The organism is Coprococcus sp. AF102-57, from assembly GCF_027686195.1.
Classification (GTDB): Bacteria; Bacillota; Clostridia; order Lachnospirales; family Lachnospiraceae; genus Allocoprococcus; species Allocoprococcus comes.
The window spans coordinates 115,344-230,686 of the sequence record NZ_JAQCSY010000001.1; the positions used below are offsets into that span (position 1 = coordinate 115,344).

Genomic DNA, 115,343 nt, shown 5'->3' on the forward strand with positions numbered 1-115,343 from the left:
AAGGTCTTTTGATACAACCAAGATCAGCACATGCATTGCTGCCACTGCCGTTGTGATCACAATATTCTTAAATGAAGTATCAGTCTTCAGACTCGCCGCAACGAAAAATACAAAAATGATCTTCACAAGCTCAGATGGCTGAAGGGTAAAACCTCCGATTGCAACATTCAGCATCGCTCCTCCAGTCACACGTCCTACAATGATAACGACCCCAAGCATTACAACACCTGCAATTGCATAGAATATTTTCCATTCTGACAGAGCTTTTACCTTCCGGATGATGACCGGGATCACAAGACTTATCGCTACGGATGCACTGACAATGAGAAACTGCTTTACCGCAAGCGAATACGAAAGTCTGGTGATCATAATAAAACCGATTGCCATCAGCATACACATATTGTTTACAACCAGCCGCGACACCCGCGGGTAAATTTTTGTATACAGCAAAATAACTGCCAGAAACAGTACCACCTGCATCCCGTAAAATCCGATCATTTTTGTTTCATTTTTCTGCAGATACATCACCAGAAATGCAATCATATGAAGCAGAAACATCAGCACATTCTGCTTTCTGAAAATACTTTTCTGTGTATACTCATCTGCGTAATTAAATACTGCAAAACATTCAAATGTATAGACCAGCATTAGGGCTATCATCAGATATTTTGACAGCTCTACAATTATATTGATCAAAATTCCACCTACTTTATTCCTCTTTTCCAGTGTCCCCTGGTGTACGTTCCCTCCGGAAGCTCTTTTCCTTCAAAATACGCACTTAAAATCTGCCTTACCTCCTGCTGCCTTTCAGTAGTAAACATCAGTCGGATCCGCCCAGGACCGATCTGATATACCTCTTCCATCCGGTCTCCCAGATATAATGGTACATAATTGTAAAGGATATTATAACAGTAATCACATTCATTTTTTACCACAAATGAATTACGATATCTGTCAGTTATTGTCATCTGTCCGGATTTTTTCTGACATCCTCTGGTCGTTTTCTGAATACATCCTGCAGATACCATCATCGGAAGATAACCATATACGATCACTTCTCCATCCTTTACCCGGAGATCCTGGAGTTCTCTTTCTGTCAGTTCCACGGGCGCTGTAAATTCAAAAACTCCCTTTTCCTTCCAGAATTTCCTGCTTTCCTGATTAAATTCATACAGATTGTAATCGGTCATAATCCTTCCGGTATAACCATGCTCTTTCAGAAACGCAAAACTTTCATAATTGGCGATCAGAATGCCGTCCCATCCGGCTTCGAATATCCGGTTATATGCAGCTTCATACTGTTTTCGGGTTCTTTCCCGGAAAATATACGGCATGACCAGATAAATTTCTTTCCCTGCTGCATGTACTTTTGTAATCCACTCCACATAGCTGTCCTTCTCCCAGATGCGAGGGAACATGGTACAATCCACATAGATTCTTCCGATTGCTTCTTCTTCCAGAATCACTTCCATCTGTTCTGCGGTTCTTACCGATGCCGTCCATCCGGAAAGTACCTCTTCTTCCATTGAAAGCTCTATCGTATCTTCTTCCGGATCTTTCACTTCACCACTTCTTCTGTATTTCTCACAGATCACTTTTTCCAGTGTCTCCAGTGCTTCCCTTCGAAGTTCGTTCAGGCTCTGCATCGGAAGAAATACTTTTTCTCCGATCTCGACCTTTAAAAAGGAAAATTCAAATTCCGTATTTCCCGTCTTGCGCAGCTGCTTTTCAATCCGCTCTCTGCTCATCGGCTGGCTCAGTGCTTCCTGTGCTTTTTCACCGGCAACCGTAATCTCGGCATCCCGGCACTTCACCGTAAGCGTTGCCGTTTCCTGCGGATACAGCCGGAAAGTTCCGCAGATCCGTTCTTTTATTTTTCCATTTACAAATTCTTCACGCAGCGTGTCAATCAATGTGCTGTTTCTTGTACGCATCCAGATTTCATCCCTCTTGAACGGGGTATCTGCAAATACCGGGATCTGCACATTCATTCCTTTTCTGACTGCATCCTTACAGGTATAATTATCTGCTTTTTCCCTGCCTTTGCGCATCGGGAGTTCAATAATATCCTGCGGATACAGGTCTGTCAGTGCTTTTGCAGTCACATTTCTGCCTTTTTTAGCAAGTACCTTTACTGCCGGCACTCCTGCATGGTTCGGACGGTTTAAGGAAATCATCTCCCGTCCATTCTGTGTATGATAATAACCCGTATGGAAACCGCCACGGTTATAGAGATCCAGCAGCATCTGCCGATCCTCCTCGCGGACACGGTATTTCTTCATCGCATACGCTGCCGGATCCTCTTCTGCCGGACATTCTTCGTAATATTTCAGATAAAGATCGGCATATTTCCGGTACTGAAAAGCGACTGCTGCCGCATACTCCGGCTTCTTCATCCGGCCTTCAATCTTGAAAGAATAAATCCCGCTCTCGATCATCTCCGGGATCAGTTCCAATGTACAGATATCCTTAAGACTCAGCAGATACTGTGGTCTCTTTGCTTCCGGTGTCCGGTAAAGCAGTCTGCACGGCTGTGCGCACTGTCCACGGTTGCCACTTCTGCCGCCGATAAAACTGCTGAACAGGCACTGACCGGAATAGCAATAGCAGAGTGCACCATGTACAAAGCTTTCAATCTCGAGCTCTGTCTCATCGGCAATCTTCTTCACCTCTGCCATACTCAGTTCTCTGGATGTAACAATCCGCTGTGCACCTTCCTTTTCCAGAAACTTCGCCCCATCCACTCCCGTAAGCGTCATCTGGGTACTTGCGTGGATCGGAAGATCTGGAAAATGCTTCCGGATAAAACGGAACAGTCCAATATCCTGCACGATCACCGCATCCAGCCCCTGCCGGTAATAAGGGAGCAGATAATCATACATCTGTTTTTCCATCTCACGGTCTTTGATCAGTGTATTCACGGTCAGATACAGTCTTCTTCCATGCAAATGCACATAATCAATTGCCTCTAAAAGTTCTTCCTCCGTCAGGTTATGTGCATAAGCACGTGCCCCGAAAAGGGCTCCCCCTGTATATACCGCATCAGCTCCTGCTGTAATTGCCGCTTTCAGGCACTCCATACTCCCTGCCGGTGCAAGGATTTCAACTCTGTCTTTCATATAACTCCTCTATCTTTAAATAACCTGTATACAAAGTCCCTGTGTTGCAGACATTTCTCTTTGTATACCGGAGTATCAAAAATAGACTGCCTCAGGACAGTCTATTTTGTACGGTGATTTTTCATTTCTGTTTCAAGCTGTACGATCTTCATCTGAAGTTCCTGGTTCTCTGCCTTGAGTTTATCCAGTGCTTTTTCAGCATTCTCATACTTGATCTGTACTGAGATCAGTTCATGCTTTAAATCGTACATCTCTTTGTCTTTTGCCTCGATGTCGCTTTCTAATGCGCCGCCCTGTTTCTTGGCTTTAAAATAATCATCTGCTATATTTAAAGCAAGAAGCACACTTCTGGCTTCCGCACTCTGCTTGCGGTATCCATCGCTGCTTGTACATTCCTCGATTTTATGGTTCAGATAAGTGGATACCTTCTGCAGATAATCTTCGCTTTCAAATCCGCTCAGGGTAAATACTTTGCCGCCTATCAAAACTTCTGTATAATTTTTTGACGATGCCATAAAGAACCTCCTTGCCGCCTAATCCTTTTTTCATTATAAACTATATTCTGATAAAAACCAACCACTTTTCGATATTTTCAGCAGAAATTCTGTTTTATTCTTTATCAGTCAACTCAAAATGATTCTTTCTGACCTTCAAAATCCCCTCTTTTTCCATTTTTTTCAACTCATGTGACAGCACACTCCGGTTGATTCCCAGATAATTCGCCATCTGTTCTCTGTTAAATTCAATATCAAATGCACTGCTTTTGTGTCGGCTTTGCTGAACTCTCAGATACCGCTCGATTCTTTCCCGGATTCCTCTGATTGACAGCAGTTCGATTTTCCTGCACTTGCGGATATCTTCATTTGCAAGGAAATGAACCGTCTTCTTGTAAAACTCAATCCTCTCACGTAGATCCAGAACACCCTCTTCTTCCATCGCCCGTACAGGGAACCAGAAAATGTGCGCCTGTTCCGATGCATAAATATCATAAGGACTCGTCTTTTTTTCACTGACCGCAATCTCCACTCCCACAACAAACGAGCTGACCAGCTTCTGGACCAGCTGTTCGGTTCCATCCCGGTAATACTGCACTTTGCAGAGCCCCCCGTCAAGCAGGATTCCGATATTGTTCAGTTTTTCTCTTTCTCTTATGATGATTTCGCCCTTGTCATAGGTTACGGTTCTGCCGCCTAACCGGTCAATGATCTCATCCGCCTTCTTCCGATCCATATCACAGAAGAAAATGCTCCGGTAAATCGCTTCCCTGTCTTGTTCTTTCTGCATTTATGCTGCCACCTTCTGCCCGTTTTCTTATTTGTCCATTATAGCATCTGTCACGCTATCCTTCAAGGAACAGCACTTTTTCTTCCGGAAATGCGAGTGCATCCGGCATTCCTTTTTCTTCCAGAGTGGCAGAAATCTCTCTTTGGACAAACCAGCAGAAATCCTCACATCCCGACTCGCATCGGATAAAATATTTTCGTTCAAATGGATAATCCACACTTTTCCATTCTTTAACTTTCAGCATAGCCCCGGATATCGTTCCATACACCGGAATAAGATCATGAGCTCGGATCCCGATCGCCTTCACATTCTCCGACACAGTGCGTCTTTTAAAAGTCAGCTGCACATCCCAGTCTTTCACATACACCGTCTGCGCATCCATCCGGTAAACATCTGCAATATTTTTACATCCGGTAAGTCTTGCCGCTGTTTTATAGCGCGGTGCATTAAATACTTCTTTTACCGGCCCCAGGCGTATTCCATGTCCATCTTCAATTACCAGAACCTCTTCACTGAAGCTGTAGATTTCATCCCTGCTGTGGGACACCATGATCACCGTACCTTCATAATCACTCAGCATTTCCATCAGCTCGGTCAGCATCCGCTCACGAAGATACGCATCCAGTGCCGAAAATGGTTCATCCAGAAGGATCACATCCGGTTCATATGCCATAATCCGTGCCAGTGCCGTTCTCTGCTGCTGTCCGCCGGAAAGCTTTGACGGATAAAGCTTTTCCAGTCCGTCCAGCTGGAAATGATGGATCAACTGTTCTACCATTTTCTGCTTATCTTCTTTGTTTCCGGTAAATCCAATCCCGATATTCTGCTCCACGGTCATGTTCGGAAACAACGCATAATTCTGAAAAAGATAACCGACTTTCCTTTTTTGTGGCTTCAGAAAAATCTTTTTTTCGGCATCAAAAAGGGTAACTCCGTCAATCACGATCCGCCCTTTTTCCGGTCTTTCGATCCCGGCAATACTTTTCAAGGTCAGGCTTTTCCCACATCCGGAAGCGCCCAGGATTCCGATTCGCTTTTTTTCACTTTTAAAGGCAACATCCAGCCTGAATTTTTCATACTGTTTTTTTATCTCTAGTTCTACCATTGCTTTGTATGTTTCATTCCCTTTCCAAATGCCAGATTCATAAGCACTACTATTCCGAATGCGATCAGGATTACAATTCCGACCCACACGCCTGCCGTCTGATAATCACCGTCCTGGATGACCATTGCAATCCTCTGGGAAATGGTTGCCGTCTTTCCTGGAATATTGCCCGCAAGCATGGAGGTCGCACCGTATTCTCCAAGCGCTCTTGCAAATGCAAGAATTGTACCGGATGCAACTCCAGGGCCTGCCGCCGGCATGATCACCCTCCAGAAAATCTTCCACTCCGGCATACCAAGCGTCTGCGCCGCATAGATCAGGTTCACATCCACCTGTTCAAATGCTGCTCTTGCATTCCGGTACATCAGTGGAAATGCAATCACAGTTGCCGCGATCACGCATCCTGCCCAGGACTGTACGATCTTGATATCAAATGTCGTATAAAGATACGATCCAACGGTTCTTCTCGTACTGAAAATGAGCAGCAGGAAAAATCCTGCAACCGTCGGCGGAAGCACCAGCGGCAGTGTCAGAATCCCATCCAGCACAGCCCTGAGACCCGTCTTCGCTTTCAACACCTTTCTTGCTGCCCATATTCCCAGGAAGAATGACACGATCGTTGCTGCAATTCCTGTTTTAATTGAAATGAAAAGCGGACTCCAGTCAAGTCCTGCAAGGATCTGTCTTATTTCTTCCATATCGTTCCTCTTTTACTCTACGTTTGTATCGAAATAGTAGCTGTCAAAGATCTTCTTTGCGTCATCGGATGTTACATATGCAAGGAAATCATCGGCTGCTTTTTTCTTTGCATCATCTGCCTCTTTATTTTCTACACGGCAGATCGGATAAATCACGTTACCTGTCAGATCATAGCTTACTGTCTGAAGGATCTTGATCTGATCCTCATATCCGTATGTATCAGAATAATAAGTTGTTCCAACTTCGCATGCACCCTCTGTAACGGCAATCAGCACCTTGCTTACATTTGCCTGCTCACTGATTTCTGCTCCACCAAGAGCTTCAGAAACCTGTTCTGTTGTGATGGTAGACGCATCGTCTACTTTGTCCAGAATTCCGAGATTCATCAACGCCTGACGGGTGTATTTTCCAACTGGTACACTTCCGCCTGCAAGTGCAATGCTCTTTGCCTCATTTATGTTTTCAAGCCCGGTTACTGCTGTATCACTGTCCTTTAATGTGATAACAACTACCTGATTGTTCACTACATTATGGCGTGTTCCTTCTACTACCAGTCCGTCAGCCTCAAGCTGATCCATCTGTTTCTGTGCTGCGGAGAAGAACAAGTCACACTCATATCCTTCTTCGATCTGTGTCAGCAGAGTTCCTGAGCTGTCTGCATTGTAGACGATCTTCACATTCGGATGCTCTTTTTCATAACGCTCTGCAATATCTGTCATTGCCGTATTCAGGCTGGCTGCGATAAATACCTGAAGATCTACATCCTCTTCTTTGTCAGCCTTTGTTTCTGTCTTTTTGTCTTCTGTTTTTGTGTCGGTCTTTTTACCACCACATGCAGCAAGTGATGCTGCCATCAGCAGAACCAGACCTGCTGCCACTGTTTTCTTAAATAAGTTATTCTTTCTCATAATTTTAATATTTTCCTTTTCCAAATCCACAGTTTGGAAACGTACACACCGGACAGGACAGACAAAGTCCTCCCTGTCCAAGAAGCTGGAAATCTTTTTCATGCAGCTTTTCATCACACATAATTCTCGGAAGAACCAGATCAAAAATCGTCCGTTTTGCATACATCACGCATCCCGGAAGACCCATGACCGGAATCTGTCTGCCTTCTTTTTCACAATAAGCAAGCATAAACATGGCTCCCGGAAGAACCGGTGCCCCATAAGTCACCACTTCCGTACAGGCATTTTTGATCGCAAGCGGAGTCCTGTCATCCGGATCTACACTCATTCCACCGGTACAGACGATCAGGTCAGAACCATCCTCGATCAGAGTCTGGATTGCTTCTGTGATCATCTCATGATCATCGTTGCACTGGATCTGCTTCACCTCTGTAACGCCACATTCTTTCAGTTTTTCGATTACAACCGGAGTAAATTTATCCTCGATCCGGTGATAATACACTTCGCTTCCCGTCGTTACGATTCCCGCTTTTTTCTTCTGGTACGGAAGAATCCGGAAAATCGGTTCTTTTCCTGCCACTTCACAGGCCTTCTGCATCTTTTCTTCTTCGATCACAAGCGGAATGATCCTTGTTCCTGCAATCTTATCTCCGGCTTTCACCGGAAAATTTCCATGTCTGGATGCGATCATCATCTCACCAAGACTGTTCACCGCATTCAGCTTTTCGGTATTGATCTTCAATACCCCTTCACAGTCGGCGATCAGTTCGATTTTTCCTTCCTTCACTTCGGAAGGATGCATATGCTCACCCTGACAGATCTGACGCAAGATCTCAGCCGCCTCATTTTCATGAAGCATACCTTCCTGTTTTTCCCAGATATAAAGATTCTCTTTTCCCACAGATAAAAGTACCGGAATGTCTTCTTCGGTAACAATATGTCCCTTCCGGAAAACAGCATCCTTTACAACTCCCGGAATAATCTGTGTAATGTCATGGCACAGCACCTGCCCCACTGCATCTTCTGTTCTTACCAGTTTCATTTTTTGTTCCTCACTTTATATGGATTATGGCATAAAAATACCTGCCGTCACTGCGGCAGGTATTCTGCCCAAACCTTTTTATATTTTACCATAAAAAGGATGGATAAATAAGTTGTCCAGACAACTTTTTATTTTGTTTTATAGACAAGATCGATTGCTTCCGCAACTCCGTTTCCGATCTTTCGTGCTTTATCCGAAATCGTATAACAAAGTTTTTCCTCTATCCTTGCATCCACATCTCCGATCTTCAATCCTTTTTTGACCGGTACACCTTCCTGGAGCATCCCACGGACAATCCCGTGGAGCCTCGCATAGACAGGTTCATCTCCGCACCTTGCAACAATCTGCCCTTTTTTCACCACATCACCAATTCTCGCGACCGGATGCATGATTCCGTCTGCGGATGCCTTTAAAAGGCGTTCCACCGTATAGCCGCCAATATTTCCCGGAATTCCGGTGTTGGGGATTGCACTTCCCTCACAGATCACTTCGCCCAGATGCTCACCTCTTTGCGTTTCAATCACAAAATGGCAGTCTCCGGCTGCCGTAAAGCCCGGTCCGATACCGATAACAAGAGGAGCGTCACTGATCCGGGTCCCAAGATTCTTTTTTGCCATGATCCCGTCAACCAGTACATCCGGCAGATATTCTTTCCGCACTTCTGCTTTTTCATCCACCATGACAGCAATTTTCCGTGTTGCCATAATTGTTTCTGCTTCTTCAAAATTGTCGGCAAGAACTGCTTCTATTCCTTCTACCACTGCATGTTCTTCGTACACCGCTCTTGAAAATGCCACCTCACGTCTGACGGTGAGTGGGATGGCAACATCCGTCATCAGGATCTGATGTCCTCTTTCCCACAGCTCTGCCGCAATTCCTGTGGCAAGATCCCCGGCTCCTCTTATCAGGATCTTCATTTACTTTTCTTTCTCCTTTGGTAAAACCAGATTCAGGAACACTGCAACCAGAGTAGACAGTGCAACCGGTGATTTACCGAAAATGGTTGTTACCCATGCAGGGAGCTGCGCAAGTGCTGCATTTGCCTGTGTCACACCCATTCCAAGTGCAATGGCAAGTCCTACGATGGATGTATTTCTATAATTCATCTTTGAATTATTGATCAGTTTGATACCCGTCATGGAAATCATTGCAAATACAGAGATTGTTGCGCCTCCAAGCACACATGACGGAATAGTTAGAAGAATGTATGCGATCTTTGGCATGATTCCTGCAACCAGCATGATCATCGCTGCAATTCCAAATACTCTCTTTGCTACTACTTTCGTAGAACTTACGATTCCGACATTCTGACTGTAGGTTGCTGTCGGGAGTCCGCTGAAAAATGCGCAGACAATATTGCTGACTCCATAACCAATGATACCACCGCTTAATTCCTCATCCGTCGGCATACGGTCCATTCCTCCGGTCGTCGTTGCTGAAAAGTCTCCGATTGCCTGAATAGAGCTGATTGCAAACAATACCGCAATCGCAACACATGAGGATGGCTCGAATTTAATTCCGAAATGCATCGGCTGTGGGAACTGTACCCATTTTGCCGTTAATACGGAAGAAAAATCCACCATTCCAAAGCCAAGTGCAACTACATATCCAACTATGATTCCGATCAGAACGGAAGAAAGCTTTAAAAAGCCCTTTCCAAAATGATTCAGTCCTGTTACGACTACCAGTGTGATGATCGCAACAAGCCAGTTCTGCCATGAACCATAATCCGCACTTCCTGTTCCACCTGCCATATAATTGACTGCGGTCGGATACAGCGAAAGTCCGATTGCAAATACAACCGTTCCCGTAACCAGCGGCGGGAAAAGATGACGGATCTGTTTGATAAATATTCCTACAATAATCGCAACAATACCGCCCACGATCTGTGCACCAAGTATTGTTCCAACATCTGCATCCTGTGCAATTGACTGCATGATCGGCACATACGCAAAGCTGATTCCCATAATAACCGGAAGCCCGGCTCCTATCTGATAAGACTTAAATTTGATAAACGGAAAAAGCTGGATGAATGTCGAAATCGCTGACATTGCAAGAGATGCCTGAATCAGGACAACCGTGTCTGATTCTGAAAGTCCGGACACACCGGCAAGAATGATCGCCGGTGCAACACAGCCAATGATCATCGCCACTACATGCTGGAATGCCAGCGGAAGTGCCTGACCAAAGGATGGTTTTCCGTTAAGGTTAAATAGTTCCTGTGAAGTATTACTATTCTTCGTACTCACTTTTTTGCCTCCTTCTCTACCCACTTACAACTTTCGTTGTCAAAGCTATCGTATCTATGATAGCACGAATAGTTTTCAATGACAATTCGGCAATGTTCCATTTTTCAACACACAATTGCTTTATTTTTCCAAAATATTAACGAAACGATGTAATCCGTACTTTTTCACCAGAATCCCGTTCTACTCTTAAGGCGATTCTCTCTGCCATTTTCAGACGTTTTTCGTCATCTGCTTTGTTTAGTACAATATAGAAATCCATTTCCGGCAGGACATTCTTTTTCCCACCTTTTGCCGAAACAGCCAGCCCTGCCAGATCCTCCTCCGTCAGAACCTCTTCCACTGTTTTTCCAAGTACCTGTGCCACAAGCTCAGGCCGGAAACAGCAGTCTTTTATCCTTTGCCCGATGGCATCGAGTCCATATACAGAAAGGACTATCTGGATCTGCTTTGGAATAACCGGTTCTTTCTCCCCCGGCACTTTCGCCGGAAGCATCCGTGCACCATCCGCTTCCACAAGAACCGGCGCAGGAAGCTCCCAGATCTTTTCCATTACCGGTACAGAAAGGCTTTTGATCCTGCCTCCTCCTGCATCCAGACCGGCGATCACCATGCCTTCTCTTTTATGCACTTCCAGAATTTTTTCGATAGAATCCTCCATTACAAAATAAGGGGCAGTCTCTTTTTTCATATGGGTTGTGGTCACCAAAACCGGGAGGGCACCCTTCTCTTGGTATTCAGCAAGCAGCTGTTTCAAAAGAGAAGTCTTACCTCCCGCACCCACGGCAGCAATTCTCGGTACCATCTGCTCCGTAAGTCCAAGTGCCATAAGCAGAGACTCTTTCCTTTGAAGCTTTCCATTTTCGATGACATATACATGGAAAGTTTTCTCTGTGCCTCCTTCTGTTATCCGCATTTTTTCTATTTCCGGCATATAATCAATATCTTCCAACTCTTTTTCCAGGCTCACCTCGTAAAATACTGCTTTTTCCCGGTATCTGCGGAACACCTTTCTTCCTCCGGCATCTCCTTCCAGTTCCAGAAGTTCTTTCCCGTACTTTGCCGGAAACCAGACCGGATTGCCTTCCTGTCCATTCCAGGTCACACATCCCGGTACAACTTTTGCCTCCCGCTCCATCTTTTCCAGGAATCCTTCCACGCTTTCTTCTGTAAAATAAGGCTGATCCGCCACAAAAAATGCATAGGCATCAGCATCTCCTGCCGCACGGATCCCTGCTTTTACCGAATAGGCTGCTCCTTTATAGCTGTCTTTTGAAATCACTGTTTTTACCGGGAAACGTTCACCTTGTTGCTCGTTTTCCTGAAGTGCTTTTACCTGATGCTCAATCTCCGGATACTGTGTTACCACAATCATTTCCCATTCCGGATGCCTTTGACAGACTTTTACCAGACGGTCGAATAAATAGCGGAACATCGGCTTTTCATCCAACAGATAAAGCAGTTTGTTCTCTGTTTCTGATTGTGGCGGTTCTGTATTTTGCATCCTTTGACTGTTAAAACGGCGGCTGTTTCCAGCCGCCAGATAAATCAGTTTAATTTTCATTTTCCATAATTCCCATTGCTATCTGTTCACTTGTAATCGGAAGTTCACGGAACCACAGACCTGTTGCATTTGCGATTGCATGCGTCAATGCCGGAGCCGGTGTATTGATGACGATTTCGCCAATCGATTTTGCACCAAACGGTCCGGTCGGCTCATAGCTGCTCTCAAATTCCACATGCAGATTTCCCATATCCATTCGGGTCGGAATCTTGTACTGCATAAATGAATTGTTCAGAAGCTGTCCTTTTTCCGTGTACTGAATATTCTCATAAAGAGTCATGCCGATTCCTTGCACGATTCCGCCTTCCGCCTGTACCCTCGCAAGATTCGGGTTAATAACAGTTCCGCAGTCAACCACTGCATAGTAATCCAGAATCTCGACATGTCCTGTCTCCGGATCCAATTCGATTTCAACAGCGCCTGCCATATAAGGCGGCGGAGATACCGGCGAACTGTGGCTTTCTGTTACCTGAAGCGCAATATCACTTCCGCACATTGCCCCTGCTCCGATTGCCGCAAGTGTCACCTCTTCTCCGGTCTTATCGCTTCTTGCAATGTGCCCATCGAAATCAACCTCATCCACTTCACATTTCAGCATCTTCGCTGCCTGTCTGACGATCCGCTTTTTCAGTTCCTCACCGGCTCTTGTCACCGCCATACCGGTCACATAAGTCGTACTTGATGCATAAGAGCCTGAATCATACGGTGAAGTATCGGTATCTGCTCCGGATACTGCAATATCATCCAGATCACAGTCCAGACATTCTGCTGCCATCTGTGCAAGAATCGTATCACACCCGGTTCCCATGTCCGCTGCCGCGATTGACATATTGTAGACACCATCCTCGCCCAGTTTTATCGTTGCAGATCCGACATCTACATTGGAAATGCAGGATCCCTGCATGGCAAGTGCTACTCCGACGCTGCGGATTTTGCCATCCGGCATAACTTTTCTTGGATACTTTTCATCCCATCCGGACATTTCTTTTACTCTCGCAAGGCATTTATCAAGTGCACAGCTATTCGCTGTCTCCCCATAATATGCCGGCATGAACTGTCCTTCTTTGACCATATTCTTCATACGGATCTCCATCGGATCCATGCCAAGTTTTTCTGCCAGTTCGTTAACAGATGTCTCAACCGCAAAGATTCCCTGCGTCGCTCCATATCCACGATAAGCTCCTGCTGCCATCCGGTTGGTATAGACCACATCGTAACGAAACCGGTATGCATCTAATGAACCATAAAGCGGAATCGCCTTATGTCCGGAAAGTCCGACCGTTGTCGGTCCATGTTCCCCGTATGCTCCTGTGTTAGAAAGTGTATACAGATCAATTGCCCGGATATTTCCCTCTTTATCTGCTCCCATGCGAACCGTCACCGCCATATCATGACGCGGTGAGGATGCAATCTGGGATTCTTCTCTTGTAAATACAATTTTCGATGGCTTTCCGGTTTTCCAGGTTACAAACGCCGGATAAACCTCACTTACCGCCGTCTGTTTTGCCCCAAATCCACCACCGATCCTCGGTTTAAACGCACGGATCTTGGATTTTGGTATGCCAAGTGCATTGGAAACAATACGGCGCACATGGTAAACGATCTGCGTAGAACTCATCACATTCAGTCTTCCATACATATCCATAAAGCAGACCGTCTGAAATGGTTCCATCATTGCCTGCTGTGCCGCTTTGACATGATATGTATGTTCTACGACAACATCGCATTCTGCAAGAACTTTCTCTACATCCCCATGTCCATCTTCTGCCTGTGCACAAAGATTCCGCTTGTTATCTGCTCCTACCGGGCACAATGCCTTCCAGCTGTCCTCCGGATGCACCAGAATTGGACCATCCAGCGCTTCCTCAGGATCTAATACTGCCGGAAGGACCTCGTATTTGACCTTGATCATCTTCATTGCACGTTCTACGCAGGCTTCATTTTCTCCGGCAATGATCGCTACCGGATCTCCTGCAAAGCGAACATGCTGGTCCAGGATCAACCGGTCATACGGACTAGGCTCCGGCCAGGTCTGTCCTGCAATTGTAAAACGCTGCTGCGGTACATCCTTCCAGGTATAGATTGCTTCGATTCCCGGCACACGCATTGCCACATCTGTCTTGATCTCCTGGATCATCGCATTGGCATGCGGACTTCTTAGAAGCTTAACGATCAGACAATCCTTTGGTGCCAGATCATTTGTATATACCGGCTTTCCAGTCACCAGTGCTTTCGCATCTTTTTTTACAAATGGTACTCCTACTGCTTTCATCTGGCTCCTCCTTTTCTTTTGTAGTCCAGAAAATCATGGATTCCTCTGAGCTGTCCCTCGTAGCCTGAACAGCGGCAGAGATTCCCCGCAAGGTATTCCCGGATCTCGTCATCACTTGGATCCGGATTCTCGCGGAAAAGTGCGATTGCATTCATGATCATACCCGGATTACAGAATCCGCACTGCTCCGCCCCCTGTCCTGCGATAAAAGAGCCAAATTCTTCTGCTTCCTCCTGCAGTCCTTCCAGCGTATCTACCTTGTGCCCGTCTGCTCTTGCAGCAAGCACGGAACAGGAAAGTACCGGCTTCTCATCTAAAAATACGGTACAAAGTCCACAGTTGGAAGTCTCACAGCCGCGCTTTACGCTGTAACATCCATGATTTCTCACGAAATCGATCAGAAGCAGATCAGCTGCGACCTCTTCTGTAATCTTTTTTCCATTCAGTGTCAGACTAATCTGCATTCTTTTCACCTCCGTTTGTGATTCTCTCTAATGCTCTGCGGATCAGAACCTCTGCAAGATGGGTACGATACGCTGCACTTCCACGCATATTGCTTCCCATCGGCACCTGGGCTGCAAGCTCTTTTGCAAATTTTTTCAGATCTGTGTACGCATCCAGCTGTTCTGCCGGAACGTGAATACAGACTGCTTTCATCGGTCTTGCCCCAACTGCCACCTTCAGTTCATCTCCATAACGGTCAGCAGCAACCGCCAGTACCGGAAAATCCGTCTTGGTATTACGGTGTGACTGATAGCTTCCCTTTCCTGGTGTTTTCTTTACGATCACACGGACAAGGATATCATTATCTCTCTCCATCTTTGCAAACTCTTCCAGAGAAATGATCCCACCTTTATAAAGTTCTACTTCTGTATCCAGTGCAAGGAAACAGGTCAGTACATCCGAAAATCCAAACCGTCCGAAAATACTTCCGCCGATCGTCGCAAGATTCCGGAACTGTACACCGACAATACTTCTCACACTTTCTCTGATCATGTTGCAGCTCAATTCATTTAATCCTTCGTGTAACTCCAGATCACGAAGGGATACCATACATCCAATCTTCCATGCATCCTCCGTCTCTTCAATCTGATCCAGTCCGAGTCCGGACAGATCGATCGCAGTCTGGATCTGCGCAGTACTCATTTTCAGCCAAAGCATTCCACCGACGATCCGGTTCGTCTTTTTCTGATTCAGTTCATACGCCTGCTCCAGACTCTCTGCTTTCACATATTGTTTTATCTTCAGCATCGTCTCTTTCCTTTCTATTCTTCGTTCTTGTCAAATCCAAGATGGGTATACGCAAGATCTGTGACCACCCTTCCTCTTGGTGTTCTCTGTAAAAAGCCATTCTTCAGAAGATATGGCTCATAGACATCTTCTACGGTTCCGGCATCTTCCCCGATCGCTGCCGCAAGGGTATCCAGTCCTACCGGACCTCCCTGAAATTTTTCAATCATGGTCGTCAAAAGATTACGGTCTACATGATCAAGTCCAAGCCGGTCCACATCCAGAAGATCCAGTGCCTGCCTTGCCACCTCTTCGGTGATCACCCCCTCGTATTTGACCTGGGCAAAATCCCGGACTCTTTTCAAAAGCCGGTTGGCAAGCCTTGGCGTTCCTCTGGAACGTCTTGCCATCTCAAGGGCTCCCTTTTCATCGATCTCCACATCCAGCACGCCTGCTGAACGGATGATGATGGTCTGCAGTTCTTTTTCCGTATAAAATTCCAGACGGTTCACAACCCCGAAACGATCCCGGAGCGGAGCTGTCAGCATTCCGGCACGGGTGGTTGCCCCTACCAGTGTAAAATGCGGCAGATCCAGACGGATCGACCTTGCCGAAGCCCCTTTTCCGATCATAATATCGATTGCAAAATCTTCCATCGCCGGATAAAGTACTTCCTCCACCTGCCGGTTCAGTCGGTGGATCTCATCTACAAATAGCACATCTCCTTCCTGGAGATTATTAAGGATTGCCGCCATTTCCCCAGGTTTCTCGATCGCAGGGCCTGACGTGATCTTGATATTTACGCCCATTTCGTTCGCAATGATCCCGGCGAGGGTTGTCTTTCCAAGTCCCGGCGGACCGTAAAACAGCACATGATCCAGCGCCTCTCCCCTGCTTTTTGCCGCTTCTATATAAATCTTAAGAGTCTCTTTTGCCTTCGCCTGTCCAATATAATCTTCCAGAAGCTGAGGTCTTAAATGGCTCTCAATTTTTACATCCTCTTCCAGATTCTCTGTGGTAATAATTCTTCTTCCCATCCTAATCCTCTTATATCAAATATTTGAGTGCACCCTTCAGCAGATCTTCCACCGTCGTGCTCTCATCCATTTCCACTTTTCGTACTGCCTGCAGTGCCTCAGTACTTCCATAGCCAAGCGCCGTAAGTGCCTGTACCGCATCTGCCTGAAGTCCTTGTGCATTTACCGTATCTTCAGCGGCTCCATTTGCCGCTTCCACCTGGTGATCCAGTACGTCCTCAATCTTCAGCTTATCCTTCAGTTCCACGATCAGCTTCTCCGCCGTCTTCTTGCCAATTCCCGGTGCTGCTGAAATTGCCTTGATGTCCTTCGACATCACGGCAAATCGAAGTTCGTCTGGTGTAAGCTGCGCCAGAATCCCAAGACCTCCTTTCGGTCCGATCCCACTGACACCGATCAGAAGCTTGAACACAGAAAGCGCATCACGGTTTAAAAATCCATACAGCTGCATAGCATCTTCTTTGACATTCAGATAGGTGTGGATCTTCACTTTACTCCCAACCGGCGGAAGCTGTCCCATCGCCTGTCCGGACATAAAAATCCCGTAGCCCACGCCGCCTACATCTACAATCGCTTTATCTTCTTCGAGAGCTACAAGCTCCCCTCTTATATATGAAATCATCTCTTCCTCCCACGCTATGACAATACGATGCTGCCAAGTCTTTTGAGCATTTCATTTGCCACAACTCCGATAATAAATCCGGTGATCACTCCTGCGATCAGAAGCACCGGCACATAATAGGCGACGCTGAATGTCTCCACGACCAGCATCGCTACGATCAGCTGACCGACATTATGAAAGACACCACCTGCCATGCTGACTCCAAAAACACTGAATGATCCCCGCTTTTTCAAAATCACCATCACTGCAAGGCTTAAAAGTCCGCCTGCCAGACTGTATAAAATACTAAACAGACTGGCAAAAATAAATCCGGACAGCACGATACGCGTCACCGAAAGCAACAGGGCATCCTTTCCACCCATCTTGTACAGTGCCACCACAACGATCAGATTCGCCAGTCCAAGCTTAACCCCCGGAATCCCGATCTGAAACGGGATCAGAGTCTCTACATAACTAAATATCAGCGCAAGGGCAGTAAATACACCAAACCACGCTATTCTGACTGTATTTTTCTTCATATCTTAATTCGTCACCGCATCCAGTTCGGCTTCTTCTCCATCGACAATTTTCAGAACAATCTTATTCGGAAGGCAGATAATACTCTCTCCGTTCCTTGAAATTGCTTTCTGGTGTACACAGATCTGATCCGGACAGTTGGCCGCTGCCATTTTCACTTTTCCGTTCTCGATCTGCACGGTGTTCGTTCCTCCGTTGATCTTAAATGCACGCTCTTTCTGCAGATCCAGTGTCTCTACCACTTTCCCGTCAATCTGTATTTCTACAACGCCTGCGCTTTTCTGGCTCGTGAATAGATGTCCTGCAAAAAAAATGCTTGCCGCAGCAAATACAAGGAGGACAAGAATCAGATCATTCTTTTTGAAACCGGATGCTTTCTCCTCATGGCGCTTATTTTCTTTATGGCTCATAGGGTTCTCCTTTTTCTTTGTTTATTCTAACACATCATTTTATCTAATGCAATCAAGTGTTCGATTGATTTTTTTCATGGGGGAACGTATAATGGGGTAATTGGCGAAATGGACGGTTTGTGGAAGAAGAGAATGGAGACGCCGTGAGGGAAGCGAAAGTCCTGCACGCCTCAAGTTGTGCAAACCATTCCGATGAACCACTTAGGGCGAAAATCGTGTTCAGCAATGGCTTCCACGATTTTTGTGTTTCATCTCCATTGCACAAAATAGAGGCGTGCAGGACTTTCGCTTCCCTCACGGCTGTGCATTAGCTGATTGCACAGACCTGAGATTCGTAAATTTTCATTATGTCGTTTTTAGGAAGTTTATGAAAAAACAATACTGTAGGTTATGGTTTGAGGAGGTTTGCGATGAAAATAAAAAGTTTGGGAATTGGTATTTGTTTGAGTTTGTTTGGGACTTTTTGTCTGGGCGGATGTTCTGGGAGTTCGCCGCAGCCGGTGTCGCGGACGGTTACCGTGTTTGATACGGTGGTGACGATTACGGTTTATGATAAGGATTCAGAGGATGTGCTGGATGCTTGTGTGGCGAAATGCGAGGATTATAATGCGCGGTTTAGCCGAACTTCGGAAGGAAGCGAGATTTATGAGCTGAACCATGCAAACGGGGAGCCTGTGACACTTTCGGGTGATACGGTGGATTTGATTCAGAAAGGCGTGGAATACAGCCGTCTGGCAGATGGAAAGTTTGATATTACGATCGCTCCACTTAGTGACTTGTGGGATTTTAAGAATAATACGGGGACCGTTCCGGATGATGCGGCGATTCAGGAAGCGAAACGTCATATCGGATATGAGAATGTGAGGGTTGATGGAAATACGGTTCAGCTTCTGGATCCGGAAGCGGCTATTGATCTTGGCGGAATTGCAAAGGGATATATTGCGGATCAGCTGAAAGCATATCTGAAAGAGCAGAATGTATCCCATGCGCTGATCAATCTGGGCGGAAATGTGCTGGCTCTTGGCGGCAAACCGGATGGCTCGGATTATAATATCGGGATTCAGAAGCCGTTTGCACAGAATGGAGAAGCGATCACCAGTGTAAAGATCAAGGATCAATCTGTGGTTTCTTCCGGGATTTATGAGCGGTATTTTAAGGTGGACGACAAGATTTATCACCATATCTTAGATCCGAAAACCGGGTATCCTTATAAAAATAATCTGCTTGGGGTGAGTATTGTCTGTGACTCTTCTACGGAAGCGGACGCACTTAGTACAACCTGCTTTGCGATGGGGTTAGATGATGGATTGAAATATATCGAAGAAATCAAGGGGGCAGAGGCACTCTTTATCACGGATGATTATGAGATTCATTACTCCAGCGGATTTCCAAAGTAAAAAAGTTGAATGATGTAGGTTATGAGACAAATCAGAAAAATAAATGGTACCAGATTCAGTTGTAAAAAAAATTGAATCCGGTACCATTTATTTTTCTTATGCTTCCTGCTTCATTGTCTCTTCTCCCGGCAAAGCCCAGCGGATTTCGGCTTTGAAGAGGTCTGCCTCGGTTTCGATGTGGAAGCTTCCACCCTGGAGACCTACGAAGCTTTTTACGATTGCAAGACCAAGACCGGAGCCTTCGGTATTGCGGGACTCATCTCCGCGGACGAAGCGTTCTGTAATTTCTTCCGGATTGAAGGTGAGCTCGGTTGCGGAAATATTTTTCAGGCGGATAAATACATCTTTCTCCGTCTTTTCGATTTCCACATAAACTCTTGTTCCCGGAAGTGCATATTTTACAATGTTATTCAGAAGATTCTCAAAGATCCGGTAGGTCTTCTGACTGTCCAGTCGAAGAATCACCTTTTCCTCCGGGAAAGTGATCCTGAACTCCAGACCTTTTTCTTCGAACTTATCTTCCAGCTCAAATTTTACCTGTTTAAACAGATTGACGATATCCACGTTCATCAAATTCAGCTTTACATTCTGGCTGCTTGCTTTGCTGATCTCAAAGAGGTCTTCGATCAGGACTTTCAGACGCATAGATTTGCGTTCCAGAATATCAATATAATCCTTTCGCTTTTCCTCATCTTTCTCGTCTTTCAACAGATTCACATAGGTTATGATCGCAGTCAGCGGTGTTTTCAGATCATGTGATACGTTTGTGATCAGTTCTGTTTTCATACGCTGGCTTTTTACTTCTTCCTTTACCGCTTTCTTAAATCCGGTCTGGATCTTCTGGATTTCATTACGGAACGGACTGAACACACCAAGATCACCTTCAATCTCTACATCCAGATTTCCGTCTGCAATTTTATTAGTTGCCTCCAAAAGCAATGCATATTTTTTCCGGAGATCATTAAAATATTTTTGCAGGATCAGGAACAGGATTACAGAATATACGATCAGTCCTGCAATTCCGTAATACCAGAAGGAACAGATCACCAGCAGTATTGCGAAATTGAACAGCACGATTTTCAAAATAATCTTATTGTTCTTTTCCTTGAAATTAAACTGATCCAGAGAATGATAAAATGCTTCGATCTTATCCTTGCACCAGTGGATACCGCCTCGGATTCCGTTTCCGAATCTTCTCCAGATCCAGATCAGCAGAACTCTTTTTTTCACATATTCCTTTACTCCAAGAAGCCGGATCTGGCGTACACAGCCGGATACCCAGTACATGACCGCAAAGAAAGCAAACCAGACCAGAAAATCGATTGGCCACACATTTCCTTTCGCGTGCGTAATCAGTTCTCCAAGATAGCTGAAAATCAGGCTAATTCCAGTAATACCAGTCGCTATCGCAATTTCAAATGGTACATGGAAAATTTTTTCATCTCCTGTATGCAGATCTTTCTTCATCGGAATCAGCCATGCCAGAAGTGCGACCAACAATATAAGGGTCAAGATTGTATAAACCGCTGCGTTTCCCACCATTGAAGTAATCGGATATACCCGCATAACATAAGCATTCAGCTTTGCTTCCGTCATCATGAAATAATAGGTCCTGTCTTTTGGCGAAATATTTTCAATCTCACTTTCATCTTCATATTCAAATATTTTTTCCGGCAGATTTGAGGTCAGGATCTTCAGAACAGCTTCCTGCTTGGTTACTTCCGTTCCCATCACCTGATCAATCTTGATTTCACCGTTTTTGTCAAACGAGATCTTAATCCCAAGAGCATAATCTGCAAGCTCGGTATCTTTCACTTTTTCCCAGGAATCTCTATTCGACCGGTATCCATCGATTACCTCTCCGTTTGCATCCTGCACCTGGTAATTTATATATGCAATCTGCCGGTTAAATTTTTCATCAAATTCCGGATAATAATCATCCAGAAACTTTACGTTATATTCGTTTCCGGATTCTTTGGAATACAATACATAGCAGTCCCGGATAAATGTCTTCATAAAGGACTCACTCGTCCGGTAGTTCTGTGTCAGACTGTCCTGCTCCTTTTTTGCATTCTTATAAAAAGTATTATAGTTTCCTAACACGATCACCGTCGCAAGTAAGATTACGCCTAAAATCAGGACAATCCCAAATTTATGCCTGTTTTTCGATTTTGTATCCAACGCCCCACACCACCTTTAAATATTTTGGTTCTTTCGGGCAGCTCTCAATTTTTTCACGGATATTCCGGATATGGACCATGATCGTATCGGTATTGATCGCTTTTTCATTCCATACACGCTCGTAAATTTCCTCTGCCGAAAAAACTCTTCCAGGACTCTTCATAAGGAGAAGCAGGATTTTGTACTCAATCGGTGTCAGGCGCACCGGTTCTCCGTCAACCGATACCTCCACCGTATCTTCATTCAGCTCCAGACCGCCGATTACATGAATATTCTGATTTTCCTCACGGTCTCTCAGCTTCTCTGCAAACATCCGGTATCTTCTAAGCTGTGAATTCACCCTTGCAAGAAGCTCCATCGGTGTAAATGGCTTCGTCACATAATCATCTGCCCCGATATTCAGCCCCATGATCTTATCCACTTCCTCCGATTTTGCTGACAGCATGATCACCGGAAAATCATATTTTTCCCGAAGCTTCATCGTCATACGGATTCCATCCATCCGCGGCATCATAATATCCACGATTGCAAGATGGATTTCTTCTTTCTCGATCACTTCCAGACCTTCAATTCCATCTGCCGCCTGAAATACTTCGTATCCCTGACTTTTCAGGTAAATTTCCACACCTTCTCTGATTTCCTTGTCGTCTTCAACGACCAGTACATGATTCATTTCCATAACTGCTTTTCTCCTCTTTTTCTCATCCTTGACTATAGTCTATCTCCTAAAGCTAAAGAGAACCGGAATAGATTTCTAAAGAATTTCTAAAAAAACGAAAAAGCTTTTCAGCAAAGCACTGCTGCCTTGCCAAAAAGCCCATCACCATCAGATACTTATTTAATAACCATAATAGCTGATACCACCACCAACTACTACAATCAAAATAAAGAATACCACAAGTACATACAAAATAACCTGAAGAATCAAGGATGCTCTGCAGTAGTTACGCCGGTTCAGATTGCCACTATTACCAAACGCCCAGATAATATACAGAATCAGTCCCGCACATGGAATAATTCCGACAATCAGCGTTAAAAGCCATTCTCCGGTAGAAAGTGGAGATAGATCCATCTGCTTTGGCGGCATCTGATAATTGTTCTGGCTATTGTAATTGTTATTGTAGCCGCTTGCGTTAAATCCGGTATTATAACCGCTATTCTGATACTGGTTGTCAGAGTACCCATTGGTATAAGCTCCGCTCTGATTGGTTCCGTTATAATACGAATTTCCGTTGTAAGTATTATTTTCATAAGTTCCATCCGAAGTTCCGGAATGGCAAGCGCTTCCGCCCGGTGCTGACTGTCCGTAGCCGCTTCCGTTTTCTGACTTTGGCATTTCACCGTAAGTATATGCCGGATGACTTTTTTCTTCCTGCTTTAAATTATCGTCCGCTGCCTCTTTTGGCACGCTATTGTCATTCTTTGCCTGCGGCTCTGCTTCTGTATATCCTGCATTGGGATCGGTGTAAGAAGATGTACTCTTTTCCTCCCCTTCACTATTCTCAGTTGTCTGGTCATTTAAGTTATTATCCATATCCCAAAACCTCCTATGTATTCATTTTTTTCATCATAGCATACCAAAAAGCTGAAAACAATAGCTCTTTTTGTCAAATTACTGAATTCAAGGACCAGATTCTGAATATCAAATCTATTAGCCGGTTATTTGATCCGCAGCCTCTGACCGACATAAATCAGATTCGGATTTTGTAGTTTGTTCAACCTTGCGATTTCCTGATAAGATGTTCCGTATATCGCTGCAATTTTCGAAAGCGTATCCCCGGATTTGACGATATGATACTTGTTTTCTTCGGCATTGACTCTGCTTTGTACTTCTTCATACCGTTTTCCCAGAACCGTTTTCCGCACTTCCCCGTTGCCATATTTCCCGGCACGCACTTCCTTTGCCAGTGTCTCTGTACTGGCACCGGAAATATAGTCGATCATCCCCTGCACTTCTCCATATCTGGTTCCAAGCCGGCTTTTCCGTTCTTCCCCATTTCCAAATTCTCCACGCATCGTCCAAAAAACCAGATCCAGCGTAGTTCCTTCCTGGTTTTCTTCCTCTTCAGAAGGTTTCTCTGGAGTTGTCTGGTTTCCTTTTCCAGCATACCGGCTCCACGCCTGCCGGTCTCCGTAGAATTTATTCAAATCCAGATTGCCATTCCATCCGCTTAATCTTCCCGAAGAACTGTACTGCCGCATCACACAGGCATATGCACCCTCATTCCATGGATTTTCCTGGTACCCGATTGGCTCCATACTCGCGTACTGCGCTACCCACAGTCCATAGTTTCCGATATTCTGCAACCGGCTCATCATACTTTGCTGCACATAAACCACAGGATTGACGCTGGTCTTTGTTGAAATATAATTACACCAGACTTTCACCCATTCCCGGTCATTCACACCAAATGCTGGATTGGACCGCCCTTCCCAGTCCAGCACAAGCATTGCCTCCCCCACACGGCTCCCTGCATTCTTCAGAAAATATTCTGCCTCCGCCTGTATATTTCCACCAGATGCATAGTGATAAATGCCCAGGCATTTCCCTGCTGTTTTCGCCTGACGGTAGGCTCTTTCGTAATCCGGATTTACATAACCGGTTCCTTCTGTCGCCTTAATCACCACAAAATCACACGGGACAACCGCAAGATTGATCCCACTTTGCCAGTTGCTGATATCAATTCCATTTAATGCCATACCACTTCTACTCCTACTCTTCTTTTCCTGCCTGCTTGATGATCTGATGGATGTAGGTACTCAGTCCTGCAACAACAATACCCTGCGTTACGGATGCGAAAACTGCGGTCAACACATCCTGTGCTCCTGCGAAATGTGCGGTAGATGTCACCCAGATCCCGCAGATGATAATGCCTGTCGTCCCAAGCGTGATCGGAATATATTTATCTTTGATAAATTCTGCTTGTTTAAGTGCAATTCCGAAAAAGTATAGAACTGCGGTCACAATAAGCAGTTCCGGTTTTACATAATCCATAAGTTGCTCCATTATCTGGATAGCCTGCCTTTCTTTTTTAGAACTTTAAGGAAGATTTTATATATAAACGATTCAATCAGATGTGATATTAGTATATGTAAGAAATAGGATTTGGTGTCAAAAGAAAGATTTGATATAAAATAATCGGATCGGCAGATTCTTCTTTGATTTGTATATGCAAAGGGAGAGGCGCTACGCCTCTCCCTGTAAATAAATTTCTTAGAATTTACCAGCTTTGTGAGCTTCCTCAATGCTTACAGCAACAGCGACTGTCATTCCGACCATCGGGTTGTTACCTGCACCGATAAGACCCATCATTTCTACGTGAGCCGGTACAGATGAAGATCCTGCGAACTGTGCATCAGAGTGCATACGTCCGAGTGTATCTGTCATACCGTAAGAAGCCGGTCCTGCTGCCATGTTGTCCGGGTGAAGTGTACGTCCTGTACCACCACCTGAAGCAACTGAGAAGTATTTCTTTCCTGCTTCTACGCATTCTTTCTTGTATGTACCTGCAACCGGATGCTGGAAACGTGTCGGGTTTGTAGAGTTACCTGTGATAGAAACGTCAACGCCTTCTTTCCACATGATAGCCACACCTTCACGTACATCATTTGCACCGTAGCAGTTTACTTTAGAACGGAGTCCGTCAGAGTAAGCGATTCTCTGAACTTCTTTCAGTTCTCCTGTATAATAGTCATAGTCTGTCTGAACATATGTGAATCCGTTAATTCTTGAAATGATCTTTGCAGCATCTTTTCCAAGACCGTTCAGGATAACACGAAGAGGTTTCTGACGAACTTTGTTTGCTTTTTCAGCGATACCGATTGCACCTTCAGCAGCTGCGAATGATTCATGTCCTGCAAGGAAGCAGAAGCAGTCTGTTGTTTCTTCAAGAAGCATCTTTCCAAGGTTACCATGTCCCAGACCTACTTTTCTCTGATCTGCTACAGATCCCGGAATACAGAAAGCCTGAAGTCCTTCTCCGATTGCTGCTGCAGCGTCTGCTGCTCTTGTACATCCTTTTTTGATTGCGATTGCTGCACCTGTGATGTAAGCCCAGCATGCGTTTTCAAAACAGATTGGCTGAATACCTTTGATCTGGTTGTATACATCCAGTCCGGCATCCTTTGTAATCTTTTCAGCTTCTTCGAGTGAAGCAATGCCATAGCTGTTTAAAACTTCATTGATTTTATCAATTCTTCTCTCATATGATTCAAATAAAGCCATTTAATTGTCCTCCTGAAAATATTGTTGCCTATATAACCCGTTAATTACTTATGTATGTAATTAGTTTTTACGCGGATCAATGATCTTAACGGCATCAGCTACACGTCCGTACTGTCCTTTAGCTTTTTCCCAAGCTTCGTTCGGAGTATCGCCTGCTTTGACAAAGTCTGTGAATTTTCCAAGACTTACGAACTGGTATCCGATGATTTCATCATGGTCATCAAGAGCGATTCCTGTTACATAACCTTCTGCCATTTCCAGGTAACGTGGTCCTTTTGCGAGAGTTCCGTACATTGTACCAACCTGTGAACGAAGTCCTTTACCAAGGTCTTCAAGTCCTGCACCGATCGGAAGTCCTTCTTCTGAGAATGCACTCTGAGTTCTTCCGTATACGATCTGTAAGAAAAGTTCTCTCATTGCTGTATTAATTGCATCACAGACAAGGTCTGTGTTAAGTGCTTCCAAAATAGTCTTTCCTGGAAGAATTTCTGAAGCCATAGCTGCGGAATGAGTCATTCCTGAACATCCGATAGTCTCCACAAGTGCTTCCTGAATAATACCATCTTTAACGTTCAAAGTAAGTTTGCATGCACCCTGCTGCGGAGCACACCAGCCGACACCATGTGTAAGACCGGAAATATCTTTGATTTCTTTAGCCTTTACCCATTTTGCTTCTTCCGGAATTGGAGCTGGTCCGTGGTTTGCACCCTGAGCTACCGGACACATCATTTCTACTTCATGTGAATAAATCATGTTAAAACTCCTTTCAAATACATCTGTTTTTCTTTTATAAGGCGTTTGTGATTGTTTTAACACCATATGTATTTATTTTCGCACAATTTTCGACATTCGTCAATTGTTACTTTGTACAAGATTCCAGAACTCACTGTCTGTTTTATATTCAATTATTTCTTTCATAGTAAACGGCGCTGTGATCCATCCACTCTCCGCAGAAGATTTTTTTCCATCTCCCGGGTAATGGTAAGTAATTCCGATCTCAATTCCATCCTTATCTACAAAGAATGCATCAAAGTACCGGTTCTCCAGGATTTCCCCATTTAAAATCTGTCGGAAATCATTTAATTTCACACTGCTTAACACCTCTGCCGATGGTGCTTCATCCTTCATCTTTTTCATCCAATCGTGCATAAATGCATCGCTTAGATCCACGATATCTGCCACTTCAAACTGCTTTGCGTCAGAAATACGGATGTTGCGGGTACGGAGGTCACAATACTGTGCAGAAGTATTTCCTGCATAATAAATATCATTGAATGCTACGCTGATAAAATCTTCTCCTGCATAAGAAACCTTGTACGTTACAAGACTTCCTAAAAACGGGTTCGATTCCTCCAACATTTTCTCTTTCATAGAATCACTCGGAGCCAGATATAAGGTATTGACCGTACTCATCGCACAGTCCTTCAGCATTTCATTGATCTTGTCAATATTTTCACCTTCCACACCTGTGATCTGCGGATATTTGACATCAAACTGCATCGGATATTCGCCTTTATTTCCATTGGAAAAATAAGTGTAATTTTCCTCCGTGATCGTATACGGCAGATTTTCTGCCTCGTAGTCTTCAATTGCCTCGATTCCCTGTGCTTCTTCAGAACTGCTGTCCTTATTATCCTCTTCATTTCCATTACTGCCAAAGATATCGTCAATTTCTCCGTCCTCATCCGGGTTATATTCAAAAAACTGTGACGAATCCTCCTGTTTTCCTTCACCACTCGCAAAATTGCTGATGATTTTTCCGAAAAGCAGTCCCAGGAATATCAAAAAAATAAGTACGGTAACTGCGATCCCGATAAAAAGTCCCGTATGTTTCTTTCCATTATAAGAAGATCTTACATTTGCCGGTGATATCATCAAATCCATCGGAACAAAACGGATCCCGTTCTTTTCCTGAACCGGTGCCAGATCCCGGAATCCCATATGGTGATAAGCTTCCGTACTCACAACCGATGCATTGACCGTCATACGCATCAGAGCAAACTGCATCGTACAGTATCTGCACATTTCACCAACAAGAGCCTTCGCAATCCCTTTTCTCCGCAAATCCGGGCGGACAAACAGAAGGGAAATATGTCCATCCCTCCGCACGGCTCCGACACCGCCAAGATCCTGTCCTTCTACCGCGCCAAAGACGATCATCTCTCCGCTTTCGACAAGAGGCATAAAATTCTCCATCTTGATAAAACGGGCAAATTCCTCGATTCCCTGCTGTGTACAGGAATTGGCGTTTTCTCTGATAAATACATCCCATACCAGATGCAGACCTTTCACAACCTCCTGACTGCTATATAGTCTTTTTATGATCATTTTTCTGTACCTCATCTTTTCCAGAATGAACTGATTTTCTCTCTTACGCCCTCTTTAAAAGTTCTTCCCGCAAGAGCGTGATTGCACGTGCAACCGCATAGTCCCGGTTCTTCTCACGATTGCCGGTAAAACGGTACTCTCTTACCGTTACCTCTCCATTTACCGCACATCCGATATACACAAGTCCGACCGGTTTTTCCGCTGTGCCGCCGCCAGGTCCTGCGATTCCGGTTACACTAAGTGCCGCATCCGCACCTGCCGCCTTTGCTGCGCCAAGTGCCATCTCCGCTGCTGTCTGTTCACTGACTGCCCCGTAGGTTTCCAGTGTCTCATGCTTCACACCAAGGATCTTTTCCTTCGATGCATTCGCATAAGTAATATATCCTTCATTGTACACACCGGAAGCTCCCGACACATTCAGAAGTCTGCCGGAAAGCTTTCCTCCTGTACAGGATTCTGCCGTTGTCACAGTCATCTTCTTCTCTTCCAGAAGACGGATCACCGACTCTTCCAGTGTCACATTCTCTTCGGTCGTATAAACAGCATCACCAAAACGCTTCTTCATCTCTTCGATCATCGGCTCCATCAGTTTTTCTGCCGCTTCTTCAGAGCATGCTCTTGCAGTCACACGAAAATGTACCTCTCCTGTCTTTGCATAAGGCGCAAGCGTCGGATTGGTCTGTGCATCCATCAGATCCGCAACCATGGTCTCTGCCCTGCTTTCCCCGATCCCGCACACTTTTACCATATGGGAATAGATTCCCTCCGGCTGCTTTTTATTGAGGTACGGTGCAATGTCGTGTTCAAACATCGGCTTCATCTCATTCGGAGGCCCAGGGATCAGGATCGCTGCTTTGCCGCGCTCTTTATCCTCCAGGATCAGTCCAGGTGCCGTTCCGTTCAGATTGTCGATCACGATCGCGCCTTCCGGAACCAATGCCTGCTTCCAGTTATTCTCTGTTACCTTTTTACTCTTAATCTTCTCAAAATAGTCCCCGATTCGTGCCCTGGAATGTTCATCCATATAGAGTTTTCTGCCAAATACCTTTGCGGTTACTTCTTTTGTCAGATCATCCTTGGTAGGTCCAAGTCCCCCTGTCAGAATTACGATATCAGCGCGCTCTATTGCCTGGCGGATTGCTTCTTCCATACGCTCTTCATTGTCACCGACAACGGTCTGGTGATATAAAGAACAACCTAGCAGAGCACATTTCTCTGCTAGGTATGCTGCGTTTGTATTCACAATGTTGCCAAGTAAAATCTCAGTGCCGACAGAAATCAGCTCTACAACCATTTTACATGCCTCCCTGTGTTAATACCTGTTTGTTCTTTGCGATATAATCAATCAGTGAAACGATGGTCAGGATCAGTGCTACCCATGTAAGGACTGTTCCTACAACATTCCACACACCGCCCAGATCCATGATCAACACAATGATCAGTGCCATCTGTGATACGGTTTTAAATTTGCCCCAGTAGCTTGCCGCAATGACGATTCCATTGTCAGAAGCAACCAGACGGAATCCGCTGATGATAAATTCTCTGGCAATGATCACCAGAACAACAATGACATTCAGTCGGTTCATAGATGTCAGACAGATCAGCGCGGTACATACCAGCAGCTTGTCTGCAAGCGGATCCATAAATTTGCCGAAGTTCGTTACCAGGTTGTACTTTCTGGCGATTTTCCCATCCAGCATATCCGTCAGGCTGGCAACACAGAAGATCACAAGTGCGATCCACTTATCTGCTGCTCCGGTAATATCAAATAACATAAACACTACAAAAAACGGAATTAAAATCACTCGTAAAATCGTTAACTTATTTGGTAAATTCATAATAACTCTCCTATCAAATCATAATCTGCTGATCCGGTCACTTTTACCTTTGCAAAATCTCCCGACATCAGTTCTTCCGATGTGTTCACAAAAATAAGTCCGTCTACATTCGGCGCATCCCGGTAGGTTCTTCCCACATAGGCATTCTCATCTGCTACCTTGCCTTCGATCATCACAAGCAGCTCTTCCCCAATCCGGTCTTCTGCCTGGTCAAATACGATATCCTGCTGAAGTTCCATGAGCTCTGCCTGACGTTCCTCTTTGACTTCTTCCGGGATCTGATCCGGCATAGATGCTGCAGGAGTATCCTCTTCCGGTGAGTAGGTAAATACGCCAAGTCTGTCGAATTCCATCTGATCCACAAAATCCATCAGCTCTTCATGCTGTTCCTGTGTCTCTCCCGGGAATCCGGTGATCAAAGTTGTGCGAAGTGCGATATCCGGAATCTCACGTCGAAGCTTCTCAATGGTCTCGATGAGCTGCGCTCTGGAAGTCCGTCTTCCCATTCTCTTCAGGATACCATCGCTTGCATGCTGGATCGGGAGATCCAGATAATGGCAGATCTTTGGTTCCTCCTTGATCACCTGAATCAGCTCATCCGTGATTTCCTCCGGATAACAGTATAAAATACGGATCCAGCGAAGTCCTCTGATCTTGCAAAGCGCTCTCAAAAGCTGTGGAAGCCTCTTCTCCCCGTACAGATCGGTTCCGTACATGGTGGTCTCCTGTGCTACCAGGATCAGCTCCTTCACCCCTCCGTCTGCCAGATTCTGCGCTTCCTCCAGCAGATGCTCCATCGGCACACTCCGGAAATCTCCTCGTACCTTCGGGATAATACAGTAAGTACAGTGCTTGTCACAGCCTTCTGCAATCTTCAGATAAGCGAAATGTCCGCCGGTCGTCACCATACGGTGCGTGTCTGTCACCGGGAGATAATCCACATCCTTCATAGTCAGGCGCACATCTCCGCGCTCCATCGGACTGTCGCTTAAAACTCCATCGATCACGTGTGCAATCTCTTCATAAGAAGTCGTTCCGAGAACCGCATCAACCTCCGGAATCTCCTGTATGATCTCTTCTTTGTATCTCTGTGCAAGACAGCCTGTTACGATCAGGGCTTTTAATCTACCGGTCTTCTTCAGCTCTGCCATCTCAAGAATATTCTGGATACTCTCTTCCTTTGCGTCATGGATAAAGCAGCAGGTGTTAATGATAATGACATCTGCCATTGTCTCATCGTCCACCATCTGATGACCGTCCTTTGCAAGAATCCCAAGCATGACCTCCGAATCCACAAGGTTCTTGTCACAGCCTAATGAAATGAATAATATATTCATAAAATAAATTTCTCCTCAAGCATAATTTCTGGGCGGCAGGGGAAATCATCTTCACCGGAAAATAAAATCCCCTATCATAAGAATACCCCGCAGACAGCTGCAGGGTATCGAACTTCTTTTATTTATCTGCGTCTTCTGCAATAATTTTGATCTTTCCACTGTTCAGCTCATCAATTGCAATAGAAAGCGGTTTTTCGCCGTCCTTAACAGGAACAAGCGGCATCTCGCCGTCAATGATCTGTCTCGCTCTCTTTGCTGTTGCAAGAACGATAGAATAACGACTGTTGACAATCTTAGTTGCGCCTTCTTCCACGTCCTGATTTACTACTTTCATCAAATCGGTATATGATGGATGTAACATAAATTCTGCTCCTTTCCTACAGTTCCTTCAGTTCTTTTCTGATATCATCTATAAAGTCAGCATTCCGGCTTACCCGGTCATGCTCACCCTGAATAATGCTGTGCATCTCTTTTGCGCAGCGCTCCAGGTCATCATTGATCACAAGATAATCGTACTTCTCTACGCCCTGTGATTCTTCTACTGCCCGCTTCATTCTCGAATCGATCACTTCTGCGGTCTCGGTTCCCCGTCCTACCAGTCTGTCTTTCAGTACCTGCGCACTCGGCGGAGTCACGAACATCAGCAGGGTATCCGGATACTTCTCTTTCACTTTCAACGCACCCTGGATCTCAATCTCAAGGATCACATCCTTGCCTGCCTCTAACTGCTCCATAACATACTGCTTCGGAGTTCCATAGTAATTTTCTACATATCTAGCATACTCTATAAGCTCATCACGCGCAATCATTTTTTCAAATTCTTCTTTGGTTCTGAAAAAATACTCTCTTCCATCTTCTTCCCCGACACGAGGCTGCCGCGTGGTTGCAGAGATCGATAATGCATAATTATCATAGTCCTGCATCAGCTTTTTCATCAGTGTTCCCTTACCGGCTCCGGAAAATCCGGATACTACAATAAGAATTCCTTTTTTTTCTCTCATAATCAGTTCTCCTGCATACTCAGACATTGAAATGTTATTTTAACACATCTTTTTACATTTTTCAAAGCTTTATTCAATATTTTGAATCTGCTCACGGACTTTTTCAATCTCAGTCTTCAGATCGATTGCATAATTGGATACTTCCAGATCATTTGCCTTGGATAAGATCGTGTTCGCCTCACGGTTCATCTCCTGCGCAATGAAATCAAGCTTGCGTCCGATTCCCTCTGTCTGTTCCAGAGTTTCCTTCATATGCTTGATATGGCTTTTCAGCCTTACCACTTCTTCATCTGTACAGATCTTGTCAGAGAAGATCACAACCTCAGCCGCGATCCGTCCTTCGTCAATCTGGGTGTCCCCAAGAAGCTCCTTCACTTTCGTTTCCAGCTTCTCCCGGTATTCAGCAACGATCTGCGGAGATCGCTCTTCAACCCTGGCAACAACTTCCAGCATTCCATCCAGCTTGCCAATGATATCCTTTTTCAGGTTCTCACCTTCTGTAGTCTTGGTCTGTACAAACTGTTCGCATGCGCCTTTCATTGCTTTTTCAAGACCACTCCACAGTTCTTCCTCATCCACAGACTGTTCTTCCATCGTAAGGACTTCCGGGCAGCGTGCAAGTGTGGATACCCGCACATCATTGTCAAGCCCAAACTGTTCTTTCATCTGCTTAAAGCTTGCCATATATTCTTCTGCCAGCTTCTGGTTATATTTCAAAGTCATCTGGCTTTCTGTCATATCTTCATACCCGATGAAAATATCAATCTTTCCTCTCTGCACATACTGCTTAAGCAGGTTGCGGATCGCGGACTCAAAGAAGTTAAGCTTCTTTGGCATACGGATATTCACATCCAGGTAACGGTGATTAACCCCCTTCATCTCTACGGTAAATTTGCGGTCTGCTTCGGCGATCTCACACCGTCCAAAGCCTGTCATACTTTTTATCATTTGATTTTCCCTCTTCTTACTGACCTTTTAAGGGCCGTTTTACTATCGATTATTATAGTTCATTTACACTTACTCGTCAACCGGGTGACAGGGCATTTTCACTTGTCTATGCATGCCTCTCTATGCTATAATGAGCCCATTGAAAAAAGAATATGCCCTGGCATATTCCCGGATAAATATGAGGTGAATTTTTAAAATGGCTTTTGATGGAATTACAATCGCAAATATCGTAAAAGAATTAAATGATACCATCCTGAACGGACGGATCGCCAAGATCGCACAGCCGGAAAATGATGAACTGCTTCTCACGATCAAACCTGCAAAAGGACAGGTAAGACTGGTCATCTCCGCAAGTGCATCCCTGCCGCTGATCTATCTGTCCAGAGATAACAAACCAAGTCCGATGACTGCACCGAATTTCTGTATGCTTCTGAGAAAACATATTGCAAATGGCCGCATCGTAGGCATTTCTCAGCCTTCCCTGGAACGGATCATCCGCTTCGAGATTGAGCACCTGGATGAACTTGGAGATCTGTGCCGCAAATCCCTGATCGTTGAGATCATGGGCAAGCACAGCAATATTATTTTCTGTAATGAAAAAGGAATGATCATCGATAGTATCAAGCATGTTTCCGCGCAGATGAGTTCTGTGCGTGAGGTTCTTCCGGGAAGAGAATATTTTATCCCGGATACTATGAAAAAAGAGAATCCACTTGGCATACCGGAGGAAAATTTCACACAGGAACTTCGCTCCAAACCAATGCCGGTCGGAAAAGCGATCTACAACAGTTTTACCGGAATCAGTCCGGTTGTCGCCGAAGAGATCTGCTATCTGGCAGGAATCGACTCTTCTGTTCCGGCATCGGAGATGTCCGGTGATCTGCTGGCTCATCTGTACCGGCAGTTTACCTATTTTATGGAGCAGGTGACAGAAAGCAAATTCTCTCCTGCTATTTATTATGATGGAAATGAGCCGAAAGAGTTCTCATCTCTTCTGCTCACCCACTTTTCCAACTATCAGGTAAAATCTTATGATTCGATTTCCGAAGTGATCCGGACTTATTATTCTTCCCGTGATCTGATCACCCGAATCCGCCAGAAATCTTCGGATCTGCGCCGTGTGGTTCAGACAGCACTGGAACGTAACCGTAAGAAATATGACCTGCAGTTAAAGCAGCTTCGCGATACGGAAAACCGCGATAAATACAAGGTATACGGGGAACTGATCCACACCTACGGTTACAATCTGGAAGAAGGTGCAAAAGAACTGGAAGCACTCAATTATTATACTAACGAAATGATCAAAATTCCGCTGGATCCGCAGAAAACACCACAGGAAAATGCAAAGAAATATTTTGACCGATATAATAAACAAAAACGTACTTTCGAGGCTCTTTCAGAACTGATCAAAGAAACGAAAGATGAGATTGATTATCTGGAGTCCGTCAGCAAATCCCTGGATATTGCACGAAGCGAGGATGACCTGATCCAGATCAAGGAAGAACTGATCGAAAGTGGATTTATCCGCAGAAAGCAGTCTGCCAAAAAGGTGAAGATCACAAGCAAACCGTTCCACTATATTTCTTCAGACGGTTTCCATATGTATGTTGGAAAAAATAATCTTCAGAACGAAGAACTCACCTTCCATTTTGCAAATGGCGGGGACTGGTGGTTCCATGCGAAAAAAGCACCAGGTTCCCATGTCATCGTGAAGACGAACGGGGAAGAACTTCCGGACCGGACCTTTGAAGAGGCAGCCAGACTTGCTGCGCATTACTCGAAGAATTCCGGGGCTGAAAAGGTGGAGGTTGACTATGTAGAGAAAAAGCAGGTTAAGAAACCAAATGGAAGCAAGCCTGGGTTTGTCGTGTATTATACCAATTATTCGATGATGATAGATAGTGATATTTCCGGGATACAGGAAGTACAATAAGATAGGTTGTGACACCACCAGAGAAGAATGAAATCCACCCCATTCCAAATTGTGCAAAGCATTCCGATGAGCCTCTTAGGGCGAGAATCGTGTTCAGCAAAGGCTTCCACGATTCTTGAGTCTCATCTCCATTGCACAAGATAGGAATGGGGTGGATTTTATTCGATATCAGTATTTACTTGATCTCATATACTTTATCTAACTGCGTCATACATGCCTGGATTTTCTTCATGCCCTCATCATCAGCAGGTTCTCCGGAGAAGTAGTAGGTGACTTTGCTGGGTTCTCCCGGGGTGGTTTGTTCGGGGAGGACTCTTCTTAATTGACGGAGAGTGCCTTCGTTGCCGTCTACGAAATGGATTTCTCCCGGGAAGATTTTGCGGAAGGATTGTTTGAAGTAGTTGAAGTGAGTACAGCCAAGTACGACTGCAGCATACTGGTTGAGTGTATAGCTCTGAAGGCTGTTTTTCAGGTATTCATCTACTTCCGGGTCCTGGAATCTTCCGGCTTCGGCAAAGCGAACCAGTTTTGGAAGTGGCGCAAGGTCTACTTCGTGTTCGGTATCTACTTTTTCCAGAAGGCTGTGTAATTTTTCTCCGGCTATCGTAACCGGTGTTGCTGTTACCAGAATCCGTTTCTGCATATCCTGATAGAGCTTGAGCGCGCGCTTGACTGCCGGTTCCATACCGACGATCGGTACGGCAAATTCGCCTCTGAATTCTTTCGTTGCCACGCTGGTTGCCGTATTACAGGCGATTACGATTGCATCAACCTCCTTCGCAATCAAGAAATTCAGAACCTCTTCCACATATCCTTTGATCTGTTCCCTCGTCTTTTCTCCGTATGGAACATGCTTTGTATCCGCATAATATATAAATTCTGCTTCCGGCATCTTTTTCAGTGCGCGGTGAAGCACAGAAAGTCCGCCGATCCCTGAATCATATATTCCGATTTTCATTGGTGTTACCTCGATTTCTTATTTTCTTATCTGGTTTAAAGTCAAAATCTGCATAATCTTCCGGCAGGAAACGATGATAAATAATATGGCATCCTTCATCTTTAAAGCAATAATAATACTTGTCTTCTCCCTCTTCAAACCGGATCATCCGGTCAAATTCTCCATTGTCCATAGGTTCTGTCACGATCTTGTCTGAATGAGAACGGAACAATACTTCGATATCTTCAATCGTGCAGCCATGCTTTGCGACAAGTTCCACCAGTTCTTTGATAAATTCATTCGGTTTCATATTTTCATGCACATATTCCGATGCTTTTTCCGATAAAGCAAAGCAAAAACGGTCCTTTACATGTGTAATCCCGACTTCCCCGAAAATATCTTCTGCTGCTTTCGGAAAATCTGCAAGGAGCTCCTGCATCTCTTCCGCATCTGCATTCGCCTCCATAAAATGATTCAGTGAACTGAGCGGATAATAAAGCCGGATCATCTCTTTCCGATATCCGAGCTTTGCCTGCTCTTCCTTTACCAGATCGATTAAACTCTTTTCCAAACGCTCGTATCCCATATATATTAAAACTCCTGTCTTGATAAAATTATGCGAGTCTGCTGCTGCAAACAAAAATATTTTATCACATTCTTTCCATTTTCGCCACTCACACCATTGAAGAATTCCCTTATTTTCGTTATCATAAAAGAAACATACGTTATTTTCAGTATAAAAGACTCTTCAAAAATATTCTAACACCAAACACAATTTGGAAAACAGGAATCGAAACTTAAATATCCAGATACCTGGGAGGTTAAAACACATGGATGAACAGACAATCAGACAGCGGATCTCCACGCAGCGTGATTTTTTTGCAACCGGCGCAACACTTCCGCTTTCTTTTCGATTAAAACAATTAGAACAGCTAAAACTTGCACTCAAACGCCATGAACAAGATCTGTACACTGCACTAAAAGCGGATCTTGGAAAAAGCCGGATGGAAAGCTATATGTGTGAAATCGGTCTGACGCTTTCCGAGCTCACCTGGATGCAAAAGCATTTACCAAAGCTGGTGCGCTGTAAAACCGTCCCTACTCCGCTGGCACAGTATGCAGCCAAAAGTTTCCGGACGCCATCTCCATACGGAACCGTACTGATCATGAGTCCCTGGAATTACCCGGTACTCCTCACTTTAGAACCGCTGATCGATGCGCTCGCCGCCGGAAATACCGTCATCCTGAAGCCAAGCGCTTACGCTCCACACACCAGTCAGATTCTGAGTCAGCTTCTCAAGGAATGCTATCCACCGGAATATGTAACGATGATCACCGGAGGCCGGGAGGAAAATCAGGCACTCTTAAACCAGCAGTTTGATAAAATCTTCTTCACCGGAGGAAAAACGGTCGGTAAAGAAGTCCTTCGTCACGCTGCCGAATATTTGACTCCTGTCACTCTGGAACTTGGCGGAAAAAGTCCGTGTATTGTAGATTCCACAGCGAAAATTTCTCTCACCGCAAGACGGATCGTATTCGGAAAATACCTCAACTGCGGACAGACCTGCGTTGCCCCGGATTATATCCTCTGCGATGCTTCCATTCGCGACCAGCTGCTTCAGGCACTGGAAAAAGAAATCCACCGGCAGTTTGGCAAACAGCCTCTTCAAAATCCGGATTATGGGAAAATCATCAACGAAAAACATTTTCACCGGCTGCAGAACCTGATTGTTGCCGACAAGCTGATCTGTGGAGGTGAGTCCGATCCGTCTGCCCTGCGCATTGCCCCGACCATCCTAAAGGATGTCACCTGGGACGATCCGGTCATGGGCGAAGAAATTTTCGGACCGATTCTTCCGGTACTTACCTATTCTGACCTGAATGATGCAATCCGGCAGGTCGAATCCCATCCCCACCCGCTTGCACTCTATCTTTTCACCGAAGATCCTGCTGCCAAAAAGAAAGTCCTTGCCAGATGCCATTTTGGCGGCGGCTGCATCAACGATACCATCATCCACCTCGCCACCAGCCAGATGCCGTTCGGCGGTGTCGGAGAAAGCGGCATAGGATGCTATCATGGAAAAGAAGGATTTGAATGCTTCACACATCAGAGAAGCATAGTCGATAAGAAAACCTGGATGGATCTGCCGATCCGGTATCAGAAGTACCGGTTCTGGAAAGGAAAAATGCTGAGAGTCTTCCTGCGCTAGGATTAGCGCGGGAAGAGCTTCCCAGCAGATATAACATCAAGAACTTCCCTTCTCAATCAGACACTGATGTTCTTTGCTGTTTTTATCATTTAAACTCTTCGATTAAATTGCACGGAAAGCATTCTGCACATCCTTCATCTTCCAACAAAAAATCTACTATTTTCTTTGCAAGCCTTCTTCCTCGCTCACTATGAAATACTCTGAATAGCATGTCCAGAGTCTCTTGCAACCCGCACTCAGATATCTGACTAGAAGTGCACTTGAATTTGTTATAAAAACCAGTTCATCAGCATTTTTATATTCGATATATCTGCCGCAATTATCCAGAATGCTCTGTACTCCCCGCAAATCGAATATTGAAATTCCAGGAAATTATTTCTGGATAATATCAGCACTTTTCACTCAGACATGTTCTGAGACACTTGCATACGATCTTCCATATCGCCCATCCGATAAACATCCCAATTGTATTTGTTACCACATCATCCAATTGTAAATATCCTCTCTGCGTAATATGCTGTGTGATCTCTATACCACAGGAACATAAAAAACCAATCAGCACACATTTCCAACCGCTTCTGACTTGTTTAAAAACTATTGGTAACAATACACCAAAAGGAATAAACATAATAATATTCTCAATAAACATAGCATGCATATGGAAAGAATGTCCCCATGTTTCAAATAACACTAAACTAATTTCTTTCCTGCTCCCCGCTTCTCTTGAAAAAAAGACAGTCTGAAAGGTAACAATAATATAGGCAATAAATAATATCCACGCAATTCTATATTTTTTATTAATTCCATTATCCTTTTCCTGCTTTTGAGAACCTTTCTCATACACCCAACTAATAAAAAATACAAGACAAGCACTAAAAATGATTGCCGGAATCAGCCACATTACTGGTTGATTAAAATCTTGAATTATTATTTTTTTGTACAACTTGATTTCTAATCACCTTCCTTTTTAGTATCATATCAAATCAATTATTTTAGATATTTTTATTCTTTCTTCCTTCAACAGGCTCACTTCAATTACAACAATGGTATCGCATACTTTTTCATTTTGTGCCTCCAAACGATTTTACCACTTATCCAAGATTGTTTTCAACATTATCTTTTAGTAATAATTATATCCTAAAATAAATTTCTAAATTCCACCTCTTCGTCTCGGAATGAATGACTCATCCTTGTCCACAGCTTTGTTCTTATATTTTCTGATGCTTCTTCTGTTTTTTATTGCTTCGATCATTTTTCCTCATATTCTCCTTAACCTCGTCCGGTACATCGATCAGACCGAACCGGTAGAACATTCCGTATATGATTAGGGTGTCAAAATAGTAAAAAAAGTTGCGATATTTTGATAAAGTTTTACAGTTAAAGCACCTAAATCCGTTATGCCTAACTTGACGAAATATGTTAAAAATGATAACATTATTTATGTTGTAGAAAAATACTGGGTAAAAAAAGTCGCTTAAGTGGAAGATAAGCGACATTTGTTTTTATGATTAATCCAAAAAAGTGCCGCTCCATCGTTTTGATGACTTCGCGGCACTTTTATATACTCTACTATAAATAATTTCTTCCACTTCTAATTATCTCCCACACCCGGTATCCCACGCTTCCATAGTAATAACTCATCGGAGCATCTCCCGGAAAATGCCTTACCATTCGGTACACATAATATAGAATCAGTCCTACGCACAGAAGAATCACCCATTTCCCAAGACTCTTCGTTTCTTTTCTCTGTATGTATCTCCGCACGCCAAACCATCCCACCAGAATAATCACACCATAAATAAACGGATGCATTTTCCATGCCCCGGCAAAGTCCCCTCGCAGCACCATAAACATCGCTCTTGTAAGCCCGCATCCCGGACAAGGAAATCCCGTCATGATCACCATTGGACACAGACTGTATAAAAACTTTCTTCCTATAACAAAATAAATTGCAAATACAAGAATCGCAATGCGGATATTCCATAAGTCCTGTAAAAGCATCTTTATTCCTGCTATTAATCTATTTTTCACAAAAGTGTTCCCAACTTTCTTATTGAGGTGCATCTTTTTTCAAAATATCCTGCACATAATCAACCGGTCTTTTTACTGCTTCCGAAATCATTTCATCTGTGCATTTCATTTCATGTAAACTCCAGATAAATTTAACCGTTGTCTCCTCCTGTCCTATCGCTCGCCCTTCTATTCTACCTTCTTCTCTTCCCTCTTTTCTTCCTTCTTCTCTTCCTCGTCTAACCAACACATCACTAAATCCCGTCATCGTCATAGCCACATCCTCCTTAAATTCATCTTCCCATTCAATATGTGAATATGTCTCTATTTCTTCTATATTTCCCACAAATATCTGATTAAGATAATCAAATATCCCTGCATCTTCGTCCCGTATCCGATATTCATCCGTCTCCGAAACCGGTGCGTCACTGACAACCTCATCCGATGTAATCGATGCAAGGTCCAGACAATTCAGGATCTCTTCCTGCGAACACCCTTCAAATTCCGGGATCACCATCTCCATAATCGGCACAATGATCTCTTTGCTCTTAAAGAGTTTCTTCACGCCCTTGTCATACTCTGCGCCAATATTTACAGATGATGCAATGTCGTATTTTGTCTCTATTTTCATTTCTATTTTGGATGATTTTCTACACGCAATCATCAACCCAATAATCAAATCTTCTTTTCCTTCGCCGTTTCCTATATTATAACATACCCCACGATATTCTAAAAATTAAATTTTTCTAACTTTCTCTTTCCATCCTTTCATCCTTCCGCAGTCGAATGAACTCAATAAAAAAGGATCCGGATGCATTTGCAGAAGCCTAAGAAAAACTTGTTCTTAGCCTCCGAAACAGCATCCGGATCCTTTTTTTCATTATTTATTTACTTAATGATCTTCTTCGGACATTTCTCCGCACATTTTCCACAGTTTGTACATTTTTCCGGATCAATGTGTGCGATGTTATCTACTACATGTACTGCATCAGATTCACATACTTTTTCACACATCTTACATCCGATACATCCTACGGAACATACGCTCATAACGTCTTTTCCTTTATCTTTTGAGCTGCACTGTACGAGATGCTTCTGTTCATAAGGTACAAGCTCGATCAGATGTTTTGGACAGGTGGCGATACATTTACCACAGGCTTTACATGCTTCTTTGTCGACTACTGCAATTCCGTCTACGATATGGATCGCATCGAACGGACATGCCTTTACGCAGCTTCCGAAACCAAGACATCCGAAAGAACATCCTTTTGATCCGCCATTCTGCATCATGGCTGCCATCTGGCAATCTGTAATTCCTGTATAATCATATGCCTGTTTTGCTTTTTCGCAGGTTCCTGCACATTTTACAAATGCAACTTCGTGTACGCTTTCACCGGCTTCTTCGCCCATGATCGCTGCGATCTTTGCTGCTACCGGAGCACCGCCGACCGGGCACTGTCCTACCGGAGCTTCTCCTTTTGCGATAGCTGCTGCAAGACCGGAACATCCGGCATATCCACATCCACCACAGTTGTTACCCGGAAGTTCTGCGAGAATCGCTTCTTCTTTTTCATCTACTTCAACTGCAAATTTCTTGCCTGCAATTCCAAGGAAGACACCGATGAATACGCCGGTACCGCCTACGATAAGTGCAGCAATCAATACTCCTGTTATACTCATAACACGGTCCTCCTTCTGTTAAATGATTCCTGAGAATCCAAAGAACGCGATGGACATCAGTGCTGCAGTAAGCAGTACGATCGGAGTTCCCTGGAAAGACTCACTGATATCGTTGTATTCGATCTTCTCACGGATACCAGCCATGATCACGATCGCGATCGTGAATCCGACTGCTGTGGAGAATCCGTATACAACACCTTCAAGAATGTTATATCCTTTTGTTACACAGTTCAGTGATACACCAAGTACTGCACAGTTTGTTGTGATCAACGGGAGATATACACCAAGTGCATTATAAAGCGGAGGCATAACCTTCTTAAGGAACATTTCTACAAACTGAACGAGTGCTGCGATAACCAGGATAAATACGATGGTCTGCAGATACTCAAATCCTGCCGGATGTAAGATGAACTGGTAGATCGCACCGGTAATGAAAGATGCGATTGTAATAACGAAAACAACTGCGCCGCCCATGCCGGCTGCTGTCTCAATTTTCTTAGAAACACCAAGGAAAGGACAGATACCGAGGAACTGGCTGAGTACGACGTTGTTAACAAGCGCCGAACCAACTGCTATAATAAGTAATTCTTTCATCTCTTATCTCCCTCCTATTCCTTTTCCTGACCTGTCGGGAACACGTGTCCGTCGCATCCGCCGCATGAAGCGCATCCGCCTTCACAGCATCCCTGCGCTTTGACAACTTTCTTTCCTTTTGCTTCCAGTTTCTTCATGATCTTGTTACGTGCCGCAACAAGGAATGCAAGAACAAGGAATGCACCAGGAGCAAGGATGAAAATAGTAACAGGTTCGTAGATATCAGGCATAACCTGAAATCCGAATAATTTTCCGGAACCAATCAGCTCTCTGACGATACCGATGCAGGTAAGACCAAGTGTGAATCCAAGTCCCATACCAATACCATCAAATACAGATGGAAGGACCGGGTTCTTTGATGCATATGCTTCTGCACGTCCGAGGATGATACAGTTAACTACGATCAGAGGAATATATACACCAAGTGATGCATAAAGACTAGGTACAAAACCTTCCAGAAGGAACTGTACCACAGTAACAAGTGTTGCTACGACTACGATAAATGCCGGCATACGAACCGAATCCGGAATGATCTTACGCAGCATGGAAATCAAAAGGTTTGAGAAAATCAATACCACTGTGGTAGAAAGTCCCATACCAATACCGTTGATTGCGGATGTTGTAACCGCCAGTGTCGGACACATACCAAGCATCATAACAAAGGTCGGGTTTTCTTTTACAAGACCGTTATAAAGTCTTTCTGTACATTTATTCATTTCCACTACCTCCTAACGCTGTCTGGTAATATCCAAGTGCTGTGTTGACAGCTCCTGTGACTGCACGGGAAGTGATGGTTGCACCACTCAAAGCATCGATCGGCTGTCCGTCTCCGCCATCTTTGGATACATAGAATTTTTCAGCCTGCTGTCCTGCAAACTGATTGTAAAAGCTTGGTTCTTTCGCACGCATACCAAGACCTGCTGTCTCGCTGATGGAAAGGAAAGAAATGCCATTTACCGTACCGTCACTCATGATACCGACTGTGATCTGGATATCTCCGCCGTAACCATCTTTATCGGTTACTGTTATAACATAACCAGCTTCGCTCCCATCCATAACAGCAGAATAGACTTCATCTACTGTTGCATTCGTTCCCATCTTTTTGATTGCTTCTTTGGCAGCTTTCTGATCTACGTCCATTGCCTCAAAGGAATCTGCTTCCGGATAAACGGCCTGACAGGCTTCCTGTTTCTGCTTTGCCTGTGTCTGTGCGATTGGACCTTTTGTCACTTCGTAAGCAGCTCCAAGTACCAGACCAGATACAACGGTGATTGCTGCAAGGATCAGTGTATTTTTGATAATCTTATTCATTATTTTTCTCCTCCTTTACCGAAAGGCTTTGGAAGAGTAACTCTCTCGATCAGCGGTACAAGAAGGTTACTGAAGATGATCGCATAAGATACACCTTCTGCTGAACCACCGAACAGACGGAACAGACCAGTCAGACATCCAAGAAGGATACCATATACGATCTGCCCTTTTTTGGTGATCGGGGAAGTTACATAATCGGTTGCCATAAACCATGCTCCAAGCATCAGACCACCACCACAGAGTTCTGCTGTCATGTACTGAACGTTGAAGAATCCAATTCCATCTACAAATCCACCGAAGATTCCGATGAAAAGTGCAAATGTCACAATATATGTACCCGGGATACGAAGATCAATGATTCCTTTGAGAATCAGGATGATCGCTCCGATCACGATTGCGATAACGGATGTCTCACCGATGGTTCCGGCAATATTTCCGATCAGCATGTCCATGCTGTTCACACCGTCAAGTGCTGCATTTCCTGCTTCGATATTAGCACGGATCGTTGCCAGTGGTGTTGCACCGGATACGCCGTCATATACGAAGCTTGTCATTCTTCCTGTGAAGGAAATAAGAAGGAAACATCTTGCTCCAAGTGCAGGGTTCATGAAGTTCTGTCCCAATCCACCAAAGAGCTGCTTTACAACCAGGATTGCGAATACACTTCCGATGATTCCCATCCAGATCGGGGCTGTCGGCGGAAGGTTGAGTGCAAGCAGAAGTCCTGTAACTGCGGCACTGAAATCCTTGATCGTAATCTTTTTATGCATCAGTTTTTCGTAAATGTACTCCGTAAGAACTGCTGCTGCTGTTGTCACAATAACAAGCAGCCATGCATGTGTGTCACGGAAGTTGTAAATTCCAAAGAAAGTTGCCGGTAACAGAGCGATGATAACCCACAGCATGATATTGCCGGTTGTCTCTTTAGAACGGATATGTGGTGAAGATGATACTTTTAACTGTTCACTCACTTTTGTTCACCTCTTCCTCTCTATTCTATTTTTTCTTTTTGTTGGCAAGTGCGGTTTTTCTCATCGATCCGATTGCCTGCTTCAGTTGTCTCTTAGCCGGACATACATAACTGCAGGATCCACATTCTACACATTCAAGGCCATTGAATTTGAGGAACGCTTCTTCGTCATGGCGTTCTGCAAAATCAGCCAGTCTTGACGGAATAATGCGGCTTGGACAGGCGTCAACGCACCGTCCACAGTTGATACATGCTGTCGGTTCACAGGCTGATACTTCATCTTTTGACATGCAAAGAATAGATGAAGATGTCTTGGTGATTGGTGTATCTGTCGTATACATCGCAAATCCCATCATCGGTCCACCTGAAATAACTTTTTCACAGCCTTCTTTGAGTCCGCCGGCGGCTTCGATCAGTTCGTTCTGGTTGGTTCCGAAGAGTACTTTGTAGTTGCCAGGATTTACAACTCCATCCCCTGTTACAGTAACGACACGTTCCATAGAAGGAATGCCTTTTACTGCTGCATTGTAAATGCTGATGATGGTCTCCACGTTGTCTACTACACATCCAGCATCTGCCGGAAGCATGGTAGAATTGATCGCACGTCCTGTATTTGCAAAAATCAGCTGACGTTCTGCGCCCTGTGGGTACTTGGTCATCATCTCTCTGACTTCCATACGAGGCTCGTCCTTGGTCAGCTCTTTTAATTTTGCGATACAGTCCGGTTTGTTATCCTCGATTGCAAATAAACCTTTCGCATTGTCAAAAAGCTTCAGGATCACACGCATACCCTCTACCAGAAGTTCCGGATTCTCCAGCATTCTTCTGTAATCAGCAGTAATATACGGCTCACATTCCGCACAGTTTGCAATGATATAATCAATCTTGTCTGGCTCTTTTGGTGAAAGCTTCACTCTGGTAGGGAAACCTGCTCCACCCATACCTACTACGCCAGCCTCTCCAATGATATTCAGAATCTCTTCTTTTGTCAGTTCAGAAAGAGGTTTTGGCTGTGGATATTCTACTTCTTCGTACTGACCGTCATTTGCAATGATGATACTGTTCACTTTAGAACCTGTCGGATTCACACGTGGTTCAATCGCTTTTACAGTACCTGATACGGATGCATAGATCGGTGCAGACACGAAGCCCCCCGCTTCGGCAATTTTCTGCCCTTTAAGCACATGGTCACCTTTTGCTACTACTGGCTTAGCCGGTGCTCCGATATGCTGGGATAACGGGTATACAAGATCACCCTGTGGCAGAAGTTCTACGATTGCCTTGTCTTTCGCAAGACTTTTTCCGTCGTTCGGATGAACTCCGCCTTTAAATGTCAAAAGTCCCATTTTGATATCCTTCCTTCCTGTTTTCTCTCTTATAAATATACTAAAATAAATCCTACAATTCCAGTAACTTTCGTCATTTTATTGTATATTTTCCAGTACATCTTGTCATTTTTTTAACACAATAGTTTCCTTACGCAAAAAAGAGAGGCTACTACGACCTCTCTTTGTGAATTTTCTGACTATTCGGTAAAATTTTTCATCTTACTTATCGAGATCACTTATGGATCCGAAAACTTTTTCAGCTGTAGTTAGTTATGTCTACTAGTTTTTTCAAACAAAAGATAGAGACTTCAATCAGTCTCTATCCTTGTATATCTTATTTAATTATTCTTCAGTTTCTTCCTGAGCTTCTGCATTTTCAAGTGCTTTCATGCTAAGGCTGATCTTCTTGTCAGCTTCGTTAAGATCTACGATCTTAGCTGTAATCTCCTGACCTACAGAAAGTACGTCTGAAGGTTTTTCAACATGTGCTCTTGAGATCTGTGATACATGAAGGAGTGCATCTACTCCAGGAGCGAGTTCTACGAATGCACCAAAGTCTGTCATTCTTGCAACTTTTCCTGTTACAACTGTACCTACAGCGTACTTCTCAGCTGCGTTAGCCCATGGATTTGTCTCCGGGAATTTTAAGCTGAGTGCAACTTTTGTATCATGGATATCTTTAACAAGGACTTTAAGAGTTTCACCAACTGTGAATACTTTCTTCGGATTGTCAACTCTTCCCCATGACATCTCAGAGATATGAAGAAGTCCGTCTACTCCGCCGAGATCGATAAATGCACCGAAATCTGTTACGTTCTTAACTGTTCCTTCGATCACATCACCGACTTTAAGTTTAGCGAAGAGTTCTTTCTGCTTTTCTGCTCTTTCAGCAACAAGAAGCTGTCTTCTGTCACCGATGATACGGTTTCTTCTTGGATTGAATTCGCTGATAACAAATTCGATTTCCTGATCTTTGTACTTAGAAAGGTCTTTTTCGTAAGTATCTGATACAAGACTTGCCGGGATGAATACTCTTGCTTCATCTACAACAACGCTTAATCCACCGCCAAGAATCTGAGTAACCGGTGCTTTCAGGACTTCTTTGTTTTCGAATGCTTCTTTTAATCTTTCGTTACCTTTTTCTGCAACAAGTCTCTTGTATGTAAGAAGAACCTGTCCTTCTCCATCATTGACTTTCAGTACTTTAACAGTCATCGGATCACCAACAGAAACAACAGTTGTAAGATCTACACTGTTATCATTGGTATATTCACTTCTGGTGATGATACCGTCTGCTTTGTATCCTATATTTAAGATGATTTCATCTGGCTTAACATCAATTACAGTACCATCTACGACCTCTCCATTATGAATTGTTTTAAATGACTCGTCTAACATTTGTTCAAAAGTTAATTCTGACATTATTTTGAACCTCCTCAATTATATTGTTGGGCGTGGATGCCCCTGCTGTAATACCTACTGTTTCCACGGACCTTAATTGATTCATATCAAAATCGTCAAGTGTCTGTATATAGTACGTATTGTGACATTCCCTGCTGCATATTTCATACAGTTTCTGGGTATTGGAACTATGTTTGTCTCCGATTACAATCATAGCATCCACCTCTTTTGCAATGCTCCTTGCTTCTGTCTGACGCTCTCTGGTTGCATTACAAATCGTATTTAAAACACTTATATCATAACCCTTTTCTGAAATAATTTCAACTAAATCTTTGAATTTATTGTAATTAAATGTCGTCTGAGACACAATACAAATTCTTTCGGATGTAGTATTTTCAAATTTTTCTGCTTCTTCTGCATTTTTTATAACGGTTACATTTTCTCCTGCCCAGCCCCGGATTCCTTCAACCTCAGGGTGATCCGGATTACCAATGATAATGATCCGGCTGCCTTTTTTACTTTCTTCGGCAACAATCTTATGGATTCTTTTCACAAACGGACAGGTTGCATCTACATATTCGATGCCTTTTTCATCCATTAGGTCACAGATTCTCTTTGGAACACCATGAGAGCGGATAATCACCAGTCCTTCTTCCAGACCTTTCAGTTCTTCCTCACCGCGCAGGACTTTTACGCCATGTGCTTCCATGTCCTTTACAACCTCTTCATTATGGATGATCGGACCATAAGTATAGATCTGTTTTCCCATCTGTTTTTCAACCTGCTCATATACTGTATCGACAGCGCGTTTTACACCAAAGCAGAATCCGGCACTTTTTGCGCGTATTACTTCCATTTTTAGGTTCCTCCTGTTGTTTTTATTTTTCTGATAAGTGATTCTTTTTACATACTTAGAAATTTGAAACATGCATAGCGCAGATTCATCCGCATCTTCAGATTACATTTTTCGCCCGGAACAGTAAGTTTTTTCACGAACCGGTTCAGTGTACGTTTCTCATATTCTTCCATCAATTTACACATAAACCGAAAATCTCCCTTCGTCATACACAAATTATAATTTCTCACAGTATCCGAATAATCTGCTCATATATCAGTATTTCTTTCGGTCCAATATTCTTATTATCATGATAATGACCAAAGAACCACTTCTTAAAATTTACCCGCTGCTTCACTAACTCCAGATAATCCGTCATGGAATCTGCTGAAAAAGTCTTATCTACAAATTGTTTCTGGGTACTTGTAGCACAACAATGACTGATAATAAAATCTACCTCATTGTTATACTGAGATAAATTTCTTAATCCTTCTTCCATTTCCTCATTTGAAGCCATTTCTTCTTTCCACCAGGAAATGTGATTCACACGATAAGGCAGCCATTCCTTATCCAGTTCTTTCTTTTTCTTCTTAAAATCCGGGGCTTCTGGATCTAAAATCCCACCGTCTATATCATGACTTTTTGCTCCACCGAATACAAAAAATTTCTTTCCGCAAAGTTGAAAAACCTGTCCTCGCATAAGATGTATCACCGAAGGTCTAATTTTGTGTACATTTCCACCATTCCATTTTTCTACGGGATAGTTGTAAAGCCTGTCAAAATTCTCATGGTTCCCCTCGCAAAAAAGAGTTGTAAAAGGATGCTTTTCTAGCCAGTCCATCCAATGCTTCTCATATTTATTTTCTTCAAAACGATTCCATACTCCACCAAAATCACCGCAGATAATGACATAATCATCTTTTGTCATTTCATATTGCTCCGGGAAAATTTTAGTATTGAACCTGGTAAAATCAGCGTGACAGTCGCCGGTTACATAAATCATCCTTACTGCTCCTCTTTGATTAAATATTTTACGGGGACTTCTTTTGTTAACCATACTCCATTTTTTGATAAGAAAAATGAATATCCATCGTCATACATTTCTTTTGTTTTTACGATATAAAGCACTGGTTTTCCGTGACGTGAGCCGACTTTCGTAGCTGTAGCTGCGTCTGATGATAAATGCACATATAACCTACCCTTTGGAATCAATCCTTGTTGATCAATGGATGCAACATATTTTTCTCCAGTTCCATGCCAGAGCGTTTCAGGCGGTATTGCTGCTGGTAATTCTACATCAACAAGAATCGAATGTCCCTGATTTGCCCGAATCTTTGTTTTATCTTCATTAAAGGTAAATCTTTGCTTATTATCTGTCCAAACAATTTCTTCCAGCATTTCTCTATTAAATTCACGTGTTTTCGAAATTCCGGCAATCAGCCCGTCTACATTTGCCCAACCATGTTCATCCAATTGGATTCCAATTGTTTCTGGTTTATGGCGCAGGATTAAACTTACAAATTTACTTGTACTTGTTAAATTCATTTTCATTCTCTTTTTTTTTGGAAAATTCATATCTTTATATTACCATAATCAAATATACTGCACAATAAATGACCCAACTTATTTATACCGATTTTTGTATAAATAAATCAGGTCATTTTCTTATCACTCTTAATCAACGCAAGCCGTGTAATTCGTTAACTTAAACTTGATAATGAACGCATAACTAAATCAATATCTTTATTTTCCAATTCCTGAATAATATGTAAATATGTTTTCTGTGTTGTTGTCATACTCGAATGTTCCAATCTTCTTGCTACACTAGCAATAGATACGCCTGTAAACAGCAGCAAAGACGCATGCGTATGCCGCAAGAAAGAAATACATTGACGATGAAACCCTGATTACTCTAATCGATACATATTACCTTGAAAGCGGCCGTTCTGAGCGTGCATTACAACCGACACAAATTACAGATTACCTAAATGCTAATGGTTATCCAAAATATCAGGTCACGTCTTTACGTAGAAATGAAAAGGCGAAAGAACATATTCAGGCTTTACTTGCGGCTTCAAAAGAAAAAGGGGCTTCTCTTCTCATATCATATAAAACACTGGATGTTCAGGCTTTCCTTGACCGCAACAGTACAAGACAAAAAATGATCACTGCACTTACCGAACTGGACACCTACTACAAAAGTATTTGTGAGAATGCGCTTTCCATGCAAAAAGAAGCTGTATCCTATAAGACAAAACTGGATTCCGCTTCTAAAAAAGTAGAAAATCTAACTGATAAATTGCAATCATTATCAAATACAAACAAAGAATTAAAGCTGCAAAATCATGAACTATCGCAACAGTTAGATGCTCATAAAAAAGTACTTTTACAATATATTTATCCAGATGTAGCAACAGAACTCTTAAAAGAACAGGGACTTATCAAAGGAGATGTAGAATCCTGTATCAAAAATCAGGCTTTATCCGAACAAATAATTTCTCCGACAAGTTCCATTCTTCCTATAGAAACTGAAGATAAAATTCCAGAAAAGCAAGCTAATCATTCATCAGAAAGTAACATTATACAAGGACTTTTTAACAACTTGGAGGGAATATAAAATGTCAGATTTTAAATCAATTGCTGATGTTCCAGAAATGCTGGAACTATGGGATTTTGATAAAAATCCTGAAGATCCAAAAACGGTTTCTTCTATTTCTCGTCTCCCATATTACTGGAAATGCAAACTCTGTGGATACGAATGGCCTACAACGCCTCGTACCCGTACCCGCACCAAAGGGAAATGTCCTGCCTGCAAAGGAACAGGGAAAAGACCCGATACCATTAAAGATGTACCATTTTTAATGGAGCAATGGGATTTTAATAAGAATACCGTTGATCCTGCAACGATTCTTATATCTTCTAAAAAGAAATTCTTTTGGAAATGTAAAAAATGTGGGAAAGAATGGCCAACCAGCCCACAGTCAAGATATGATGCCAAAGGAAAATGCCCAAGCTGCGATAGCAATAAATCCGTTCAGCCTGGAGTAAATGATGTATTCACTCTGGTTCCTGAGCTAAAAAAGATTTATGATTTTGAAAAAAATAAGAATATCGATATCGAACATCAGGGATGGTCATCACGGGAAAGGATAGCTTGTAAATGCCCTGATTGCGGACGTGAATGGACAACTATTATAAATTCTCAAATTTTGAAAGAAGGAGATTCTTATAGAATTATTGGCTGTGATCATAAAAATCGAAAAACCCGACAGCATGTTCCTTTTGTTTCTGAGTCCCCAACTCTAATGCGGTTTTGGGATAACGAAAAAAATAGCTTAGATCCTTCAACCACTTCTTCTGCCAGTGATATTGCTGCTTACTGGAAATGTCCTGATTGCGGTTACAGTTGGTCTGCCGGAATAAGATCGAGAGATCGGTCAAAAAACAGCAAATGTCCATGTTGCCAAAATTTAAAAAAGTTCGTTCCCGGAATAAATGATGCTCTCACTTTACTTCCTGATTTAAAACGTCTTTATGATTTTGAAAAAAATGTAGGAATTGATCCTTTATCTCTTCGTATAGGTGATCAAAGCACTTACTACTGGTGGAAATGTCCTGATTGTGGTTATGAATGGAGTTCAACAATCACTACCAGACTCGATAGAAAGGATGGCAAAATTGTGATGCTCATAATGTAATCATACCTGGAATAAATGATGTATTAACTCTAGTTCCAGAATTCTCAGATTATTATGATTTTGAAACTAACGAAGCAAACGGAATTGACATTCGAAAATGCCGTATTTCTTCTGATCAAAAAGTACATTTTCATTGTCCTAAATGTGATTATGAATGGGACGGTACGATAGTTGGAAGAATTGGCACCGATATGCTAGGTAATAAATATGTATTTGAATGTCCTTCTTGTAAAGATCGTAATACGCGGAGAATACCTTATAGTTTATCTCATCCAAAATTAGTAGACTTATATAATATGGAGCGTAATATTTGTCCATTAGACGATATTACTCCCAGACAGGCTTCAAGTAGATTATTTTATTGGAGATGTCCCGATTGCCATACCGATTTTACGGCATATATTGCAACTGTAATCCGTGCTCTTGATGACATAACTACTATTTGTCCAAAATGTTCTGGGACAAACTCATCTCCAGATGAAAGCTTTGCCAGTAAATTCCCCGAATATCTGGAAGCCTACGCAGATACAAATACCGTAGATCCATATACTGTAGCTCCTTACAGTACTATTTCAGTCTCATGGAAATGCAAAAATGGACATATTCGCGAGGATTCCTTTGGTAGAATTAATCAAGCCGGTATTGAATGTCCCATTTGTAGAGGTACAAAACTTGTAAAGGGCATCAATACTTTTGCAGATTATTATCCACAATATATTCCAATATATTCTCCAAATAATATATGGAAACCCGATGAACTTTTTTATGATTCCAGGCGTTGGCTTAAATGGATCTGTAATACATGTCATGGAGAATACGGTGCCTATGTTAAAGAAATAGTAAATGGGAAAGAATGTCCATTTTGTTCTGAGAAATATCCACTTCCTGGATTCAATACACTTGCTGTAAAACATCCAGATATTGCTGCCATATGGTCTGAGAAAAACGAAATTTCAGCAGACGAAACACTTGTAAATGGTAATAATGCTGTCTGGACTTGTCCTGTTTGTCATGGCGACTATAATGCTCCTATTAACAAGGTCGTAGACGGGAATGCTGATTGTCCTTATTGTAACGGCAGAAAACTACTTCCTGGATTTAATAGTCTGGCTACCAAATATCCTGATATTGCTGCTATGTGGTCCGACAAAAATAACTTGTCTGCTGATCAAACCCTTCCTAATACTACTATGGCATTCTGGACTTGTCCTACTTGCCATGGAGATTATCCTGCCCGGATTAATAAAGTAATAAATGGCAAAGTAGAATGCCCTTATTGTAACAACAAAAAAGTGCTTCCCGGATTTAATAGTCTGGCTGTTAAATATCCTGATATCGCTAACATGTGGTCAAAGCAAAACAAGCTTTCAGCTGATCATGTTCTTCCTAATACCTATGTGGCCACTTGGACTTGCCCTATCTGCCATGAAGATTATTCAGCTCGAATCATCGATGTTATAAATGGAGTTACAGATTGCCCTTATTGCTCTGGTCGTAAAGCACTTCCTGGAAAAACATCCTTTGCCGCGCTTCATCCTGATTTAATGGAAGATTGGGATTTTATTGCAAACTATTGCCTTGTAAATCCCGATGAAATATTAGATACATATTCACAAAAGGTTTGGTGGAACTGTAAAAGAAGCTCTGAACATAAATATCCATTGAGTCCAGCTGATAAAGTTTTCTATCAAAAGAGACATCGGGAATCCTGTCCTTATTGCAAAGGACGCCGTAGAAAAAAGAAGTTTTTTTAGGTTAATAAAATAGTTTCAAAAAAGAGATTTTCAAATGGCCTATGCCAAATGAAAATCTCTTTTATTTTGTACGTTTTTCAAGTTTTTAGCAAAAATCAGTATTTAACTTCTCATGGAATTATGTACGTTTTCGTCGATTTTTTGAATTTTTTCAATTTAACTTTCCACGGAATTATGTACGTTTTCGTCGATTTCCGCAAAAAAATTTTTTTACTTACGCTAAAACTCTTATATCTTACCAGTATCTTCTATACCAGTGGTATGCATAATCAACACTTGTATAACATACGACCTCGCCCGGCTGCGGTGCATGAATCATCTGTCCACCTCCTGCGTAGATTCCCACATGTCCTCCGTAACATACAACATCACCCGGCTGTGGGTCTGACACTGCCTGTCCGCCACTTCCCTGACTGTATGAGTTACGTGTAATTGGAATACCACATGCCTGATGTGCCAGGTATACAAGACCTGAACAATCAACACCACTTCCCGAAGTACCGCCCCATACATAAGGAACTCCAAGGTATGCTGCTGCTGCACTTAAAATAGCGCTTCCGTTGCCATATGTACTTCCACCGTTATCACTACTGCTGTTATTATTACTTGTATCCGGAGTCACTGTCGGGGTACTTGGTGCACTCGGTGTAACGGTTGTGTTGTTATTACCATTATTATTTGTTGTATTACCTACAGTCTGTGAACCACTGTTGCTTGTCGATGCAACGGTCGAATTTGACTTTGTTGACTCAGCTGCTTTTGCTGCCTTTGCAGCTTCTTCTGCCTGCCTCTTTGCTTCAGCTGCTGCTACAGCTGCCTGAAGCTGTTCATCCAGATCTGCGACTTCTTCTTTCTTAGATTCCAGCGTATTACTCAGCGTCGTCTGCTCTGCTTCATAATCAGACTGCATAGACTCCAGATTCGCCTGATCTTCTTCAAGCTGTGCTTTCAGATCTGCAATCTGCTGCTTGGTATCAATATATTCCTGAAGCTGCTTTCTGTCATAACTATGTACGTTCTGAACATACTCTGCTTTGTTAAGCAAGTCTGAGAAATTCTCAGCACTGATCAGAGTCTCAATCGCAGTCGAGTTGCCTTCTTCATACATATACTTGATACGCTTCTTCATATCTTCGTACTGCTGATGTTCTTTTTCTTCAGCAACAGTAAGATCATCCTGTGCCTGTGTGATCTGCTGACCTGTTGACACCAGATCATCTTCCAGCTTACTCATTTTTTCAATTAGTGTCTGCAATTCTGACTGAAGAGAATCCACTTCGCTCTGTGCTGCATTTTTACTATTCTGCAGATTGCTGACATCATCCGCAAATACTGGCGTAACTACCAGTGAACTTGCAAGAACAGATGCCACAAATACATGTTTAAATTTTCTCATAATCACCCATCCTATATTTTTTTACTAATTATTTTCCTAACCCTGTGCTCGATTATATACCATTTTTCTATTTTTTGCAATACAATTTAACATTTTTGTAATATTCTACTAGGGTATCATAATATACTGATATTTTCGTTATCACTCCTAATAACCATTCCTTGCGTAATCCTTATTATTTATGCTAAACTGACTTCATAATCAATAAATCTAGAATACTAAATAAGAAAGAAGGATTCCACTATGAATTTCAAATTCAACCATAACAACTTAAATGTACGTGACCTTGAAAAATCAATTCAATTCTACAAAGATGCACTCGGACTCACCGTAGTCCGCGAAAAAGATGCTGCTGACGGAAGTTTTAAGCTCGTCTACCTCGGTGATGGAAGCTCCGTTCATCAGCTCGAGCTCACCTGGCTTCGCGACATGGACCGCCCATACGACCTCGGTGACAACGAAATCCACCTCGCCTTCACCGTAGACGACATGGATGCCGCCCTCGCACACCATAAAGAAATGAACTGCGTCTGTTTCGAAAATGAGTCCATGGGCATCTACTTCATCGAAGACCCAGACGGCTACTGGTTAGAAATCGTACCTGAAAAATAAATCTATTGCACATTTTCATTAAAGGCGTAGCCCGCCGCAAGGTGCAGGAACCACTTCCTACACCTTGCGGCGGGCTACGCCTTCATAAAATCAAACGCCACTAATTACTGTACTGACAGATTCGTATACCCCATCAGATCCAGATCTATCTGCTGTGCCGCTTCTCTTCCTTCCCGGATTGCCCACACAACCAGCGACTGTCCTCTGTGCATATCTCCTGCCGTAAATATATTCGGCACATTCGTTTTATACTCACCCGGAGCTGTTTTAACATTCGTGCGCTCATTGACTTCCACACCGAATGCCTTTGTCACATAATCTTCACTTCCGAGGAACCCCGCTGCGATCAGCACCAGTTCTGCATTTACCGTGTACTCACTTCCTGAAACCTCTGCCATCATCATACGTCCGGTCTTTTCATCCTTCTTGCTTTCCAGTTTCACAAGAACCACCTTGCAAAGATTTCCATTCTTATCTTTAACAAATTCCTTTACCGTTGTCTGATAAACCCTCGGATCATGTCCCCAGAGAGCAATTGCTTCCTGCTGACCATAGTCTGTCTTGCAGACTCTCGGCCACTCCGGCCATGGATTCATAGCGCTTCTCTCATCCGGAAGTTTCGGCATCATTTCCAGCTGAAGAACGGATTTTGCACCATGACGGATCGACGTTCCAACACAGTCATTTCCCGTATCGCCACCACCGATGACAATTACATTTTTGCCCTTTGCAGAAATATATTCGCCTTCTTTCAACTGCATCTCATTTTTCCAGAGACATTTCGTAGTTGATTTCAGAAAATCTACTGCAAAGTAGATTCCTTTCGCATTTCTTCCGGGTACTTTTATATCACGCGGATGGGATGCACCGCAACAAAGCACCACCCGGTCAAACGCTTTCAGAAGTTCTGCAGATTTCTTATCTTTTCCAATATTGCAGCCAGTTTCAAAACAGATGCCTTCTTCTTCCATTACTGCAAGTTTCCGGTCGATGAACTGTTTTTCCAGCTTCATATTCGGGATTCCATAGCGGAGAAGTCCACCCGGCTTATCTTCCCGCTCAAATACTGTTACCAGATGTCCTCGTTTATTTAACTGATCTGCGACTGTGAGACCGGAAGGTCCGGAACCGATTATCGCTATCTTTTTGCCGGTACGCGCTTTCGGCGGACATGCTTTTGCATATCCCTTTTCGTAAGCATTTTCAATAATCCCATATTCATTTGCTTTAGTCGTCACAGGGCTTCCGTGCAGGTTGCAGGTACATGCCGCCTCACAAAGTCCCGGGCATACCCTGGAAGTAAATTCCGGAAAATTGTTTGTCTTTTTCAGCCGGTAATATGCCTCTTCCCAGTTGCCGTGATAAATCAGGTCATTCCACTCCGGCACCAGATTATGCAGAGGACAGCCGCTTGCCATCCCTGCGATCATCTGTCCCGCCTGGCAGAACGGGACGCCGCATGCCATACATCTGGCGCCCTGTATTTCCTGCTCTTCTTTTGACAGAGGCGTGTGGAATTCCCGGAAATGCTTAATTCTCTCTTTTGGAGATTCGCACTCTGCATCGCGTCTGTCATAATCCATAAATCCTGTTGCTTTTCCCACGTTTTTGGCCTCCTATCTTCCTTCTTTGATCGCATAAAATGCTTCGGTTTTTGCCTGTTCGCTGCTGAGACCTTTTTCTTCCAGCTGAAGGATGCGGGTCAGCATTCTCTCGTAATCACGCGGAATGATCTTCTTAAACTTCGGCAGGTATTCTTTGAAATGATCCAGGATTTCTTTTCCCGTCTCGGAATTGGTTGCTGCTACATGTTCTTCGATCATACCTTTCAATTCAGATACATCGAACTTAGATGTTACTTTTTCGATATTAACCATCTGTTTGTTGACTTTTGTATAAAGATCACTGTCCATATCCAGAACGTAAGCAACACCGCCACTCATACCTGCTGCAAAGTTCTTTCCGGTCTTGCCAAGAATTGCAACCCGTCCACCAGTCATATATTCGCATCCATGATCACCGACCCCTTCTACAACTGCTGTTGCTCCGGAGTTACGGACACAGAAACGTTCGCCTGCCACACCATTGATATAGGCTTTTCCGCTTGTTGCACCATAAAGCGCTACGTTACCAATAATAATATTTTCATCAGCTTTAAATTTCACACCAGTCGGCGGATAAACGATCAGTTTACCACCGGAAAGTCCTTTTCCAAAATAATCATTGCTGTCACCGGTCAGTTCCAGTGTCAGACCTTTTGGTATAAATGCTCCGAATGACTGTCCGCCTGCGCCCTTACATTTCAGCACATAGCTGTCTTCTTCCAGTCCGTCCGGATAACGTCTTGTAATCTCAGAACCGAAGATTGTGCCGAATGTACGGTCTGTATTTTTTACATCCAGCTCCAGGATTCTCTTCTGTTTCTTTTCCAGTGACGGAAGAAGTTCCTTTACCAGAACTCTTTCATCCAGTGTTTTATTTAGTTCAAAATCAAAGACTTTCTTCGGATTGAAGATCATGCCTTTCTTCTCTTTTGCATACGGATTATTGAGGATTCTGGAAAGATCCAGTGTTGCGGCACGTTTGGATGTCGGCACATCTCTCACTTTCAGAAGGTCTGTCCTTCCCACCAGTTCATCCACAGTACGAATGCCAAGTTTTGCCATATATTCTCTTAATTCTTCCGCGATAAAACGCATGAAATTGATGACATATTCTGGTTTTCCGGCAAATCTCTTTCTCAGTTCCGGATTCTGTGTTGCAATTCCGACCGGACAGGTATCCAGGTTACATACACGCATCATTACGCACCCCATGGTTACAAGCGGTGCCGTCGCAAATCCAAATTCCTCTGCACCGAGAAGTGCTGCGATCGCCACATCACGGCCGCTCATCAGCTTACCGTCTGTCTCGATACGGACTCTTTCTCTCAGTCCGTTCTGGATCAGTGTCTGATGTGTTTCAGAAAGTCCAAGCTCCCACGGAAGTCCGGTATTATGGATAGAACTTCTCGGTGCTGCTCCTGTACCTCCGTCATAACCGGAGATCAGAACCAGTCCGGCCCCAGCTTTTGCAACACCAGCTGCAACCGTTCCGACACCGGCTTCAGATACCAGTTTGACAGAAATTCTTGCATCCTTGTTTGCATTTTTACAGTCATAGATCAGCTGTGCCAGATCTTCGATCGAGTAAATATCGTGATGCGGCGGCGGTGAGATCAGTCCCACACCCGGCGTAGAATGTCTGGTTTTTGCTACCCAAGGGTAAACCTTTCCCCCCGGCAGATGTCCACCTTCTCCAGGTTTTGCTCCCTGCGCCATCTTGATCTGGATCTCTTTTGCACTGACAAGATATCTGCTTGTAACACCAAAACGTCCACTGGCAACCTGTTTGATCGCAGAGCCTCTGTCGGTTCCAAGGCGCTCGATATCCTCTCCACCTTCACCGGAGTTTGACTTGCCATGCAGCGCATTCATTGCAAGGGCAAGGGTTTCGTGTGCTTCCTTTGAAATTGATCCGTAAGACATTGCACCGGTCTTGAATCTGGTCACGATCGAATCCACACTCTCTACTTCTGAAAGCGGAATCCCTTTCTTTGGATAATTGAAGTCCATCTGTCCACGGAGTGTGATTCCTTTGGATTCTTCATCAACCATCTGTGTGTACTGCTTGAACATCTCATAATCCCCGCGCCTTGTAGACTGCTGGAGCATATGGATCGTTCTCGGGTTGTACAGATGCTTTTCACCACCGCTCTTCGACTTGTGCTGTCCCACACTGTTCAACGTCAGATCTACGGAAAGTCCCAGCGGATCAAAGGCCTCGGAATGTCTTGCCATATAATCTTTTGCAATTTCTTCCAGTCCGATACCACCGACACGGCTGACAGTTCCGGTGAAATATTTTTCAATGAATTCCGGTTTTAATCCAATCGCTTCAAAGATCATGGATCCCTGATAAGACTGGATCGTGGAAATTCCCATCTTCGATGCAATCTTGACAATTCCGCTTATAACAGCTTCATTATAATCATTGACTGCTGCATAATAATCTTTCTGAAGCATATCTGTATCGATCAGCTGTTTGATCGATTCATGTGCAAGATACGGATTGATCGCAGATGCACCATATCCCAAAAGGGTTGCAAAATGATGTACTTCTCTTGGTTCTCCGGTCTCAAGGATCATGGCAACCTCTGTTCTTCTCTTAGTTCTTACCAGATGCTGGTGAACCGCTGAGGTTGCAAGCAGGGACGGGATTGCAATATGATATTCATCCACACCTCTGTCGCTTAAGATCAGGATATTCATACCTTCACGGATCGCACGGTCTACCTGAATAAACAGATAATCGATCGCTTTTTCCAGGCTGGAATTTTTATAATAGGTAGTAGAAATTTCTGCCACACGGAAACCGTCGACTTTCATGTTACGGATCTTCAGGAGATCGGTATCTGTCAGGATCGGATCGTTGATCTTTAGTACATGACAGTTTTCTTCTTTCTGTTCCAGAAGGTTTCCTTCTTCTCCGACATATACCGTTGTCGAAGTCACGATTTTTTCACGGATCGCGTCGATCGGCGGGTTCGTTACCTGTGCAAATAACTGTTTGAAATATCCAAACAGAGACTGATGCTGCTCAGAAAGAACGGCGAGCGGTGCATCGATACCCATAGCTCCGATTCCTTCACTTCCATTCATTGCCATATTCAAAATCGAAGTCTTTACTTCTTCATAAGAATAGCCAAATGCTTTTTGCAATCTCTGGCATTCTTCTTTCGAATACTGCGGTACTTTCTGGTTTGGAATCTTTAAATCACTTAAATTTACCAGCTGGCTGTTCAGCCATTCACCATAAGGCTGCCTTGCCGCATATTCTTCTTTCAGTTCCTGGTCGTCGATGACACGCCCCTGAACGATATCAACAAGAAGCATCTTACCTGGATGGATTCTTTCTTTGACTACGATCTTCTCCGGCGGGATATCCAGAACACCAACCTCAGAAGAAAGGATCAGTGTATCATCATCTGTGATGTAATATCTGGAAGGTCTCAGCCCATTTCGGTCAAGTACGGCTCCTAAAATATCTCCATCTGAGAACAGGATGGATGCCGGTCCGTCCCATGGCTCCATCATCGTTGCGTAATACTGATAGAAATCCTTGATCTTCTGTGACATCGTTGCATTCTGTGCCCATGGCTCCGGGATGGTGATCATAACTGCCAACGGAAGCGGCATGCCACTCATCACCATGAATTCCAGCGTGTTATCCAGCATGGCAGAATCGGAACCTGCGGTATTGATTGCCGGAAGGACTTTATAAAGCTCTCCTTCCAGATGCTCGGATTCCATGTTTTCCTCTCTGGCCCGCATCTTATCTGCATTGCCACGAATGGTATTGATCTCTCCGTTATGTACGATGAAACGGTTCGGATGTGCTCTTTCCCAGCTTGGATTAGTGTTTGTACTGAATCTGGAATGTACAACTGCAATTGCAGATTCATAATCCGGGTTCTGCAGATCTTCAAAGAACATCCGGAGCTGTTTTACAAGGAACATTCCTTTGTACACGATGGTTCTGCTTGACAGGGATGCTACATAGGTATCATCACTGCTCTGTTCAAAGACTCTTCTTACCACATAAAGTCTGCGGTCAAAATCCAGTCCTTGTTTTACTTTTTTCGGTCGTTCGATAAATCCCTGCAGAATGCACGGCATGCATTCGAGTGCTTTCTTTCCAAGGATCTCTTTACGGATCGGCACTTCCCTCCATCCAAGGAATTTCAGTCCTTCTTTTTCGACAATGACTTCGAAAATATTTTTTGCCTGATTCCTTTTCAGTTCGTCCTGTGGGAAGAAAAACATTCCCACACCGTAATCTCTCTCAGAACCTAAAAAGATGCCGAGGGGACGACAGACATTTGTAAAGAACTTGTGCGAAATCTGTAACAGTATTCCTACACCGTCTCCTGTCTTCCCTTCGGCATCCTTGCCAGCTCTATGTTCAAGATTTTCTACGATTTTCAGCGCATTTGCGACTGTATCATGACTCTTTTGCCCTTTGATGTTCACAACAGCTCCGATACCGCAGTTGTCATGCTCAAAATCAGGGCTGTATAAGCCTTGTTCTGTATTTTGTTGTATTACGCTCATATAACCTGCCCTTTCTGTAAAACGGTTTTGTTGTTGCTTTTATGATTTAACACTATACAGCATTTGTCTGCAAAAGTAAACCCCTAATTATACAGAAATCGTCAGATATTATTTATTTCGCGAACTTTTCCAGTATTTTTCAGTTAATTATCGTATTTCCTGTCTTATATTTTTTATTTTTACATAAATTATAACAGTAATCAACGTAGCCAGTACAGTAATTCCAACTGCTTTTCCCTCTGTTCCCAGGATCCATTCAAAGCCTCCATACCACGAAAGCAATAATGACGTAATATTCACAACAATATGGAACAGGACTGGAGCTGCAATATTCCGGAATTTCTCATAAATACCGGCAAGCAGAAATCCAAGTACCATCGCGTAAAGTCCCTGTGGCAGATTACCATGCCCCACTCCAAACAGGATTGACACAAACACACCTGCCTGCATGGCTGTGAGGCTCTCTCTCATCCGCCGATAGATCATGCCCCGATAAACAAGTTCTTCCGCAATCGGAGCCAGCATTCCGGCTCCCACCATCTGAAGCCAGCGTGGCGTACTGTAGATGGTCTGCTCCATGCTCTGGTAAACTCTGCTGATCTTCTGCATATTCATCAACATGACAATATCATTCATTGCCACACATGCAGTCACTGCGCCAAGAAGCATGACAAACCACATTCCGTATCCGGAAGCGGCTTTATATTTCCACCAGGATTCCTGCTCTTTTTCGTAACGTCCCTGATCCTTCCTGTAGATCCACCCAATCATCGGAATCGTAATGATCGAAGATATCGCCCCGATTCCCATGTTGCTGTGCAGACCGCAGGAAAGTGCAAATGTCGCTACTGCGATCTCCACACCCCATTTGATCAGAACCGCACTGAACAAATACCAGATAATTCTCCCTGTTTTCCTGTCTCGCATTCTTCATCTCCGCCTTCTCTTACTCAAAAACTTTTCGGATTGCCTCTTCACTTCCATTTACAGAACCCTGTACCATGACCGGTTTTCCACCGCCTCTTCCGTCAAACTGTTCTTTGAGGATCTTGCTGTACGGGCGCACATCCTCTGTCTCACTGCCGATCACATAACGGTATCCACTCTCTTCGTTTCCTGCAAATACCGCACATACTTCTGTTCCTTTTTTCAGTACAAGGTTCATAAGCTCACGTGGTTCATTCCCACTTAATTTGCTATCAAAAATACAGACCTTTTTCTGTCCCTCCGGAATTTTTTCTGCCTGTGCTTCAAGAATCTGATATCTTGTCTCTGCAAGTTCACTCTTCAGCTGTGTACATTCCTCTTTTACGCGTTCAACTGCTTCAGCAATCAATTCTTCCTTCGCTGAAAGGCTTCCCATGATCGCCTTCACGCTTTCTTCTTTCTGCTGATAATCCTTCAGTGCCCTTCTTCCGCACAGCATAGTAATCCGGATACCGCCTTTATAATTCTGACTCTGCACCAGTTTGATAAGACCGATCTCTCCGGTAAAATACACATGCGGTGCACAACAGGCACACACGTCATATCCCGGTATCGTCACGATACGCACCTGGCCGTCAATCTCTATCTTACTGCGGTAATCCAACGTCTTCAATTTTTCTTTGGACGGATAACTTATCTGAACCGGTACATTTGCAAATACCGCTTCATTTGCCGCATTTTCCACCTCGCGAAGCTCCTCCTTCGTGAGCGGACCACTTAAGTCCAGAGTGCACAGTTCATCATTCAAATGGAATCCCACATTATCATATCCAAAACGTGCATGAACGATTCCCGATACGATATGTTCTCCACTGTGCTGCTGCATCCGTGAAAAACGTTTGTCCCAGTCGATCTGACCGGTCACGGTCTTTCCTTCTTCCAGTTCTCCTTCCAGATAGTGAAAGATCTGTTCTCCTTTTTCCTGTACATCATATACTCTGATCCCGTCAATCACTCCGGTATCTGCTGCCTGTCCACCGCCTTCTGGAAAAAAGGCAGTTCTTGAAAGAACTGCCTCATATCCGTTATCACACGGGCGGCAGGACACAACCTCCGCAGTAAATTCCTGCAGGTGACTGTCTGTGTAAAACAATTTCTCTGTCATATGTCCTCGCCTCTTTATCGTATTGTCATTACTTCTGATGTTTCTGCCTTTTTACATTCTTTCCGGTGCTTCAAATCCAAGCAGATCGATGCAGGTTGTCAAAATGTCTCTTGTCAGTGTAAGAAGGGCAATGTAGCTCTTCTGCTTCTGTTCATCCTCTTCTGCCAGGATCTTTGTCTCATGGTAGAAACGGTTAAATGCATTTGCAAGATCATAAATATATGCGCAGATCTTGTGTGGTGCAAGTTCTTCGTATACATTCTCCATCACACTGCCAAACTTCGCAGCTTCCAGCATCAGAGCCTTTTCGCTCTCACTTGTAGCCGGAAGGATCTTGATATCGTCCATACTCTTTCCTGATTCTTTGTACTTGTTCAGGATTGATTTGATACGAACGATGGTGTACAGGATGTACGGACCTGTATTTCCTTCAAAAGAAGTGAATCTGTCTACATCGAATACATAGTCTTTTGCTGCCTGGTTGGAGAGGTCTCCGTATTTGATTGCAGCCATTCCGACCATCTTCGCTGTTGCTTTTGCCTCTTCTTCCGATACTGTACGGTTCTCTGTGATCTTTTCATACATCTTTTCTGTGATTTCGCGGATCAGGTTCTCAAGACGCATAACGCCCCCTTCTCTGGTCTTGAACGGTTTTCCGTCTTTTCCGTTCATCGTACCAAATCCAAGGAAAGTAAGTTTTGTATCCTCTTTTACAATGCCGGTCTTCTTCGCGCAGCGGAATACCTGTACAAAATGCAGTTCCTGACGTTTGTCAACTACATAGATGACTTCGTTCGGCTGGAACAGTTCTTCACGCTCTACCAGTGTTGCAAGGTCTGTGGTATCATAAAGTGCTGCACCGTCGGACTTCAGGATCATACACGGTGGGATCTCTTTGGTATCGGTCTCTTCTTTGACATCTACCACGAGTGCTCCATTATCAATATGCGCATAGCCTTCCTTCTTCAGTCTTTCCACCATATCCGGGATGTATTTCTGTGCGTCAGATTCCCCTTTCCAGAGGTCAAATTCAACATTCAGGTTCGCATAGTTTTTCTTCAAGTCTGTCACAGACACATTCATAATGTGATCCCAGATTGCACGGTAACCGCGCTTTCCGCTCTGCAGCTGGAAGGTCGCATCCAGTGCTTCTTCTCTGTAATCATCATGCTCTTTTGCATAAGCGGACGCTGCCGGATAGATTTCCTCCAGGTCACTGATGGTAAATGGTGCTTCTTTTGGATATTCTCCGGTGAAATTATCATCAAAATACGGAAGATCCGGCTGGCGTTTCTTCAGTTCTGTGATAATCAGTCCCATCTGATATCCCCAGTCTCCAAGGTGGATATCACCAACCACTTTATTGCCCATAAAACGGGTGATTCTCTTTACGCTTTCTCCGATGATCGCGGAGCGGAGATGTCCGACGTGAAGCGGTTTTGCCACGTTCGGTCCGCCGTAATCAATGACGATTGTCTTTGGATTCTCTACTTCTTCCGCGCCGAGCTTTTCGTCTGCTTCCATCTGGTTCAGATAATCTGCGACTGCTGCCGGGTTGGTCTTCAGGTTGATGAAACCTGGCTTAACTGCTTCTGCTCCGCTGATATATCCGTTCTCCGGAATCTTTGCCACAACTTCTTCTGCGATCATGATCGGTGCTTTGTGGTACTTTTTTGCACCTGCCATCGCACCATTGCACTGATATTCACATAAATCCGGGCGGTTGGAAAGTGTAACACGCGCCAGTTCTTTCTCGTATCCGGCATCTGCAAATGCCTGTTCCATTTCTTCTGTAATCAGATCCAGGATCTTCTTCATAGTATCGATCGTTCCTCTCTTTTTCATCATAAACGTTAGCGCAGACTCTTTGCCTGCGCCGCTTTATTTATTATATCTGAATCCTTATGTAAGCGCAATAGAAAATCGTAATCCGGAGACTGGATTTTCAGTGACTCGCCGCATTTTTCAGATCTTCCACCGCCTGTGCGAGCATTGCATCTGAACCAAGTGCCTGTTCATAATCCGCTTCTACCTGTGCAAACAGCTCCTGCACATCTGTCTGTGCGGAGACTTCTTCAATTATCGTCTGAATCTGCTCGTCAGAGATCTCTGCCTGAATATCGAATTTTCCATCTTTGTCCTTGACCGCATATAAGGTTTCAAGTCCCGGTACTTCAGTGTAAATTCCACGGATCTTCATATTGTACCGTACATACAGGATCCTGCTGCCTTTTGCTTTGCCGTCTTTCGTGTAAATCGCAATCCCATCGTATGCTTCGGCATAGGCTTCTTTTCCGGAAAGTTCCTGATAGTATGCTTCTACTGCACCCGCAAGCTCTTCGTCCCGGTTCTCCAGAAGTGGATTGGTTTCCATCGCTGCGTACCCGGTATTTACTTTTGGCTCTTCTGTAACAACTGCACTTACTTCTTTTACCTCATCTTTTTTCTCTTTCGTAAGAAAAACGGTGACTCCCGCCGTCATAAAGCAGACCAGCAGATACACAAGACCAGTGTAAAAAATCTGCTTCTTTTTGCCTGTAAGGACGGGCATCCTTTTTTCTTCCGACATGGCATTTCCTCCTTTGCCACCTATCATACGCAATGCCCGCTTTTGCGTCAATAGCGAAGGAAGACTTGTTTTGACTGGTTTTGTCGAAGCGATTATTTATTCTTTTTCTGCATTAAAATTGCTTTATGCTGATGCCCACTCTGTGTATCAAATCACTTTCAAATGGTATTTCGGCTGCTATTCTGTTCATCCCGTTTTACTTGTCCTGTTCGAAATTTCTTCTTGATTTTTTTCTGGGCAAGTGCTATATTAGTAAATGTCCTTGTAGCTCAGTGGATAGAGCACCGCCCTCCGGAGGCGGGTGCGTCAGTTCGATTCTGATCAGGGACGTGAAAAGACTGTGAAGCTTTTATGTCTTGACAGTCTTTTTTATTGCCACTAATCCAATTCCCACCTGAATCCGTTCTTTTGCTTCTATACGCTTTGCCTGAATCAGCAGAACACCAATAATGAGCAAGAAAAATCCAGCCTATATTACAGCCATTTCCGGCTGCTTTCAACTAATTTATTCTTTCTTCAAAGCCTCCTCTATATCAGTCGGCAAGCACCCCATAACGTAAGAACTCCAATCACTCCTGCGCATCCCGTCATCCAAAGAACTTCTATCCGATGCATTTTCTTCAGGAACTTTTCTTCCATTCCAAGTGACTGTAAGATTTCCCCTTCTCTTTTTTCTTCCTGCTTCTCCGCAAGAAACATCTGATACAAAACTATGGAAATCAGAATCATGTAAAACACTGCAAAAATGCTGTACATTCCTATAAAGGAATATAATTCCTGACGTATTTTCTTATACTCTTCATGGTTATTCTGCACATTTACAGCTGTTCCCTGTTTTAAAATACTTAGAATATGCCCTTCCGTATCATACGCATCCGCATCATCCGATACCAGAATTTTTACGATCTGATCATATTCCATAATTCTGCTTTTCCCAAATTTCTTCCAAAAATTCTTTCCAACAATCATCGATATACCAGATCCACCTATCTGTGGATTCCGCACATCTTCTTCCTTCATGCCACGTAAAATCGCTGTTACTGGAATCGGATTTTCGTTTCTACTTCCATTCTCATTCAATGTATAAACCGGAAGTTCATCACCAACCTGTACCGTATCTTCTGATATTCCTTGTCCGTCCGGGCTGAATGCACTCAGATATTTTCCGTCATATTCCTGCAACTCTGTAAGATCCAGAATGCAAAAATCTCCCTGTTCAAATTCTTCTTTTGTCAGGCTGCCTTCATCCAGATTTCTCAGAAAACGCTGTATATCCTGCCATCTGTCTATTGTAAGCAAAGACAATCTTACTTTCTCAATAGATATCTTTTCCTTTATTGATGTCTCATTCAGATATGCCACCAATGTTTCGACTACTTTCTGAAAATACTCGCTTTCAACATATTCTGACAGATCAATCCAGAACTCCTCTTTTTCATTGTTATGATATTGTTCTACAGAAGTTACTCCGGCAACCTGTTCCAGTTTATCAACTGTCTGCCTGGAAATTCCCGGAGAATTCGTAATCTCCATTGTACTCAAATAGTATCCATTTCCTGTCAGCCTTTGATATACTTTCAGTTCTTCCTGTCTGGTTGATATTTCCATCTTTCCAAATCCCACGATCAGCAACGCACTTGCCAGAAGAACAATTTCTACACTCTTACGCACACGATGCATCTGCCATTTATGAAGTAAAACTCTTCCCGGCGTGAACCGGACGATCTTCCTGTACTTTCCCCTTCTTTTCTGAACTTTCTTCTTTTTTTCTTTCAGAAGTATGCGAAGCTGTACTGCACTGAGTCCATAACTTGCAGCAATACATAAGATACTGAAGCCAGTTCCAAAAAGGACTCCTTCCCATGCAATCGCCTGTGGTAATGTCTGCTCGGTTATCTTTTCAAAAGCAGGGATAACCAGCTGGTAAATCCCAATCCCTGCAAGATTTCCAACAATAACAGCTCCTGCACCAAACAGAACTGCTTCCCAGAAAATAATCTGGTACATCTGCCCTCTTCTCATTCCAAGTGCATCCAGGAACCTCCAGAACTGTTCTCTTGAGATAATCGAACGCGATACCGTAAGAAACAAGATACAGATCGACGCACCACCAATCAGCAAACGGATATTTTCCAGAAAATCCATATACGGAAGACTTACATCAGAAAGTTTGTCCTGTTCCACATTGTCATTCATGCCGCAGGTAAATTCTTCGCTGTCTTTCAGATCTTTATAAACACTTTCACTGCCTTCTTTCGCTTTTACAAGCATATGCATATCCTGAACAGAGCCGATCCTATTCCCGCCTTCCTGTGTCACAATTCCAGTTGGAAACCGATGCCGGTTGCAGATTTTCCAGTTTATCTGATAATCTTTTAGGATCCCGCATAAAGTATACGAATAGCTTTTTGATTCCCCCTGCTCCAGAATGGAAAGCGCCGGTGTAATATCCAGTGTAATCTCTTTTCCAAGCATCTCCTCATATCCAAGTGAGCGAAGTGTACTGTATTCCAGTACGATCTCATGCTCATTTTCCGGCAGGCGTCCTTCTTTCATTTCCAGTCTGCCAAGCTTCCACGCCGTCTCGTCCATTGTCCCGATATTCATCTGACGGTTTTCCAGATAATCTCCGGCGATCGCCCCATAGATACTTATTTTCCCGGTCTGTGCAAGAAATGGATTCTCTTCTGCTACTTTTACCGAGCTTTCATCCATATCCACAAATACCTGTTCCCACTCCCCATATACTGCTTTACGATTCTCGATATATGCGGCTTTCAGTCCTTCCGACATCTGAAAACCAATCTGAATCAGTATGCAGGTAAGAAGCAGGACTGAGACTATCAGGATACTGTATTTCTTCTGGCTGCGGATTCTTTTTATACTGAGTTCCCGTTCAATTCCATGTCTTTTCTCTCTTTTCATCGCAATGCACCATCTTCCATATACACAATCCTGTCCGCATAATTGGCACTGTCCATATCATGTGTCACCATGACAATTGTCTGACGGTAAAGCTCTCTGGATGCGCAGATCAGTTTCATGATCTCCTGTCCGGTCTGATAGTCCAGATTCCCGGTCGGTTCATCCGCAAGGATCACTCCCGGCTTTGCTGCCATTGCACGGGCAATTGCCACTCTCTGCTGCTCTCCACCAGATAACTGATCCGGATAATCTCCGTTCCTGTCCCATAATCCGACCTTTTCAAGAAGCTGTCGGATATAAGCTTTATCCGGTACCGTATGCGCGATATAAAGCGGCATGCATACATTATCCCAGATCGTATACTCCGGCAGTAACTGATACTGTTGGAAAATAAACCCGATTTTCTTCTGCCGGATCTTGCAGATCTTCTTTTGGGAAAGCCCGTTAATCTGTATTCCATTCAGGAAGACTGCTCCGGTATCTGGCTTTTCCAGTGTTCCTGCAATCTTAAGAAAAGTAGATTTCCCGGATCCGCTTCGTCCCATCACTGCCACAAATTCACCGCTTTTCACTTCAAAAGAAAACTCCTTTAATGCTGTGATTTTCTTTTCACCAAGGGTATAGCTTTTGCTTACCTTGTCCAGTCTGATTACGGTTTTCATCTTCTGCCACCTCCTTCATTTGTTAGTCTTACTATATCAGATCAGTCTTTCGATTCACTTACCCCAATCTTACGAAATCGTAAGATTTATTTCTTCCTGTGCATGATCTTTTGCGATCATCTTCGGCAGTATAAACTGGAAGGTTGTCGCCTCCTCCAAGCCGCTTCGATCCACAACCTTCAGTGTTCCCTGATGGAGCGTGACAATTTCCCTTGCCAAATGCAGACCAATTCCGATTCCACTTCCCTGTTCCATCTGGTAGAAACGGTCAAAAATCAGCTCTCTTTTCTCTTCTTCAATCCGTTTTCCCCGATTGGTGATATACAGCTTATAATAGTCCGTATCTTCTTTCAGCAGAATCTGAATCAGGCTTCCTGTATCTGCATATTCTACGGCATTTTTCAGTACATTTTCCATTGCCTCTTTCAGCCAGAATCCGTCGCAGGAAAGCAGGCATTCTTTTGGAACATCCATTTCAAATCCAACTCCTTTTTCTTCCGCTAAAGGCTGTGTTCTGTCTATACATTCTTCGATCAGTCCGGTCAGATTTTCTTTTTTCCGCTTCATCCAGATTTTCCCGGAATCAATCTGCGCAAGCCTAAGAAGCACGATCGTCATATCGGACATCCATTGCACCTTTTTCACACAGTCTTCCAGCTTCTGATACCGTTTTTCATCCTCTTCTGTCACAAGAAGCACCTCCAGATTCAGAAGTGTTCCCGCAATCGGTGTTTTTAGCTGATGGGAAATATTTTCCATGTAAGTTCCCATTTTCTGCCGGTCACGATGCAGAAATTCTTTTTCTTCCGCCAGCTTTGCTTCCAGTTCCCTGTCTTTTTCTGCCAATTGATTATCCAGTGCTTTTTTCCGTCTTTTCTCCATGTGCAGTTCTGTCAGCAGACCAACAATGCAGATGATGCCGATCGCAGCCACAAACACACCTATTCCGTAACTTCGGATTCTCTTTTCCAGCCAGATTTTTCCTGTCTCTTCATACCCTGACTCTTTCAATGCCTCGCAGCCCTTCTGATATGCTTCTTCATCCGGTTCTGTAAAGGCAGAAACCGTTCTGTCTTTTTCTGTCTGTCCGATCCAGGAAACAACCTGTCTTTCATAATTTTCTGCAAGAATATTCTGGTATCCATAAAAAGCCAGCAATATCAAAAGAAAAATCAGAGTCCATTTTCCCGGTATTCTCCATTTCTCCGTCTTTCTCTCAGATCTCATCATACACATCCTCAGCTTTCAGCGTCCATGCATAACCAACTCCACGCTTTGTCTCAATCGGATCCTGCTCATTTTCTGCAGTCAGCTTCTTTCTCAGCCTGTTCATATGTACAGACAAGGTATTGTCATCGATATAATTTTCATTGAAATCCCAGATCGTGTCCAACAGGAACTCCCTCGCAACAAGATTCGGTGCGTTTGCAAGAAGGCTGCACAGAATCTGATATTCGGTCCTTGTAAGATCGATTCGGACACCATCCTTCTGCAAAATCTGCTTCTGCAAATCCAGTTCATATTCTCCGCTTTTGATTCCTTTTTTCACTTTCTTGCCGTTTTGCATACCGGTACGTCGCAGCAAAGCCTTGATTCTCGCAATAAATTCAAATGTACGGAAAGGCTTGATCACATAGTCATTTGCTCCCGCTTCAAATCCTTCTACGATAAATTCTTCACTGTCATAGGCTGATAAGAAAAGAATGGGATTGTCTGTATATCTGCGGATCTCCCTGCAGAGCATGATTCCGTTCCCGTCTGGCAGCTTCATATCCAGTACATACAGCATATATTCTTCTCCTCGAATCCTTACGAGTGCTTCGCTACAAGACTTCGCTGCAACCGCATTCCATCCCTTTAGTTCCAGGATGTCTACGATTCCCTGTCTTACCAGGTCGTCATCTTCAATTACTAAAATTTCTGTGTTCATGCTCGGAATTCCTTTCTTTATTTCTATTGTATGATTACGTAAGCTGACTCCTACTTGATTCGTATACTTTGTACACCATCTCGCTTAACAGCCAGGTGATGTACATTCGCAAAATACAGATTCTTGTGCAAGCACAAATCTGCACTTGGCTCATCGTATACACAAAAAGGTGCCGCAAACCTGCGACACCTCTTTAAGTCTTCTTCAAATGATTATCCAGCAGGCGTGCGCTTCTCCTGCATCTCTCAGGTTTCCCCTGTCTATACCATCGGCGTGTGGATCGCACGAAATCTTCCACCTTAGATAATCATATGAATGAATTTTTCTCTACATTCAGTATATCAATATTATTCTCTTTTGTAAAGAATTTTCTTGTTGCGCAGCAGCCTGTTCCATTCCTTATCATCTATTTTCATAAATGTGATAATTGAATTTTTGTAGTCCAGATTATCCTTTGATGTAATCAAACGTAAAACCATTTTAAATACTTCTTTAACGTCCTTAATTTCTTTTAGTATCAACGCTGTATTGGGTTTCTTCGCTTCAATTATATAATCCGAATCCCGTATTATCTCGTCAAAGTATGTAGAAAAAAGTTCATAATCATTGGGATGTCTTTCCCGAATATGCATAATCTGCACAACAGTTATAATAACTTCATCTGTTACTATATCCTCTGCTATACAATGGTATATTTCCCTGTCAATTTTCCCTACTCTATACACGTTTATAATCTATCCCTACTTCGCCACGATCCGAATCTCCTCCCCATCAAAGTAATACACGGAATCCGAAAGCACTTCCTCCGGTGCCACTCCGGTCTGATTGATCTCTTTTACCATTTCCTGCATCCGCTCCGGCTCCAGTCCAAAGCTTTCCGGCACCAGTATCACTTCATGGATACTGCTTGGCAGGATATAGAAATCCCCTCTGATCATCCCCCTGACCTTTTCCCGGAAATCCGGATACCGCATCACTGCTGCCCCCAGACTGCACTGTTCGTTCGTCGCCACATACATAAAGCGCACAATCTGCCGGATCTGCACCGGATAGATCCGCGGTGTATTCTTCTCGGCAAGACGGCGGATTTCTTCCTTTTCCACACGCCAGTACCGCAGATGCTCGTTGCGGATCTGGATCGCCGCCGAGCCAAAGCGTGTGTTGTCTATCTGGATATAATAGACCACTGCCAGATCCAGGAACGGCTCATAAGGAATCTGCTTTAACAGTTCTTCGTTGGCATCCCGCCGGATCAGTTTGTACACGATATGCTCTTTTACATGATTAAAATCAAACAGATTCTGACAATCACAGGTCTTCTTCACCCGTATCTCCTGATAAATACTACAAATGGAATCTGCCAGATCCGGTACCTGCTGCCCCTTCAGGTACTTCTGGTAAAATTCCTCCAGATAGATCGTCGGTGCAAGGTTGCTGTCCTCCTGCTTAAAAAGAATCCCTGTTCTTCTGGTTCCATTATTCTTCGTCACGGTGTACAACTCCGTCCTCACCTGCGCATCTACCTGTCCTCTGATCTCGCATAACATAGCATTCATAAATTCTGTATAATTCATCCGTTCTCCTTCCAGAAAGCCATGCGCCGCAAAGAACCTTTTCTGCCATCTTAAGGCAGTTTATGATTTGAATATCACCTGCATTCAAGCAGGTGTGTACTGCCAATTATATCTGCCCTTTTTTCAGATTACAAGAACATTCTTTTCCCCTCCAAAATGGTATTGACATGCAAAAAAGCCGAGAGCATGAGGACTTGCCTCTGCTTTCGGCTTTTATCTCTGTCTTAATTTTGTGAATTATGACGAAAGGATTATGCTCTTGAGCTGTACTCTCCTGTACGGGTATCAATTTTAATCTTGTCACCCTGGTTAACGAAAAGCGGTACAAGAACACTTGCTCCGGTCTCAACGATAGCCGGTTTGGTAGCACCTGTAGCTGTATCACCTTTTACTCCCGGCTCTGTCTCTGTAACTTCAAGTTCCACACTGATCGGCGGCTCTACTGAGAATACGTTACCTTCATGTGAACATACTTTAACCATCTCGTTCTCTTTTACAAACTTGAGGGAATCTCCTACTGTATCTCCATCAACTGCGATCTGGTCGAATGTCTCAACATCCATAAAGTGATAGAGTTCACCATCAGAATACAGATACTGCATATCTTTTCTGTCGATATGAGCGGTATCGAATTTCTCTGTCGGACGGAAAGTCTTTTCTACTACACCACCACTGATGATGTTTTTAAGTTTTGTTCTAACGAAAGCTGCTCCCTTTCCCGGTTTTACATGCTGGAATTCCAGAATCTGATAAATGTTACCTTCGATCAGTACTGTAAGACCATTTCTAAAATCGCCTGCTGAAATCATTGTAATATCCTCCTTATATATGCCCTGGGGCATTCCTTTTACTTTTTATATACATTACTTATAATTCTATAATAAAAAACTCTATTTTTCAACAAAAAATTTCAATCAATTACAGATTTCCCTGATTTTCCGTATTTTTTTGCTATTTCATATAGGCATTATAGAGTTTTTTATCCACATTTTTCTCGATTTCATCGTAAACCGGCTGCACTGCCTCACGGATTTCCGCTCTCAGTTCATCACTAAGTGTAACAATCTGTGTTCCACTGTCCTCAATTACTTTGATCTTGTCTGCAATCCGGTCATCCGATGCCTGGCGAGCCTCTTCTTTGGCGATCTCAGCAGCTTCTACAAGGATTGCCTGCTTATCTTCCGGCAGATCCTGAAAAAATTCATCACTGACGATCAGAGAGATCAGATGCGGCAGGTGATTGGTTTCCACCACATAATCCTGCTGTTCATAAAGCTTGTTGGATACGATAACCTCGTATGGATTCTCCTGGGCATCAATGGTTCCCTGCTGCAGCCCAATATACACCTCACTGAAACTCATCGGTGTCGGAGATGCTTTCAGTTTTTTCCAGAAATCCATATGGTGGGAATTCTCCATGGTACGGATCTTCTGTCCTTTAAAATCAGCCAATGATTCGACCTTTTTGTTCGTTGACATGACACGGAAGCCCTGGTCTGCATAGCCAAGGAGCTTATACCCGCCATTCTCATAGACATCCTCCAGAAGCCCATAGAACTCCGGATCATCTACCTTTTCACGTACTTCATCAATCGTACTGAATCGGCACGGAATATCAAACACCGCAAGGTCCGGCATGAAGGTTACCTGCGGTGCGGTATTTTGGATCACAAACGGAATGTCCCCATCCTTACAGCTCTCCAGGAGCTCCCTGTCCCCTCCGATCGTACCGTTCGGATAGACCTGGATCTTCATCTTGCCATCACTTAATTCTTCTACTTCTTCCGCAAATTTTTCTGCATAGATCTGTGTTACGGTATCCTCCGGACTTGCCGTTGCAAGCGGCCATGCATATCGCTGTACTTCATCATCCGCAACCGTCTTTTTCTGACACCCCGCACTGAGTGCAAGTGCCGCACACATTCCTGCCGCTACCGTCATTCTTACTGCTTTCTTCATGCTGCTACCTCCTATATCAGTGCCAGGCTGATCGCCGGGATAAATGTAATTAACAAAAGTGCAACAAGGAAGTAGCCGATCATTGGCATCGCATGTTTGGAAATGCGCATGATCGGGATATCTGTAAGCGAGCTTGCCACAAACAGATTGACTCCGATCGGCGGTGTTACAAATCCGATTGCAAGGTTGACAACCATCATGATTCCAAAGTGGATCGGATTCATGCCGACTGCTGTTACGATCGGCAGAAGGATCGGTGTCAGGATCAGGATTGCCGGTGTGGTATCCATGACCATTCCCACGATCAGAAGGAATACATTGATCACCAGAAGCAGGACGATCTTATTGGTAAAATGCGTCAGGATCCAGGTACTTACCATCTGTGGGATCTGCATCAGAGTCAGAACTCTTGAAAATGCAATCGATGCTGCAAGGATAAACATGATCGGTGCATAGGTGCGCACGCCTTCCACCAGTGCCGGCCAGATATCTTTAAACGTCATCGTCTTATAAATAAACAGGCTGACGATCAGTGCGTAAAACACCGAAATGACTGCCGCTTCTGTCGGCGATGCGATTCCGGAATAGATGCATCCCAGAATGATAACCGGACTCAAAAGTGCCCAGAAGCTTTCTTTTAAAACCTTCAGAAGTCCTTTCTCATGAAGTTCCCCGACTACTTTCCGGATCTTTTCTTTGTCCTCTCCATTCTTTTTACAGTAATAAACTGCATAAACCATCAGAAGTCCGCCGATCAGAAGTCCCGGAATGATCCCTGCGATAAACAGGTCACTTACTGATTCACCGGAAGCACTTCCGAACATGATAAACGGAATACTTGGTGGAATAATAACTCCAAGACCACCTGCCACGGCTACGATCGCCGCGGAAAAATCCTTATCGTATCCAAGCTCGATCAGAATCGGGATCGTCATACTTCCGACTGCTGCAACCGTCGCCGGTCCGGAGCCTGAGATTGCACCATAAAACAGACAGGTTACAATGACCGCGCACGGCAGACCCGCTGTCAGATTTCCAAGAAAATAGGAAAATACATCAAATAATTTTTTGGAAATGCCTCCTCTTGCCATGATGATTCCGGAAAGTACGAACATCGGAACCGCAAGGAGTGGAAAGCTGTCAATTCCTCCCAGCATAGAACGGATCACAAACTGTCCGCTGGCTGTGAAGGATGGATCAAAAGCACCCGGAAGGACCGATGCGATCGTAAGCGCGATCGATACCGGAATGGCAATGATCAGACAGATTACAAATAAGATAAATACTACTGCTGCCGGCATGCTTTTTCTCCTTTCTCATCTTTTTCTCTTACTACTTTTAATTCTGCAAACCATCGCTGGATAATACGGATCGCTACCAGGATAAAACTTGCAAGCGGTGCTGCCTGCACATAATACATCGGGATGTGACACGCCGGACTTACCTGTCCGCTCTCTACTGCTGACATCATATACTTAAACGCAAACGGTATCAGATAAAGAAATACCATCAGTTCAAAGGTATGGTTAACCAGTTTAAAAAGTGCCTTCCCTCTTCGTGGGAAAATTGACACAAACTGTTCGATCTTAATGGAAATACATTTTTTTGTGCAATAGCTGACGCTCAAAAATCCCGACCATACAAACAGGTAACGGGTAATCTCCTCCGACCAGGACGGCGCTGAGCCGAGTACATATCTGGAAAACACCTGGATCCCCATGATCACTGTCATCAGAATCAGGATTATCACCATAATAAATTCTTCCAGATAGTTATCCAGCCAGATTACTGTTTTCTTCATTCGCATTTGCCCTCCCTTCATATAATCATACAAAAATGATATCAATTACCGAAGAATTTGTCTATTTTTTCTATTTGCTTTTATCTCTTTAAATAGCAAAATTTTCTACAATTTTTCATTTTCAGAAATCGGTTCGTTTTTTTACAAAACCAGAATATGATAAAGGCCCGCAATCCACCGGAATCCCCGGTATGACTGCGGGTCTTTATCCTGCCTTTTTCACTCTTCATTCAGGTTAAACATAACGGATCCGCCACAGGACTTCTCCGGATGTTTCTTCACTAGATGCTCTTATCGATCAGAGTCAGGATTTCTCTTAAATCTGATGCATTCATCTGTCCAGGTGCAGAAGCTTTTCCTACTGCCCCGAAAGTAAGTGCTGAACCAAATACTTCACCGCACAGGCGACTGATCAGTCCGGTACCTGCCATAGACATTGTAATGATCGGACGGTCTGCATGTTCTTCTGCCATTTCACGTGTTGCTTCAAGAAGTGTAAGTACATCCTTTTTGCACTGTGGCATTACTGCAATTTTCGGGATATCTGCGCCGAGTTCCTGCATTTTCACAAGGCGTCCTACGATATCGTCTTTGTCCGGTGTCTTATCGAAGTCATGGTTGGATGCAACGACTTTTACGCCGTGTGCATGCGCGCCTTCGATGATATCTTTTACAACTTCGTCCCCTGTAAATGCTTCTACATCCACAAGGTCAACCAGTCCTGTTGCTGCTGCTTTCTTGTTCAGCTCTGCATATGCGTCAGCTTCGATTGCTTTTTCGCCGCCTTCTTTGGAAGTACGGAATGTGAAAAGAATCGGAGTTTCGCCAAGTGCCGGACGAAGGTCTTTTAATACATCTTCAACCTGTGCAAAGTCAAATACACCTTCGAACCAGTCTACACGCCATTCTACAACATCAAGCGCAACATTCTCAAAAGATCTTGCTGCTGCAAGAATTTCTTCTTTTGTCTTTCCGACGATCGGTACACAGATTTTCGGTACTCCTTCACCGATCTTAACGCCACGAACTTCTACATATTTACTCATGTCTGTTTTCTCCTTTTTCTAGTTGTCAGCCTGAGCCTGTTCTACCATCTTAGTATAACGTAAGTTTACAAATAATCCAAGAAGGACTCCAACTGCTGTAAGAACGATATTCATAACCATAACCTGTGACGGCTGCATTTTGGATGCTGCTGTAAGGATGGTGTAGTTACACAGGGAAGATGCGATCATAACAAGTGCTGTTACAGTTCCTTTGATCTTCGGGAAAAGCATGTTGCATACAGAAGTTGCGATCTGAAGAAGTCCGCCTGCTCCTGCCCATCCGATCAGGAATGCACCTGCAATCATAAGTGTCTGGCTCTTTCCACCCAGAACAGCGATCATTGTTACAAGACAGATTACCGGGTATCCCAGGATAAATCTTACGTCTTTGATCTTTCTTGTTAAAAGTGCAGTTACAACGAGTGCAAGCATTGTTCCTGCTGAATAGTATGTCTGCATGATGGACGGATCAGCCCAGCCAACATTCTCTTTTGCAAAGTTCTGTGCACAGTTCAGCCATAACTGGAAGGTACCTGTACATGTGAATCCGATCAGGATCATTGCGATGGATTCTACAGAGAAATGGGTATGCTTTAAGCTGTCGATCAGGCCTTCTTTCTTTCCCGCTGCTTTCTGATCTGTATCCGGGAGTGGGAAGATCATAACCAGTACCAGAAGTACAAGATAAGCGATTCCACATGCATAGAACAGTGTGTTGTAAGAGGTTGCTCCTGTTGCTGTTGTAGCGACAGTTACACCAAGTACGAACGGTAAAAGCATCTGCGATACAGAAATAAAGAATTTGATCCCCATAGTTGCAACGCCCGGTGCTTTGTAAATGATTTCTGAAACAGCCGGGTAAATTCCTGTATCCAGGAAAGAGTTTGCGATACCACCAACGATTGCACAGATATATGCGATCTGGTATCCGCCATTTGTTCCTGCATTAAATGCAAGTGCAAGTCCGATCAGGTAGATTGCATAGGATCCGCTACCGATCGCTGTTGAAATACGACGTCCGAGTTTGTCAGAAAGCGGTCCGGCGAACGGAAGCGCGATCAGACGTCCAAGTCCGAGTGCTGCTGAAATTGCAGTGATTGCCATAACTTCTACGCCCCAGGAAGCGGCAAGTGCTTCCTTGATGACTGCCTGTCCAAGGATGGAACATCCGACACCATGGATAAAGTAGTTTAAATAAAGGATCAGGGCGCTGGGTATGTATTTCTTATTCATCTCTTTTCCTCACATTCCTGTTTTTCAAATTTTTTCGATTTCTTCTTAAATTCAATACAAGCCTGCCGGGTATTAATCATCGTATCTGATGTTTAATACTTCTTTCATGTGTTCGATCGGCATTTCTTTTCCTGTCCAGAGTTTGAATGCTGCTGCTCCCTGGAATAACATCATTCCAAGACCGTTCATTGTCTTACATCCAACTTCTTTTGCCATAGAACGCATCTTTGTTTCCAGTGGTGAGTAAGGAACATCAATAACAATAAGTTCCGGACGGAAGAATGATTTATCCGGTACAACTGACATTCCTTCCAGTGGTTTCATACCAACACCTGTTCCGTTTACGAAGATGTATGAATCGTTCATTTCTTCTCTTAATTTTTCTTTGTCATCCAGATCGTAAAGAGTAGCTTTGCAGTTTGTCTTTTCATTGATCTTTCTTACTGTTTCTTCAGCGTTTGCCCAGAATTTATCATGAATATTGAAAATAGAGATTTCTTTTACGCCGTCAAGTGCAGCCTGGATTTCAATTGCTGTAGCAGCTCCGCCTGCGCCTGCGATTGTCATCTTCTTTCCGATTACATCGATATCGTTATCTTTTAATGCCTGCATGAATCCGATACCGTCTGTGATGTGTCCTGTTAAAACACCATCTTCATTTACGATTGTGTTAACTGCTCCACAAAGCTCTGCTGCCGGAGATAATTTGTCCAGATACTGTCCAACAACTGTTTTATTTGGCATAGACACGTTAGATCCTACCATTTTCAGAGCACGAAGTCCTTTTACTGCATCTTCCAGTGTGCTGTTGTCAACTTCAAATGCAAGGTAAGCATAATCCAGTCCAAGGTAAGCAAATGCTTCATTATGCATTGCCGGTGAGCTTGAATGTCTGATTGGATAAGCCATAAGTCCAATAAGTTCTGTGTGTCCTGTAATTCTCTCTGCCATGATTTGTTCTCCTTTTCTTCTTCCATCGAAATTTATTTCTTTGTTCTTTGAGAATGTTTTTAACGTTTGCCCAATTTTTGTTAATTTTTAAACAACCTCTTGATAGTTAAATTATAGACGATATCATTTGATAGTTCAAATACATCTTATGTGTGCTTTTGATAGCTTTTTGGCATCAGTTATGGTATGATTATTTTATATAATATAGAAAGGATTTTTTACCATGACGCTAAATCAGCTTGAATATTTCCAAAAAGTAGCAACACTGCAGCATTTTCGGCAGGCTGCAGAATTACTTAAGATCTCCCAGCCAAGCCTCAGCCGGTCCATGTCGCTTCTGGAAGAAGAACTTGGACTGATGCTTTTTGAACATCAGGGACGCAATGTTGTCCTCACCAAATCCGGCCGCGTCTTCCTGGAACATGTCAACCGGATCCTCGAGGAGGTACATATTGCCGAGCATAAGATGAAGCAGCTTGCCGGAAGCGGCGGACATATTGATATCGCCTATGTATTTCCGCTGGCAAACTACTATATTCCGCATACAGTGCGATCCTTCCTGGATATAGACCGCAACAAGCATGTAACCTTCAATTTTAACCAAACGCACACTGCAGATATGATCCAGGGGCTCAAATCCGACCGCCACGATGTGATCTTTGGTTCTTTCGTTGCGGATGAACCGGATATTTCCTTTGTACCCATTCTGAACCAGAATATGGTTGTAATTACTCCAAAAGAACATCCTCTTGTCCAGAAAGAATCCGTCTGTTGCAGTGACCTTACCGACTATCCTCTGATCGGGTATGACCGCTATTCCGGACTCGGTGGCTTCACCCGTAACTTCTATAAAGAAAAGAAGCTGAAGGTAAACATCATCTGTGAGTGTCCGGATGAAAACGCAATTGCTGCCCTGGTTGCCGAAGATTTCGGAATCGCCCTTGTTGCCAGGGTCGATGCGGTTGATCAGGCAAATGTAACCGTACTCCCGCTTGCTGATGCAGACCTTACCCACACCGTTTATATGGGATACATCCGCGACAAATACCAGATTCCCGCTGTCAAACGTTTCATCCAGTTTGTCAAAAGAGATGGGAAGGCCTATTAAAGTGCCTTCCCATTGCTTTCTTTTACATATTCAATAAATTCTTTTACAACCGGCGCCAGATATTTTTCCTTCAGCTTCGCCAGATATATATAACGTTCATATGGTGGATTCTCAATATCCAGTACATCTACATTCAGATTTTTAAGTATAGGAATCTCCGGCATTACCGCAATTCCAAAATTTTCTGCCACAAGACCTGCCATCGATGCATCTTCCAGAATCTCATATGCTATCTTCGGCGTCCCTCCGGTTTGTTCAAACAACTGGTCGATCACCGGTCTGAGTCCGCTGTTCTTGGTGAAATATACCTGGGGATAAGGAAGTGTTTCCTTCAGATCAACAGATCCTCTTCCGGCAAGCTCATGGTCTCTTGGAACAACAACAACCAATTTTTCCTTAGCGATCGGTACAAAATCAATCCCGGATTCTTTTTCTTTTCGCGAGCAGAAAGCGATGTCATACTTCTCCTCTTTCAACCCCTGTATGATCTCTGTCGTATTTCCGACAGAAAAACGGAAATTCACATCCCAGTCTTCGTGTTCCTTCAAAAAACCGCCTACAAGCTGTGGAACAAATACACTTCCAAGCGTAAAAATATATGCGAGATCAATCACCCCGCCGGTGTCACTTGTCAACGCCCTTGTCTTTTTTACACCACTGTCCAAAATCTTTAAAGCTTCTTCTACATATTCCAGAAATACTTTTCCGTACTTTGTCAGTACAACGTTACGCCCTCTTTTTTCAAACAGGTTTGTCTCAAGCTCCTGCTCCAGCATACTGATGGCATGGCTGAGACTTGGCTGCGTAATGGACAGCATTTCCGCCGCTCTGGTATAGTGTTCTATATGTGCTAGTGTCACAAAGTAATGCAACTGATTCAGATTCATAAAACCATCACCCTCTTTCCTGTTCTTATATTAAACATAGCATAAATTATTTAATTATTCTATAGTTTTGTTTAAATTGTCTATCTTTTTCCACTTCCTGTCTTCCTGGTATAATTCTATTTTTATCTTTTTCGCCGTTTCAATAGTTATATTCTATTATTTTTCTATGTATTTTCAATTTGTATTTTTCAGTTTTTTGTGGTTATAATGGATTTAACAAAAACCGGTACGCCCAAGCCGGTATAAGACAACCTCGCGTAACTAAGATTTTTTGGGGATTGCAGGAATTGCATAGCAATGGAGCAATCCGATTACATCAGTGAGTGGCAAAATTTACTTTTGACACTCACATCATTTTATTTTGATTATTAAGTCATTTTTACGGAGGAATTTCTAATGAAAAGCAAATACAAACACATTTTCGAGCCATTTACCATCAAACATATGACGGTCAAGAACCGTATCGTCATGACTCCAATGGGAACCAACTACGGTGAACAGAATGGTGAAATGAGTTTTCTTCATATCAATTATTACGAGCAGCGTGCAAAAGGCGGTACAGGACTTCTCATCGTAGAGAACGCCAGCGTTGATTCTCCACAGGGATCTAACGGAACCACACAGCTTCGTATCGATCAGGATAACTACATTCCAAGACTTTTCAAACTTTGCGAAACAGTACACAAACATGGATCCTGCATTGCAATCCAGATCAATCATGCCGGTGCTTCTGCACAGTCAGCACGTATCAATATGCAGCCGGTTTCTGCTTCTGATGTTCCTTCAAAAGCAGGCGGTGAAATCCCGCGTCCACTGGAAAAAGATGAAATCATGCATATTGTTAAAAAATACGGTGAAGCCGCAAAACGTGCTCAGATCGCAGGGTTTGACGCTGTAGAAATCCACGCAGGACATTCTTACCTTATAAGCCAGTTCCTTTCACCTCTTACAAATAAGAGAACAGACGAATTCGGCGGATCTTTGGAAAACCGTGCAAGACTTGCAAAACTTGTTATTGAAGAAGTTAGAAGACAGGTTGGACCATTCTTCCCTATCTTTGTTCGTATCAGTGCGGATGAATTTATGGAAGGCGGAAATACTTTGGATGACTGTCTTGATTACCTGCAGTACTTCCAGGAAGAAGTTGACGTATTCGACGTATCTGCCGGTCTGAACGGATCCATCCAGTACCAGATTGATGCCAACTACCTTCCGGATGGATGGCGTTCTTATATGGCAAAAGCTGTAAAAGAACGTTACGGCAAACCATGTATGACAATGGGTAACATCCGTAACCCACAGGTTGCTGAAGATATTCTTGCAAGAGGCGATGCTGACCTGATCGGTATGGGACGTGGACTGATCGCTGATCCGGAATGGGTAAATAAAGTAGAATTCGGTGATGAATGTGATATCCGTAAATGTATTTCTTGTAACATCGGATGTGCAGGACACCGTATCGGAATCAACCGTCCGATCCGTTGTACTGTTAACCCGTCTGTAAATGGCGGTGAAGATTACAAAAAGCAGAAAATCAACAAGCCTTGCAACGTTGTTGTGATCGGTGGTGGTACTGCCGGACTGGAAGCTGCATGTACAGCTGCCGAGGTTGGATGCACTACTTTCCTAATCGAGAAGAAACCGGAACTCGGCGGACTTGCCGCCCTGATCTCCAAGATCCCGGATAAGAAGAGACTTGCTGACTTCCCGAACTATCTGATCCATCGCGCAAGCAAGCTGAAAAACCTGTTCATCTTCAAGAACACGGAAGCTACGATTGAAATGATCAGAAGCATGAACCCGAACATTATTGTAAATGCTACCGGTTCTAATCCGCTCCTTCCACCGATCAAGGGTCTTCATGAGAATATTGACAAAGAGGGCGGAAAAGTTTCTTCTATTACAAATATGATCAACCATGTTATGGAATATCCAGAAGATCTGAAAGGTAAAAAAGTCGTTGTTATCGGTGGCGGTGCCGTAGGTCTTGACGTAGTAGAATTCTTTGCTCCACGTGGCGCTGATGTAAGCATTGTGGAAATGATGCCGGTAATCGGTAACGGAATTGATCCGGTATCCAAAGTCGGAACCTTTGCACTGATGGATAAATATGGTGTAAAACAGTGTCCGAATACTGCTCTTCTTGAAGTTAAAGCAGATTCCTTCCTTGTTAAAACGCCAGAAGGAAATGAAGAAGAAATGCTATTTGATTATGGATTTGTATGTCTTGGTATGAGAGCAAACGCTCCGATCCTCGATGCAGTCCGTAAAGAATTCGAAGATGAAGATGTTGAAATCATGAACATCGGTGACAGTGTACGTGCCCGCCGTATCATCGAAGGTACAGAAGAAGGACGTAACATCCTGAATGTTCTTGCCAAACATGACTACTTATAAGATTTTGTAAATATAGTATCCCCCCTGATGTCCCCTGGTTCTCGTTATGAGAACCGGGGGATTTCTATTTACTTTACTAAAAAGAATGTGCCTTGGCACATTTTCGCGCCAAGCGCAGTCGCTTGCGACATTCTTCATCTTCGTGCGAGTGCACATTTTCGGCACGCAGTGCCTTTTATTTGATAGGAAGTTCCTTCGGAATTTCCTATCAAAAAATGCCCTGCCTACTTGCAGGACATTCTCTTTTCGTTCTCTTTTTTATAGAAATGTAATACAATCTTCTCCAGATATCTTTTCAGCACAATCTGGATCTCTTCTTTTGGATTGATTGGCTTCACCAGAATACTCTTCATCCCGGTACGCTTCGCTCCCCACACATCCGTAAAAAGCTGATCTCCGATAAATACAGTGTTTCCTCTGTCCGTTTGCATCAGTTCCATGGCTTTTATATAATTCTTCGTGGAAGGCTTATACGCATTAAACACATACTTGCTCTGCACCTTTTCGGCAAAAGGCTTTACACGTGGTTCCTGGTTATTGGAAATCAGGCATGTATCAAACCCGATGCTGCGCAGCCTGTCAAAAAGACAGATTGCTCTCTCATCTGCCGGTGCTCCATGCGGAACCAGCGTATTGTCAATGTCAAATACCAGTCCACGACAGCCTTCCCGATACATTTTTTCAAAATCCAGTACATAAGTGGACGCTACATATTCGTCCGGATAAAAGGTCTTAAACATGATTCTCATCCATTTCCAGAAGCTTCTGAATCAGATCTTCACAGATCTGCAGAACCGTCTTGTTATCTGTATCTACAACGATATCTGCAGCCGCCTCGTATTTTTCTCTTCTTGCTTCCATCAGCTGCTCGATATATTCTACATTCTTGTGTCCATTAAGCAGCGGTCTGTCGTCACTGTCTTTTACACGGTCAAGAATGGTCTGTGGATGTGCAGTAAGGAGTACTACACGACCATTTTTCTTCATCTCTGCGACATTGCGTTCACGCATTGCCACACCACCACCACAGGAAATGATCACATTCTTCTTCTCCTGCATCTCGATCAGAAGATTGGTTTCCATATTACGGAAGTATTCCTCCCCATAGGTTTCAAAAATATCGGAAATACTCATGCCTTCGCGTTCTGCAATCAGCTGGTCCATCTCAACCACTTCCATGGCAAACATAGTACTAAGATAATCAGAGATCGTACTCTTTCCAGCTCCCATAAACCCAATCAGGACAATGTTGTAATCAAAAAGCTTCCTTGCCTGGATCTTCTTACTGTTGCGCTGGATACGCTCAAATACATCATAAATCTCGTCTCTGTGCTTATCATTGTGAAGGCTGAACATCAGTCTCTTCTTCTGCTTTTCTTCCTGTTCCGGCTGCAGGATCGGCATACCATACTCTTCTTTGTATGCCATGATCTTTTCAATGATCGCATATCTTTCTTTTAATGCCTCTGTGATCTTCGCATCACAGTTTGCAAGCTCTTCACGGTATAATTCCAAATCGTTCATCTATCAATTCCTCGTTTCTCACTCTACTGCTTTCCGGGTGCCTTCAATTGCCCATTATACTAAAACATTATAGCAGACACTTTGGAAGTGAATCAATAGATATTTTTTATTTTGCGTTATCCAGGACCGCTTTTACATCACTTTTAAACTGCTTCCAGGCATCTTCATTTTCGACAAAGTATTTCGGACAGATTTTCCCTGTAATATCATAATGCCGGATCACATCTTCTTCTGTCAGCGAAAACTTTTCACACAGCCATGCTGTAAGTTGTACCATGCTCTTATAAGTTGCCTCGTTGAACTTTCCGGTCTCATCCGGATGACAGCACTCAATGGACACCGTATCAAAATTCCGTGTATTGGACGCATAAGCAACCTCCCAGGTTGGTACGCACTGTACGATTTCCCCGTCCAGTCCTACTACAAAATTACTGCTTGCCTGCGTAATGTGACTGTCCTTCAGTCCCTCAAAATAGTCTCTGTTCTCCATCGCTGTCGAACCAGGATTGGCAGTGTAATGAATGACTATTCCGGTAATCTCATTGGTTGAAAGTCCCGGTCTTGAATATTCATTCACAGTCAACAATTCTACATCAATATCCGGCTTTTGGGCACTGATCACTTCATCAGAAAGCTCACTGTATGCTCTCTGTGCAAAGATTCCTCTTCCACTGATCTTCATAATAGAAAGTGCAAGAAGCAGTGTGATCAGGATCGTACTTCCCACCTTTATATAACGGCTCATTCTGCGCCTCTTATTCGCCTCATAATAGCTTTTTCCATCGCCCCCCCTGTACAGGTTGGCTCTGGTGTTTTTCTTCTTTCTTCGGTTCATTTCGTCATCTCAATCTTTTGTGTTTTTTGCAAATTTTCTGTTGGAATCCCAACTATATCCAGACTATCATAAAATGGTGAGAAATTGTTGAAAAAATTATTATTTTTTTATTAAGGTAGTCGGAAGGGGACGTGTACCCCTCCGAAAAAACAATTGCCGCTGGATTCCGTTGACTGTTGAAGGTTTGGGTGAAGTTTGAAAATAGTTGGATAATGTAAGAGAGAAGAATCGTCTCTCTTACGGAAATGATTCTTCTCTCTTGATTAATTTTGCATCTTATTCATCTACGCTGTAGTTTGGTGCTTCTTTTGTGATGTGAATGTCGTGTGGATGGCTTTCTTTGAGGGATGCGGAAGAAATTTTTACGAAACGTCCTGTTGTCTTAAGAGTTTCGATGTCTGGTGCTCCACAATAACCCATTCCGGAACGGAGACCGCCCATTAACTGGAATACAGTATCTTCTACAGATCCTTTATAGGCAACTCGTCCTTCTACGCCTTCCGGTACAAGCTTCTTCGCATCTGTCTGGAAGTATCTGTCTTTGCTTCCGTTCTCCATTGCTGCGATAGATCCCATTCCACGATATACTTTGTATTTTCTTCCCTGATAGAGTTCGAATGTTCCCGGGCTCTCATCGCATCCTGCGAAGATACTTCCCATCATACATACGTTGGCTCCGGCTGCGATCGCCTTTGTCATATCACCTGAGTACTTAATACCACCATCTGCAATAATCGGAATTCCCGACTCTTTTGCTGCTTCGTAGCAGTCCATAACAGCTGTGATCTGTGGTACACCGATACCGGCTACGATACGGGTTGTACAGATGGATCCAGGTCCGATACCAACCTTTACTGCATCAACACCTGCATCGATCAGCGCTTTTGTTGCTTCTCCTGTTGCAACGTTACCTGCGATCACCTGAAGATCCGGGAATGCATCCTTGATCATTCTTACGGTACGAAGTACATTTGCTGAATGTCCGTGTGCCGAATCAAGTACTACTACATCAACTTTTGCTTTTACAAGAGCTTCTGCTCTTTCAAGACAGTTCGCTGTAATACCGATCGCTGCACCACACAGAAGTCTTCCCTGCGCGTCTTTTGCTGACAGTGGGTATTTGATCTGTTTCTCAATATCTTTAATTGTGATCAGACCTTTTAAGTTAAAATCTTTGTCTACGATTGGAAGTTTTTCTTTTCTTGCTTTTGCGAGGATCTTCTTTGCTTCTTCCAGGGTGATACCTTCCTGTGCTGTTACAAGACCTTCGCTTGTCATGGATTCTTTGATCTTCTTGGAGAAATCTTCTTCAAACTTGAGGTCACGGTTCGTAATGATACCTACCAGCTTTCTTCCCTCTGTGATCGGAACTCCGGAAATACGGAACTTCGCCATCAGTTCATTAGCATCTGCCAGTGTATGCTCCGGCGACAGATAGAATGGATCTGTAATAACACCATTCTCAGAACGCTTAACCTTGTCTACTTCTTCTGCCTGCTGTTCAATCGACATATTCTTGTGAATAATACCGATACCTCCCTGGCGTGCCATAGCGATCGCCATACGATGTTCGGTAACAGTGTCCATTCCCGCACTCATCATCGGTATGTTAAGCTTAATGCCCTTTGTAAGATAAGTTGATAAATCAACCTGATTTGGAATTACTTCTGAATAAGAAGGTACCAGAAGTACATCATCGAAGGTGATTCCTTCTCCAATAATCTTTCCCATGATTTTTCTTCCTTTCTCTCTCGTCTGTAATTTTGATTATCTGCTATGATAACGCATAAATCTATGCTATGTCAAGTCCTTTATCGAGTACATTCGTCCGTCCGTGACAATCACATTTCTACAGATCACTGATAATTTTACGTAACCGTCTTTCTGGATGCAATTGTACCCCGGAACCTGCAAGCTTTTCTGCACGTCTTTCGGGAATTATTTACAAAATACTTTTCTTGGTGCCAGCATCTTCAGTCCTTCACAAACTGTCTTATTTGGCTCAAAAATAATTTTTTTCTTTTCCCCGTTATTTACAACGATCAGCTCATATGTATCTGCCCCCGGCATACCTGAACTGTAATCGGTTCCTTTCAGTCCTTGATAAGGTCTGAGTTCCGGCGAACCGGAAGGTGCCATCATCTCAAGATCCGTCATCTCCATGGAAAACATATTTTTCCGACGGGATTTTGCCATAATCTTATCAATATCAAGACTCCCATTCACAAATAAATACTCATATTCAACATCCATACTCCGGAACAAAAAAACATCCAGTGCGATCATGATCACCGGACCAATTATTCCGAATGGGATCATAAATATAAGTACGACCGACAGAACAGTAAGTATGATAAGTATTGCTTTGATCAGCGTCGTCGAAGATGCTTTCTGCCTCTTCACCAGCTGTTCTGTGTAAAAATCACCCATATCCTAACCTCCAAATATATATATTAAAACTATTGTAACACTTTTATAATAAAAAGAAAACTCCTCTTCTGAGGAGTTTTCTAAAAAACACATTTTCAGCTTACATCATGCCCATTCCCGGAGCTCCGCCTGCCGGCATAGCCGGTACATCTTCTTTGATGTTAGCAACAACGGATTCTGTTGTAAGGAGTGTAGATGCAACACTTGTAGCGTTCTGCAATGCGCTTCTTGTTACTTTTGCAGGATCGAGGATACCTGCTTTCACCATATCTACATATTCTTCATTGTAAGCATCAAAACCATTTCCCGGTTCAGCTTCTCTTACCTTGTTGATGATAACTGCGCCTTCAAGACCTGCGTTAGCTGAAATGTGGAATAATGGTGCTTCCAGAGCTTTGAGGACTACTTTTGCCCCTGTCTTTTCATCACCTTCCAGAGTTTCTGCAAGTTTGGCAACTTCTTTTGATGCATGGATGTATGCTGATCCACCACCTGCAATGATTCCTTCTTCTACTGCTGCTCTTGTTGCATTAAGAGCATCTTCCATACGGAGTTTTGCTTCTTTCATCTCTGTCTCAGTAGCAGCACCTACGCGGATAACTGCAACTCCGCCGGCGAGTTTTGCAAGTCTTTCCTGAAGTTTTTCTTTATCAAAATCAGATGTTGTCTCTTCGATCTGAGCTTTAATCTGTCCGATTCTGGCTTCCAGAGCAGCCTTATCGCCCATACCATCAACGATGACTGTATTCTCTTTCTGAACTTTTACAGATTTTGCACGTCCAAGCTGTGCCATTGTTGTATCTTTCAGTTCCAGACCAAGTTCTTCTGAGATTACCTGTCCGCCTGTTAAAATTGCAATATCTTCCAGCATAGCTTTTCTTCTGTCACCATATCCAGGTGCTTTTACTGCAACTACATTGAATGTTCCACGCAGTTTGTTGACGATCAGAGTTGTAAGAGCTTCTCCTTCGATATCTTCTGCTACGATAAGAAGTTTTGCTCCTGACTGTACGATCTGTTCCAGCAGTGGAAGGATTTCCTGAATATTAGAAATCTTCTTGTCTGTGATCAGGATATATGGATCGTCAAGATTTGCTTCCATCTTTTCCATATCAGTGCACATATATGCTGAAATATATCCACGGTCGAATTGCATACCTTCTACAAGGTCAAGCTCTGTCTTCATTGTCTTTGACTCTTCAATTGTGATAACGCCATCGTTGGAAACTTTGTCCATAGCTTCTGCTACCATCTCACCAACACTGTCATCACTTGCTGAGATAGCTGCTACTCTTGCGATCTGCTCTCTTCCTGTAACTTTGCTGCTCATCTTCTTGATAGCTTCTACAGCACAGTCTGTTGCTTTCTTCATACCTTTTCTTAATACGATCGGGTTTGCACCTGCTTCCAGGTTCTTCATTCCTTCGTGTACCATAGCCTGTGCAAGAACAGTTGCTGTTGTTGTACCATCACCTGCAACATCGTTGGTCTTAGATGCAACTTCACGGATCAGCTGTGCTCCCATATTTTCAAATGCATCTTCCAGTTCGATTTCTTTTGCGATTGTTACACCGTCATTTGTGATAAGCGGTGCTCCGAATGATTTATCCAGGACTACGTTTCTTCCTTTTGGTCCGATTGTTACTCTTACTGTATCAGCAAGTTTGTTGACACCTGCTTCCAGTGCCTTTCTTGCGTCTGCTCCGTATTTAATTTCCTTTGCCATTTTTATCACTCCTGATTCTTAAAAATAAAATTCTGTTCTGATCTGAAAATCTGATTTTTATCTGTATATGATATCCTGCCGGATTATCTGATCACTGCAAGAATATCATTCTGTTTTACAATGATGTATTCTTCATCATCGAGTTCTACTTCTGTACCTGCATATTTGGAATAGATAACTTTATCACCTACTGAAACATTCATCGTAACTTCTTTTCCATCAACAACTCCGCCAGGTCCTACAGCAACAACTTCTGCCTGCTGTGGTTTTTCCTTTGACTGTCCAGGAAGTACGATTCCTGATTTGGTAGTCTCCTCTGCAACTAACTGTTTTAATACAACTCTGTCAGCTAATGGTTCTAATTTCATTATAATTCCTCCTAACTCTATCTTGTTAGCACTCAACAAAATCGAGTGCTAAAAACTTTCTAGGTATAAGATAGCACTCTCTTTCTTTTTTGTCAACATTCGATTTTGAATTTTATAATTACTTTAGATTTATTTCATAAAATCCATTCGTCACCTGCAGAACCAGAATCATACCTGCACGGTTCTCATAACGCTCCTTTATCATCCCTGTACACACAGTCTCACAAGTGATCGTCCGGATCCGGCATTCATATACTGCATCCAGTGAAATATCAGAAAGACTGCCTGAGCGCAGGATCAGATGTACCTGCTCCATCTCCTTCTGATATTCTATGACTGTTGCCTCATAAATATTCTCATCTTTTTCCTTATCTTCTTTCAGATACTGTACCATCGTAAGTACAGCTTTATCTCCATCATACATGCTCTCTTCTCTCCTTTTTACAAATATAATTCCCCGTTAAAGAAAAGGGCATCAGATTTGTCTGATACCCCTCTTTTACTTTTATCCTTAATTCATTTTTTCTTTTTTAATCTTATCCAGTTCTTTGAACACGTAATCATTCACAACCTTGATGTAAGTTCCTTTCATACCGGATGAACGGGATTCGATCACACCCGCACTCTCAAATTTGCGGAGTGCATTGACAATTACAGAACGGGTGATTCCCACACGGTCTGCAATCTTGCTTGCCACCAGAATCCCTTCCATTCCGTTAAGTTCATCAAAAATATGGATGATTGCTTCCAGCTCAGAGAAAGAAAGGGTGCTGATCGCAGATTGTACGATCTGTTCTTTTCTGGTCTCTTCTGCACTCTCTTCATTAACAGAGCGGAGCATCTCAAGTCCCACGACAGTGGTTCCATACTCACTCAAAATGATGTCATCAATTTCGTACATGGACTCTTTTCTGTATAAAAACAGAGTTCCAAGTCTCTCTCCTGCAATGTTGATCGGAGTAATGATCGCCTGATATCCCTGGGATACATCAGCTGTAAATCCAAGGGTCTGCAGATTAACATTCTCTTTTGTGGAAAGAATACTGAGAAGACGTTCATTCAACATCGGATCAATATGTTCTCCCACTTCGTCCTGCAAAAGTTCATGGATCTCCGGGACTCCTTCACATGTGCTGACACCGAGTACCTTTCCTTTCTTACTGACTACCAGTACATTCGATGCCAGAATCTCTGTCAGAACTTCACAGATATCTGTAAACACAACTTTGCTTGAATTATTATTGTGCAACAGTTTGTTAATTTTTCTTGTTTTATCCAATAATTGTACGCTCATATCTGCCTCCATATACTTTTATTAAAAATGTGCGTTTCCGTTCGCATTTTTCACGAATATGAAATATTGTTGAAATTATGCACACAAATTAGTCAAAAAAATGTGCATATAAATATATTATCATACAATTCTGAATAGTTCAATGAAATTTGATTTATTTTTCATCTTTCTCTTTATTTTTAACAAACCCACACTGTTCATTACCGCAGACAAGTTTATTTCCCTTTTCTACCATATAGCTTCCGCATTTCGGACATTTTTCTTCTGATGGCTTCTGCCATGACATAAAATCACATTCCGGATTATCCTCACATCCGTAATAACGTCTGCCTTTCTTTGTCTTACGCAGTACAATGTCTTTTCCGCATTTCGGGCAGGCAATTCCGATCTTCTCCAGATACGGTTTGGTGTTGCGGCATTCCGGGAATCCGGGACATGCAAGGAACTTTCCATGAGGACCGTATTTGATGACCATATTTCTTCCACATTCTTCGCAGACTACATCGGTTACCTCATCCTCAATTTTAACTGTTTCCAGCTCTTTTTCTGCTTTTTCAACCGCTTCATTCAGATCCGGATAGAAATTGCTGATAACCGATTTCCACTCTACCTTTCCTTCTGCGATCATATCCAGAAGTCCTTCCATATAAGCGGTAAAGTTGACATCGACAATGCTTGTGAAAGACTGCTTCATAATATTATTGACCACTTCACCAAGCTCAGTCATATAAAGATTCTTGTTCTCTTTTGCAACGTATCTTCTTGCAATAATCGTAGAGATCGTTGGTGCATAGGTACTCGGACGTCCGATTCCAAGTTCTTCCAGTGTCTTTACAAGAGATGCCTCGGTGTAATGTGCAGGTGGCTGTGTGAAATGCTGCTTATAGTCAAAGGATTCTTTCGTCAGTTCTGAATCTTTATCGATACTCTTGACCATTACATTTCCACTCTGTTTTTCCTCATCGCTTTCCACATATGCCAGACGGAAACCTTCAAATATAATCTTAGATGCCGATACCGTAAAACGGTAATCATCTGCTCCAATTTTAACAGAAGTTGTCTCATATTTTGCCGGCTGCATTCTGCTCGCCACAAAACGCTTCCAGATCAGCTGATACAGACGGAACTGGTCTCTTGTAAGAGATTCCTTGATTTCTGCCGGAACACGGGTAACATCTGACGGGCGGATGGCTTCGTGTGCATCCTGAATATTTTTCCCGTCATTTTTCTGCTTCTGTTCCGATGCAGTCTCTGCCACATACTCTTCTCCGTAGGCTTTTCCAACATAGGCTCTTGCATTTGCATCCGCCTCCTCAGAAATACGGGTCGAATCCGTACGCAGGTAAGTGATCAGACCAACCGTTCCACTTCCTTTAATATCCACACCTTCATAAAGCTGCTGTGCGATACGCATCGTCTTTGAAGTTGCAAAATTCAATGCTTTGGATGCCTCCTGCTGAAGGGTACTGGTCGTAAACGGAAGCGGTGCTTTTTTACTTCTCTCTCCGCGTTTTACATCGACCACTTCATATTCTGCATCTTCCAGATCTGCAAGAATCTTACGCAGTTCTTCTTCGTTATGGATGGTGATCTTCTCATCCTTTGTTCCATAGAATTTTGCTGTAAGAGGCTTCTTTTCTCCCTTTACCTTGAAATTGGCGTCCAGTGACCAGTATTCTTCCGGAATAAACGCTGCGATCTCATCTTCCCGGTCTGCAATGATGCGAAGTGCCACAGACTGCACACGACCGGCACTAAGTCCTCTTTTTACTTTTGCCCAGAGAACCGGACTGATCTTATATCCCACGATACGATCCAGCACACGACGCGCCTGCTGCGCATCTACCAGATCCATGTCGATATCACGTGCATTTTTCAGGGATGCCTTTACCGCACTTTTAGTGATCTCGTTAAAGCTGATCCGGTATACTTTCTTTCCTTCCAGCTTAAGTGCTTTCATCAAGTGCCAGGAAATTGCTTCTCCTTCGCGGTCCGGGTCAGTTGCAAGATAAATCTTATCTGCTTTTTTTACTTCTTTTCTAAGTCCTGCAAGGATCTCACCTTTTCCTCTGATTGTAATGTATTTCGGCTCAAAGTCATGCTCCAGGTCTACTCCCATCTGACTTTTCGGCAAATCTCTTACATGTCCGTTTGATGCCATTACCACGTAATTGCTGCCGAGAAATTTCTTTATGGTCTTCACTTTTGTCGGTGACTCTACAATCACAAGATAACGTGCCATATATTATATTCCTCCATATTAATAGTGTCAGATCATTTAGCTCTGACATAATAATTTTTTGATCTTTCCTGAATGCATCCTTTCAACTGAAGAGATACACAGATTCCCATCACCTCCTGTGGAGTAAGTCCGGTTTCTCTCTGTAAATCATCCAGCCCCCGCGGATACAAACCGAGCTTACTATACACCAAATTTTCTTTCGTTTCAAGCTTTATTTTATTTTTCGTGTCTGATATAATTGCGATTTTCTTCTTTAGCAGCCCTTTTATAACCAGTTCTTCCAGCAAATCTTCTTCATTCAGAAGAATCCCTGCTCCCTGCCGGATCAGGCGGTTACAACCACAGCTCAGCGGCTCTGTCACCATCCCCGGGAGAGCATAAATGTCTCTTCCTTGTTCAAGAGCCATGTCTGCTGTAATCAGGGATCCGCTCTTTTCTTTTGCCTCCATAACAAGTACCACATCGGCAAGTCCGCTGATCAGACGGTTTCTTGCCGGAAAATGCCAGGCAACCGGTGGAGTTCCCGGTGGCTGTTCAGACAGTATGCCGCCCCGCTTTATCAAATCATTATAGAGTCCTTTATGTGCCGCCGGATAACATACATCTGCTCCGCCTCCCAGGACCGCAAATGTCTTTCCTCCAACATTTAATGCAGCCCGGTGTGCCATCCCGTCAATTCCCAGTGCCATTCCACTGATGATCTGGATTCCACTCTCCGCAAGTCTTTCCACAAAGCGAAGCGTCATTTTTTCACCATAACTGCTACATCTTCTGGCACCCACCACCGCCACCGACGGGATTCCCTCCTGTGGCATCTCCCCGATAAAAAAGAGTGCATACGGCATTCCCGCAAGTTCTTCAAGCCGCTTCGGATAATTTTTCTGGCCACGGACTGCCATCTGAATTCCCCGGTCTACCGCTTTTTGATACGCTTCCCTCCAGTTCCTTTTTTTCTTACTTTCTTTCAGGATCTCCCACTCTTTTTCTGTAATTGTCTGTTCTCTGATTCCTTTTTCTTCTATATAATAGACTGCTTCCGCAGATCCGTTTTTTCTGCATAATTCACACTTCCTGCCACCGGTGATTCCTTCCACACACGCCAGCCAATATGTATACCACATTTCACTCATTTCTCTTATCCCCAGTATTCTTTATCCATAACCCGATACCCCAGTGCCTCTCGAAGTGTCGCAAGATCGATCTCCTCCTTTTCCTCCAGATCTGCGATTGTCCGTGCCACCTTCAACACCTTATGATAGCTCCTCACCGTCAGGTTCATCACTTCATAAGCCTGGCGCATCATCCGTTCTTCCTCTTTCCCAAGATGACAGTATTTTTCAATTTCATTTTGTCCCATCTGTACATTTTTTGTCAGCTTTTCTTCCCGAAAACGTTCCATCTGACGCATTCTTGCAAGCATCACTTTTTCCCGCATGGCTCTGGAATCCATCCCTGTTCCCTTTCCGGTCAGTTCTTCATATTCGACCTTGGGTGCCTCCATGCAGATATCAATCCGATCCAGAAACGGCTGGCTCAACTTTCCCTGATAATTCCGGATCTGCCCGGGCGTACAGGTGCATTGGGGACCAGGAGCCATTCCACAGGGACATGGATTCGTTGCAGCAACCAGCATAAAGTCTGCCGGAAAAATATAAGCTCCCTGCTGCCTTGCCAGATGAATGCATTTTTCTTCCAGCGGCTGCCTGAGCACCTCCAGAACACCTCTTGGGAACTCCGCCAGCTCATCCAGAAAAAGGACACCTCCATGCGCAAGTGTTGCTTCTCCCGGCGATGGGATTCGTCCGCCTCCGATGAGTGCTGCCCGCGTCACGGTATGATGGACCTCCCGGAACGGTCTCTTCCAGATCAGCGGATTCTCTCTTTTAAGCAGTCCCGCCGTACTGTAAATCCCCGTGATCTCCAGACTTTCTTCACGGTCAAGCGGTGGTAGTATCGTCGGAATTCGTTTGGCAAGCATTGTCTTTCCGGAACCAGGCGGACCGACATAAAGCAGGTTATGTCCTCCTGCCACTGCCACCATCGTCGCTCTTTTTACTGCTTCCTGTCCCTGAATATCACTATAATCTATGTCCCATTCTTCCATTCCATGAGCCTCTTCCTGATCAGGTTTCTCCATCTGAGGCATATACTCACCCTTCAGCCATCTGCATACCTCTTCCAGAGTCTCTGCCCCAAAAATCTGTATTCCCTGCGCCAGCCTTCCCTCATCCTCATTTGACTTCGGAATCACACAGCACCTAAAGCCAGCCCTCTTTGCTTCCAGAACAATCGGAAGGATTCCCTCTACCGGCTGTAGCGTTCCATCCAGTCCGAGCTCCCCTGCAAGTAAAATATCCTCCACTGCTTTTTCCGGGAAAATCCCCATTGCCCCAAGTACTGCAACTGCAATTGGAAGATCAAATACAGATCCCTTCTTGCGGACACATGCCGGCGACAGATTGATCACAATCTTTTTCGCCGGCATGGTATAACCGGCATTGCGCATGGCAGTTCTTACCCGTTCTGCTGCTTCCTTTACCTCAGAAGACAGATATCCCACCATATGAAACATTGGAAGTCCGTTCCCTGCATCTGCCTCTACCTGCACAAATTCTACTTTCAGCCCCAGAATCGTTGCCGAATGTACCTTATAAAATCCCATATTAAATTCACCCTTGCCTTTCCCCGGCAAAAGTTCAGAAGTTTTATTTCAGAAAATATATGGCGAAATGCCATGAGCGATTTGCTAAAAGAAAACCGATATCTTTTAGAAAATGTATCCTTATGATAGTATGGGGATGGGATTTTGTCAAGATGAGTTGGAGGAAATTTTTGTACGAGCAGGTTGTGAGGTCGTCGTGGGAAAATCATCTCTTTCGATTCCATTGTGCAAACCATTCCGAGAAGCCTCTGAAAGCGAAAATTGTGTCAGCAATGGCTTCCACAATTTTTGAGTCTTCTCTCCATTGCACAATAAGTGAATCGAAAGAGATGATTTTCCCACGACGACCACTGTACTTTACTGGCAAAGTTTTGCCTTGATGTATCATAGATGGGACAAAATGCCACTGCACAGGTGGGATGGAACCCTGTGTGCAGTGGCATTTTCTAAATAAGCATTATTTGCTTAATCTTTGTTTCATGTATTCGTTGGCGTTTAATTCCAGGGTGTCTTCCAGTGGCGCAAGTGGTTCTATTTGACCGTATTTGCGTTCTAGGGCAGTTTGTAATATAAAATCACAGAGTACCGGGTTCTTTGGTAAAAGGGAGCCGTGTGAATAGGTTCCGAAGACATTTTTGTAGCGGGCTCCTTCGGTTTGGTCTTCTCCGTTGTTGCCGTAGCCTTTGAGCATTTTGCCGAGTGGTGATACGCCTTCACCCAGGTAGGTCTTGCCGGAATGATTTTCAAAGCCGACTACGACAGCTCCACTGCTCTCCGGGAGGGTCTCAAACATATAATTGCCGATCATACGCTCTTTTGATCCAACGGTATGAATGTTGATCGCGCCGGTAAAATCGAGCTGGACACCATCCCAGGTCTTATAATACTGGCCAAGCATCTGATAGCCTCCGCAGATTGCGAGGAAGATCTTTTCATCTTCCACGGCAGCGCGGATCTCTGCTGCTTTTCCGGTCCCCAGGTCTTTCAGAAGGACTTCCTGTTCAAAGTCCTGACCTCCGCCGATGAAGAAAATATCATAGCGGTTTGCATCCAGCGCCTCTCCGATCGAGCAGCCTTCTACATTGACCTTGATTCCACGATCCTCCATACGGCGTTTCATTGTGATGATGTTGCCCCGGTCTCCATACAGATTAAGGATGTCCGGGTAAAGATGACAGATATTCAGTTCCATAATTCCCTTTCCTCCTTATTCGTAAAATGCCTTGATATCGGTATGCTTGCTGATCTCACCGCGCAGGTCAAACATAGCGGTATAAGTCGGCATAATAAATGTCGGTGTCTCATCCGCTCCGATTGCTTCTAAAAGGTTCTCATAGTCACGGATCACTTCAATCCGTCCAGTGTCAAATCCTGCATATTTCAGGCGTAGCGCCATATCATCTGCACGGACTCCGGATACCAGAATACGGGTAAAGCGTGCGCTCTGGCGGGCAAGTGCTTCAAAATCCACATCCCAGATCCAGCTGATATCGGTTCCATCTGCATAACGGTCGTTCAGAAGGAACGCAATCTTGCACTCTTCCTCATCATTAGAGATCTGGTTGATGACCTGATTGTACCCTGCCGGGTTCTTGACAAGCATCATACGTGCTTTAGACTTGCCAAGTTCAAACTGTTCCGCACGTCCGAAACCACACTCAAATCTACTGAGTGCATCAACTGCTGTGTCTTCATCGATTCCAACAATCTCCGCAGCCGCAACACAAGCTGCCGCATTGTAAATATTGTAACCTCCCGGAAGATTAATGTGCACATCATGGCTATGCCCGAATGCATTTAACACGATATCCGAAGAATCTGCTCCGGTACGCACTACCTGCGTCACGCCAACCTGCGGTGTCTGCCGGTGATATCCACATTTCGGACAGCGGAAACCGCCAAGATGGCTGTAAGTTCTGTAATCGTATTCATATTCTGTCTTACAATGAATACAGTACACTGCATCAGACAATTCAAACGCTGTCTCTTTGTAAATCGGCACATCCACCCCGAACCATACAACCTTATTCGGTACATCATCTGCAAGAGATGACGTCAATGAACAGTCCGCGTTCAGGCACAGGGTTGCATCCGGTACGTGGGTAATTCCTTCGCGGATTGCATTCAACGTGTGGGTGATCTCCCCATATCTGTCCAACTGGTCACGGAAAATATTGTTGACTACCAGACACTCTACCGGCAGCATCTCACTGGTCTTGCGGAACGCTGCCTCATCGCACTCGATCAGTGCGTGTGTGTAGGAACACTTGCCAGAAAGACTGCAGTGCTGTGCAAACACCGTAATGATCCCGGTCAGAAGATTGGCACCGGATTTATTTGCGAAGTACTTATATCCGGCTTCTTCAAATGCCTGCTCGATCATACGGGACGTGGTCGTCTTTCCATTGGTTCCGGTCACTACCGTAACCTTCACCCCACGTGATAATTCCTTTAAAATATCTTTGTCAATTTTTAATGCGATCTTGCCCGGCAGGTTCGTTCCGCCTCGTCCCATCCGCCGCAGGACTGCATTGGATGTCTTACAGGCAAGTACCGCTAATCTTGTCCTTATTCCCATAATTTTTTCCTTTTCTCTCGTAATCTCATTTCTTTTGTAAACCATATCTGCTACTACATGATTCAACGCTCATTATAACGCATTTTCAGACGTACCACAAGCGCAAAATAACCCGAATGGAAAAGCACAGAACATTTCACTTTTACATACAATGTTAGTAACTCTATTTTGAGGTAATCGTATTGAAATCCTTTCCTCCGCCTCTTACTCCAAAAGAGGAATCCGAGCTTCTGAGACGCAGTGCAGACGGTAACAATGAGGCCCGTCATATTCTGATCGAGCGCAATCTCCGTCTGGTCGCTCATGTCATAAAAAAATATCAGCATCTGGAGGACGATACAGAAGATCTTCTGTCCATCGGAACCATCGGTCTTATCAAAGCAGTTTCCACCTTTAACCCGGACAAAAAAGCCCGGCTTGCCACCTACGCCTGCCGCTGCATCGAAAATGAACTTCTGATGATGCTGCGCACCAAGCGGAAGAGTAACCGGGAAACCTCCCTATACGAACCGATCGGTACAGACCGGGAAGGGAATGAGATCTGCCTGTATGATGTCATCGAATCTGATGAAGAAGATGCCTGTATGCAGCTTGCCCTGAAAAATGATATTTCTCTTCTCTATGAAAAACTGGAATCCGTTCTCACCGACCGCGAACAGCTGGTACTGAAAAAACGCTACGGTCTTTATGGTGAAAAAGAATATACCCAGAAAGAAGTTGCAGCTTCTCTTGGCATCTCACGTTCCTACGTTTCGCGAATTGAAAAAGGGGCGATCCAAAAACTCCGCCCCTGCTTTCTTCCTTCTCATTTTTAATTTTTGCCGGTCTAGATCCTGTCTGTCCATTTTAAAATTCATGATGCTTCTTTCACACCGGCAGACAGGACACTCTACTCAAACATTCCTATACCAAAAAGCAGAATGCCAAGTCCCAGAAAGACGCTACTTACAAGCACAAGCCCCAGCAGAGTTTTCTTTTTCTCTCTTGGCAGAAGTCCCCTGTCGTATCCCGGCTGTCCTTTATGGATCAGGTAATTCCCCGCATAAATCAGAAACGGTCCTGCCGAAGCATAAATAAAATACACCGCCACCGTCACAAGCAAAATGCCTGTCGATGCCATAGCTTCTGCACTTTCCATCTGCTTTGAAGCCACACTGGAAGTAAGCTGTAAAAGCAATGTCGGTAACGCATTATTGATCAGATGGAAGAACATGTTATAAAACATGTTATCCGTCTCGGCAAGCAGATATCCCATGGCGATTCCAAGCATCGCTGTCGGCACAAACCGCCAGAAACTTCCATGAAATGCACCGAACACTGCTGCACTGATCAGAATTGCCGGCCATGGACTCCTAAAGCCACGAAAACAGCTGAAAAGCCCGCCTCTGAATGCTATTTCCTCAAAAATCGCCGGCGTGACACAGATCAGAAGAAATGCAAGTCCAAACGGCAGTCCACCGGATAATTCACTCACACTTTCTGTAGCCCCACTCATCTGCTCCGGAAATACATAAAGCAGGATCGATGTCGGAATCATCGTGATCAGAAGGGTTCCGATCCACATCAGCAATGTTCCGACAGTCTTTGCGATCGTCGGTCTGTGAAATGGGAATGCACGCTTTACGTCTTCCCTGAAAAGCACTACTATTCCAAGTGCCAGCACTGCAAGAAGACCCTCATACATTGGAATTCCCCACTCACCAAAATAATAGACACAAAATCCGGAAAGCCAGAATATATCCACGCCGTACAGAAGGATCAGTACGATCGCCGCATATGGCTTCCACGTTTTTTTATTCATCTGCTTCCTCTTTTCTTCTGAGAATATCGTACTTGTCAGCCCTACCGGACAGTTCTACATACAGTACCTGCTTCGGATGTGGTGCACTCTCCTGTTCTTCTCCTTCTTCATTTACGATCCGTTTTACCTGAACCTCCACGTTATCTCCGTTCGGTTTCATGATCTCAATCGTCTCGCCCACCGAAAATTTATTTCTCTGTTCGATCTTCACCATACCGTCTTTAATCTCTTCTGTGATTCCAAGATATGTGTACTCCCGGATATAGGTGTTGCTGTCATAAATCTGTGCCTCTTCCGATGGTTTTCCAAAGAAAAATCCAGTTGTAAACTGCCGATAGGTACAATTCGAGATCTGGTCCAGATACCACGGCATATTCTTCCTGTAAAGCTCCGGATCTTTCTGATAATCATCAATTGCTTTCCGATATGTTCTCGCTACAGTTGCCACATACAGAGCCGTTTTCATTCTTCCTTCGATCTTGAAGCTGTCAATCCCCGCATCGATAAGCTCCGGAATATGTTCGATCATACAGAGATCTTTTGAATTGAAAATATACGTTCCTCTCTCATTTTCATAAACCGGCATATATTCTCCCGGACGGGTTTCTTCCACAACAGAATATTTCCAGCGGCACGGATGGGTGCATGCGCCATGGTTTGCATCCCTGCCTGTAAAGAAATTACTGAGCAGACATCTTCCGGAATAAGAAATACACATTGCACCGTGTACGAATGTCTCAATCTCCAGATCATCCGGGATATGTGCACGGATTTCTTTGATCTCACGCATGGAAAGTTCTCTTGCAGATACAACTCTGCTCGCCCCTTGTCTGTACCAGAACATATAAGTTGCATAATTTGTATTATTGGCCTGTGTACTCACATGTCTTTCAATTTCCGGACATACTTCTTTTGCGATCTCAAATACACCCGGATCAGCAATGATCAATGCATCCGGTTTTATTTCCTTTAACTCTTTAAAATATTCCCGCACGCCTTCCAGATCGTAGTTATGTGCCAGAATATTTGCAGTTACATATACTTTTACATCATGCTCATGTGCAAACCGGATTCCTTCCATCATATCTTCTTTGGAAAAGTTCTTTGCCTTTGCACGAAGTCCAAATGCTTCTCCTCCAATATAAACTGCATCTGCTCCAAATACGACTGCAGTCTTCAACACTTCCAGGCTGCTTGCCGGTATCAATAATTCAGGATGTCTTGCCATTATTTTTTTCCTTTCTGTTACTGTTATCTCCTGTTTTTATTTTCGCACGCTCAGTGCCACTCCATCTCCCAGCGGAAGAATAGACGTCTCAAGCTCAGGATGATGTTTCAGAGTATACAGATACTCCCTCATCCGGCTATGGATCGTGCGGTCTCTTCTTTCCACCGCAAACCGTGACTCAATAATATCTCCGTCCTGCAACACATTATCCGTGATCAGGATCCCTCCCGGCACAAGGAAACGCATCACCTGTTCTAAATATGCCGGATATTGTCCCTTTGCGGCATCCATAAACACAAAATCAAATCCTGCATCATCCGGCATGCCTTTCATAATCTCCAGTGCATCACCTTCAAGCAGCGTAATTTTCTGTTCCATACCTGCCCTGGCAAAATTGTCTCTGGCAATTGGAATCCTTTTTTCGTAATTTTCGATTGTTGTAATGTGACATTCCTCCGGAGAATATTTTCCCATCAGAATTGCCGAAAATCCAACTGCTGTCCCAATTTCAAGAATCTTTACCGGACGTTTGATCTCCAGCATTACTTTCAGAAAACTTTTTGTCTCTTTGCGGATGATCGGAACCATGTCCGCAAGGGCTTCCTGTTCGATCTCATCGAGAACGGGAATGTCCGCGCTTTCCAGAGAATGGAGGTAAGTCGTAAGTCGTTCTTCTACTATCATATCTTCCTCTTTTCTTCCAAGGGAATTCTTATCCTATACATTTATCATAGAAGCGCAGACAAAGTTTATTTTCTTTTCAACTCTGACTGCGCTTCTTTATGCAGATATCTTCGCATCTGCTTATTTTCATAAAAATGCCACAGGCATCTTTATATTATACATCCATAATGATCGGAAGGATCATTGGTTTTCTCTTGGTTCTTTTCCAGATAAAGTCATTCATTGTGTCGCGGATCACAAGCTTAATCTTGCTCCAGTCAGCATGACGGCTCATCAGACATTTTTCAACCGCTTCCGTAACAACCTTCCGTGCCTCTTCCATCAGGCTTTCAGATTCACGTACATAAACAAATCCACGGGATACGATATCCGGTCCGGCAAGAAGTTGGTTGGTACGCTTTTCCAGTGTCAGAACGACAATCAGGATTCCGTCTTCTGCCAGATGCTGACGATCACGCAGAACAATATTACCGACATCGCCAACACCGAGTCCATCTACCAGGATTTCTCCTGTGTGTACCTTATCTACAACTTCTGCGCTTTCATCATCCAGTGCAAGTACATCGCCTGACTTGAGGATGAAAATGTTGTCCTTCGGAATCCCAAGAGATTTGGCAATACCTGCGTTCGCTTTCAGATGACGGTATTCTCCGTGAACCGGAATTGCATATTTTGGTTTTACCAGTGAATAGATCAGCTTCAGCTCTTCCTGGCACGCATGTCCGGATACGTGCGTATCCTGGAAAATAACATTCGCTCCCTTTTCAGAGAGTTCATTAATGATATTCGATACCGCTTTTTCATTACCCGGGATCGGATTAGAGCTTAAAATGATCGTGTCACCCGGCATGATCGATATCTTCTTATGGATATCTGCTGCCATACGTGACAGAGCCGCCATAGATTCTCCCTGGCTTCCGGTTGTGATGATCGTTGTCTTCTCTCTTGGATAGTTTTTCAACTGATCTGTCTCGATCAGCGTATTCTCCGGCACATTCAAATAGCCAAGCTCTGATGCAACCGAAATGATATTTACCATACTGCGGCCTTCTACAACTACTTTACGTCCATACTTGTAAGACGTATTGATGATCTGCTGTACACGGTCTACATTCGAAGCGAAAGTTGCTACAATAATTCTTGTATTGGAGTGTTCGGCAAAAAGCCGGTCAAATGTAGCTCCCACTGTCCTTTCTGACTGTGTAAAACCAGGTCTCTCTGCATTGGTACTGTCTGACATCAATGCCAGTACCCCTTTCTTGCCAATTTCTGCAAAACGCTGCAGATCAATCGCATCACCAAATACCGGTGTATAATCTACCTTAAAGTCTCCGGTATGCACAACAATACCTGCCGGCGAATAGATTGCCAGTGCCGATGCATCCTGGATACTGTGGTTCGTCTTGATAAATTCAATTCTGAATTTTCCAAGATTGATCGACTGTCCATGGCGCACTACTTTTCTTTTAGTTGAGCGGAGAAGATTGTGCTCTGTAAGCTTTTTCTCGATAATTCCCATAGTCAGCTTTGTTGTATAAATCGGCAGATTAATCTCTTTAAGCACATAAGGAAGCGCTCCAATGTGATCCTCATGTCCATGTGTGATCACAAAACCCTTCACCTTATCCGCATTGCTCTTAAGGTAACTGATATCCGGGATTACAAGATCGATTCCCAGCATATCATCTTCCGGGAACGACAATCCGCAATCTACTACAATAATACTGTCTTCATATTCAAAGGCAGTGATATTCATTCCGATCTTTTCAAGGCCTCCAAGCGGAATGATCTTAAGTTTTGAGTTGCTTTTTTTCTTCAATCTCACACCTCCATATATTTTTATGTATCTCATCCGTACATTTAATTATCGTAAAATTCGGAGTCCGCCTCTGTGTGCGAACCCCGTTCTTATCTGTCAGAAATATTCTTTTGACAGTTCCGTCTACACTTCAATCTCCACATCCTCCAGAAGCTCTTCGAACACCTTGAGTACGGCATTAAGCTCTACTTCCTCTTCTACCATCTCATAAACGCTGTCCTTCTCTTCCGGCGCACTTGTATCCTTCAAGATCAGGCACTCTGCATCATCCTCTTCTGAATCTGCAACCAGAAGGTAAGTCACTCCATTCAGTCTGGTCTGCTCCACAACAAAAAATTCTTCTGCTTCGCCGCCTTCTCCGCATGTAAACGTTAATTTTTCATTCTTCATATACTTTCCCCTTATCGTCTGATTGTATTCCAAAGCCTGTTACTTTTGCATACCCAGAGAGTCCAGATATCCCTGCAATATAAATACAGCCGCGATCTGATCCACATACTGCTTGCGGTTCTCCCGTCTTACGCCGGATTCCATAAGTGTCCGTTCCGCTTCCACCGTTGTAAGGCGCTCATCCCACATCACGATCTCAATGCCGGTACGCCGCTTCAGCATCTCTCCAAATTCCAGTGCCTTCTCTGCCCGTTCTCCGATATCATTATTCATATGTTTTGGAAAACCGATCACAAACTTCTCTACTCCATATTCGGTTGCAAGGCTCTCAATCCTTGCCAGTGTCTTCCGAAGCTTGTTCTCGTCCTTCCTCGTAACCGTCTCCACTGCCTGTGCCGTAATCCCCAGAGGATCACTTACAGCAACACCTACGGTCTTCGTACCATAATCAAGTCCCATTATCCGCATCATATCTTCAACCTACAGTTCATGTCTGATATAAGCTTTTAATAATTCTTCTACTATCTCATCCCGCTCAACCTTCATCACAAGGCTTCTTGCTCCGTTATAGCTGGTAATGTATGTAGGATCACCGGACATAATGTATCCTACAATCTGATTCACCGGATTATATCCTTTTTCCACCAGAGCATTATATACAATTTCCAGAATATCTTTTGCCTGGATCTGTGGTCCTGTCTCTACCTGAAAAAATTGTGTATTCGTTATATCTTTCATCTTACGACCTCCAATACTTCATATTCATTTTAATATAATCTATACAAAAATTCAATGCATAATTTGTGAAAGTGAAGTAAGTTCTATCTCTTTTAACTGATTGGTCCACCGGTCTGCCTGTTCCGGTTCGCATGGAACCCCAATCCGCAGATATTCCTTGGTGTGCCCTGTGACATAATTTTTCCCATCACGCTCTGTCATCTCTTCAAATAGAACTTCCACCTTTTTTCCAAGCCATCCTTCTTCATAGCGCTGCATTTTTTTGCGGTTCAGTTCCAGCATGATATTGCTTCTTCGCGTTTTTTCATGTTCCGGGATCTGCCCGTCCATCTTCGCAGCCTTCGTTCCCTGGCGCTTTGAATACTTAAATATATGAGTCTCATAAAAATTGATGCTGTCTACAAAGTCCCGGGAGGCTTCAAATTCTTCCTCTGATTCCTGCGGGAATCCTACGATCACATCGGTTGTCAGTGCCGGATTTTCAAAATACTTCCGGAGAAGCTCACATTTTTCCCGATATTCTGCCGCATCATATCTGCGGTTCATCCGTTTCAGGGTTGCATCACATCCGCTCTGCAGAGACAGGTGAAAATGCGGACATATCTTCGGCAGGCAAGCCAGTTCTTTTGCAAATTCTTCCGTCACGATACGCGGTTCCAGAGAACCCAGACGGATCCTTTTGATCCCTTCAACTCCATGTACCGCGCGGATCAGATCCAGGAGTCCTTCTGTCTGCTTTCCATTTTCATCTTTCCATTCCAATCCGTAAGAACTGAGATGGATTCCGGTAAGCACCACTTCCTGATACCCATGTTTCGCAAGTGTACGCACCTCTTCCACTACATCTTCCTTCTTCCTGCTGCGCACGCGTCCTCTCGCATAAGGAATGATGCAGTAGGTACAGAACTGGTTGCAGCCATCCTGTACTTTCAGATATGCCCTTGTATGCTCTGCTGTCCGGGAAAGATGGAGGCTCTCATACTCGAAGGTATGGTTAATGTCAATGACCTCCTGCATCTGTTCCGGAATGTCTTCTTTAAAATATTCTTCCAGAAGGCGGATCAGATCCTTTTTTTTATTATTCCCGATTACAATATCTATATTCTCATCCAGCTCACCCATATCCACCTGCGCCTGCACATAACAGCCGGCCGCTACGATCACTGCATCAGGATTCTGTTTTCGGGCACGATGGATCATCTGTCTGGACTTGCGGTCTGCCATATTCGTCACCGAGCAGGTATTGATCACATAGACATCTGCCAGATCATGAAACGGTACGATCTCATATCCGTTCTTTTCCAGCAGTTCCTGCATCGCTTCTGTTTCATAAGCATTTACCTTACAGCCCAGGTTGTGTAATGCTGCTTTTTTCATAAATTCATCCTACTTTCAATATTTATAACATTTAACGAAAATTTCATTCATTCTTCGGCGTTTTGTTCCTTGACTTTTTTATGTATAACTTTTAATATAACTATAGAAAATGAAATCAAGGAGGTGTGTTTTCAATGAAAACCGTACAAATTTCTTTAAATTCTATCGACAAAGTAAAATCATTCGTAAACGAAATCACAAAATACGATTACGATTTTGACCTGGTATCCGGAAGATATGTGATTGATGCAAAATCTATCATGGGTATCTTCAGTCTTGATCTTTCTAAACCGATCGATCTGAACATCCATGCTGAGAACCAGGATGCTGATAACATCATCGAACTTCTGAAACCATACTTAGTATAATAGAATGCGAAGTATCAGGACGCAGTACATTTTCTGTACTGCGTCCTTTCTTTTTTTGAGGAGAGCCTGAAAAAGCTCCCCTTTTTCTTTTATTATTTTACGATGATCGTCTCCACAGTATTCACTGCTTCTGCAAACAGTTCATCAATCTTTTCACTTAAGTTTTCTTCTGATTTGCGGATCACTTCTACATTCGGTTTGGTTACCGGATGTTTTGCCACGAAGATCGTACAACAGTCTTCGTATGGAAGAATGGAAGTCTCATAGGTTCCGATCTTCTCTGAAATATCTACGATCTCTTGCTTGTCAAACCCGATCAGTGGCCGATATACCGGCAATGTACATACATCGTTGGTTGCCATCAGGCTCTGCATGGTCTGGCTTGCCACCTGTCCGATACTTTCACCGGTAATAAGTCCCAGGCATCCGTCTTCTTTTGCAAAATGCTCTGCAATCCGCATCATATAACGGCGCATGATGATCGTCAGTTCATCATGTGGGCATTTTTCATAAATATAAAGCTGGATATCGGTAAAGTTGACTACATGCAGCTTGATCGGTCCTGTATATTTGGAAACCTGCTTTGCAAGATCCACTACCTTCTGTTTGGCCCTCTCGCTGGTGTACGGCGGTGCATGGAAATAGGTTGCCTCCAGTCCGACGCCACGTTTGGAGATCATATAACCTGCAACCGGACTGTCGATTCCACCGGAAAGCAGAAGCATCGCGGTTCCATTGGTCCCGATCGGCATACCGCCAGGTCCCGGAATGATCTCGGAATAGATATAAATCTCTTCTCTTACCTCTACATGAAGCAGTACATCCGGGTGGTGTACATCTACCCGGATTTCCGGGAATGCATACAGAATAGCTTCTCCGAGGTCATAATTGATCTCCATTGATTTCTTCGGATAGGTTTTCTTTGCACGACGGGACTCTACCTTAAATGTGATATTCTTATCCGGATAAACCTCATCCATGTATGCGATCACATCTTTTTTCAGTTCTTCAAATCCTTTATCCTCTACGCGGACAACCGGACAGATCCCTACAATTCCGAATACTCTTTTCAGAGCTTCTACCACTTCATCTCCGTCATAATCTCCGTCACAGTCCACATAAACTCTTCCCTGTGCTTTATAAGTATGGAACAATCCGTCCAGGTCCTTTAATGAATGCCTGATCTGTCTTACCAGCGCATCCTCGAACATATAACGGTTCTTTCCTTTGATTCCGATTTCTCCATATTTTATCAAATAAGTCTGAAACTTCATTCTTTCCTCCTAATGGCGTGTGTACTTTCTAAGCATCGGTACACAATTATATAATGTTTCCAGCGTATAGTCAATTTCTTCTTCTGTAGTAAATTCTGACATACTGAATCTGAGCGTTGCGTCCAGATATTCTTTTCCGGCTCCGATTCCCTTTAACACTCCGCTGATCGCCGGATGGTTGGATGCACATGCCGAACCGGATGATACATAAATCCCCTTCTCTTCCAGTGTATGAAGAAGAACCTCACTCCGGATTCCTGCAAATCCCACACTGATGATATGTGGTGCACTTGTTTCATCATAAAGCCCGTGGATCACAGTATGATCGATTTTCTGTACCCCTTCGATAAAGTGCTGTTTCAAGGCACGCATATGTGCCACCTTTTCATCCAGGTCTGTGTAAATCGTCTTTGCTGCCAGCCCGATTCCTGCAATCCCCGGTACATTTTCTGTTCCGGAACGCATGTTTTTCTGCTGCTCGCCTCCGAAAATGATCGGTTTTACTTTTGCTTTTTCATTGATATAGATAAAACCGATTCCCTTCGGTCCATGGATCTTATGTCCGCTTACAGAAAGCATATCGATTCCCATCTTTTTCGGGTAAATCTTATATTTTCCAAATCCCTGTACTGCATCCACATGGAACAGGATATTTTTATTATAAGCCTTTACGATCGCAGATGCTTCTGCAATCGGCTGAACCGATCCCACTTCGTTATTCACATACATGACCGATACCAGGATCGTCTCGTCACAGAGCGCTTCCTTTAACGCATCCAGGCGGATCCGTCCATACTCATCAACCGGAAGATAGGTCACACGATAGCCCTCCTCCTCTTCCAGGTAACGCATGGTATTGAGAATTGCCGGATGTTCAATTGAACTGGTGATCAGATGCTTGCCGGCACGGTGATTGGCACGTGCACCTCCGATCAATGCAAGGTTGTCACTTTCTGTTCCACCGGATGTGAAATAAAGTTCCTTTTCCTGCACCTTCAGAATCTTTGCAAGTGTCTCCTTCGCCTCACGGACATACGCTTCTGCATCCACACCTTTTTTATGCATGGAGGATGGATTGCCGTAATCCTCACACATCACTTTTCCGACTATATCCCGAACACACTCATAGGCTCTCGTTGTTGCTGAATTATCCAGATAAACTTCCATTTTTCTTTGTCTCCCAAACACTTCTTCTCTTTATCTTATGCAGTTCTTTGCCTGCCGGTCTACTGTTCCAGTTCAAACATCAGTACAGCAAGCGTTGCAAGTCCGGCTGTCTCTGTCCGCAGGATCCGCCTGCCCAGGGTGATGACCTTCGCCCCCATACTGACTGCTGCATCAACTTCTTCCGGTTCAAATCCACCCTCTGGTCCGATAAAAATCCCAACAGACTGTCCACTTTTAATCTGGCGGATCACTTCTCTTGTCACTTCCATACCACCTGCAAGTTCATACGGAAGCAACGTCACATCAAGCTCTTCTGCCATTTTCAGTGCTTCTTTATAAGAAAGCGGCATGGTAACTTCCGGGATCCGGCTTCTTCCGGCCTGCTTTGCCGCACTTTCTGCGATGGAATTCCAACGGTCTGCTTTTTTCGCTGCTTTCTTATCATCCAGACGAACAACAGAACGCTTCATTGCTACAGGAATCACCTGATACACGCCAAGCTCCACCGCTTTTTGCACGATCAGCTCCATCTTGTCGCTTTTGGGAAGCCCCTGGAAAAGATACAGCTTTGACGCCGGTTCCGTGTCCGCTTCCATCTCTTCCAGAATATGCAGAACCGCCGCATCTTCTTCATAGGCTTCCACCTCGCACAGATAGGTTCTGCTTTCTCCGTCACTGATTTCAGCCTTTTCATGCAGCTTCATCCGGAGCACATTCTTCATATGATTAACATCTCCGCCTTCAATCCGGATCTTATCTCCGGAGATCTGCTGTGGTGTTACAAAAAAATGATGCATCTTTTCTGACCCTCTCTGCCTACGCTTTCGTTTCTTTTCTCGCTGTTACAGATACCCATTCTCCCTGATGATGAACCTCCAGGACCGTGAGTCCTGCTGCCTCTACCGCTGCTTTTACCGTCTCCTCCTTGTCTTCGATGATACCACTTGTCACGTAGATACCACCGTCTTTTAACTGGTTCACGATCACCGGTGTCAGCGGCACCAGTACATCTGCAAGAATATTCGCCACAACGATATCATAGCATCCATAACCAACTTTATCCTGGACCGCTTTATCATCAATGATATTTCCGATCATTACTTCGTATTTATCCTTTGAAATACCGTTGACTTCCATATTTTCATAGGTTGCATCAATCGCACACGGATCCAGGTCTGTTCCTACAGAATACTTTGCACCGAACATCAGCGCCAGCATTCCAAGAATTCCACTTCCGCATCCTACATCCAGAATTCTGGTGTCCTCTGTCACATATTTGCGGAGCTGACGGATGCAGAGCTGTGTGGTCTCATGCATTCCGGTTCCGAATGCAGTTCCCGGATCGATATGCACGATCATCTTGCCTTCATCTTCCGGCTTTACTTCTTCCCAGGACGGAATGATCAGGATATCATCCACATAGAACTGGTGAAAATATTTTTTCCAGTTATTGACCCAGTCCACATCCTCTGTCTGGGATTCTTCTATCGTTCCTTCACCTACTTCCACATAGGCACGCATATCTTCCAGTTCATTTTTCACAGCTTCCAGAAGACTTTCTTTATCTTCATCTTCTTCCAGATAGAAACTGATATATGCGATGCCGTCATTGATTCCTGTCTCCGGAAGGATATCAACAAACATCTGCTCTTTTTCCGCCTGTGTCATCGGAATCTTATCCTCAATCTCGATTCCCTGTACACCAAGGTCCATCAGCATACTACTGACAATGTCTTCTGCCTCGGTTGTTGTCTTTAATCTGAATTTATTCCACTTCATATTGGTTCTCCTTTTATTGTTGTCCAAGCAAATAATCAATAAACTGCTGTGCAGTACGTCCGCTTAATCCACCATGGCTCAATTCCCATTTGTTTGCCTCCAGAAGAAGCTTTTCCTCTTCCATCTCGACACCGTAACGATCTGCAAGCGTGGTGACAATCTTCTGGAATTCTTTTTTATCCGGTTTTCCAAAATAAATAGTCACGCCGAATCTTGCTACCAGCGAAAGTTTCTCCTGTACGGTATCATTGGTGTGCAGTTCTTCATCTCTGTCGGCTTTATCTTTGAATGTCTCACGTACCAGATGTCTTCTGTTGGAAGTTGCATAGATCAGAATATTATCCGGTTTCTTCTCCAGACCGCCTTCGATCACCGCTTTCAGATATTTGTACTCAATCTCGAATTCTTCAAAAGAAAGATCATCCATATAAATAATAAATTTGTAATTCCGGTTCTTGATCTGTGCGATCACATCATTCAGGTCTTTGAACTGATGCTTGTACACTTCGATCATACGAAGTCCCTGATCATAATATTGGTTCAGGATTGCCTTGATCGAAGAAGATTTACCGGTTCCGGCATCACCAAAAAGCAGACAGTTATTAGCTTTTTTACCCTTTACAAATGCCTCGGTATTATCGATCAGTTTCTTCTTGGCAATGTCATAGCCCACCAGATCGTCCAGATGGACGTGTGCGATCTTGGTGATCGGCACGATCTGTGCTCCTTCTTCCGTATGCTCAATACGGAATGCCTTGTGAAGTCCGAAAGTTCCCACTCCGAATTCTTTGTAGAACTGGGTTACAGTTGTCTTAAATTCTTCTGCATCATCTGTCTGCGCAAGAGCTTTGCTTAAGTCGCAGATCCGATCGCGAATCCTCTTGTTAAATACATGTCCCTTGGCATTGACCGGATGATAGTCCTCAATCAGTTCCAGACTGTCTGTACCGAGCTTTTCACCCATCTCTTTCAGATCATATTCGAACAGTTCTTTGAAAATCTGAAAATCATGAAGGGCTGCTTTATTGACGCTTCCCTCTACCTCTCCTACCACTTCGCAGGCTGTACTGTAAGCATTCTCACTGTTGGCAAGCAGGAAGGTCAGGAAGGTATGCCAGAGGTTTCCTTCAAATCCATAGTTTGCAGCCAGTTCGATCAGCTCATTTAAATTTTCGAAAAGAAGGCTCTTCAAATCCTCTTTATTATAATAATCATTATCTGCATTGTCGATCAGAAATGTCATGTCCCGAAGCAGATCTTCATGTTCCATATAACGATATAATATCAGTTCATTTGTTCTCATAGCCGTGTCCTCTCTTTTTCAGTCTAATAATTTCCAAGGATTTTCAGGTTCAGTGCTTCTTCCCTGAGTCCACGGATCGCATTTTTCACTGCCGCATCTGCCAGATTTCCTTCAAAGTCCACAAAGAAACGATATTCCCATCTTTTTCCTTCTACCGGTCGGGATTCGATCTTTGTCATGTTCAGGTCATTGTAAATAAAATGGGAAAGCAGATGGTACAACGATCCACTCTCATGCGGTATTTCAAAGCAAATACTGATCTTGGATGCATTTTTCAGGAATACCTTCTGGTTCGTGACAATGATAAATCTTGTACTGTTGTCAGATTCGTCATTGATCTCTCTTGCCAGAATATCCAGTCCGTAAAGCTCTGCTGCATATTCGTTGCAGACAGCTGCCTGCGTGGTATCCTGGTCTTCCATCATCTTCTTGGCCGCCATAGAAGTATTGGCAACACTGATCTGCTGCCAGGTTCCGTGTTCATCCAGAAAA

General features: G+C 43.7%; 108 protein-coding genes, 1 tRNA gene and 1 pseudogene (2 of these 110 cut by a window edge). 12 read left to right on the forward strand and 98 right to left on the reverse strand.

Going from position 1 to position 115,343, the window contains the following annotated elements:
- The 18 genes from PGZ10_RS00565 to PGZ10_RS00650 form a co-directional block, all read right to left on the reverse strand.
- Positions 1–696 carry the beginning of an FtsW/RodA/SpoVE family cell cycle protein gene (locus PGZ10_RS00565; protein WP_270540448.1) on the reverse strand. It extends 837 nt beyond the left edge of the window, so only the first 696 of its 1,533 coding nucleotides appear in the window; its start codon is at positions 694–696; the stop codon falls past the left edge of the window.
- A gap of 8 nt (positions 697–704) precedes the next feature.
- Positions 705–3,119, reverse strand: coding sequence for a U32 family peptidase (locus PGZ10_RS00570; protein ID WP_270540449.1), 2,415 nt, complete (start codon positions 3,117–3,119; stop codon positions 705–707).
- A 101-nt stretch (positions 3,120–3,220) separates the two neighbouring features.
- Positions 3,221–3,634, reverse strand: a complete 414-nt coding sequence (zapA, locus tag PGZ10_RS00575) for a cell division protein ZapA (RefSeq protein ID WP_008375194.1) — start codon at positions 3,632–3,634, stop codon at positions 3,221–3,223.
- 94 nt (positions 3,635–3,728) lie between these two features.
- Entirely contained in the window at positions 3,729–4,403 is a 675-nt protein-coding gene (locus PGZ10_RS00580) for a Crp/Fnr family transcriptional regulator (RefSeq protein WP_117556007.1), read from the reverse strand.
- A 55-nt stretch (positions 4,404–4,458) separates the two neighbouring features.
- Positions 4,459–5,508, reverse strand: a complete 1,050-nt coding sequence (locus PGZ10_RS00585; protein WP_270540450.1) for a sulfate/molybdate ABC transporter ATP-binding protein — start codon at positions 5,506–5,508, stop codon at positions 4,459–4,461.
- Positions 5,502–6,206: a molybdate ABC transporter permease subunit gene (gene modB / locus PGZ10_RS00590; protein WP_117556011.1), complete on the reverse strand. Its 705-nt coding sequence runs from the start codon at positions 6,204–6,206 to the stop codon at positions 5,502–5,504. Before modB ends, PGZ10_RS00585 begins: the two co-directional genes overlap by 7 nt.
- 12 nt (positions 6,207–6,218) lie before the next feature.
- On the reverse strand, positions 6,219–7,115 hold the full coding sequence (gene modA / locus PGZ10_RS00595) for a molybdate ABC transporter substrate-binding protein (RefSeq protein ID WP_330674200.1): 897 nt from the start codon (positions 7,113–7,115) through the stop codon (positions 6,219–6,221).
- A gap of 4 nt (positions 7,116–7,119) precedes the next feature.
- On the reverse strand, positions 7,120–8,157 hold the full coding sequence (locus PGZ10_RS00600) for a molybdopterin-binding protein (RefSeq protein WP_270540452.1): 1,038 nt from the start codon (positions 8,155–8,157) through the stop codon (positions 7,120–7,122).
- 128 nt (positions 8,158–8,285) lie between these two features.
- Positions 8,286–9,074, reverse strand: a complete 789-nt coding sequence (gene yqeB / locus PGZ10_RS00605; RefSeq protein ID WP_330674201.1) for a selenium-dependent molybdenum cofactor biosynthesis protein YqeB — start codon at positions 9,072–9,074, stop codon at positions 8,286–8,288.
- Positions 9,075–10,406, reverse strand: coding sequence for a uracil-xanthine permease family protein (locus PGZ10_RS00610; RefSeq protein ID WP_270540453.1), 1,332 nt, complete (start codon positions 10,404–10,406; stop codon positions 9,075–9,077).
- Positions 10,407–10,542: 136 nt separating this feature from the next.
- On the reverse strand, positions 10,543–11,967 hold the full coding sequence (gene yqeC / locus PGZ10_RS00615; RefSeq protein ID WP_270540455.1) for a selenium cofactor biosynthesis protein YqeC: 1,425 nt from the start codon (positions 11,965–11,967) through the stop codon (positions 10,543–10,545).
- Positions 11,957–14,239, reverse strand: a complete 2,283-nt coding sequence (locus tag PGZ10_RS00620) for a xanthine dehydrogenase family protein molybdopterin-binding subunit (protein ID WP_270540457.1) — start codon at positions 14,237–14,239, stop codon at positions 11,957–11,959. Before PGZ10_RS00620 ends, yqeC begins: the two co-directional genes overlap by 11 nt.
- A complete protein-coding gene (locus PGZ10_RS00625; protein ID WP_270540458.1) occupies positions 14,236–14,703 on the reverse strand; it encodes a (2Fe-2S)-binding protein in 468 nt (155 codons plus the stop codon). Before PGZ10_RS00625 ends, PGZ10_RS00620 begins: the two co-directional genes overlap by 4 nt.
- Entirely contained in the window at positions 14,693–15,490 is a 798-nt protein-coding gene (locus tag PGZ10_RS00630; RefSeq protein WP_118198343.1) for an FAD binding domain-containing protein, read from the reverse strand. Before PGZ10_RS00630 ends, PGZ10_RS00625 begins: the two co-directional genes overlap by 11 nt.
- Positions 15,491–15,504: 14 nt before the next feature.
- Positions 15,505–16,506: a Holliday junction branch migration DNA helicase RuvB gene (ruvB, locus tag PGZ10_RS00635; RefSeq protein WP_117556028.1), complete on the reverse strand. Its 1,002-nt coding sequence runs from the start codon at positions 16,504–16,506 to the stop codon at positions 15,505–15,507.
- Between the two features lie 10 nt (positions 16,507–16,516).
- Positions 16,517–17,128, reverse strand: coding sequence for a Holliday junction branch migration protein RuvA (gene ruvA, locus PGZ10_RS00640; RefSeq protein ID WP_055155575.1), 612 nt, complete (start codon positions 17,126–17,128; stop codon positions 16,517–16,519).
- A gap of 14 nt (positions 17,129–17,142) precedes the next feature.
- On the reverse strand, positions 17,143–17,646 hold the full coding sequence (locus PGZ10_RS00645; RefSeq protein WP_055155576.1) for a Gx transporter family protein: 504 nt from the start codon (positions 17,644–17,646) through the stop codon (positions 17,143–17,145).
- Positions 17,647–17,649: 3 nt separating this feature from the next.
- Complete coding sequence (locus PGZ10_RS00650) at positions 17,650–18,054, reverse strand: NusG domain II-containing protein (RefSeq protein ID WP_270540460.1); 405 nt, start codon at positions 18,052–18,054, stop codon at positions 17,650–17,652.
- A 410-nt stretch (positions 18,055–18,464) separates the two neighbouring features.
- Here PGZ10_RS00650 and PGZ10_RS00655 point away from each other — a divergent pair, with 410 nt between their 5' ends.
- A complete protein-coding gene (locus PGZ10_RS00655) occupies positions 18,465–19,451 on the forward strand; it encodes an FAD:protein FMN transferase (protein ID WP_270540462.1) in 987 nt (328 codons plus the stop codon).
- 96 nt (positions 19,452–19,547) lie between these two features.
- Here PGZ10_RS00655 and PGZ10_RS00660 read toward each other — a convergent pair whose 3' ends face one another.
- From PGZ10_RS00660 to PGZ10_RS00725, 14 genes are all read right to left on the reverse strand, one after another.
- On the reverse strand, positions 19,548–21,632 hold the full coding sequence (locus tag PGZ10_RS00660) for a sensor histidine kinase (protein WP_270540463.1): 2,085 nt from the start codon (positions 21,630–21,632) through the stop codon (positions 19,548–19,550).
- Complete coding sequence (locus PGZ10_RS00665; RefSeq protein WP_055155580.1) at positions 21,604–22,311, reverse strand: response regulator transcription factor; 708 nt, start codon at positions 22,309–22,311, stop codon at positions 21,604–21,606. Before PGZ10_RS00665 ends, PGZ10_RS00660 begins: the two co-directional genes overlap by 29 nt.
- Positions 22,312–22,470: 159 nt before the next feature.
- Positions 22,471–23,166, reverse strand: coding sequence for a hypothetical protein (locus tag PGZ10_RS00670; RefSeq protein ID WP_270540465.1), 696 nt, complete (start codon positions 23,164–23,166; stop codon positions 22,471–22,473).
- Between the two features lie 125 nt (positions 23,167–23,291).
- Positions 23,292–24,332 (reverse strand): GH25 family lysozyme, encoded by a 1,041-nt coding sequence (locus tag PGZ10_RS00675; protein ID WP_270540467.1) that lies wholly within the window; start codon positions 24,330–24,332, stop codon positions 23,292–23,294.
- Positions 24,333–24,345: 13 nt separating this feature from the next.
- Complete coding sequence (locus tag PGZ10_RS00680) at positions 24,346–24,639, reverse strand: phage holin family protein (protein WP_270540469.1); 294 nt, start codon at positions 24,637–24,639, stop codon at positions 24,346–24,348.
- Between the two features lie 207 nt (positions 24,640–24,846).
- Positions 24,847–25,857, reverse strand: a complete 1,011-nt coding sequence (locus PGZ10_RS00685; protein WP_008375150.1) for a GGGtGRT protein — start codon at positions 25,855–25,857, stop codon at positions 24,847–24,849.
- A gap of 60 nt (positions 25,858–25,917) precedes the next feature.
- Positions 25,918–26,610, reverse strand: coding sequence for an iron-sulfur cluster assembly scaffold protein (locus PGZ10_RS00690; protein WP_022220480.1), 693 nt, complete (start codon positions 26,608–26,610; stop codon positions 25,918–25,920).
- Positions 26,611–26,709: 99 nt separating this feature from the next.
- Positions 26,710–28,185: a GNAT family N-acetyltransferase gene (locus tag PGZ10_RS00695; protein ID WP_270540470.1), complete on the reverse strand. Its 1,476-nt coding sequence runs from the start codon at positions 28,183–28,185 to the stop codon at positions 26,710–26,712.
- Between the two features lie 43 nt (positions 28,186–28,228).
- The gene (locus PGZ10_RS00700; protein WP_117556042.1) at positions 28,229–29,479 is read right to left on the reverse strand and encodes a competence/damage-inducible protein A; all 1,251 of its coding nucleotides are present in this window, start codon (positions 29,477–29,479) and stop codon (positions 28,229–28,231) included.
- A gap of 1 nt (position 29,480) precedes the next feature.
- A complete protein-coding gene (gene pgsA / locus PGZ10_RS00705; RefSeq protein ID WP_270540472.1) occupies positions 29,481–30,023 on the reverse strand; it encodes a CDP-diacylglycerol--glycerol-3-phosphate 3-phosphatidyltransferase in 543 nt (180 codons plus the stop codon).
- Positions 30,020–31,360, reverse strand: a complete 1,341-nt coding sequence (rimO, locus tag PGZ10_RS00710; protein ID WP_118217207.1) for a 30S ribosomal protein S12 methylthiotransferase RimO — start codon at positions 31,358–31,360, stop codon at positions 30,020–30,022. Before rimO ends, pgsA begins: the two co-directional genes overlap by 4 nt.
- 118 nt (positions 31,361–31,478) lie before the next feature.
- The gene (gene rpoZ / locus PGZ10_RS00715; protein ID WP_022220478.1) at positions 31,479–31,721 is read right to left on the reverse strand and encodes a DNA-directed RNA polymerase subunit omega; all 243 of its coding nucleotides are present in this window, start codon (positions 31,719–31,721) and stop codon (positions 31,479–31,481) included.
- Between the two features lie 16 nt (positions 31,722–31,737).
- Positions 31,738–32,361 carry a guanylate kinase gene (gene gmk / locus PGZ10_RS00720; protein ID WP_022220477.1) on the reverse strand — a complete coding sequence of 208 codons (624 nt, stop codon included), beginning with the start codon at positions 32,359–32,361 and terminating at the stop codon, positions 31,738–31,740.
- Between the two features lie 69 nt (positions 32,362–32,430).
- Positions 32,431–33,309 carry a YicC/YloC family endoribonuclease gene (locus PGZ10_RS00725; RefSeq protein ID WP_117823207.1) on the reverse strand — a complete coding sequence of 293 codons (879 nt, stop codon included), beginning with the start codon at positions 33,307–33,309 and terminating at the stop codon, positions 32,431–32,433.
- A 196-nt stretch (positions 33,310–33,505) separates the two neighbouring features.
- Between PGZ10_RS00725 and PGZ10_RS00730 the strand changes: the two genes are divergently transcribed.
- A complete protein-coding gene (locus tag PGZ10_RS00730) occupies positions 33,506–35,242 on the forward strand; it encodes an Rqc2 family fibronectin-binding protein (protein ID WP_270540474.1) in 1,737 nt (578 codons plus the stop codon).
- 175 nt (positions 35,243–35,417) lie between these two features.
- Here PGZ10_RS00730 and murI read toward each other — a convergent pair whose 3' ends face one another.
- Together murI and PGZ10_RS00740 are read right to left on the reverse strand one after the other, a co-directional pair.
- Positions 35,418–36,200, reverse strand: coding sequence for a glutamate racemase (murI, locus tag PGZ10_RS00735; protein WP_173689793.1), 783 nt, complete (start codon positions 36,198–36,200; stop codon positions 35,418–35,420).
- On the reverse strand, positions 36,181–36,765 hold the full coding sequence (locus PGZ10_RS00740) for a DUF3877 family protein (RefSeq protein WP_270540476.1): 585 nt from the start codon (positions 36,763–36,765) through the stop codon (positions 36,181–36,183). The genes murI and PGZ10_RS00740 overlap by 20 nt, the downstream gene beginning before the upstream one ends.
- Before the next feature lie 223 nt (positions 36,766–36,988).
- On the opposite strand from PGZ10_RS00740, the gene PGZ10_RS00745 reads away from it, so the two are divergent.
- Positions 36,989–38,389, forward strand: a complete 1,401-nt coding sequence (locus tag PGZ10_RS00745; protein WP_270540519.1) for an aldehyde dehydrogenase — start codon at positions 36,989–36,991, stop codon at positions 38,387–38,389.
- Positions 38,390–38,777: 388 nt separating this feature from the next.
- On the opposite strand, the gene PGZ10_RS00750 is transcribed toward PGZ10_RS00745, so the two are convergent.
- The 15 genes and pseudogenes from PGZ10_RS00750 to PGZ10_RS16715 all read right to left on the reverse strand — a co-directional run.
- On the reverse strand, positions 38,778–39,332 hold the full coding sequence (locus PGZ10_RS00750; RefSeq protein ID WP_270540477.1) for a VanZ family protein: 555 nt from the start codon (positions 39,330–39,332) through the stop codon (positions 38,778–38,780).
- A gap of 626 nt (positions 39,333–39,958) precedes the next feature.
- Positions 39,959–40,390: a DUF2752 domain-containing protein gene (locus tag PGZ10_RS00755; protein WP_242999904.1), complete on the reverse strand. Its 432-nt coding sequence runs from the start codon at positions 40,388–40,390 to the stop codon at positions 39,959–39,961.
- A 49-nt stretch (positions 40,391–40,439) separates the two neighbouring features.
- Positions 40,440–41,078, reverse strand: a complete 639-nt coding sequence (locus PGZ10_RS00760) for a hypothetical protein (RefSeq protein WP_270540479.1) — start codon at positions 41,076–41,078, stop codon at positions 40,440–40,442.
- Positions 41,079–41,287: 209 nt separating this feature from the next.
- Positions 41,288–42,079: an RnfABCDGE type electron transport complex subunit B gene (locus PGZ10_RS00765; protein ID WP_173687798.1), complete on the reverse strand. Its 792-nt coding sequence runs from the start codon at positions 42,077–42,079 to the stop codon at positions 41,288–41,290.
- Between the two features lie 18 nt (positions 42,080–42,097).
- On the reverse strand, positions 42,098–42,673 hold the full coding sequence (locus tag PGZ10_RS00770) for an electron transport complex protein RnfA (protein WP_055155598.1): 576 nt from the start codon (positions 42,671–42,673) through the stop codon (positions 42,098–42,100).
- A 14-nt stretch (positions 42,674–42,687) separates the two neighbouring features.
- Positions 42,688–43,389 carry an electron transport complex subunit RsxE gene (gene rsxE, locus PGZ10_RS00775; protein ID WP_022220472.1) on the reverse strand — a complete coding sequence of 234 codons (702 nt, stop codon included), beginning with the start codon at positions 43,387–43,389 and terminating at the stop codon, positions 42,688–42,690.
- A complete protein-coding gene (locus PGZ10_RS00780) occupies positions 43,382–43,984 on the reverse strand; it encodes an RnfABCDGE type electron transport complex subunit G (protein ID WP_022220471.1) in 603 nt (200 codons plus the stop codon). The genes rsxE and PGZ10_RS00780 overlap by 8 nt, the downstream gene beginning before the upstream one ends.
- Complete coding sequence (locus PGZ10_RS00785; protein ID WP_022220470.1) at positions 43,984–44,955, reverse strand: RnfABCDGE type electron transport complex subunit D; 972 nt, start codon at positions 44,953–44,955, stop codon at positions 43,984–43,986. The genes PGZ10_RS00780 and PGZ10_RS00785 overlap by 1 nt, the downstream gene beginning before the upstream one ends.
- A 25-nt stretch (positions 44,956–44,980) precedes the next feature.
- The gene (rsxC, locus tag PGZ10_RS00790) at positions 44,981–46,300 is read right to left on the reverse strand and encodes an electron transport complex subunit RsxC (RefSeq protein ID WP_270540481.1); all 1,320 of its coding nucleotides are present in this window, start codon (positions 46,298–46,300) and stop codon (positions 44,981–44,983) included.
- A gap of 324 nt (positions 46,301–46,624) precedes the next feature.
- The gene (rpsA, locus tag PGZ10_RS00795; protein ID WP_008375104.1) at positions 46,625–47,704 is read right to left on the reverse strand and encodes a 30S ribosomal protein S1; all 1,080 of its coding nucleotides are present in this window, start codon (positions 47,702–47,704) and stop codon (positions 46,625–46,627) included.
- On the reverse strand, positions 47,685–48,539 hold the full coding sequence (gene ispH / locus PGZ10_RS00800; RefSeq protein ID WP_055155600.1) for a 4-hydroxy-3-methylbut-2-enyl diphosphate reductase: 855 nt from the start codon (positions 48,537–48,539) through the stop codon (positions 47,685–47,687). Before ispH ends, rpsA begins: the two co-directional genes overlap by 20 nt.
- Positions 48,540–48,586: 47 nt before the next feature.
- Complete coding sequence (locus PGZ10_RS00805; RefSeq protein ID WP_195412875.1) at positions 48,587–48,724, reverse strand: hypothetical protein; 138 nt, start codon at positions 48,722–48,724, stop codon at positions 48,587–48,589.
- A 41-nt stretch (positions 48,725–48,765) separates the two neighbouring features.
- Positions 48,766–49,521, reverse strand: a complete 756-nt coding sequence (locus PGZ10_RS00810; protein ID WP_270540482.1) for a metallophosphoesterase family protein — start codon at positions 49,519–49,521, stop codon at positions 48,766–48,768.
- Between the two features lie 2 nt (positions 49,522–49,523).
- Entirely contained in the window at positions 49,524–50,063 is a 540-nt protein-coding gene (locus tag PGZ10_RS00815; protein WP_117834090.1) for an RNA 2'-phosphotransferase, read from the reverse strand.
- Positions 50,064–50,218: 155 nt separating this feature from the next.
- Positions 50,219–50,395, reverse strand: a pseudogene (locus PGZ10_RS16715) (site-specific integrase); the annotation flags it as partial.
- Positions 50,396–50,742: 347 nt separating this feature from the next.
- Between PGZ10_RS16715 and PGZ10_RS00825 the strand changes: the two are divergent.
- The 3 genes from PGZ10_RS00825 (at position 50,743) to PGZ10_RS00835 (ending at position 53,970) form a co-directional block, all read left to right on the forward strand.
- Positions 50,743–51,135, forward strand: a complete 393-nt coding sequence (locus PGZ10_RS00825; RefSeq protein WP_207660039.1) for a hypothetical protein — start codon at positions 50,743–50,745, stop codon at positions 51,133–51,135.
- 1 nt (position 51,136) lies between these two features.
- A complete protein-coding gene (locus PGZ10_RS00830; protein WP_270540485.1) occupies positions 51,137–52,216 on the forward strand; it encodes a zinc-ribbon domain-containing protein in 1,080 nt (359 codons plus the stop codon).
- Positions 52,217–52,512: 296 nt separating this feature from the next.
- Positions 52,513–53,970, forward strand: coding sequence for a zinc-ribbon domain-containing protein (locus PGZ10_RS00835; protein ID WP_270540486.1), 1,458 nt, complete (start codon positions 52,513–52,515; stop codon positions 53,968–53,970).
- A gap of 235 nt (positions 53,971–54,205) precedes the next feature.
- Here PGZ10_RS00835 and PGZ10_RS00840 read toward each other — a convergent pair whose 3' ends face one another.
- Entirely contained in the window at positions 54,206–55,366 is a 1,161-nt protein-coding gene (locus tag PGZ10_RS00840) for a C40 family peptidase (protein WP_270540487.1), read from the reverse strand.
- A gap of 243 nt (positions 55,367–55,609) precedes the next feature.
- On the opposite strand from PGZ10_RS00840, the gene PGZ10_RS00845 reads away from it, so the two are divergent.
- Positions 55,610–55,978 (forward strand): VOC family protein, encoded by a 369-nt coding sequence (locus PGZ10_RS00845; protein ID WP_117556070.1) that lies wholly within the window; start codon positions 55,610–55,612, stop codon positions 55,976–55,978.
- 104 nt (positions 55,979–56,082) lie between these two features.
- Here the strand turns inward: PGZ10_RS00845 and PGZ10_RS00850 are convergent, their stop codons facing one another.
- The 6 genes from PGZ10_RS00850 to PGZ10_RS00875 form a co-directional block, all read right to left on the reverse strand.
- Complete coding sequence (locus PGZ10_RS00850; protein WP_270540488.1) at positions 56,083–57,582, reverse strand: glutamate synthase subunit beta; 1,500 nt, start codon at positions 57,580–57,582, stop codon at positions 56,083–56,085.
- A gap of 12 nt (positions 57,583–57,594) precedes the next feature.
- Complete coding sequence (gltB, locus tag PGZ10_RS00855) at positions 57,595–62,130, reverse strand: glutamate synthase large subunit (protein WP_270540491.1); 4,536 nt, start codon at positions 62,128–62,130, stop codon at positions 57,595–57,597.
- Between the two features lie 147 nt (positions 62,131–62,277).
- Positions 62,278–63,057: a CPBP family intramembrane glutamic endopeptidase gene (locus tag PGZ10_RS00860; protein ID WP_270205256.1), complete on the reverse strand. Its 780-nt coding sequence runs from the start codon at positions 63,055–63,057 to the stop codon at positions 62,278–62,280.
- Positions 63,058–63,076: 19 nt separating this feature from the next.
- Positions 63,077–64,222, reverse strand: coding sequence for an alanyl-tRNA editing protein (locus tag PGZ10_RS00865; RefSeq protein ID WP_022219956.1), 1,146 nt, complete (start codon positions 64,220–64,222; stop codon positions 63,077–63,079).
- 51 nt (positions 64,223–64,273) lie between these two features.
- The gene (gene argS / locus PGZ10_RS00870) at positions 64,274–66,040 is read right to left on the reverse strand and encodes an arginine--tRNA ligase (RefSeq protein WP_118198488.1); all 1,767 of its coding nucleotides are present in this window, start codon (positions 66,038–66,040) and stop codon (positions 64,274–64,276) included.
- Positions 66,041–66,167: 127 nt separating this feature from the next.
- Entirely contained in the window at positions 66,168–66,791 is a 624-nt protein-coding gene (locus PGZ10_RS00875; protein WP_117834082.1) for a hypothetical protein, read from the reverse strand.
- 258 nt (positions 66,792–67,049) lie between these two features.
- On the opposite strand from PGZ10_RS00875, the gene PGZ10_RS00880 reads away from it, so the two are divergent.
- Positions 67,050–67,121 (forward strand) — tRNA-Arg (locus PGZ10_RS00880).
- A 198-nt stretch (positions 67,122–67,319) separates the two neighbouring features.
- On the opposite strand, the gene PGZ10_RS00885 is transcribed toward PGZ10_RS00880, so the two are convergent.
- The 13 genes from PGZ10_RS00885 to PGZ10_RS00945 form a co-directional block, all read right to left on the reverse strand.
- A complete protein-coding gene (locus PGZ10_RS00885) occupies positions 67,320–69,716 on the reverse strand; it encodes an FtsX-like permease family protein (RefSeq protein ID WP_270540493.1) in 2,397 nt (798 codons plus the stop codon).
- Entirely contained in the window at positions 69,713–70,378 is a 666-nt protein-coding gene (locus PGZ10_RS00890; protein WP_117556084.1) for an ABC transporter ATP-binding protein, read from the reverse strand. Before PGZ10_RS00890 ends, PGZ10_RS00885 begins: the two co-directional genes overlap by 4 nt.
- A 69-nt stretch (positions 70,379–70,447) precedes the next feature.
- Positions 70,448–71,608, reverse strand: coding sequence for a sensor histidine kinase (locus tag PGZ10_RS00895; protein ID WP_270540494.1), 1,161 nt, complete (start codon positions 71,606–71,608; stop codon positions 70,448–70,450).
- Positions 71,595–72,308, reverse strand: coding sequence for a response regulator transcription factor (locus PGZ10_RS00900; protein ID WP_008375063.1), 714 nt, complete (start codon positions 72,306–72,308; stop codon positions 71,595–71,597). Before PGZ10_RS00900 ends, PGZ10_RS00895 begins: the two co-directional genes overlap by 14 nt.
- Before the next feature lie 347 nt (positions 72,309–72,655).
- On the reverse strand, positions 72,656–73,033 hold the full coding sequence (locus PGZ10_RS00905) for a PBECR2 nuclease fold domain-containing protein (protein WP_215633968.1): 378 nt from the start codon (positions 73,031–73,033) through the stop codon (positions 72,656–72,658).
- 15 nt (positions 73,034–73,048) lie between these two features.
- Positions 73,049–73,882: a DUF5688 family protein gene (locus tag PGZ10_RS00910; protein WP_008375058.1), complete on the reverse strand. Its 834-nt coding sequence runs from the start codon at positions 73,880–73,882 to the stop codon at positions 73,049–73,051.
- Between the two features lie 251 nt (positions 73,883–74,133).
- A complete protein-coding gene (efp, locus tag PGZ10_RS00915) occupies positions 74,134–74,691 on the reverse strand; it encodes an elongation factor P (RefSeq protein ID WP_022220387.1) in 558 nt (185 codons plus the stop codon).
- A 142-nt stretch (positions 74,692–74,833) separates the two neighbouring features.
- Positions 74,834–75,841 (reverse strand): TRAP transporter substrate-binding protein, encoded by a 1,008-nt coding sequence (locus tag PGZ10_RS00920; RefSeq protein WP_270540495.1) that lies wholly within the window; start codon positions 75,839–75,841, stop codon positions 74,834–74,836.
- Between the two features lie 11 nt (positions 75,842–75,852).
- Positions 75,853–77,142, reverse strand: a complete 1,290-nt coding sequence (locus PGZ10_RS00925) for a TRAP transporter large permease (protein ID WP_195231594.1) — start codon at positions 77,140–77,142, stop codon at positions 75,853–75,855.
- Positions 77,127–77,642 carry a TRAP transporter small permease gene (locus tag PGZ10_RS00930; RefSeq protein ID WP_270540496.1) on the reverse strand — a complete coding sequence of 172 codons (516 nt, stop codon included), beginning with the start codon at positions 77,640–77,642 and terminating at the stop codon, positions 77,127–77,129. The genes PGZ10_RS00925 and PGZ10_RS00930 overlap by 16 nt, the downstream gene beginning before the upstream one ends.
- A gap of 281 nt (positions 77,643–77,923) precedes the next feature.
- Positions 77,924–78,688, reverse strand: a complete 765-nt coding sequence (gene aroD / locus PGZ10_RS00935) for a type I 3-dehydroquinate dehydratase (protein WP_118198373.1) — start codon at positions 78,686–78,688, stop codon at positions 77,924–77,926.
- 18 nt (positions 78,689–78,706) lie between these two features.
- Entirely contained in the window at positions 78,707–79,921 is a 1,215-nt protein-coding gene (locus tag PGZ10_RS00940) for an MFS transporter (protein WP_270540497.1), read from the reverse strand.
- Between the two features lie 72 nt (positions 79,922–79,993).
- The gene (locus PGZ10_RS00945; protein WP_008375048.1) at positions 79,994–80,872 is read right to left on the reverse strand and encodes a shikimate dehydrogenase; all 879 of its coding nucleotides are present in this window, start codon (positions 80,870–80,872) and stop codon (positions 79,994–79,996) included.
- A 223-nt stretch (positions 80,873–81,095) separates the two neighbouring features.
- On the opposite strand from PGZ10_RS00945, the gene PGZ10_RS00950 reads away from it, so the two are divergent.
- Entirely contained in the window at positions 81,096–81,980 is an 885-nt protein-coding gene (locus tag PGZ10_RS00950) for a LysR family transcriptional regulator (protein ID WP_173826471.1), read from the forward strand.
- On the opposite strand, the gene PGZ10_RS00955 is transcribed toward PGZ10_RS00950, so the two are convergent.
- Positions 81,977–82,867: a LysR family transcriptional regulator gene (locus tag PGZ10_RS00955; RefSeq protein WP_117556097.1), complete on the reverse strand. Its 891-nt coding sequence runs from the start codon at positions 82,865–82,867 to the stop codon at positions 81,977–81,979. The genes PGZ10_RS00950 and PGZ10_RS00955 overlap by 4 nt on opposite strands.
- Before the next feature lie 396 nt (positions 82,868–83,263).
- On the opposite strand from PGZ10_RS00955, the gene PGZ10_RS00960 reads away from it, so the two are divergent.
- Positions 83,264–85,264, forward strand: a complete 2,001-nt coding sequence (locus PGZ10_RS00960; protein ID WP_055155621.1) for an oxidoreductase — start codon at positions 83,264–83,266, stop codon at positions 85,262–85,264.
- 224 nt (positions 85,265–85,488) lie between these two features.
- Here the strand turns inward: PGZ10_RS00960 and PGZ10_RS00965 are convergent, their stop codons facing one another.
- The 14 genes from PGZ10_RS00965 to PGZ10_RS01030 form a co-directional block, all read right to left on the reverse strand.
- Positions 85,489–86,004 (reverse strand): YqeG family HAD IIIA-type phosphatase, encoded by a 516-nt coding sequence (locus PGZ10_RS00965; RefSeq protein ID WP_270540498.1) that lies wholly within the window; start codon positions 86,002–86,004, stop codon positions 85,489–85,491.
- Positions 85,997–86,788, reverse strand: coding sequence for a shikimate kinase (locus PGZ10_RS00970; RefSeq protein WP_022220383.1), 792 nt, complete (start codon positions 86,786–86,788; stop codon positions 85,997–85,999). Before PGZ10_RS00970 ends, PGZ10_RS00965 begins: the two co-directional genes overlap by 8 nt.
- Positions 86,789–86,894: 106 nt before the next feature.
- Positions 86,895–87,623, reverse strand: a complete 729-nt coding sequence (locus PGZ10_RS00975) for a peptidoglycan recognition protein family protein (protein ID WP_008375036.1) — start codon at positions 87,621–87,623, stop codon at positions 86,895–86,897.
- Positions 87,624–87,899: 276 nt separating this feature from the next.
- Complete coding sequence (gene guaB / locus PGZ10_RS00980; RefSeq protein WP_055155624.1) at positions 87,900–89,354, reverse strand: IMP dehydrogenase; 1,455 nt, start codon at positions 89,352–89,354, stop codon at positions 87,900–87,902.
- Positions 89,355–89,561: 207 nt separating this feature from the next.
- On the reverse strand, positions 89,562–90,053 hold the full coding sequence (locus PGZ10_RS00985; protein ID WP_055155625.1) for a DUF6106 family protein: 492 nt from the start codon (positions 90,051–90,053) through the stop codon (positions 89,562–89,564).
- 100 nt (positions 90,054–90,153) lie between these two features.
- On the reverse strand, positions 90,154–91,779 hold the full coding sequence (groL, locus tag PGZ10_RS00990; protein WP_270540499.1) for a chaperonin GroEL: 1,626 nt from the start codon (positions 91,777–91,779) through the stop codon (positions 90,154–90,156).
- 83 nt (positions 91,780–91,862) lie between these two features.
- On the reverse strand, positions 91,863–92,147 hold the full coding sequence (locus PGZ10_RS00995) for a co-chaperone GroES (protein WP_022220380.1): 285 nt from the start codon (positions 92,145–92,147) through the stop codon (positions 91,863–91,865).
- Between the two features lie 118 nt (positions 92,148–92,265).
- Positions 92,266–92,571, reverse strand: a complete 306-nt coding sequence (locus PGZ10_RS01000; protein WP_008375025.1) for a hypothetical protein — start codon at positions 92,569–92,571, stop codon at positions 92,266–92,268.
- 87 nt (positions 92,572–92,658) lie between these two features.
- Positions 92,659–93,441: a GTP-sensing pleiotropic transcriptional regulator CodY gene (gene codY, locus PGZ10_RS01005; RefSeq protein ID WP_022220379.1), complete on the reverse strand. Its 783-nt coding sequence runs from the start codon at positions 93,439–93,441 to the stop codon at positions 92,659–92,661.
- Positions 93,442–93,595: 154 nt separating this feature from the next.
- Positions 93,596–95,683 carry a type I DNA topoisomerase gene (gene topA / locus PGZ10_RS01010; RefSeq protein ID WP_270540500.1) on the reverse strand — a complete coding sequence of 696 codons (2,088 nt, stop codon included), beginning with the start codon at positions 95,681–95,683 and terminating at the stop codon, positions 93,596–93,598.
- A 32-nt stretch (positions 95,684–95,715) separates the two neighbouring features.
- Positions 95,716–96,804: a DNA-processing protein DprA gene (dprA, locus tag PGZ10_RS01015; protein WP_117556107.1), complete on the reverse strand. Its 1,089-nt coding sequence runs from the start codon at positions 96,802–96,804 to the stop codon at positions 95,716–95,718.
- A 14-nt stretch (positions 96,805–96,818) separates the two neighbouring features.
- Positions 96,819–98,345, reverse strand: coding sequence for a YifB family Mg chelatase-like AAA ATPase (locus PGZ10_RS01020; protein ID WP_270540502.1), 1,527 nt, complete (start codon positions 98,343–98,345; stop codon positions 96,819–96,821).
- A 457-nt stretch (positions 98,346–98,802) separates the two neighbouring features.
- Positions 98,803–99,537, reverse strand: coding sequence for a type 1 glutamine amidotransferase (locus PGZ10_RS01025; RefSeq protein WP_330674205.1), 735 nt, complete (start codon positions 99,535–99,537; stop codon positions 98,803–98,805).
- Positions 99,538–99,552: 15 nt separating this feature from the next.
- Positions 99,553–100,923 carry a Mur ligase family protein gene (locus PGZ10_RS01030; RefSeq protein WP_070098607.1) on the reverse strand — a complete coding sequence of 457 codons (1,371 nt, stop codon included), beginning with the start codon at positions 100,921–100,923 and terminating at the stop codon, positions 99,553–99,555.
- A 182-nt stretch (positions 100,924–101,105) separates the two neighbouring features.
- Between PGZ10_RS01030 and sigK the strand changes: the two genes are divergently transcribed.
- Positions 101,106–101,738 carry an RNA polymerase sporulation sigma factor SigK gene (sigK, locus tag PGZ10_RS01035; protein WP_270540504.1) on the forward strand — a complete coding sequence of 211 codons (633 nt, stop codon included), beginning with the start codon at positions 101,106–101,108 and terminating at the stop codon, positions 101,736–101,738.
- A 74-nt stretch (positions 101,739–101,812) separates the two neighbouring features.
- Here the strand turns inward: sigK and PGZ10_RS01040 are convergent, their stop codons facing one another.
- The 8 genes from PGZ10_RS01040 to mtaB form a co-directional block, all read right to left on the reverse strand.
- On the reverse strand, positions 101,813–102,724 hold the full coding sequence (locus tag PGZ10_RS01040) for a CPBP family intramembrane glutamic endopeptidase (RefSeq protein WP_117823156.1): 912 nt from the start codon (positions 102,722–102,724) through the stop codon (positions 101,813–101,815).
- Positions 102,717–103,952, reverse strand: coding sequence for a peptidase U32 family protein (locus PGZ10_RS01045; protein ID WP_008375008.1), 1,236 nt, complete (start codon positions 103,950–103,952; stop codon positions 102,717–102,719). The genes PGZ10_RS01040 and PGZ10_RS01045 overlap by 8 nt, the downstream gene beginning before the upstream one ends.
- 36 nt (positions 103,953–103,988) lie before the next feature.
- Positions 103,989–104,636 carry an O-methyltransferase gene (locus PGZ10_RS01050; RefSeq protein WP_195368403.1) on the reverse strand — a complete coding sequence of 216 codons (648 nt, stop codon included), beginning with the start codon at positions 104,634–104,636 and terminating at the stop codon, positions 103,989–103,991.
- A 154-nt stretch (positions 104,637–104,790) separates the two neighbouring features.
- Positions 104,791–106,455, reverse strand: a complete 1,665-nt coding sequence (locus PGZ10_RS01055; protein ID WP_117556117.1) for a ribonuclease J — start codon at positions 106,453–106,455, stop codon at positions 104,791–104,793.
- Positions 106,456–106,578: 123 nt separating this feature from the next.
- Positions 106,579–106,845, reverse strand: coding sequence for a DUF1292 domain-containing protein (locus PGZ10_RS01060; protein WP_008375002.1), 267 nt, complete (start codon positions 106,843–106,845; stop codon positions 106,579–106,581).
- A 39-nt stretch (positions 106,846–106,884) separates the two neighbouring features.
- On the reverse strand, positions 106,885–107,313 hold the full coding sequence (ruvX, locus tag PGZ10_RS01065; protein ID WP_044999233.1) for a Holliday junction resolvase RuvX: 429 nt from the start codon (positions 107,311–107,313) through the stop codon (positions 106,885–106,887).
- A gap of 12 nt (positions 107,314–107,325) precedes the next feature.
- Positions 107,326–107,583, reverse strand: a complete 258-nt coding sequence (locus PGZ10_RS01070) for an IreB family regulatory phosphoprotein (protein ID WP_008374998.1) — start codon at positions 107,581–107,583, stop codon at positions 107,326–107,328.
- Between the two features lie 51 nt (positions 107,584–107,634).
- Positions 107,635–108,960 carry a tRNA (N(6)-L-threonylcarbamoyladenosine(37)-C(2))-methylthiotransferase MtaB gene (gene mtaB / locus PGZ10_RS01075; RefSeq protein WP_270540507.1) on the reverse strand — a complete coding sequence of 442 codons (1,326 nt, stop codon included), beginning with the start codon at positions 108,958–108,960 and terminating at the stop codon, positions 107,635–107,637.
- Between the two features lie 134 nt (positions 108,961–109,094).
- Between mtaB and PGZ10_RS01080 the strand changes: the two genes are divergently transcribed.
- Entirely contained in the window at positions 109,095–109,328 is a 234-nt protein-coding gene (locus tag PGZ10_RS01080) for an HPr family phosphocarrier protein (protein ID WP_008374994.1), read from the forward strand.
- Between the two features lie 92 nt (positions 109,329–109,420).
- Here PGZ10_RS01080 and thiI read toward each other — a convergent pair whose 3' ends face one another.
- The 6 genes in view from thiI to pheA are tightly spaced (at most 59 nt apart) and all read right to left on the reverse strand, a layout consistent with a single transcriptional unit that may run on beyond the window.
- Positions 109,421–110,602 (reverse strand): tRNA uracil 4-sulfurtransferase ThiI, encoded by a 1,182-nt coding sequence (gene thiI, locus PGZ10_RS01085; protein ID WP_055155635.1) that lies wholly within the window; start codon positions 110,600–110,602, stop codon positions 109,421–109,423.
- Between the two features lie 9 nt (positions 110,603–110,611).
- On the reverse strand, positions 110,612–111,769 hold the full coding sequence (locus PGZ10_RS01090) for a cysteine desulfurase family protein (protein WP_008374989.1): 1,158 nt from the start codon (positions 111,767–111,769) through the stop codon (positions 110,612–110,614).
- 59 nt (positions 111,770–111,828) lie between these two features.
- Positions 111,829–112,566: a 16S rRNA (uracil(1498)-N(3))-methyltransferase gene (locus tag PGZ10_RS01095; protein WP_195412851.1), complete on the reverse strand. Its 738-nt coding sequence runs from the start codon at positions 112,564–112,566 to the stop codon at positions 111,829–111,831.
- Between the two features lie 19 nt (positions 112,567–112,585).
- Positions 112,586–113,548 (reverse strand): 50S ribosomal protein L11 methyltransferase, encoded by a 963-nt coding sequence (gene prmA / locus PGZ10_RS01100; protein ID WP_008374985.1) that lies wholly within the window; start codon positions 113,546–113,548, stop codon positions 112,586–112,588.
- A gap of 13 nt (positions 113,549–113,561) precedes the next feature.
- Positions 113,562–114,851 (reverse strand): ATP-binding protein, encoded by a 1,290-nt coding sequence (locus tag PGZ10_RS01105; RefSeq protein WP_022220371.1) that lies wholly within the window; start codon positions 114,849–114,851, stop codon positions 113,562–113,564.
- A 23-nt stretch (positions 114,852–114,874) separates the two neighbouring features.
- On the reverse strand, positions 114,875–115,343 hold the final stretch of the coding sequence (pheA, locus tag PGZ10_RS01110) for a prephenate dehydratase (protein WP_270540509.1). It continues 662 nt past the right edge of the window; only the last 469 of its 1,131 coding nucleotides appear in the window; the start codon falls outside the window, past its right edge — the gene reads right to left on this strand; it ends in the stop codon at positions 114,875–114,877.

Bases quoted from the DNA above. Each gene is read 5' to 3' on its own strand.
- PGZ10_RS00570 (WP_270540449.1), bottom strand. From the start codon at position 3,119: ATGAAAGACAGAGTTGAAATCCTTGCACCGGCAGGGAGTATGGAGTGC.
- zapA (WP_008375194.1), bottom strand. From the start codon at position 3,634: ATGGCATCGTCAAAAAATTATACAGAAGTTTTGATAGGCGGCAAAGTA.
- PGZ10_RS00580 (WP_117556007.1), bottom strand. From the start codon at position 4,403: ATGCAGAAAGAACAAGACAGGGAAGCGATTTACCGGAGCATTTTCTTC.
- PGZ10_RS00585 (WP_270540450.1), bottom strand. From the start codon at position 5,508: ATGGTAGAACTAGAGATAAAAAAACAGTATGAAAAATTCAGGCTGGAT.
- modB (WP_117556011.1), bottom strand. From the start codon at position 6,206: ATGGAAGAAATAAGACAGATCCTTGCAGGACTTGACTGGAGTCCGCTT.
- modA (WP_330674200.1), bottom strand. From the start codon at position 7,115: ATGAGAAAGAATAACTTATTTAAGAAAACAGTGGCAGCAGGTCTGGTT.
- PGZ10_RS00600 (WP_270540452.1), bottom strand. From the start codon at position 8,157: ATGAAACTGGTAAGAACAGAAGATGCAGTGGGGCAGGTGCTGTGCCAT.
- yqeB (WP_330674201.1), bottom strand. From the start codon at position 9,074: ATGAAGATCCTGATAAGAGGAGCCGGGGATCTTGCCACAGGAATTGCG.
- yqeC (WP_270540455.1), bottom strand. From the start codon at position 11,967: ATGAAAATTAAACTGATTTATCTGGCGGCTGGAAACAGCCGCCGTTTT.
- PGZ10_RS00620 (WP_270540457.1), bottom strand. From the start codon at position 14,239: ATGAAAGCAGTAGGAGTACCATTTGTAAAAAAAGATGCGAAAGCACTG.
- PGZ10_RS00625 (WP_270540458.1), bottom strand. From the start codon at position 14,703: ATGCAGATTAGTCTGACACTGAATGGAAAAAAGATTACAGAAGAGGTC.
- PGZ10_RS00630 (WP_118198343.1), bottom strand. From the start codon at position 15,490: ATGCTGAAGATAAAACAATATGTGAAAGCAGAGAGTCTGGAGCAGGCG.
- ruvB (WP_117556028.1), bottom strand. From the start codon at position 16,506: ATGGGAAGAAGAATTATTACCACAGAGAATCTGGAAGAGGATGTAAAA.
- ruvA (WP_055155575.1), bottom strand. From the start codon at position 17,128: ATGATTTCATATATAAGAGGGGAGCTTGTAGCTCTCGAAGAAGATAAA.
- PGZ10_RS00645 (WP_055155576.1), bottom strand. From the start codon at position 17,646: ATGAAGAAAAATACAGTCAGAATAGCGTGGTTTGGTGTATTTACTGCC.
- PGZ10_RS00650 (WP_270540460.1), bottom strand. From the start codon at position 18,054: ATGAGCCATAAAGAAAATAAGCGCCATGAGGAGAAAGCATCCGGTTTC.
- PGZ10_RS00655 (WP_270540462.1), top strand. From the start codon at position 18,465: ATGAAAATAAAAAGTTTGGGAATTGGTATTTGTTTGAGTTTGTTTGGG.
- PGZ10_RS00665 (WP_055155580.1), bottom strand. From the start codon at position 22,311: ATGGAAATGAATCATGTACTGGTCGTTGAAGACGACAAGGAAATCAGA.
- PGZ10_RS00670 (WP_270540465.1), bottom strand. From the start codon at position 23,166: ATGGATAATAACTTAAATGACCAGACAACTGAGAATAGTGAAGGGGAG.
- PGZ10_RS00675 (WP_270540467.1), bottom strand. From the start codon at position 24,332: ATGGCATTAAATGGAATTGATATCAGCAACTGGCAAAGTGGGATCAAT.
- PGZ10_RS00680 (WP_270540469.1), bottom strand. From the start codon at position 24,639: ATGGAGCAACTTATGGATTATGTAAAACCGGAACTGCTTATTGTGACC.
- PGZ10_RS00685 (WP_008375150.1), bottom strand. From the start codon at position 25,857: ATGGCTTTATTTGAATCATATGAGAGAAGAATTGATAAAATCAATGAA.
- PGZ10_RS00690 (WP_022220480.1), bottom strand. From the start codon at position 26,610: ATGATTTATTCACATGAAGTAGAAATGATGTGTCCGGTAGCTCAGGGT.
- PGZ10_RS00695 (WP_270540470.1), bottom strand. From the start codon at position 28,185: ATGATCATAAAAAGACTATATAGCAGTCAGGAGGTTGTGAAAGGTCTG.
- PGZ10_RS00700 (WP_117556042.1), bottom strand. From the start codon at position 29,479: ATGGTTGTAGAGCTGATTTCTGTCGGCACTGAGATTTTACTTGGCAAC.
- pgsA (WP_270540472.1), bottom strand. From the start codon at position 30,023: ATGAATTTACCAAATAAGTTAACGATTTTACGAGTGATTTTAATTCCG.
- rimO (WP_118217207.1), bottom strand. From the start codon at position 31,360: ATGAATATATTATTCATTTCATTAGGCTGTGACAAGAACCTTGTGGAT.
- rpoZ (WP_022220478.1), bottom strand. From the start codon at position 31,721: ATGTTACATCCATCATATACCGATTTGATGAAAGTAGTAAATCAGGAC.
- gmk (WP_022220477.1), bottom strand. From the start codon at position 32,361: ATGAGAGAAAAAAAAGGAATTCTTATTGTAGTATCCGGATTTTCCGGA.
- PGZ10_RS00725 (WP_117823207.1), bottom strand. From the start codon at position 33,309: ATGATAAAAAGTATGACAGGCTTTGGACGGTGTGAGATCGCCGAAGCA.
- PGZ10_RS00730 (WP_270540474.1), top strand. From the start codon at position 33,506: ATGGCTTTTGATGGAATTACAATCGCAAATATCGTAAAAGAATTAAAT.
- murI (WP_173689793.1), bottom strand. From the start codon at position 36,200: ATGAAAATCGGAATATATGATTCAGGGATCGGCGGACTTTCTGTGCTT.
- PGZ10_RS00740 (WP_270540476.1), bottom strand. From the start codon at position 36,765: ATGGGATACGAGCGTTTGGAAAAGAGTTTAATCGATCTGGTAAAGGAA.
- PGZ10_RS00755 (WP_242999904.1), bottom strand. From the start codon at position 40,390: ATGCTTTTACAGGACTTATGGAATATCCGCATTGCGATTCTTGTATTT.
- PGZ10_RS00765 (WP_173687798.1), bottom strand. From the start codon at position 42,079: ATGAGTATAACAGGAGTATTGATTGCTGCACTTATCGTAGGCGGTACC.
- PGZ10_RS00770 (WP_055155598.1), bottom strand. From the start codon at position 42,673: ATGAAAGAATTACTTATTATAGCAGTTGGTTCGGCGCTTGTTAACAAC.
- rsxE (WP_022220472.1), bottom strand. From the start codon at position 43,389: ATGAATAAATGTACAGAAAGACTTTATAACGGTCTTGTAAAAGAAAAC.
- PGZ10_RS00780 (WP_022220471.1), bottom strand. From the start codon at position 43,984: ATGAATAAGATTATCAAAAATACACTGATCCTTGCAGCAATCACCGTT.
- rsxC (WP_270540481.1), bottom strand. From the start codon at position 46,300: ATGGGACTTTTGACATTTAAAGGCGGAGTTCATCCGAACGACGGAAAA.
- rpsA (WP_008375104.1), bottom strand. From the start codon at position 47,704: ATGTCAGAATTAACTTTTGAACAAATGTTAGACGAGTCATTTAAAACA.
- ispH (WP_055155600.1), bottom strand. From the start codon at position 48,539: ATGGAAGTAATACGCGCAAAAAGTGCCGGATTCTGCTTTGGTGTAAAA.
- PGZ10_RS00805 (WP_195412875.1), bottom strand. From the start codon at position 48,724: ATGTGTAAATTGATGGAAGAATATGAGAAACGTACACTGAACCGGTTC.
- PGZ10_RS00810 (WP_270540482.1), bottom strand. From the start codon at position 49,521: ATGATTTATGTAACCGGCGACTGTCACGCTGATTTTACCAGGTTCAAT.
- PGZ10_RS00815 (WP_117834090.1), bottom strand. From the start codon at position 50,063: ATGAATTTAACAAGTACAAGTAAATTTGTAAGTTTAATCCTGCGCCAT.
- PGZ10_RS00825 (WP_207660039.1), top strand. From the start codon at position 50,743: ATGCAAAAAGAAGCTGTATCCTATAAGACAAAACTGGATTCCGCTTCT.
- PGZ10_RS00830 (WP_270540485.1), top strand. From the start codon at position 51,137: ATGTCAGATTTTAAATCAATTGCTGATGTTCCAGAAATGCTGGAACTA.
- PGZ10_RS00835 (WP_270540486.1), top strand. From the start codon at position 52,513: ATGGAGCGTAATATTTGTCCATTAGACGATATTACTCCCAGACAGGCT.
- PGZ10_RS00840 (WP_270540487.1), bottom strand. From the start codon at position 55,366: ATGAGAAAATTTAAACATGTATTTGTGGCATCTGTTCTTGCAAGTTCA.
- PGZ10_RS00845 (WP_117556070.1), top strand. From the start codon at position 55,610: ATGAATTTCAAATTCAACCATAACAACTTAAATGTACGTGACCTTGAA.
- gltB (WP_270540491.1), bottom strand. From the start codon at position 62,130: ATGAGCGTAATACAACAAAATACAGAACAAGGCTTATACAGCCCTGAT.
- PGZ10_RS00860 (WP_270205256.1), bottom strand. From the start codon at position 63,057: ATGCGAGACAGGAAAACAGGGAGAATTATCTGGTATTTGTTCAGTGCG.
- PGZ10_RS00865 (WP_022219956.1), bottom strand. From the start codon at position 64,222: ATGACAGAGAAATTGTTTTACACAGACAGTCACCTGCAGGAATTTACT.
- argS (WP_118198488.1), bottom strand. From the start codon at position 66,040: ATGAAGAAGATCCTGGATCTGATTACAGAAGAAATGGAACAGGCATTT.
- PGZ10_RS00875 (WP_117834082.1), bottom strand. From the start codon at position 66,791: ATGTCGGAAGAAAAAAGGATGCCCGTCCTTACAGGCAAAAAGAAGCAG.
- PGZ10_RS00885 (WP_270540493.1), bottom strand. From the start codon at position 69,716: ATGAAAAGAGAGAAAAGACATGGAATTGAACGGGAACTCAGTATAAAA.
- PGZ10_RS00890 (WP_117556084.1), bottom strand. From the start codon at position 70,378: ATGAAAACCGTAATCAGACTGGACAAGGTAAGCAAAAGCTATACCCTT.
- PGZ10_RS00895 (WP_270540494.1), bottom strand. From the start codon at position 71,608: ATGATGAGATCTGAGAGAAAGACGGAGAAATGGAGAATACCGGGAAAA.
- PGZ10_RS00900 (WP_008375063.1), bottom strand. From the start codon at position 72,308: ATGAACACAGAAATTTTAGTAATTGAAGATGACGACCTGGTAAGACAG.
- PGZ10_RS00910 (WP_008375058.1), bottom strand. From the start codon at position 73,882: ATGAATTATACAGAATTTATGAATGCTATGTTATGCGAGATCAGAGGA.
- efp (WP_022220387.1), bottom strand. From the start codon at position 74,691: ATGATTTCAGCAGGCGATTTTAGAAATGGTCTTACAGTACTGATCGAA.
- PGZ10_RS00920 (WP_270540495.1), bottom strand. From the start codon at position 75,841: ATGAAGAAAGCAGTAAGAATGACGGTAGCGGCAGGAATGTGTGCGGCA.
- PGZ10_RS00925 (WP_195231594.1), bottom strand. From the start codon at position 77,142: ATGCCGGCAGCAGTAGTATTTATCTTATTTGTAATCTGTCTGATCATT.
- PGZ10_RS00930 (WP_270540496.1), bottom strand. From the start codon at position 77,642: ATGAAGAAAACAGTAATCTGGCTGGATAACTATCTGGAAGAATTTATT.
- aroD (WP_118198373.1), bottom strand. From the start codon at position 78,688: ATGAGTAAATATGTAGAAGTTCGTGGCGTTAAGATCGGTGAAGGAGTA.
- PGZ10_RS00940 (WP_270540497.1), bottom strand. From the start codon at position 79,921: ATGAATAAGAAATACATACCCAGCGCCCTGATCCTTTATTTAAACTAC.
- PGZ10_RS00945 (WP_008375048.1), bottom strand. From the start codon at position 80,872: ATGGCAGAGAGAATTACAGGACACACAGAACTTATTGGACTTATGGCT.
- PGZ10_RS00950 (WP_173826471.1), top strand. From the start codon at position 81,096: ATGACGCTAAATCAGCTTGAATATTTCCAAAAAGTAGCAACACTGCAG.
- PGZ10_RS00955 (WP_117556097.1), bottom strand. From the start codon at position 82,867: ATGAATCTGAATCAGTTGCATTACTTTGTGACACTAGCACATATAGAA.
- PGZ10_RS00960 (WP_055155621.1), top strand. From the start codon at position 83,264: ATGAAAAGCAAATACAAACACATTTTCGAGCCATTTACCATCAAACAT.
- PGZ10_RS00965 (WP_270540498.1), bottom strand. From the start codon at position 86,004: ATGTTTAAGACCTTTTATCCGGACGAATATGTAGCGTCCACTTATGTA.
- PGZ10_RS00970 (WP_022220383.1), bottom strand. From the start codon at position 86,788: ATGAACGATTTGGAATTATACCGTGAAGAGCTTGCAAACTGTGATGCG.
- PGZ10_RS00975 (WP_008375036.1), bottom strand. From the start codon at position 87,623: ATGAACCGAAGAAAGAAGAAAAACACCAGAGCCAACCTGTACAGGGGG.
- guaB (WP_055155624.1), bottom strand. From the start codon at position 89,354: ATGGGAAAGATTATTGGAGAAGGAATCACCTTCGATGATGTACTTCTG.
- PGZ10_RS00985 (WP_055155625.1), bottom strand. From the start codon at position 90,053: ATGGGTGATTTTTACACAGAACAGCTGGTGAAGAGGCAGAAAGCATCT.
- groL (WP_270540499.1), bottom strand. From the start codon at position 91,779: ATGGCAAAGGAAATTAAATACGGAGCAGACGCAAGAAAGGCACTGGAA.
- PGZ10_RS00995 (WP_022220380.1), bottom strand. From the start codon at position 92,147: ATGAAATTAGAACCATTAGCTGACAGAGTTGTATTAAAACAGTTAGTT.
- PGZ10_RS01000 (WP_008375025.1), bottom strand. From the start codon at position 92,571: ATGTATGATGGAGATAAAGCTGTACTTACGATGGTACAGTATCTGAAA.
- codY (WP_022220379.1), bottom strand. From the start codon at position 93,441: ATGAGCGTACAATTATTGGATAAAACAAGAAAAATTAACAAACTGTTG.
- topA (WP_270540500.1), bottom strand. From the start codon at position 95,683: ATGGCACGTTATCTTGTGATTGTAGAGTCACCGACAAAAGTGAAGACC.
- dprA (WP_117556107.1), bottom strand. From the start codon at position 96,804: ATGTGGTATACATATTGGCTGGCGTGTGTGGAAGGAATCACCGGTGGC.
- PGZ10_RS01020 (WP_270540502.1), bottom strand. From the start codon at position 98,345: ATGGGATTTTATAAGGTACATTCGGCAACGATTCTGGGGCTGAAAGTA.
- PGZ10_RS01025 (WP_330674205.1), bottom strand. From the start codon at position 99,537: ATGGAACTGAATATCTGTCATCTTTACCCGGACATCCTTAATCTGTAT.
- PGZ10_RS01030 (WP_070098607.1), bottom strand. From the start codon at position 100,923: ATGGGAATAAGGACAAGATTAGCGGTACTTGCCTGTAAGACATCCAAT.
- PGZ10_RS01040 (WP_117823156.1), bottom strand. From the start codon at position 102,724: ATGAATAAAAAAACGTGGAAGCCATATGCGGCGATCGTACTGATCCTT.
- PGZ10_RS01045 (WP_008375008.1), bottom strand. From the start codon at position 103,952: ATGGCAAGACATCCTGAATTATTGATACCGGCAAGCAGCCTGGAAGTG.
- PGZ10_RS01050 (WP_195368403.1), bottom strand. From the start codon at position 104,636: ATGATAGTAGAAGAACGACTTACGACTTACCTCCATTCTCTGGAAAGC.
- PGZ10_RS01060 (WP_008375002.1), bottom strand. From the start codon at position 106,845: ATGAAGAATGAAAAATTAACGTTTACATGCGGAGAAGGCGGCGAAGCA.
- ruvX (WP_044999233.1), bottom strand. From the start codon at position 107,313: ATGCGGATAATGGGACTTGATTATGGTACGAAGACCGTAGGTGTTGCT.
- PGZ10_RS01070 (WP_008374998.1), bottom strand. From the start codon at position 107,583: ATGAAAGATATAACGAATACACAATTTTTTCAGGTAGAGACAGGACCA.
- mtaB (WP_270540507.1), bottom strand. From the start codon at position 108,960: ATGAAAAAAGCAGCATTACACAACCTGGGCTGTAAGGTAAATGCTTAT.
- PGZ10_RS01080 (WP_008374994.1), top strand. From the start codon at position 109,095: ATGAAAACCGTACAAATTTCTTTAAATTCTATCGACAAAGTAAAATCA.
- thiI (WP_055155635.1), bottom strand. From the start codon at position 110,602: ATGAAGTTTCAGACTTATTTGATAAAATATGGAGAAATCGGAATCAAA.
- PGZ10_RS01090 (WP_008374989.1), bottom strand. From the start codon at position 111,769: ATGGAAGTTTATCTGGATAATTCAGCAACAACGAGAGCCTATGAGTGT.
- PGZ10_RS01095 (WP_195412851.1), bottom strand. From the start codon at position 112,566: ATGCATCATTTTTTTGTAACACCACAGCAGATCTCCGGAGATAAGATC.
- prmA (WP_008374985.1), bottom strand. From the start codon at position 113,548: ATGAAGTGGAATAAATTCAGATTAAAGACAACAACCGAGGCAGAAGAC.
- PGZ10_RS01105 (WP_022220371.1), bottom strand. From the start codon at position 114,851: ATGAGAACAAATGAACTGATATTATATCGTTATATGGAACATGAAGAT.